Source organism: Aliiroseovarius sp. PrR006, assembly GCF_010500215.1.
Lineage (GTDB): Bacteria > Pseudomonadota > Alphaproteobacteria > Rhodobacterales > Rhodobacteraceae > Aliiroseovarius.
Window position 1 is genome coordinate 674,099 of the sequence record NZ_JAAGOY010000004.1, and the last position, 115,343, is coordinate 789,441.

Here is a 115,343-nt window from a genome sequence, read left to right on the forward strand (position 1 = left end):
GCAGCAACACCGGCGTCATGAAGAAACCAACCCACGTCCCGGAATAACCCAACAGCTCGGTCACGGCGGCAGCGGTAATCAGCGCGAGTCCAAACCGCAGCGGCACTGTCCAGTCCGGACGCACGCCTGACACGTGGGTGGCAACAAGCCAGACACCGACGGTGCTGATCGTGGCTTCGACTACAAGATAACCGAGGGCTGCACCGATCAATCCGAACTGCGGCACCAAAATCACCAGCAGCCCCAGTTGCAGCGCCACGGCGCTTGACGTGAGCCACAAGCCGAAACTGTGCCGGTTGGCGATGACCAGCAGCGGGGACATGGCGGCCGTAATGGCCCGCAAGAAGACAACGATGGCGAGGACGCGCAGGATGCCCGCGGCTGCCAGAAAATCCGCCCCGAAAAGGCCCATCAAGGCCTCCGCTCCGCCATAGGCGGCTGCCGCCATGATCGCAGAGGACAGAGCGCACAGCAGAAGCACGGCATCCTGGCCCGGGAGCAGGACGTCTGACTGCGCCGGCCACGCCGCCGACAGCACCGGGAAAAAGGCCTGCGTTACCGCCTGCGACACGATTACCGTGGGCGCAACGAGCCGGAAGGCGGCCATGAATAGACCGACCTCTGTCAGACTGAGATACTGGGACAGGATCACGGGCGCCGACAGCTCGTAAACCAGCACAAGAAGCCCCAGCAGCCCGAGCGGCAGTGCGACACGGCCCAAATGCCATGGGCCTCTTTCTGACGTGGCTACGTCATCGATCGGAATGGAAGTCATTCTCCACACCAGAACAAGCTGCAGAATGCGCGAAGCCGAGGATGCCCCGATCAGCGCCCAAAGGCGCAGATCCGCCAACAACGCGCAAACCAAAAGGATGATCATCAGGACGAAGCCGGCAAGTTCGGTTCCGATATCGACATGTTGGCGCCCCTCGATCCGGAGTTGCGCGCGCCACGGCTGAAGCAGCGCCGTCGCCAGCACCGCCCCCATTCCCGCGAGGGCCGCCAGAACCATCGGCTCAGGATAGCCTAGCGCAAGGATCAGCGCCGGCAAGATGATCGCCGCGACCGGCGCGACGAAAAACTTGAGTCGTCTCAGCGTTGCCACGGGCGCCGACGTGCCGACCTGACCTCTGTCGCGCACGGCGATATCAGTCTGTCCGAAATCGGCCAACCATTCGCAAAGAAAGACCACGCCCAGCACGAGCGCATACTCGCCATAGACGTCCGCTCCGGCTGTGCGCGCTACCAGCAATGTGGCCCCAAGCCGCCCGAGCGACAGCAACATGCGCCCGATCGTCAGGCTGGCCGCGTTCGACAGAAGTGACCGTGCCGTCATGCGCCTGTCCGTTGTCGGCGTGATAAACCGTTGCGCACACGCGCCACCGCATCATTCTGGTCTGGAGTTGCGCCCGTCCGCAAGGGAGCGTTGCGCTTGTTCCAGACATGCGCCGCCACCAGCGTCGCAGCGACAATCCAGAACATGCGCCCACATTGCGGGTTGCGCAGGAAGAAACTTGCCAGACCGTCCAACATGACAGCTCCCAACCCTCCTGCGGCCCCAATGGACAGGGCATAAATGTGAGGGTCGATCACATAGCGTAAGTTGTCGTAGGCAATATAGAACAGCACCAGCATCGTATACATGAACGCGATAAAGCCGAACGTGCCCATCTCGGACCAGATCAGCAGGTAGATGTTGTGCACCACGGGCCAATTCGGGCCAAACCGCTGTGTCAGGCTGTCCGCACCGCCATAAGGGGTATTGTTGGGCAGATGGAACACGAACGTGTTGAGCCCGACGCCTTCCACCCAATTGTTCTTGATCATGTCCCATGCCACGAGCATCCATTCGATGCGAAAATCGACCGCACCGCTGTCGCTGGCCACAAAGCGTTGGATGATGACGGGCAACGCGGGGATCATGACGATGATCCCCCCGATCGCTATAAAGAGTGCAATGGGCAGTCCACGCGAACGCCACTGGGGATGGACCACGCTCAGGCACATCAGAACGAGAACCCCGAAGGCCCCCGAAACCCAGGCCGAACGCGACAACGTCAGCAGAAGCGCCGCCGCACCGAGAAAGGTCACGAACACAATGATCGATCGTTGGAACGCGGGCAGCTTGTAGGAAAACGAAGCCACGGCCATCGAGAACAGCAACGAAACGAATGCCCCGAACAGGTTGGGATGTCCCAACAGGGCGGAAATCCGAAACACTGCGCCATCCTTGCCGTAGGTCGCAAAATTGGCGATTTCCAGTGTCGCCGCATCAAGCTCACCAAGGATCTGCAACCCGAGATCGCTCTGCTTCACGTATTGCAGAATGCCGATGCCCGACTGCACGCAAAGTGTCGCCATGAAGGCCCAGAACACAATTCGGAATTGCCGCACCCTGACCAGTTCATTGGTCACGACAAAGAACAGCATCAGGTCTTTCATCATCTGAAACACCTGGTGCGAGGCTAGAAGCGGACTGGGCCCGACCGCCATATGTACCACCCCTACGGCAATCATGGCGATGAGCCCGGCGCTGCCTGAGGGCAGCACGAATGGCCTTCGTTTCTGCACCAAGTCGCGCAACTGGAACAGCAGCAGCACACCCAGAAAAAGATCCGCAGCTTCGATGGCGAATGAGCTTGCCCCGCCCATGTGCGGCATGGGCAAAAAGTCTTTGCCGATGCTCAGTGGCGCGACCATGATGAGGCCGACAAGCACGGCCAGCCGAAGATTGCCCAGCACCGCCGTCGCCAGTGCGCAAAACGCTGTGCCGTAGAACAACACGAACAGCATCTTGCTGCTGGACAGCAAGACCAGCGTATAGGCTGTTGCGACCAAAACCGTCGCGACAAAGGCCACCGACAAGAAAATCAGGTCACCCCAATCCTTGTGCACGCCACCTGCCATGATGCTACCGCAGCTCGCTTTTGTGCATTGCGACCCTCTCGGGCAAGACGACGACAACGCGGATATCCGCGACGCCGACGTTGTTCATCGCATGCTCTTGCTCGTCCAGCTCAACAGTGCGTGTCTTACCCTCTTCGACCCACAACAGGACGAGGTCAGCTTGTGTCAGAACCTCGAGGTTGCGGGCATCCGAGGTCGTTGGCTCCTGATTGATCAGGACATAGTCGAATGTTTCGCGCAGCGCGTCGAACACCTCCTTGGCTAGCCCTTTTTTCAGCGCAACGCTAACCTTGCCGCGTGGAAGGAACTTGATGCCGTCCCGACTGGTAGGTTTGAGAAGCGGTTTGATGTCCTGCTTGGGGTCCGCGCACAGCTCCGCAAAGCCGGGATCGCGGCGTGCACCGAAAAAGGCCGTCAGGCTGTCCCGCGCCTGGAACGAGCCATCGACCAGCAAAACCGACGCGCCAACTTCGCTCTCGAGCGTGGCTGCCAGCATCAATGCGTGATTGACAGCGTCGGCACGGGTGCTTGCCGGTGACATTGCAATCACGCAATTGCGCGGGCTGTCGCCGAATTCATGGGCGACCTGTCTGCAAAGAATGCGGAAACTACGATCAGCAGAGACCCGATCCTCGGACACGAACCAGCCCAGCATGCGCCGCAGTAAAAAACTTGGCCTGGAAAGAACAAACACGCTGACGCGCCTCCAAAGCTGTTGGTCAAAGAAAAACTGCCGTCTTTTTACCCTCTAGCTTGGCGAAACGCCAACGGAAATTCGTTTTCGCGTAGTGATTTGAGCGGTGATACCGGATTTTCAGGTTTCGATCGCTCTTTTGAGTGCCATGACGATCTTGCCCGCGTCTTCATGGTCGAGATCGGCAAAGAACGGCAGCGCCATGATCCTTCCTGAGATGTCCTTGGCCACAGGTGTGCCGACCGGCTCCGTGCCAAAGCGGGGATCTTCGTTGAGAGGAGGATCGAAATAGGCGCGGGTGTCGATGTTGTCGGCGGCAAGCGCGGCCATGATCTCGTCACGCGATCCGACATCCTTGTCGAACAGAACGGGGTAGAAACCCGATGCTCCCTCGAGCCCATCACACATATTGTAAACACGTTGCACTCCCGAAATACCCGAGAGAGCATCATCGTAAATCGCCCGCAGTTTCTCGAGCCGGGCGCTGATCCGGGGCAACTCGGCCAGAACGATCCGGCCCACAAGGGCATGCAGCTCACTCATCTTGGCATTCGTTCCACGGCGGCTCGCGCCGCCGATCCCGTGATTGACGAAGGAGGCCAGTTTGGGCCGCAGTGCGCCATCCCTGTAGACCAAAGCACCGCCCTCCACGGCATGCACGACCTTGGTTGCATGCAGACTGAACATGGCGGCATCGCCATAAGCACTGATGGGGCGCCCCTGATAGCGGATGCCCAGCATGTGGGCCGCATCATAGATGAGCGCAATCCCGCGACGATCCGCAATCTTTTGCAGTGCATCCACGAAGCAAGGCATTCCGAACATGTGGACGGCGAGAATAGCAGAAGTCCGATCCGTGCACAGCGCTTCGACAGCTTCTGGATCCACGGTAAGCCGCGTGGGTTCGATATCGGCGAAGACCGGTTTCAGCCCAGCCCGCAAAACCGCATGCGCCGTCGCCGGGAATGTGAAGGCCGGAACGATCACTTCGCCTTCCAGTTCCATGCAGTCCAGCACAGCCTCCAGCGCCACGGCGCCATTGGCAAGAAGATCCACGTGAGGCGTTTCGAACAAAGTGCACAGATCGTCCCGGAAGGCCTGCAGTTGCGGACCGTTATTGGTCAGCCAGCCACGGGCCCAGACATCTTCTAGTCCGGCCGCAATTGCCGAGATATCCGGCAAAACGGGTCGTGTAACGGGTACTCTGGATGGAAACAACGGCATGATACAGGTCCTATTGGGTGTGGCGCCTGCGCGCTCTGAGCTTGGGGGCGGCAACATGCGAACCGGAGGGCACGTCCCCGCAAATCGTGGCTCCAGGGTCGATCCGGATATTCTCGCCCAGCGTGCACCCGCCATAGATGATTGTATGCGGCGAGAGCGTGATACTGGCACCAAGACATGGTGTCGCTTGGACCGACGCAACCAGGTTCGGGTTTTTGGAAAGCCCGCCCACATAGCACTGGCCGACAAGAACCAAGCCTGGCCCGGCAGCGCCATCGAAATGCACACCAGGGGCGCAGACGATCACCATGCCTGGCGCAATCTGCGAGCGTGGCGCGATATCCGCACCGGTCAAGTAGCGCGAAACTAGCCAGAAAGCACGCGCAAGGCGCAGCCGGCCGGTGGCAAAGGCACGCTGCGCGCGCCGAAAGAGCCACACCGCAAGGCGGGATTGCACCGGCAAGGGCCCATGTTCTGCCTCGAAGCGCTGGCGTGCTGCGCGGTCTTCCTGCCGGATGTGCCCGGCCGGTGGCAGATCATATAGCGCAGTGTCGCGCGACACTGAGGCGAACACTGGTCCCGCAGTGAACACCGCCGCTTCACCAAGCACAGTTGTATCGTCAGGCACGTCGTCGAGCGCATTGGTTTTGCGTGACAATTGCACCCCGGACCCGATGCGAATGGGTCCAAACACTCCGGCATGCGCCGCGACCAGAACACGATCACCCAGAACGGGCACATCTGAGTTCCGGGCAAATGGCCCGCCATGAGGCATGATGCAACTCTGCCCGAAGGCTGTCAAACCGTGCCCTGCGTGAGTATGCACAATTGTTCCGGCAAGGTGGGGCAGCCATACACCAGGGCCAATTCGGCTGCCGGGCGACAGGCTGAGCTTGAACACCCAGAGATTGATACCGCTCAACCCGCGCGCGATCATACTCAGCCCACGACAGTGAAAGACATGTGCAACCCGATGGATCAGCAGGGCGATATTCTGATTGAGAAGCGCGGTGCTCAGCCCGCCCGGTGCGGCATCGGGCGCAAACCGTTTGGCCTCGGAGATCACGCGGTCGATATCGCCGCGCCAGTCACGCAGCGTATCCCCGAAACCAAAGCGCGTCAGAGCCTCGGTGGTTTGAGGCCGCGTCGCCATGGCCTGCGGCGCCTCTGACGGGGGGAATATCCTGGCTGCCACACGTTGGCGGGTCCACTGGCCAGGTGCAACGGAATGCATTGCGCCGGAGCCCGGTGTCAGTCGTACATCATCGCCGAGCTCTATGGGCCCCTGTGCGCCTGAAAACGCGTTGAAAGTTACGCGGTCCCCGGCTGTCGGTTTGCCGCCAAGCTTGCCGCGGCGCATGGCATTTCCAGAACCGGCCAGTGCATCGAATGTCAGGTCCCGCCCGGCGTCGATCCAGATGCTGACGCCCAGCGGATTGGTCAGCAACAGTCCCGGACCGATCTTGCTGTCTGGCTCGACATCCGCACCCGTGATCACGGAGTTCAGCTGTACATAGAACCGGGCCTGACGCGTCCGTTCCCTAGCAAAGGCATGGAACGCCCGCCGCGCGAGGCGAACCGCCACCCATGACGGATCAAGCCACCATGTGCGCGGCAGATACCCATGGCGGGACAGCTGCCATGTCTTGCATCGCTCGGCGTCTCGTTTCCGCTCCTCAGACATCAATCCCGCCTCGTGCCAGTGTCGCAAGGTGATTCTGCTCGCGGCGGTACTCCGCAAGACCGGGCCGAAGCCAAAGCACCGTCAATCCGGCGATAGCCGCCGCCGTGCCGCATCCAAGCTGCACCAAGGCCGGGCTTGTGTCCGGCAGCAGCGCAAGACCAAGCCCCGCCACGAGCGCAGGACAAAGGGACAGCAGCAGAGGTCCGGCACGCCACCGGCCCATCAGGAAAACGGCGACACCCGCGCTGACACTCATGAACAGCGCGATCGTCGCGGCTACCAGTGTGACCCCGCCGTGGCCTGCCACGATGACGGCAATTACCACTGCGATGCTCATGCTGCAGAGCGAAAGCAGCGCCAATCGCCGCTCCGCTCCTTGCGCGAGCATCGCCGGAGCTACCACAGCGAGCACCATTGTCCCTGCAAAGGCGAGCATGAACCAGCGCAGAGATCCTGCTGCAACCATACTTGCCATGTCGCCCAGTCCCTGACCGTAGATGATCAGGATGATGCTCGGGCTGACATGGACGCCGATTGTGGCCAGCAATGCGCCGGTCCCAAGGGCCAGACCAAGGGCGGTTTGTGTTTGCCGCTCGTAGGCGTCGCCATCCAGCTGACTGGCCAAGGCGAACACCGCCATAAGCGGTGCGGTCAGCAGCCAGCCGATCCCGAACAGGGGCGTCGCCAGTCGGAACGCCGCCATATAGGCGCCCAGATCATCCTCACCGAGCTTCAGTTCGACAATGAACGTACCACTGTTCAGTAGAATGTGCCAGCAGAGCGCCGCCAGCGCGTAGATGCTGACGGTACTCAATCCCCATTGTCGAATGGTCCGCAGCGCTGCGCCAATCGCGGGACGAGTCTTGAGATGCCGCAGCGCCGTCATTCGGTTGGCAAGCACGATCACCATTTCGCGCAGCACGATCACCAGCACCGTCAGCAACAGGGGCGCACCGGTCAGAAGGATCAAGATGACCGCCACAAGTGCAACGCCATTGGCGCCCATGTTGATGATCGCAGGGATGTGTTGCAGTTGCCGCAACTGGAATACGGCAAAGAACCCGTTGTTGAAGGCCAGCAGGATCGCCAGTGCGGTCAGCGTCAGCAACCCGCTCTCGATCCCGTCATCCCGCTGCAGCGCAAGGCCGAGACAGGCACAGGCCAGAAAAGCAGACAGGCTCAGGCGCCAAGCCAGCAACTGGCCGAGGATTTCGGACTCGTGCCCGAGAGAGCGCGCCGCGTCCCGCGTGGCCACGGCACTCGATCCCAGGTCCGTAATGTCGCGCGCAAGGCTGAACAGTGCACCCACCAGACCAAACAGGCCCAGCGTTTCAAGAGGCGCGTTGCGCCCAACAATGATGGTGAGCACCAGCGTCGCGCCCATCCCGAAAAAAGCGCTGAGCAGGACCCATCCCTGATTGCGTGCGATCGAAACGTGGCCGCTCATAATCCGGGCGGCCCCGCGCAAAGCGCTGTGTCGTAGGCGGCGCAAAGACGGTCGAAATGCGCATCCTCGTTGAGGACCGTCTCGACCCGCTTGCGTGCGCCAGCGCCAAGCTCCTGCACAAGCGCATCATCAGTCCACAATCGGGTCATCGCCGCTGCAAGGCCGCTCGCATCGCCGGGTGCAAAATGCAGGCCGGTCTCGTCGCGCACGATCGTATCCCTGAGCGCGCCCAGATCGGAGGCTACAACCGGGATGCCCTCCGCCATGGCTTCTGCGGCGACAATGGCGAAGGTTTCGAACCAGAGGCTCGGCACCACCAGAAACCGGCAGCGCCGATAAAAGGCAATCAGATCCGCACGGGATTGCGTGACGGTCAGGATCTCGGGCGGCAAACCAACCCTGGCAATATTAGTGCCTTTCGGCAGGGCGAGCTTGATCGGGATACCCGTAGTTTCCGCCGCCTGCAGCAGAACATCGATACCCTTTTCATGGACGGGCCGGCCCGCAAACCCGGCGAATACACCGCGCGCCGGATCGGCGGGCGGGTTTTCAGTGGCAATGGCGCATTCATTGACGCTGATCCGGTTTGCGGCGACGCCCGCGCGTTCCACCAACCATTTCTTGCTGAACGGTGTGAGGACAATGAAATGGGTGATATTGCGTCGAAACAAATCCCTTTGGCGGGCGAGCGCATACCGCAGCGAAAAGGCGACATTCTCGCCAAGGCTGTCGCGGCATCCCTGCCTGAGAATATTGTGGGCACCTCTGTCTTCGCACCGCGTGCAAACTTCGCGACCATTGTAGTGGGTCGCGACAGGACAGGTGATGCGGTAGTCGTAGACGCTGTGAACCACCGGCACACCGCGCCGGGCCGCAACCTCGAGCACGAACGGCGAGATCAGCGGATATAGCTCATGCGTGTGCACGATGTCCGGCGGGTCGGCCTCCAGCAGGGCGTCGAAGGCCCGGACAGCTTCGCGCGCATAAAGCCCGCTGGAAAACGCGCGGACCTTACCAGCGAGCCCGGTGCCCAGGTCCTTGCTGTCGCGCTCAAATATGCGCACGTCCACTCCGCGCTTGCGTGACAGCGCAATCGTCTGGTCCCACGCATTGTCGGAGCCGCCACCACTGCGGTGGCGGTTGTATACGTGCAGGACCTTCATTCCGGCGGTGTATAATACTGTTCGGGCTTGTACGTCTCGCCAATCAGATCCGTGTCCAACCCCGCCCCCTTGCGCCGCGCCTCGATCACATTCCTGAAGAGCTCTGCGAAGCCCGCGTTGACCGCGTCCCAGCGGAACAGCCGCCGCTCGCGGTCTTGCGCTTGCGCGCCGAGCCGGGCGCACAGGTCCGGATCGCCATCAAGCCGCGTCATGATCGACGCAAGCGCGCCCGGAGCCTTGTCGAAATAGAGCGCATCCTCGCCCACGTTCTGGCGATGAAAGATGACATTTATCGGCACGCATGCCGCACCGTGATGCATGGCGCGCAAGAGAGACGGGTTGGTCCCGCCTACCTCGTGGCCATGAAAATACGCGCGACAATTGGCATAAAGCGCGTTGAGCTTGGCCGATTCAAATATCCCGCCCACGCAGCGGACCTTTGCATCATTCTCCGCCATGACCTTCGCGGAAAACTCCGTCTGGTACGGGGTGGAGCCGACAACGATCAGCGGGCGCTCCACACCGCTCTTGCGATACTCGTCGATGATGAAGTCAACGTTGTTCTCGGGCTCCATGCGCGCCACGACTAGGTAGAACTCGCCCGGCTCGACCCCGAAGTCGTTCAAAATGGCGGCATCGGGCGCATCGCCCACTTCGCCGGAATAGGGGATGTAGGTCGACGGCGCGCCGTATTCTTCGACGTAGTAATCCTGCATGGCACGCGAGTCCGTGACCAGCCAATTCGCCAGTCGCGCACTGACCTTTTCGGCCCATTTATAGTACTTGCGCTGTAACGGGGACCATTTGCGCCGCTGCCAGCCCAGCCCGTCCGTGTGCAGCACGACAGGCGTGCGCACCAGCCGTAAGGGCAAGAGGAACGGTCCGTTACCCGGATCTACCACGAAGACCAGGTCAAAGTTACGAAAACAGGCATCCAGAATGGCGAGGTTTGAGTGCACGATACTCTCGAAACTCTTGCCGCCGGGCGCGGGCAGGTACCTGGCGCGCACGCCTTTGTAGTGGCTCGGACGGTCGTCGTAATAGGCGGTGCGACAGTAGACTGTCACATCACAACCATGAGCCGCCACGAGCCCTACAGCCATTTCTTCGACAAGCGTCGAGAACCCGCTGTATCTCGCCGGGATGCCCCGATCGCCGATGATACCGATGCGCAGAGGTTTTGGGTCATGGGCCATAAGTTGTCATCCTGATTTTCGTGCCAGCCAGACATCCTGCGTGATGCTCCACGGCGCGCCATCCACCCGAACGACATCGTCGAACATCGCGAGCAGCTTTTGAGTCACGAACTCATCCGGATGAATGGCGAAAAACCACTTCTTGCCCTCTTCATAGCCGCCTTGAACGACCAGCTTTCCACTCGCGTGGTCGGCCCGATCCTGTTCGGAGACGATCAAGTGCTCGAAGTCCTTGCCATGCGTCGTCGCAACAAGCAGACCGCCGGGCTTGAGCACACGATGAAGTTCGGCGATCCATGCCAGCTGCACCTCTTCCGACAAGTGGGTCAGTACTGAAAAGTTGTAGCAGGCGTCAAAATGATTGTCGGGAAAATCAAGCGGTGGGTTGAACTGGTTCGGCTTGAAAGTGACGCCCTCGATGTTCTCCTGACACCAGGCAATGGAACGATCATTGTAATCGGTGCCAAAGATCTCCGCCCCCGGCAAAAGTCCCGGCATGTGCTTGATCAGGCGCGCCGGTCCGCACCCCCATTCCAGCACGCGCGGTTTTTCGTCCCCGCTCAACGTGGCCAGATAGGCGCGGATGTTATGGGCGAACCCCTCTGCCTGTTGTTTTCCGAGCGTGTGGTATTGCTCCAAATCGAATTGGTTATAGGCATCAAACGAAAGGTCCGTCGGCGGGGCACGAAACCCCGGATTGGCCTCGAGAAATGCACGGTTCCTCTGTACGGTGCGCACCGACTTGAGACGAAGCGACACCTTGTCCCAAGTGTTCAGAAACCCAAGATTACGAATTATTTGAAGAATTTGATATCTCATTCTAATCCCTTGCGTGCTGTTTTTCACACGGCGGAAAACGTGCAGCAACTTTCTGAAAACTAAAAATCCAACCGAACCGTCTCGAGCGAGGCGCTTCAGGCCTTGCCGGACATCCCCGCGCATTATTTCTGTTCGCGCGATCATCGACGCACTGACTTTGCGCCGCTGTCGTAGGATCGGACCGTGCTCGCTTCCAGCCGCACCGGCGATAATCTCGGCCGCCTCTGCGTGGATTTCGGCCTCGAGAGTTTTAGACATGGATGCGGCATGCACCCGGTAACGGCAGCAGACATTCTGCACCACGGCGACCTTGCCGGCCTGCGCAGCAGACAAGGCGATATAGTAGTCAGGACAGTGGCGCACATAGCACGGCATGGGCAGCATTCGCTCCGCGATATCGCGGCGGACGACAATGGAGCTCATCGGGACAAAAGACGGTTTGGACAGAATATCCTGAAAGATCGCGCCTTCGGGCAGTTTTGCCCAGCCATACCAGGTGTCGAAGGGCTTGGGCGTTATCCCCTCTCCAAAGCGCAGCGCGCGCCCGTAGATCATGGTATAGTCTGCAGGATCCGACGTCAGCGCTATCTGCCGGGACAGTTTGTCCGGCATCCAAAGGTCATCTTGATCCAGAAAAGCGATCCATGTGCCAGTTGCCGCGCGGATTGCCTCTGTTCGGGCAAGGGCTACAGGCACGTTTTTTTCCAGCTCGATGATCCGAATGCGATCATCGTCGAAGGACCGAACACGTTCGACCGTGTCGTCGGTTGAGGCATCGTCGACGACCAGCAGCTCGAAGTCCTCGAAGCTTTGCGCCAACACACTTTCAATCGCTGCGCCGATGTAGGCGCCACCATTGTAACTGTTGATCACCACAGTAACGGGAAGTATGTGGGTCATCGTCAACCTCTTGTGAGGATATGGGGTGCGATCGATGCGTTGCTACGAACTGTGGCGTAAATCGTGGCAAAACCCCGACGCCGGCTCAGCCGCCCGTTGGTGAGGACACCAACCCGAATATCCAGAAGAACAGCCAGCGCCGTACCGGCCAACAGCCCTAGGATTGTCCCGGCAATAACCAACATCTTCTTGTTCGGCGCGATGGGTTTTTCCGGCGGAACCGCCCATTCGATGATCCGCAACGTTGCCGGTGCCGACGCCGCGGTCGCCGCCGAAACCGACGCGGTCATCAACCGCTCCAGCAAGAGCAGATACTTGCGCTCAAGCGCCTGGTGCGTGCGGCCCAGATCATGGCTAATCTTCATCTTTAGCGGGATCTTGTCGATCTCGACCCGTTTTTCCACGATCTCGTCAGCGAGTTGCGCAACTTCGGTTTCCTTGGCCGCGATCTTGACTTGGAGCTCCCTCTGCCGCGCGGCCAGCGTTTCATATTCGGCAGAGCGAACAACGCTCGACACCGTAGTACGGTCGGCCGTTGTCTCTGCCATCTGCTGCTGCAGTGCGGCCAGTCGGTTGTCCATGTCCTGAATTTCCGGGCTGCTCTGTTGGTAGCGTTCGGACAGGATCTGCCGGTTGACCATCAGCTCCGCGATCTGCTGTTCGTAGGCCGCGTACACTGGAGATTTCTGCACCTGCCGGGCGGACAGAACCTCTTGGGACACGGTCGCAAGCAGGACGCCATTCGCCTCCAACTCGGTCTTCATCGCCGCAAGATCACGGTTTGCCTGTGTGTGCATTGCCTGCAGTGTTTCGAAGTGTCCGATCACGATCTTGTCCTTCTCGAACATCAGAAGCATGTCGTTTTCGGTGAAGTACTGCTCCATTTGGCGTTCGACCAAGGTCAGCTCTTCATGCGCCTTTTCCACCTCCGTCTTGAGGGACGTATAAGCCTGCATCGCTTCTTCCTTAAAGGTCTCGCGGCGCTGGCGCAGGTATGTTTCGGCCACAGCATTGGCCATCTCGTGAACGCGCGGGGTCGAGGCGCGCACCACCAGAAGTCCAACATTGCTGTTTCCGACCTGTTCGACGCTTACCCCATCGCGGAAGTTTTTGACTGCGCGACCGACTTCGATCTCTTGTTCCGAGAGGGCGAACGGCGAAGGTTCACTGGGATACACCCAGTCCTTGAAATCGCGCCAAGCTTTACCGAGGGCTGATTCCGACCACAGATACGCCGCATACCGAAGTGGCGGATGGTACACGTCATCATAGGTCAGACCGAGGTCCTCGACGACCTCTTTCAATACCGGACCGGAGCCAAAGAGCACGATTTCGTCGTTGATCTGGTTGCGCCGAAACACGGCCCAGGTGGAATAGAAGTTGTCCCGTTCGGCGTCCCGTTCGGCGGACGCGATCAGAGCCACCTCCGCCTGATATGTCGATGGCCAAACGATGATGTAGGTGGCAACCATCGCAAGCGTCGCCACGACAACGGAGAAAACCAGAAGCTTGTAGCGCCGCAGCGCCGACCCAACGACGCGCAGCGTCCCGAGCGGATCGAAGCTCTCCGCTGCCGGATCGTAGGGAACCGCTTCGGCGTAACCGGGCGGCGTTGTTTTGTTCGGAAGGCCAATATGATCGCGTTTATAATTCATGCCTCTCCCAAATTTCTAAGAAGCTCGAGCTGAATAAAAGGAGCAATAATCGCATTGAGCGCAACAAGCGGCGTAGAAACGAAATCTTGAAGGGCGCGCACAAATTGTGAGCGCTGGCTTTCCGGTGCGACCAATATATCTCCAGGTTCGAGTACGATGCCGCTCAACGACAGGAACAACCCCGTCTGCCCTTCGCCCTGCGCTTCGATGATGGAGGCGTGCAGAAACCCGTCGTCACCCAGCCGAATCAGTGCCATGCGATCGATCGACGCCGAGCGTTGCAAGCCACCTGCCAAAATCACCGCTTCGGCGGCCGTTGTCACGTCGCGCAACGGTATGCTTCGCGCACCGCCGACCTCGCCGGTCACGAAAATGCTTGGCACCGGTGGGTTTGTGACAATCACCGTCACCTCCGGGTCCAGCAACCGGTCACCAAAGGCGCTTTCGATCCGGCGCGCGGCATTGGTCGTGGACACACCCGCCACACTCACGGCACCGGCGCCCGGGATCGTAATCACCCCGTCCGGCCGGACTGTCACCGTCCGACTCAGCTCCGGCGCACGATCCACAATGACCTCGAGAACGTCGCCGCTATTTATCAGGTAGGTCGTCGTGTAGCGCTTCTGGGATTTGATCACCTCGGGACTTGCCTTGAAGGCAAGCCTTTCAGCCGGCACCGGCGCACAGGCCGAGAGCGTGAAGAACAAAAAGACAAACGCAATAATTTTCATCAATAACTTCATGACCTCCTTAATGACATCAAGAACCTGGTTTTCCAAGCGCTTATTGACTGCGGCCGGGCGCGGCAGGCCAGACGCGCGTCCTTTTGGGCGCGCGCACGTTCACCTTGTCCAATGGCGATTTCAGCTCGGGCCCGGTAGAGGCGCGACAGGATGATACGCCGCCGCTTTTCGGCGAAACCGGTGTAGGCGCGACGCTCGAGAAGGGTCAGCATCGTGCCCACCACGGCGGGGTTCTGCATCAGTCCCAGCGTGTTGCGCAAAGAGTCCCGGTGATAGCGAACGCTGAGTTTCGTTTCCGGCTCGAACCAGCCCCTGAGGCCGAGATCGCCAAGGCGCAACAGGACGTTTAGCTCGAATGGGAAATTGCCGAAGCAGTCCTCATCGACAAAACCCGACTGCACAAGCGCGGAGCGCCGAAATACCGTGCCTGAGATCGGCGTGAAACCGGTGTCCAGCAAAGGTTCAAGAATGGGAAAATACCCCACCTGCCCCGCCATCCGGCCATGATCGCGCAGGTAGGTTTCGGTCATCTCGGCCGATATGGTGCCCGCCTCATCGATCAGTCTCGGATTGACGATGTAAAGCGCCGCATCGGGCGCGGCGTCCAGCGCGTTGAGCGCGCCCGTCAGGTAGTCTGGGTCAAGCAGGTCGTCATCATGGAGGATCATGAAGTACTCCGCCCCCGCCGTTTCGGCCTCGGCAAAGAAGTACCTGCCCTGACCATATTCCCCGCCATTCGCGGGTTGGCGCACGAAGCTGAACCGGTCGTCGCAAAGCGATTTGACGAAGTCGGCGACGCTATCTGCGGCCTCCGGCGAAGAGGCGTTGTCGCTGACGATCGCGACAAAATCAGTCAGGTCCGACTGCCGGAGGCTCTCGATGGTCTCGCGCACCATGTCGGGGCGATTGTAGGTGGGGATGCCAACGAACAGACGGCGGACAGGTGCGCTAGGTGTCACTGCGCAGACAACGCGGACAAGGGTGCGCGCGCGAGACCGATCCCGAACTCGGGTCCGGAAATGCCGCGCATAATCAGTGGTTGAAGAGCGGAATTCGGAACATGACCGCCGAACCAGAGCTTGATCTCGTCACCCTCGATCAGGGGGGACGGCGCCAAGACCTCTCCTTCGGTCCAGACGCGATCGGTATAGGACAGCAGTGCCGTCTGATCCTGCGAGAAGGCGTTCAAACCGTCCGCGGAACTCGCATGGTGAATGGCGATCTGCGTCCATTCTGGATTACCGCCGGGCAACCAATGGGCCACCGAATAGAACAGATGCACACGCGCGTTATGGGACAGCGCCGCAGGCGACGAGTAGCCCGCAAACCCTTGTTCTGCAGGGAAAAGATCGCTCTGAGTCAAAATACGCTCAGGTCTGGAAAACGTTATCCCGTCCGAGGACACCGCCAGCGCCAGTGATTGCGCCGGGGGGCCGCCGCCGGGTCGTCCACCGACCGCAGACATGTAGACATGGAGCCTGCCATTGTGAACGACCGCTCCCGGTTCGCCAACAAGATAGGACCGCCACGGTTCACCCGGATCATGCAGAAACAGCTCCCAGGTCTGCACTTTCCACTCAACGCCATCCGCAGAGGTCGCGTGGCCAATGCCCATAGGCGTGTCCGCACCACCCGGGTAGATCCCCGTGAAAAACATGTGCCATTCCCCGCCAAACCGGACGACGCTAGGCGTTTCAACCGACACATAGGGCCCGCCGTCAACGCTGAGGAGTGGCGCGTCGGGCGACAGCTGCCACGTCGACCCGTCTGAGGACACAGCACGGAACGGCAGAATGGGCGGCTCAAACGGTTTTTCGGTACTTGTGGTCAGATACATCACGTATTGACCCTCCAGTTTCAGGACACTGGGGTCATTCCAAAGCGCCTGATCGCGCAAGCTTCCTGCCTGAAGGACAGGCGCGTCGCCAACCATTTGCCACTGCGGAGATGAAGTGATTTCAGGACGTTCGCCACTGCCGCCACTGACTTGGGTCCAGTACCACCAAACCAGAGGCACCGAAGTCAGCAACACAAGTTTCGCTTTCCAGCCCATGTCTTACCGCCTCTACACGCTGCGCTGCGGCGACGCCCGCAAATTCTCGCGGAATGTAAACATGATTCTTCAAATCAGTACAAGAAAATCGGCCCAGCGATGCGTGCGCGCTGCACAAAAGAGCAGAAACTAGCTTTGGAACCGCCCACGGGCGCTCAAACACGACCGCCGCGCCGTGCGAAACCGTTAATGTGAAACAAGCTCTCGACTCTCGCCATCGTGTCGTGAATATTGGTAGTGATAAAACTGTTAGGTGTTTGACCACAACATATATTTGCTTTTGGAGGCTATTTTTATGCGTACGGTATTGCTCGCCGGCGGGTTTGGCACACGTGCTTATCCCTATACCGCATCACAACCCAAACCGATGATGCCCGTTGCGGGAAAGCCGATCATCCGCCATGTGATGGATATTTATGCACGCCAGGGTTTTACCGACTTCGTATTGTCGGTCGGATATCTCAAGGAAGTCGTCATCGACTATTTCGAAAACCGCGATCTGGGGTACACGGTCGAGATTGTGGACACGGGCGAAGACGCGGACACCGGCGACCGGATCGGACGGTTGAGAGATCTGCTGACAGAGCCGTTCATGGCCACGTATTCAGACGGGGTCTGCGATGTTGACCTCGGCGCGCTCAAGGCGTTTCATGAAGCGCATTCCGGCGATGTCACCCTCACATCCGTACCTCTCAAGTCGCAATACGGTACAGTCGACCTCGACGGCACGGGTTGCGTGCAGGCATTCCACGAAAAACCGATTCTACCACAGCACCGGATCAACGCCGGATATTTCGTCATGAGCCCGTCCGTCTTCGACGACTGGCCCGACGGCAGTCTTGAGCAAACGGTCCTGCCTCATCTGGCCAAGGCGAACCGCGTCTTCGCCTATTCTCACACCGGCTTCTTCAAATCGATGGACACAATGAAAGACCAGCGGGAACTCGACAAACTGATCTCGTCCGGTCAAGCCACCTGGATGCACACCGCAAAGGCGCTCGCATGAGTACGGGCGCACAAGACGGATTCTGGCAAGGCAAAACGGTTCTGGTCACCGGAGCATCGGGATTTCTCGGTTCCTGGACGATCAAGGCGTTGCGCGACAAGGGCGCCGAAACGGTCGGGCTAGTTCGCGATATGCGCCAGAACTTCAACACCCTCGGCGACGCGCTCTCCGAGCCTGAGCAGATCGTCTACGGCTCGCTGTCGGATCCGGATCTGCTGCGCCGGGCCATCGCGGAATACGAAGTGGACACCGTGCTGCATCTCGCGGCCCAGCCGATTGTCGGCGTCGCGCTCAAGGATCCCGTGGGCACGTTCGAGGCAAATATCCGCGGGACCTGGAATCTGCTGGATGCCTGCCGCCAGACCGGCGGGGTCGATCGCATCGTGGTCGCATCTTCAGACAAGGCATATGGGCATCCCGACGTGCTGCCTTACACCGAAGACATGCCACTCAAGGGCAGCCACCCGTACGACGTCTCGAAAAGCTGCACCGATCTGATTTGTCGCACATATTTCGAAACATACGGTCTGCCGGTCTGCATCACGCGTGCCGGGAACTTCTATGGCGGTGGTGACTTGAATTTCTCGCGCATCGTGCCGGGAACGGTGCGCCTCGCGCTGCAGGGCAAGGCGCCCGAGATCCGGTCGGACGGAACGATGATCCGCGACTATATTTATGTACGCGACGTGGCCGATGGCTATTTGGCGATCGCCTCGCAGATGCATCGCGCAGATGTCGCAGGCGAAGCGTTCAATCTGTCCTCGGAGCGTCCCATGAACGTGTTGGACCTTACCCGGGAAATTCTCGCGGCGACCGGTCGCGACGATCTGGAACCGAACATTCTCAACATCGCGAAATCCGAAATCCAGGAACAGACCGTTTCAGGGGCCAAGGCAGAACGTATTCTCGGCTGGCGCCCCAACCACACCCTAGCCGAAGCCTTGTCGGAAACGGTGGATTGGTATCGCGGTTATCTAGGCGCTTAGCGCAGCGTTGCCGTCTGGCGTTGCAGCATAGCTGCGCCGCCCATTTTTCAGCATGAATTCGAAAGCAAATATGATGCCAAGACGTTATGATAGTCGAAAACGGGTTCTTGTAACGGGAGGCGCAGGCTTCATCGGCTCGCATCTCTGCGACCGTTTGCTGGCGCTCGGACATGAGGTTTTGTGCCTCGACAACCTCTTTACCGGATCAAAACGCAACATTGATCACCTGCATGGCAACCCGTTCTTCGAGTTCATACGCCACGACATTACTTTCCCGCTCTATGTGGAAGTGGACGAAATCTACAACCTCGCTTGTCCGGCCTCCCCGTTTCACTATCAATACGACCCGGTTCAAACGACCAAGACCTCCGTCCATGGCGCTATTAATGTGCTCGGGCTCGCCAAACGCCTCCAGTGCCCGATCTTCCAGGCCTCGACGAGCGAAGTGTACGGCGATCCCAGCGTGCATCCCCAAACCGAAGACTACTGGGGGAACGTGAACCCGATCGGGCCGCGGTCTTGCTATGATGAAGGAAAACGCTGCGCGGAGACCCTGTTTTTCGATTATCACCGCCAACATGATCTGGACATCAAGGTGGCCCGGATTTTCAACACCTACGGGCCGCGCATGCATCCTGCCGACGGACGCGTCGTGTCCAACTTCGTCGTTCAGGCGCTCTCTGGTGCGCCCATCACGATCTACGGCGAAGGAAACCAGACACGGTCATTCTGCTACGTGGACGACCTAGTCGAAGGTATCTTGAAGTTCATGGCATCAGGGCCAGATGTGACCGGGCCGATCAACTTCGGCAATCCGCGCGAAATGACGATCCGGGAACTGGCGGAAACAGTGATTGAAATGACTGGCGCAAAATCGGAGCTGATCTTCGAAGACCTGCCGCATGATGACCCAAAGCAACGCCGCCCTGACATCTCGCGGGCCAAGGCACAACTGAACTGGGAGCCTCAGGTCACTCTGGAGCATGGTCTCGAACGTACGGTAGGATATTTTCGGGACCTATTGCCGTAACTGGTCGAGGCTTAACAAAACGTTACAAACCGCCATCTCAATCCACCGTCTGGCTGACGGTGCTGTGAGCGATACCCGAACCGCGACTCCTATTGCCTTCGAGGGTGGGCTGCTTGGCCCATCTCTTCCATCATCTTTTCGCGGAAAAATTCGGCAGGTGTCTTCCACCCGAGGCATTTTCGGGGCGTGTTGTTGAGGCGATCGCAGATCACCCTCATATCGTGATCTGTGTATCGTCGGATGTCGTGCTTGCGCGGGAGCCATCGTCTTAGTCGCCAATTGGTGTTTTCCACTGTCCCTTTCTGCCAAGGGATCGACGGATCGCAAAACCAGGTTTGTGCCCCGATCTCCGCTTGCAGATGCGGCCAGCTGACGAACTCGGTGCCGCGATCGAAGGTGATGGATTTCCGAGCAAGGTGCGGCAGATCGCGGATCGCTTTCATGATTTTTCCCATCACTGGCTTGCTGCGCTTGTTCGGGTTCTTCAGCAGAACTGTGAACCGGCTGACACGCTCGACCAGGGATGTGACATTCGACTGTCCAAGCTTCTGTTTGAACAGTATAAGATCAGCCTCCCAGTGGCCGAACTGGCGGTGGTGCGCGACATCGTCGGGGCGGAACAGGATGCTGACATCGCGGTCAAACTTCGGGGCCTGGCGCTTTCTGACGCTCCGCGGACGACGGGCCTTGCGGTGTTCAGGGAGATACCACCAGAGTTCCTGGTCCATGCCTTCCTTCGAATAGATGTAGCGATATATCGTCTCCTAGCAGACGCGCAGCTTCGCGCCTTCATAGATCATGCGATTACCGATCTGCTCAGGCGTCCAGCCAAGCTTGATCTTCGCCACAACAGTCTTGCACAGCTCAGGATACCGGATCAGTTTGCGCTGCACAGGCCGACGCTTGTTCGTCTGTAACTGAGCCGCATGCCCGAAATAGCCCGCATACTTCTTTGGGAACGTATCATCGGCCCAGAAATTGCGTTTTATCTCGCGAAAGATCGTCGATTTGTGGCGCTTCAAGACCCGCGCCATCTCTCTGACGGGCACTTTTGCATGCCACCAGCTCTCAATCTTGCGGCGTTCTTGCAGTGATAGTTGCGTATAAACGGCTCCCATACCATGACTTCCCATTAGATAACTCATTGTTTTCTAATAGGAGTCGCACTTCAGGGTAGCGCGCTCCGCGCACATTTTTGTCGGCGCATAATTTCCGCAAGAGCCTGCACACCAGTTACTTTCACCCCTCGCGCCCCAAAATGGTTGTTAAGCTTAACAAAACAAAGGTTAAAACGATATTTCGTTTACTTGGCGTTAGGATTGTGTTAACCACGTCTTGTGGGGGTGTCTGATCGGTTGTCTGCCCGGTCGACGCGGGGAACCATGACCGAAAAACAAATACTTGGGAAACGCGTAGGTCATTAACGGCCTGACAAAACGCTACACTCCGTCGGATTACCCTGCACGATATTGAATAATGCGTCGGGACGCTGTCTCGACAACTACCAGTATTAATCTGGAATGGGGATTTTCGTATGAAACGTTTTGCACCCGAGGGCTCCGACCCGTTCGCAATTTCAAGCTTTGATACATCCGATCAGCCGGCGGTCGAACCATCGACACGGTTTGTAAAACGCGCTTTCGATGTATCTGCGGCTATTATCTTGCTCATTCTGTTGTCTCCGGTTCTGCTCGTGATCGCCGTGGCGGTGCGCCTTGATTCACCGGGTCCAATCCTGTTCCGGCAACCGCGCCACGGTCTCGGCGGTCAGACGATCACAGTTTCCAAGTTCCGCACCATGCGGACCGATCAGACGGACCGTTCGGGTGCCAAGCAGGCCACGCAAGGAGATGCCCGGGTGACGAAGGTCGGACAGTTCCTGCGCCGGACCTGCCTGGATGAACTGCCGCAGCTTTGGGATGTGCTCGCGGGTAAGATGTCACTGGTCGGTCCGCGCCCCCACCCGCTCGGTATGGAAGTGGAGGGGGTTCCCTTCACCCAGATCGCACCGGGCAGTCAACTCCGTTTGCGGGTGCGTCCCGGGCTGACAGGCCTTGCACAGGTGTCCGGCAACCGCGGCCCGGTTCACGACTTCGAAATGGCGCGTGCACGTGTGGCCTATGACAATAAATACATCGATCGGTGGAGCTTCTGGCTGGATGTCCGCATCCTGCTGCGCACCGTGACGTTGCCGTTCAAGAAGGGCTGCTACTAGAACCCGGATGCCAGGATGTCGCCCCTGCCGTGGCTGCTGCCAGACAAGTTCGAACTAGCATGGGAATGCTTGGTGACAGGTCTACCAGTACAGTTTAATCTGACAACGTCGTATTTGGTATCCTCTGCTACCCACAATCCGCATCTCCTCAAGAATTTGTTCCCCACAGCGTTGTATAGCGTGGATGGTCATACCAGGTAAGGAACTGAGACCGACTATCAACCTGATCATCGTGCCTACCAGAACCGGCTTCCTCAATCAGGACCTGATTAGCCCTCATGCGATCTGCCTCGAATTCTATTTGTCGCCGCAGGTCCGGAAGTTCGAGTTTTGCCCTGAAGACATCGATCAGCCAGACTGAAGTGCCACGAACTAACCACGTCGTGCAGACCGAGAAATCATTGACCTCCTCTGCCTTACTGGCCGTATCCCAGCTCTGAACCACCTGATCACTCGGCAACCTGACCGGCACTTTATCATAAGTCTGGAACCAATCCCATTTTATCAATCCTCCCCCTATCCCACATCGCAGTCTGGCGGTGCTGAGAGACCAATGCGAACCAGTAGAGATCGCGCTTGCGCCACCGTCAGACGAGATCACAGGTCATGAACTTGTCTGGGCGACGAACGGCGATCGATCTGTCCAGAAACTGGTAGAGGGCATTTCAAACGGGCGAACGCACTCGTCATCACCGGATACCAAGATTTCCTTTCCGCGATGTCGATCACTCTTAGCTTTCGGCCGAGCATTGTATCCGAGTGACCTGCCCCCACTAAAGTGGTCCACCAACTGGGATAAGATAGCCCCGCTTGGAGTTCACCCCGTTTTTGGTCCGGACTTGAGGCGACCTTTCGGGTGTTCTTCAGTTGGGCCGCAAATTCGCTCGGCGTCAAGTTTCCGAGCGAGGAATGTGGCCTTTTTTAAATAAGTCAGATGTTACCAAAAGGTTACCGTTTCTTCGCCAGAGACATAGCTGGACCCGTTATCGCTCAGCAGGAGTGGTTTGTGGGCGACATGAACCTAATCACAGCCGGATGATGTCTTTGACGATCTTCTCGCCTGGGCTCTTCGTTGCCTCTCTCATCGCTCACCCCTCAGTGGTTACGATGAGCCAAACCACTCTCTTAGTAAATTGCCCCGTTTGGACCCATAGGCGCTGACGTCAGACACTTTCAGGTCAGGCACCCCCTTGTGGACCGGCACGGCGTCAATTCTGGCCAACAGCTCTTCGGTGGGGAGTTTGGCCACCTTTTCGACACGCATATAGCGGAAACCACGGGCCTCGGCGAGCTCACGGGCTGTCTCGAAGCGCTGTTCTGCATCGGATGAGTCGCCGGCCAGTTTGGCTTCCCAGCCAGCAACCAACTGCGCGCACACCGGACCTGCTTTTGCTTCAGCTTCGGACATGCTGTCTGTATGCAGGGCCTGCCAGATGAACTTGCGTGGCTCGACCGTTTCATATCGTTTGGGCACCCTTTTATAGAGGGAGAGCTTCTTGCTTCGGGTTTTAATCGCCATTTTCACCTCACTGCTTCACATGCAATGTAACGCAAAATGTATAGCGAGTTGTTTAGAAAATCTGAGGGAAGCCACCCAGTACGAAGGGGTATGATTCGAAAATATTATTCAAGAACAATGCATTGTGAGATTTTATCAAAAAGTAAAATGGCGGAGCTGGCAGACTAATTCAAACTAGTCTCAGCTAAGCCAGTGTCTTCGCTCTTTCTCACGCAGCAAAAGTGGTGCGTGGCATACCCCTCCCAACCAGCGCAGGCAAACATGAAAAGGCGAAGCTTCGCAGCTCCGCCTCTCTTTCTGAATACAGGCCGAATGAAACAGCCATCAAACCTTACACGGTGCCACCCAGGCTACCTTCCAAGGCGACAAGTTCCTGACCGCCTGCCATCAGATCTTGCAACTCTTCCGGCGTAATCTGCCCGCGCTGTGCTGTGCCCAGCGTCTGACCGCGATTAAGCACCGTGAACCGGTCCCCAACTGCAAGCGCATGGCGCACGTTGTGTGTGATAAAGACCACCGCGATCCCTTGCTTACGGACCTTGTCGATCGTCGCCAGAACATTAGCAGTCTGACGCACACCCAAAGCCGAGGTCGGTTCGTCCAAGATCAGCACCTTGGCACCGAAATGCACAGCACGCGCAATGGCAACCGTTTGGCGCTCGCCGCCCGAGAGGGTGCCCACGGCCTGATCTGGTCCACGCAGATTGATGCCCATCTTGCGCATTTCATCCATGGTGACCTGATTGGCATAGTCATGGTCGAAGAAGTTGAGCGGGCCGATCTTCCTTACTGGCTCATTGCCCATGAAGAAATTTCGGCTGACCGACATCAAGGGGATCATGGCAAGGTGCTGGTGCACCGTTGCAATGCCAGCCGTGATCGCATCACGCGGGTCGCCGAAGCTCATCGGTTTGCCTTCGAAGTAGATCTCACCATGGGTGGGCTGATGGACGCCAGACATGGTTTTGATGAAGGTCGACTTCCCGGCACCGTTGTCACCCAACAGGCAGTGACATTCCCCGGGGAAGACCTCGAGCGAAACGCCGGCCAGCGCGATGACGCTGCCAAAATGCTTCTCGATATTCTTCATCTGGATGATTGGAGCTTTTTCCGGATTCATATCAACGCTCCCCCGTAATGATGCGACGAATATAAGTGTTCAGGATCACCGCGCCCAACAGGATCACGCCCATGAACACGCGGAACAGTGATGGTTCGACGTTCAGGAAGAACAAGCCCTGCTGCACGACACCGAAGATCAGCGCACCTAGGGCCGCCCCCAGTACCGATCCATAACCGCCGGTCAAAAGCGCGCCGCCGATAACCACAGCGATGATGGCCTCGAACTCTTTCAACAAGCCACGGTCTGCCGCGGCCGAACCGAATTCCATCACCTGACAGGTCGCGAAGACCGTCGCGCAGAACGCAGTGAACATGAACATCAGGATCTTGACCTTGTTCACCGGCACACCCGAGTTGCGAGCCGCCTCGGCGTCACCACCACTGGCGTAGATCCAGTTGCCGAACTTGGTCTTGGTCAGCAGCACATGACCAAAGATGATCAGCCCGATAGCCCAAACAATCAGCATCGGAATACCGTCGACCACTGGTTGCCCTTCGCGGGTTCCGCGCGTGAATGTAGCAATCAGCCCCGCGTCGCCCAACCACTGGAACACACCCGTCAGGATTTTGCCGCCAAACAGGAAGGCCAACCAATCGCCTTCAGCCACGTCCTTGATGCCGCCGATGATGGTCTTGCGCTCGATCACCTGCGGCAGGAAGATCGCAAAACCACGCAGAATAAACCAAAACGCAAGGGTCACGATAAAGCTGGGCAGGCCTGTGCGGATCACGATGAACCCATTCAGCGCGCCGATGGACACAGCCAAAGCAAAGGTCGTCAGAATTGCCAGCCAGACCGGCCATCCCAGCGTGACGCTGAAGATCGCGATCATCATGCCGGTAAATCCGATCATCGAGCCGACGGACAAGTCGAACTCGCCCGAGATCATCAACAGGCAGGCGCCGACGGCAATGATCATGAATTGTGCCGAGACGATCGACCAGTTCATCATGCCCTGAGAGTTGAACATGCCACTGTCGAAGGCAAACAGCAGGAAGAACGTGAAGACGGCGACGGTGCCGACCATGCCGCCCAGCTCGGGGCGGATCAGGGCTTCGCGGAAACGGGAGCGGGATTTGACCCGTTCATCAACCGCTGTTTCGGTGGGTGCATTGGACATGGTAAGCCTCTGTGTCCTTATTCAGGATGGAATAAGGGCGGCCAAACTGCTCCGGCCGCCCTTTGGGAGAATATCAGCGGTATTCGCCTGCAAACATCTCGATCTTCTCAAGACCGTCAGCGGTTACGAAACCGGGGCCCGAGTTGATGTTGTTGCCAGGCAGAACACCATAGCGATGGTAGTTAGTCATCACGACAACGGGAAGGTAGGCCTGCAGGAAGGGCTGCTGGTCGATGCCCCACTGGATCACGCCGGCCTTAATGCCTTTGACGATCTCGCCGCCTAGGTCGAAGGTACCGAAATAGATGTCACCAGCCATGCCGTTCTCTTCCAGCGCAAGGATGGTCGGATCGGCACTCGTCGGCCCAAGTGTCAGAACGGCGTCCGTGTCCGGGTTGGCCGACAGATAAGCCAGCACACGGTTTTTGATCTCGGCCGGGTCTTGGCCCGCATCGATCATCTGGGTGCCAAGTTCGACTCCCAGACCGTCAGCAAAGCCTTGGCAACGCTCTTGCGAGGAGGGCTGCACGATATAGTGGTTTACACACAGGAAGCTGCCGACACCGTCGCCCTTGGCGCGCAGACCGGCTGCATAACCAGCGTCATATTCCGGCTGCCCCACATACATCAGGGCGCCAACTTCGCGGGCCTGATCGGGGGAGCCCGTGTTCATGATGATCACATCAACACCGCTGTCCACGGCCGATTTGATTGGGCCAGAGAGGACGTCATAATCCGCCAGCGTGGTGATGATGCCGTTGGGGCCGGAAGCAGTTGCCTGTTCGATGATACGGGCCATGTCGGCCAGATCGCCCGACGGCGGGTTGCGGTATTCAACGTCCACACCCATCTGTTCGCCAGCGAGTGCGATGCCGTTCTTGATGGTGTTCCACCAGCTATCGCTGTCCGGTGCGTGGCTCACAAGGATGTATTTCTCACCCTCGGCCGAGGCAGTGGTCGCCGCCATCAAGGGCGTCGCAGCCACGGCTGCTGCAAGCGCGAGTTTCTTCGTAAGTGAAGTCATGATTTCCTCCCAAAAATTCACCTTGTTTACGGTGCGAGCGCGGTCCTCCCCGCCTCTCCGACTCGAATTAAGCACATTCGACTTCTTTTTGCAACCGGTTGCAAAATGTTGAGGTCCATTTCATACTGCAGAGACCACAGAAACCCGTTAAAAAGATCACAGAGGCAAGTTAAGAAGGCAAACAAAGCATGGCCGTTACGTTGAAAGAGGTTGCAGAACGCGCAGGCGTATCCCGCTCTGCCGTATCTCGCACCTTTACCGATGGCGCCTCAGTATCCGACAAGATGCGTCGCAAGGTCGAAAAGGCCGCGCGTGACCTCGGGTACAGCCCGAATGCCTTGGCTTCTTCCCTGACCACGGGACGTACAAAGCTGATCGGTCTTGTATCGAACAACTTTCACAACCCGATCTTCCTTGAAGTGTTTGACCTGTTCACACGCGGCCTGCAGGATCGTGGCTTGCGCCCCCTTCTGGTTAACCTGACCGACGAAACGGACCCCGAGAACTCGGTACGGATGTTGCGTCAGTATTCCGTTGATGGCGTGGTCGTCGCGTCGTCCACATTGCCTCCGGGCTTTGCCAAGGCCTTCCGCGACGCAGGTGTACCGGTTGTCCACAGCTTCGGTCGTTCCTCATCCGCCCCGCAGGTTCATGTGGTTGGAATCGACAACGTGGAATGCGGACGCATGGCCGCACAGGCGCTGATCGCGCGCGGCTATACCCATGTGGCCTTCATGGGCGGACCCGAGGACGCTACCTCGACCCAAGACCGTTTTGCCGGCTTCAAGTCAGAGATAATCAAGCACCCGGACATCCAGGCCAGTCATTCTTTCGCCGAGGCTTACTCGTTCGAAGCCGGGCGGAAAGAGATGCTAAGGCTGATCGACGCCAATCCCGCGCAAGCCTATTTTTGCGGCGATGACGTGCTGTCGATCGGCGCCCTATCTGCTATCGAAGACAGCAATCTGCGCGTCCCCGAGGACATCGGCATCATCGGCCTGAACGATATGGAAATGGCGCGCTGGGAAAACATCGACCTGACCACGATCCACCAGCCCATCCGGCAGATCGTAACCTCGTCGATCGAACTGATGGTTGCCATGCTGGATGAACCGGATCGCTATCCCGAAGCACGGATATTCCCCTGCTCGATCGTCGAGCGGGGCACGTTGCGCCCCGCCCCGTAAACTTATCGGAACATCGGCGGACGCGCGTCCATCCAGGTGCCGCCACCCTTGGCAGACGCCACTGCCGTGTGAACCGCCGCCATCGACCGCACACCGTCCGCCGCATTAGGCAACCCGTCGCGATCCGCACCGGAAATGGCATCGGCCAGATCACAATAGATATTGGCAACGGCCAGCGGAAAGCCCTCGGGATGGGCGATCGCCACCCGGCTCAGGCGCTGTGCGTCCTCATGCAGACCGCCCTCGCCCTTCTCGATGATCTGGGTGCGCCCGCCGACCGGAGTATAGACCAACTGGTTGGGTTGCTCGGACGCCCAGCGAAGGCCGCCGGTCTCGCCAAACACCTGAATGTCGAACCCGTGCTGGCGACCGATGGCTACGGAAGACGTCCAAAGCCGCCCGACCGTGCCGCCTTCCATGCGGAAATTGACCATCGCATCATCTTCAAGAACACGTGACGGAATGGTCGAGGCAAAGTCCGCCGAGAGGCGTTGTACCTCGTCGTCACAAATGAAGCTCGCCATGTGCAGGGCATGGATGCCGCAATCGGCAAATTGCCCGGAAACCCCAGCCATTTCAGGATCATAGCGCCAACGCACACGTGGATTATCCGCGTCTGTCGCGTCGCCGTGATGCCCATGGCTGAAGCTGGTGACGACCAAACGGATCTTGCCAATCTCGCCCGCACGCACCATCGCACGCGCCTGCCGCACCATCGGGTAAGCCGAATAGCAGTAGTTCACCGCACAGATCTTCCCCGACTTCTCGGCGATCTTAACGATTTCCTCACCTTCCTCGACCGTCATGGTCATCGGCTTTTCGCACAGCACGTTGAAGCCAGCTTCCAGAAAGTTCTTGGTGATCTCGAAATGCGTGGCGTTGGGCGTGGCGACTGTGACCAGATCGATTTTGTCGTCGCGCCCCCTTTCGCCTGCCAGCATCTCTTCCCAATCGCCATATGCACGGTCCGCCGCGATGCCCAGACGCTGCGCATAGTCGCGCCCCACATCGGGACGGTGATCCAAGGCACCAGCTGTGAATTCAAAGCGTCCATCTGCAAGCGCGCCAAGGCGGTGCGCTGGACCAATCTGGCTGCCTTCACCGCCACCGATCATGCCCCATTTCAATTTCGCCATGATGGTCCCTCCTTACTTAAAACCGATGGATTCCAGATATTCGCGGTTCTTGCGGGCATCGCCCACCGGATCCGGATCAAGCGTTGGGTCACAGTCTTGCTCGACCGTGCACCAGCCTTCGAAACCGGCATCCAACAGCACCTGACGCACAGCAGGGAAGTCCACGTCGCCTTCACCCAGATTGCAGAAGATCCCCTGCCCACAGGCGTCATAAAATCCGGTACGCTTCTCGATCACATCGGCTTTCACTTTCGGGTCGATGTCCTTGAAATGCATATAGGAAATCCGTCCGACATGGCGCTTCATGAAGGCCACAGGGTCGAACCCGGCATAGGAGTGGTGGCCGGTGTCAAAGCAGATCTTCAGAAGGTTTTCGTCGACCTCATCCAGCAGACGCTCAAGCTCAGGCTCGAAATCCATGAAGCCGGCAGCGTGGGCATGGATGCCTACGATCAGGCCATATTCCTCGGCCCCGATCCGAGCGCTTTCGGCGATCCGGTCGCGATAGGCCACCCACTCGGCCTTGTCCATCTGCTCGGCTTCGGCGGCCCGACCAGCGGTCGGCGCGCGACGGGGCGAGATTGAATCGATCAGTACAAGATGCCGTGCGCCATGTGCCTTCAACGCCCGCGCCGTGCGGTGTGTGGCGTCCAAAACGTCGTCCCATGCGTTTGGGTCATGATAAGCGCGGAACACAACGCCGCCGATCAGCTCCAGATCGTGCTCGGCCAATGCCTCACCCAGCTCGGCCGGGTCTTCGGGCATGAACCCCACAGGGCCCAATTCGATGCCCTTATAGCCCGCCTCGGCGCAGTCCTTCAGGACAGATCGCCAGGTCGGGTTGCGCGGATCATCCGCAAACTCAACACCCCAGGAACAGGGCGCGTTGCCAATTCTGATACTCATCTTTTCGTGTCTCCGATGCTCAGAAGTCTTTGATATCTTTCCAGGATTGACTGTCGGACGATGCAAGCCCCGCCGCAATCACCCGGTTTACTTCATGCCCGTCGCGGAAAGTGGGCCACACATCCGCGCCGGTTTCGATGGTACGCAGAAAGTCGCGTGCCTCGATAATGATCTGGTCCTGATATCCGGTGCCGTGCCCCGGTCCCTGACAGAACGGTGCATAGTCAGGATGGGCGGGACCGGTCAGGATTTTGCGAAAGCCGCGCTGGGGTTCGGGATCGCCCATCCGGTACAGCCACAGCGCATTCTGATCTTCCTGATCAAAGCGGATCGCGCCTTTGGTGCCGGTGATTTCATAAGCATAGCCCATCTTGCGCCCGGTCGCGATGCGGCTGAAATACATCTGCCCCATCGCGCCATTTTCAAAGCGGCACATCATCTGAGCGTGATCGTCATTGGTAACGCGCCCGCCCGGCCTGTCAGTGTGAACGGTTTCAACCTCGGCCATGACACGCGCAATCGGCCCCAACAGGGCGAGCGCCGCGTTCACCATATGGGGTGCAAGATCCCCCATTGTCCCGTTTGCCATACCGCTGGTGCGCCAGCTGGCCGGGGCGTGGGGGTCTGCATAGAAGTCTTCTGTGTGTTCGCCGCGAAACCACGTGATCTCGCCGATCTCGCCTGCGGCGATCAAGGCGCGCGCATATTGGCTGGCTGGGGTACGGATATAGTTGAACCCTACCATATTCGTCACGCCCGAGGCTTCGGCCGCGGCGACCATGGCCGCACTGTCCTCGAGCGATGCCCCCAAGGGTTTTTCGCAGAAAACTGGCTTACCCAAAGCGAAGGCGGCCTCAGCGATCTGCCGGTGGGTTTCCTGTGGGGTCGCAATGACGATCGCGTCCACGGCGTCATCCTCGACCAAGGCGCGCCAATTGTCGGTTGCACGTGCGAATCCATAGGCTTGGCGATAGCGCTCAGCGCTTTCCGAGGATGAGGCACAGACCATCTCCAAGCGCGGGCGTAACGTGGTTCCAAACACCGCGCCGACGGCGGACATGGCCACCGCATGGGCCTTGCCCATATAGCCGCCACCAAGGATGCCAATGCCGATCTGAGTCACGTGGATGCCCCTTTCATTTGAAAACAATTTGCAACCGGTTGCAAAAACTGTATCCTGAGAATCGAAACCCCGCAAGCCGCATTCGGCACCGCACTGATTTTTCCCGTGGGAGATACGCTGACATGTCTGCGCAAGACGACACCATCCGCCTGACAACCGCTCAGGCGATCATTCGCTGGCTTTCCAACCAGTTCATCGAAATCGACGGAGAAGAAATGCGCCTGTGTGGCGGCGGCTTCGGCATCTTTGGACATGGCAATGTGACCTGTCTGGGCGAGGCCCTGAATACCGTGCATGACGAGCTGCCGCTGTATCGCGGACAGAACGAGCAAAGCATGGGATTCGCCGCCGCAGGCTATGCCAAGGCATGGCTACGTCAGCGCTTTATGTTCTGCGCGGCAAGTGCTGGCCCCGGCACCGCGAACCTTCTTACGGCCGCCGGTTTGGCCCATGCCAACCGCCTGCCCATGCTGCTTCTATGTGGCGACACGTTCCTGACCCGCCTGCCCGACCCCGTATTGCAGCAGATGGAAAACTTCTATGATCCGACCTTCGGCGTGAACGACGCGTTCAAACCTGTCAGCCGATATTGGGATCGCATCAGCCACCCCGCACAGGTGATCCAGTCTCTGCCCGCTGCGATTGCGACCCTGCTGGACCCTGCCGATTGCGGTCCGGCCTTCCTCGGCCTTCCGCAAGATGTGCAGGGCTGGACCTATGACTATCCAGTCAAGTTCTTCGACAAGAAAGTGCATCGCATTCGTCGCCAATCTCCGGATGAAGCCGAGATCGCCGACGCGGTCGCAGCCCTCTCCGGCGCTGAACGCCCCATGATCATCGCAGGTGGCGGGGTTCAGTACTCGCGCGCGGTTGACGAGCTGACTGCCTTCGCCGAAGCCCACAACATTCCCGTGGTCGAGACCATCGCCGGGCGCGCTAACATGCTGGCAGAGCACCCACTAAACATCGGCCCCATCGGCGTCACCGGATCGGACAGCGCCAACGCGATAGCCGAGAAAGCAGACGTGATCGTCGCCGTTGGCACCCGCCTGCAGGACTTTACCACCGGGTCTTGGACCGCCTTTGACAAGGACGCGCAGTTCATCTCGATCAACGCGGCGCGGCATGACGCGGGCAAGCATATGTCGCTCCCGGTCGTGGGGGACGCCAAGCAGAGCCTTGCGACCCTGAATGCGGCAAGTGACTATAAAGCCCCTGCAGACTGGGTGGCATTCGCACAGGCGGAGCGGAAAAGCTGGGACAATTACGTTGCCAAGAACGTCTCGTATGGCAACCGTCCGAACTCCTACGCGCAGGCCATCGGTGTTGTGAACGCGTTGTGTGACAAGCGTGACCGCGTGATTGCCGCTGCCGGAGGTCTTCCCGCAGAAGTCACGGCCAACTGGCGAACATTGGACATCGGAACCGTCGATGTCGAATTCGGATTCTCCTGCATGGGCTACGAGATCGCAGGCGCTTGGGGTGCCCGCATCGCGCAGGCCCAGATGGAGCCCGATCAGGACGTGATCACCTTCTGCGGCGACGGCTCGTACATGATGCTGAACTCGGACATCTACTCCAGCGTCCTGTCGGACAAGAAGATGATCGTCATGGTGCTGGACAATGGCGGCTTCGCGGTCATCAACAAGCTTCAGAACAACACCGGGAATGAAAGCTTCAACAACCTGCTGGAAGACTGCCCGACGATCCCGCAACCCTTCGGCGTCGACTTCGTGGCGCATGCGTCTTCGATGGGGGCAACGGCCGAGAAGGTCTCGAACCCTGCCGAGCTTGGCGAGGCGTTCAAACGTGCAAAGGCGTCGGACAAAACCTATGTGATCGTGATGGATGTGGATCCCTATGAGGGCTGGACCACCGAAGGCCACGCCTGGTGGGAGGTCGGCACCCCGCACATCACCGAAGATGACAGCGTGCGCGCCGCGCATATCGACTGGGAAGCCTCCCGCACTAAACAGCGTCGAGGCGTATGATGGCGTTGATCGAAGGTATCAAGGGCAGTCGCTTTGCCGTTTTCGGGCGTGCGGGCATGGATATGTTCGCCGACCCGATTGGCACCAAAAGCGAAGACGCGACCACGTTCCGCGCCGATCTGGGCGGTTCGTCGGCCAATATCTGCGCGGGACTGGTGAAACTTGGGGCGGAAGCGGCCTTGGTGACGTCGGTCTCGGATGACGCGGTCGGGCGCTTCTGTGTGAACCGTCTGAAAGACTACGGTGTCGAAACGCGTTATGTCCGGGCGGTCGGTGGCGAGGCCCGCACATCGCTCGCAGTCTATGAAAGCTGCATCGAGGATTTCCAGAACGTCATCTATCGCAATGGCGCTGCCGACTTCCAAGTCACCGAAGCGGATATGGATGCGGTCGATTACTCGGCCTTCACCGCGCTGATCACAGCAGGCACAGTTTTTGCCGCGGAACCGTCACGCTCGGCCACTTTCCGGGCCTTCGACAAGGCCCGGAAAGCCGGACTGCCGGTGATCTTCGACATCGATTACCGCCCCTATAGCTGGCCCTCGCCAGAAGTGGCCGCCGATATTCTGTCACGCGCGGGCGAAGCCAGTGACCTGATCGTCGGCAATGACGAGGAATTCGGGTTCATGGCGGGCGGTATCGACAAAGGGCTCGACAAGGCGCGCGCCCTCGCCGCCGAGGGGCGCATGGTGGTCTACAAGATGGGGCACGAAGGCGCGATTACCTTGGTCGATGGGGAAGAAATCCGCACCGGAATTTATCCTGTCACCGCCGTCAAACCCAATGGCGCGGGCGACAGCTTCATGGCGGGGCTGCTGGCCTCGATCGCCGCGGGCCACAGCCTGCGCGACGCCGTGCTGCGCGGCTCGGCCTGCGCATCCATCGTCGTCTCGAAACCCGGCTGCGCCAATGCCATGCCTACAACTGCCGAGCTTGAGGCCTTCTTGGCCTCGCACCCCGGCCCAACGGAATGAAAGGAGAGCCCAATGCACATTGCGCCTCATGACAACCAGAACAAACCCATCGTGGATGCGGATAACGCGCTGGTCCCGCTGAACTATTTTAACATCGTAAAGCTGAAGAAGGGCGAGGTGTTCGAATACGCCGTGCCCGGCTATGAAACTTGCGTGGTGCCTGCGACAGGCACGGTCGATGTGGATGTCGAGGGGGCCGTCTATCCGGATCTCGGCAACCGCACCGAAGACGTGTGGGACGGCGAGCCTGAAGGCGTCTACGTTCCCGTCGGCTCCAAGGTCCGTATCACCTGCAAGACCGACGCGACCGAAACCTTCATCGCCGGTGCGAAATACGACAAGGTGCTGGAGCCGTTCGACGTGCGCGAGGCCGAGCTGGACGTGGTGCAATACGGGTCGGACGACACCAAGACCCACCGCAAGATCAAGCACATCCTTGGCGCGAACCACCATGACCGCGTGGGACGCCTTTTGGTCAGCGAACTTTACACCGTGGGTGAAGGCGGCTGGTCTGGCTTTCCGTCGCACAAGCACGACACCGACCGGCCCGACCCCAATGGCGGAATGATCGAAACCCGCCATGACGAGACCTACAATTTCCGCTTCAAGCCGAGCTACGGCTCGGGCGTGCAGATGTTGCAGCGCGAAGACAACAAGCCCGGCGACGCCTATCACATCATGGATGGGTCCACGATCATGTTGGACAAAGGTTATCATCCCTGCGCGGTTCTACCCGGTTACCAGATGTACTACTTCACCATTCTGGGCGGTCTAAGCCAGCGCAGCTTGAAGCAGTATTTCCAGCCGACGCATGAGGAACAGCTTCACACCATTCCCGGCATCATGGACATGGTGGCGAAGTTCAAATGACCCTTGTGACGCTAAAAGATGTCCTTCAGCCCGCGCTGAAGGAAGGCTACGCTGTGGCCGGTCTGGTCACGCTGGGCTGGGAAGAAATGCGCGCCTATGTGGCGGCGGCCGAGGCCGAGGGTGTCTCGGTCATCCTGCAGGCAGGCCCGTCCTGTCGCGAACACACGCCCCTGCCGGTGCTCGGCAAGATGTTTCGCCACTTGGCCGAGGCCGCCTCGGTTCCGGTCGTGGCACATCTTGACCACGGGTACACGTTCGATGAATGCCGCGAGGCGATCGACAGCGGGTTTACCTCGGTGATGTTCGACGGGTCGCGCAAGCCGCTCCAGCAAAACATAGACGAGACCGCCGCAATTGCCGAAATGGCGCATGCAGCGGGTGTTTCCTGTGAAGGCGAGATCGGCTTTGTCGGCTATTCCGGTGGCGAAGGCTCTGCAGGAACGGACCCTGAGGAAGCAGCAGCCTTCGCCCGTAACAGCGGCGTGGATGCGATGGCGATCTCGGTCGGGAATGTGCATTTGCAGCAGGACAAGGAGGGCGGTCTGGACGTTGACCGCATCCGCGCAATCGAAGCCGTGACCGAGGTTCCGTTGGTGATCCATGGCGGGTCCGGAGTGCCGGTCGACCAGCGCACCGCCCTCGCTCGCGGATCAAAAATCTGCAAATTCAACATCGGGACCGAGCTGCGCATGGCGTTCGGACATGCCCTGCGCGACGCCGTCAATGCCGACCCAGCGCGGTTTGACCGTGTGCAGATCCTGAAAGAAACTCACGACCCGGTGGTGGCCGCAACCCGCCGAGTCTTACAAGCGTTCAAAGGAGCCTAAGATGACACGGATCGGACTTCTGGGCTGTGGCCGGATTGGCCAAGTACACGCCCGCTCGGTCAGCCAGATCGACGACACCACTGTGACCGCCGTCGCGGATGCATTCGCCGAACCGGCCCAAGCTTTGGCGGACCGCACCGGGGCCAAGGTGCTGGAGCCCCTGGCGTTAATCGAAAGCGCGGACGTGGACGCGGTGGTGATCGGCACCCCGACGGATACCCATTACGACCTGATCCATGCTGCTGCCCGCGCCGGCAAGGCCATTTTCTGCGAGAAACCGGTGGACCTGTCGTCAGATCGCATTCGCGACTGCATGCAGGTTGTGGAAGACGCAGGCGTGCCATTCCTGACCGCCTTCAATCGACGTTTCGATCCCAATTTCGCAGACCTGCAAGCCCGCCTGCGCCAAGGACAGATTGGCGAGGTCGAGATCGTGACGATCCAGTCGCGCGACCCGTCCCCTCCCCCGGTCAGCTATATCGAAAGTTCGGGCGGGCTGTTTCGTGACATGATGATTCACGATCTGGATATGGCGCGGTTCCTGCTGGGCGAGGAACTGGTGCGTGTCTACGCCGTCGGATCGTCGCTAGTGGATCCCGAGATCGGCAAGGCTGGTGACGTCGACACCGCCGCCGTCACACTGACGACCGCCAGTGGCAAGATCTGCCAGATCACCAACTCGCGCCGCGCCAGTTACGGCTATGATCAGAGGATCGAGGTGCACGGGTCAGGTGGCATGCTGCGTGCGGACAACGTGCACGAGACCACAGTGGAAATGGCAACGGCCTCGGGCTTCACACGCGCGCCCGCACAACATTTCTTCCTGGAACGCTATGAAGCCGCCTATCGGGCTGAAATGCGCCATTTCATCGACGCGATCGCGACGGGACGCACGCCGTCCCCAAACTTGTTCGACGGCCTGCAGGCGCAGCTTTTGGCCGATGCCGCCGCACAATCGCTTGCTGAGGGCGCACCGGTTGATCTGACCTGATCTTGAGGGCTGAAGGCAGCGCCTATGCCTTCAGCCAACCAGCCCAGGAATATTGTACGGCGCGATGATCTGCACGTCGCTCAATTGGGACATCTCGGCCGGTGGAGACAGCCCGTGACGCGCCGAAATAGCGCGGAAGGCTTGGCGCATGTCGTGATGCAAATCGTGATGTAAAACAAACCCGATATCACCTTGCCTGAGCAACGACAGGTTATCTGCATCAAGGTCATGGGCGATAAAATGCCGTGGAGCCAAACCGGTGTCTTTGAGCGCATCAAGGATCGCGCGGTTGCCGCCGCCCATAGAATAGACGGCATCCACGGAAGACACCTGTTCCAATCCGGTGACGATCCGACGCTTTGTCTTGGCGGACAGCCCGGCCCCTCCGGATATTTCCAAAACTTTGTAGTCCGGGCGCAAAGCCAAAAACCGCTCTCGGAAGCTCAGAAACCTCTCCGCTTCACCCTGAAAGGCCTCCTGACTGCGCGAGGTCAGGACCGTTCCGGTCGATTCTGGAAGCAGGTTGGCCAACATATAGGCGGCAGTGAACCCGGCCTTGGCATTGTCGATCCCCACATAAGCCGAGCGATCGGACTGCGGAATATCCGTTACCAAGGTGACGACAGGTATGCCTGCGGTCTCTAGGTCATTCAGCGCATCGGCCACGGTTGAAACATCCCGCGCCTTCAGAATTACTCCCTGACTGCCGCGCTTCTTGATGCGCTCAAGGGCAGCGACGATCTCGTCTTCTGCCATCACTTCCTGAAACACGAAACGCGGGCGAAACACCGCCTCGGACAGGTACGGCAACACCGCCTCGCAAGCGGCGCGAACTTGACGGCTGAACCGCTGCGGCGCCTCGACGACCACGTCCACGAACATCCGCCGCCCCCGCGCGGAAAGCTGACGCTCCTGCGCCTCCAACTCGGCCACGGAGGCCTCGACCCGTGCGCGGGTCTGTGGACTGACGTGAGCGCGATTGTTCAGCACCCGATCTACCGTGGCCGTACCAAGCCCAGCTTGTCGCGCGATTTCCTTTATGGGGAAGCGATGTGTCATTTGATGGTTTATTGATGTGTTTTCGACCACAATCAAGTGCGGGTGCTTGTATTTTAACTGTGACGAACAGGAGGACCCCGATGAACACCGCAACGCTGACTGAAACTGGCTTCTATTCCGCTGACACCTGTAACTTGGACGAATTCGCGGCGCTGACCGCTCGCGAGCTTCTTCCTGCACAGGTACCTCTCGCCAAAGCGATCAAGAAGAATATCCCGATCTACGATGTCCCCGCCCTGACAGAGCATCTTGAAAATGCCGACGCACGTCGAACCATGATGGCGGAGTGGGCGACGATCCTGAAGGCTGGCGCTGGCGTATTCGTGCTTAAGCAGGCGCAACCAGACCACGACGCAATCGACGCCGCTTCGTTGACCTATGAGCAGATCATCAAGGATGAAAAGACAAACAGTGGAGACGCTGCAGACCATTTCGCGCCCGCAGGTAGCAACGATCGGATCTGGAACTCGCTGCAAAAGCTCTGCTTTGCAGCACCCGAGGTCTTTATCCGCTATTTCGCCGCGCCTGCCATCGATGCGGCCGCCGAAAGCTGGCTTGGCCCGAATTATCAAATGACGGCTCAAGTCAATCTTGTCCACCCCGGGGGCCAAGCCCAGCAGGCCCATCGCGACTATCACCTTGGGTTCCAGACGGCCGAGGTCAGCGCCACCTACCCGGCCCATGTTCACGAGTTGTCGCCGCTGATGACACTGCAGGGCGGGGTCGCGCATTGTGACGTACCAATCGAAGGCGGACCAACAAAGCTGCTTCCGTTTTCGCAGCTCTACAAACCGGGCTATGCAGCTTGGCGCCGAGAGGATTTCCGCGCTTATTTCGAAGAGCATCACGTCCAGCTCCCCCTAGAAAAGGGCGATGCGATCTTCTTTAATCCAGCATTGTTCCACGCTGCTGGCGAGAACTACAGCACTAATGTGCACCGGATGGTCAATCTGCTTCAGATTTCCTCGGCCTTCGGGCGTGCCATGGAAAGCGTAGACCGGTTGGGCATGTGCAAGAAACTGTATGGCCCGCTATCTGAAATCTGGCGTGACGGGCAGTTGTCGGCGCCTGAACTGGATGCCGTGATCGCGGCGTCGGCGGAAGGTTACTCTTTCCCGACGAATCTCGACACTGATCCGCCTAGTGGAGGCTTGGCGCCTGCAACGCAGGCGGCATTGGTTAGAAAATCTATCGCAAAGCAGGTCCCAGAAGATTACGTTATTGACCATCTTGACGCACAGAAGGCGCGTAAAACCGCCTAATAACAGTCACCAAGCCGACAGGTCACCTAATCACGAGCACCGAGCATGGCGCACGTCTTGCCAGCCGTGACGCGGTTGACCCGAGCGCATAGCCCTCACTTCCGGGGCGGCTTGCGCCGGCGACGATCAGGTCCGCGCCGATCTCTTCGGCGTAGTTCGCAAGCACCACGCCGGGCTTGCCGGCAAGGATCACGCGCTCGACATCGTCCTGACCGGTCAACGCGTCCTCGAAGGCTTTCCTGACTTCTTGAACCATCTTCTTCCGGTCGGGCTTCACCATGGCGTATTCGGCAACGTAAGAGGGAATATCTTCGAGAACCGAAACCGCAATGATACGGCCTTCTGGCCCCCGCAATTGTCGGGCGATGTCCAGTTTCCGCGCAAGTGTTTCGGTGTGGTCCAAAGCGACCGGAACGAGGATGGTGTTGAACATGGTGATCCCCCAATAAATGGCCGGGGCACGAGGCCCCGGCTGTTGGTCTTAGGTTGCGACGTGAGACACGTCTTTGTCCGGCGAATAGATATCAAGGATGTTCCAATGCCCCGTCGTCGGCGTCGGGTTGTTGATCATCGGAACGTCCAGAACCGTGGGTTTACCACTGGCAATCGCCGCCTCAAGCGCAGGAAGCAATTCGTCCGCAGACGTAATCCGCACCCCGACTGCGCCATAGGCCTGCGCGATCTCGGCATAGCCCGGCCCGTTGGTAGGCGCGGCGGCGGTGCCGGGGAAGGTCGTGCCATAGGTCAGCCCGTAATGGGCTTTTTGCAGCCCCGCGATAGTGCCGAAAGCGTTGTTGTTCATCACCAGCCAGATGATGCCCAAATCCAGCTCGACGGCAGTGGCCAACATGGATGGGTTCTGACCAAAGCCGCCATCGCCCACAAGGCTGATCACCACGCGATCCGGCGCGGCCAGTTTAGCTCCAATCGTCGCCGGGGGGCCAAAGCCCATCGTGGCAAAGCCGCCGGGGGTCAAGATCGAGCCGGGGGTGAGGATATCGAACTGCTGCCCGACCCCGTTTTTGTTCCAGCCTACATCGGTGGTGATGATCGCATCATCGGGCAAGGCCTTGCGGGCATCCGCCAGAATGCGTTCAGGCATCATCGGGAACGCGGACGACGTCTGCATCTCGGTGTTTGACGCTTTGAACTTGGTGCGGAACTTGGCAATCTCGGCCTTCTTTTTCGCGCGCGGGAAGCCGTCGGGGTACATCTCCTTTGCAACCCGTGTCAGCACGCGCAACGCGGCTTTGGCATCGGCAACCACGCCGATTTCAGTCGGATAGTTGCGCCCAATTTCCTGCGGTTCGATGTCAATATGGATGACCTTGGTTGTGTCATCCTTCCCGCCGATATTGAACGTGTAGCCGGGATACCAGCTAGAGCAATCGGCTTCCTTGAAGCGTGTCCCGACGGCGAAGACATAGTCCGCATTCAGGCAGGATTGGTTCACCAATTCGGTGCCCCAGAACCCGGTCATGCCCATGACCAACGGGTGATCATCGCGCAATGCACCCTTGCCCATCAGGGAATGCGCGACCGGCAGGCCCATATACTCGACGAATTCACGCAGCTCTTCGCTGGCCTGCGCCAACAAAATGCCGCCGCCCACATAGGCCACAGGACTGTCTGCTTTTGCCAGAGTCTCGACAATCTCGCGCGCGGTTTCGTCGTCGATCGACGGCTTCTTCAGCGCGCGGGTGTTGCCCAAGATGCGGTCAAACGTGTCCGACGGGATCACTTCCGAGAAAATGTCCATCGGCACATTGACCAGAACCGGACCGGGCTGACCACTTTCAGCCAAGTGGAACGCCTTTTCCAGAATCTCGGCCATCAGGTCCGCCCGATCCACGCGCCAAGCGCGTTTCACGAAAGGTCGATAGATTTCCCACTGGGCGGCATCTGCATGCAGGTTCACCTCTTGGTGCGGGTGCTTGCCATAATAATGGGTCGGAATGTCGCCCGCGATCACCACCATCGGGATGCAATCCAGCGCCGCATTTGCGACCCCGGTGGCGCAGTTCGTCAAACCGGGAGAGAGGTGCGACAACACCACCGAGGCCTTACCCGTCACGCGCGCATAAGCGTCCGCCGCGTGACTGGCGATCTGTTCATGGCGCACGGTGATGAAGTCAATCGGGCTTTCAGCGAGCGCCGCCAGAACGGCGATGTTCGTGTGACCACACAGGCCAAACACGTGTTCGACCTCGCGCCGTTCCAGAAAGTCGACGATATGTTCGGCAACCGTTTTGCCTGTTACGTTCGATCCATCCATCACGCGATCTCCTGTCCGTAGAACTCGCCAAACAGCTCCTCTTCCGAGGGGCGGTCTTCGGCAATGGGCCGCGAGACCCATGTGTAGTTCATCATGTGTTTCATGGTGACGTTTTCATTGGTGATGTTGCCACCCCAGATGCCGCAGCCCAGCGAGCTGGTCATCGGCATGCCGTTTGTCCAAGCGCCTGCATTGGCCTTGGATTGCGGCTGGCGCACCATCATGCGGCTGACCGGGGCGAGGCGTGCCAAGCGGTCGATGTTCTCGTCATTATGCGAGTAGATGCCGCACGAATGGCCTTTGCCGCCGGTGGCGTAGATTTGGCTGACCGTGTCCAGCGCATCATCGAAGGTCTCGAAGTGATAGAGCGCCATCAGCGTGGTCAGCTTCTCTTTTGAGAACTTGTGCTCTGGCCCGATCTGCCCTTGGTTTTCCACCATCAGGAACTTGCGATCTTCGGGGATCGAGAAGCCAGCGACCTCGGCGGTTTGCTGCGGGCGGCAGGCGATGGTCGGGAAGGTGCGGTTGCCCTTCTCGTCCCACATCGCGGCCTCAAGCATCGCTTTTTCTTCGGCGCTACACAGATAGCCACCTTCGGCCTCAAGCGCCTTGACCATATCGTCATAGATCGACTTCTGAATGATGATATTGCCATCCGCCGAACAGCCCGACCCGAAATCCGAGGTTTTGGAAATGCGAGTATTCATCGCGGCGATGTCCAGATCGGCAGTTTCATCGATGACAATCGAGCTGTTGCCCGCGCCCACGCCGTAAGCCGGGCGACCCGAGCTATAGGCCGCTTTCACCATCGGCTTGCCGCCGGTGGCTAGGGTCAGATCACAGATCTCCATCAGGTGCTGGGTCAGCGGGATTGACGGCTTGCGGATCGCTTGGAACAGGTCTTCAGGAGCCCCAACGGCACGACACGCCGCGCGCATCACTTCGGTCATTTCCCATGTGGTTTGCGCCGTGCGCGGGTGCGGAGAGAAGATAACCGCGTTGCGTGCATTGGCGGAAGATACACCGGTTACGGGCGGGGTCATCGCGGGGTTGGTCATCGGGATCAGCGAGGCGATCACACCTGCCGGTTTGGCATATTTCACCAGGCCCTTTTCTTCGTCCACTTCAACGATGCCGGTCGACGGGGTGCGCAGCACATCGCGCAGCACCATCTGGATCTTGAAACGTTTGGCAGGGCGGCCTGCGCGGTCGCCAATGCCGCTTTCATCCACGCCCTGTTCCGCCAGACGGGTGAAGGTTTTCTCGTTGCCCGCATACCAAGCAATCGCTTGGCTCAGACGGTCCAGTTGCTCCTGCGACCAGTCTTCGATTTCAGCCATGGCCGCGCGCGCACGCGCCAGCATGTCGGCCGCCAGCTGGCGGTCCGCGTCAGTGAGCTCTTTGCTCATGATGATCCTCATTGTGTTGGAGAGTAGCTGCATCCGGCATCCGGCGCTGAGAGCGCGCCTCGCCGAAGGTTCGTTTCGCGTGTTGCAAGCAACGCCGCGCATGTTCTTCGTATCCCAGTTCGGCCACGCGGCTCTGGTTGGGTAGTTCGATGGAGTAATCGACCGGGGGCATCCGTTCGATGATGCCAGCAAAGTCAATCCAGCCTTCGCCCGGATAGAGGCGTGCATCACGTGCCAGCTGGATCATCCCCTCGCGGGTGTCCGCGATGCCGGGCAGGCAGTCCGAGATGTGGAGGAAGTGGAACAGCTCGGACGGGACGTGCAGAAGTTCACCCAGATCGACGCGGCTGAGGTGCAGATAGAGCGTGTCCACAAGAATGCCGCCATTTGGGCGGTCCGCTGCACGCACGATATCCAGCGTCTCGTCCAAGGTGCGTAGGCGCGAGAAGGACGGGAATTCAAGATCAACAGAGATGCCATAGGGCGCGGCCAGATCGCAGGTCTCGCCATAGACATCGACAAGGAAGTTGCGGTCATCTCGGGTCGGTGTCCAGGCAGACATGATCATCCGCTTGGCGCCCAATTCGCCGCCCAACTCCAAGGCACGTTCAAAACTGCGCGGATCCACGTCCTCGGTGATGCGGGCCAGTTCCACGTCCAGCACCTTCAATCCAGTCGAGGCCAGCGCCGTCTTCGTAGCCTGCACCTGCGCCTTGTCCACGGGGGCTTCCGTGAACTCCCCCGGGACTTTCATCGGGATAAAGCGCGGGCTGACGGCATCATAGCCCGCACGCGCAGCGATATAGACCAGTTCGGGCGGTGACGCCCCAATCAGGGTCAGATGCGCCAATGAATACAGCGGTGTGTCATCGGCCAATTGGGCAGTGTCGGGCATGAAATGGGCTCCGGACGAAATCAGCGAGTCGCAGGTTTATCCTACGCAATCTAAAATATCTGATATTTTTTAAAATATCAATTACTGATTTCGCACCCGGGTCCCCTGCCCGGTTTGGGTCAGATCGCGACCCACTCCCCGCCTTTCTCGTTTGACCGCACCGAGGCCGCGATGAACTGCACCCCGGCGGCACCCTCGGCCACTTTGGGAAAGCTCACCCAGCCGTCGGGAAGGTCCACGCCGTCGCGTCGTGCTGCCACAGCCATGGCAAACTCTGTATAGAGATTGGCCCATGCTTCGATGAACCCCTCTGGAAAGCCGCGCCCCGTGCGCACCAGACGTTCGGTGGCCGCACTGACACCGTGACCATGACCCCGGCTGATCACCTGATCCGATTCACCATAGCGATAGAATTTCAGCTGTTCGGGGTGTTCCAGATCCCATTCCAGACCGCCCTCGGACCCGTAAATCCGAAGCCGCAATCCGCCGCGATTGCCCGGTGCAAGACGGGTCGCCATCAGCGTGCCGGGCACATCGTTTTGGAAACGCGTGAACATGAACACCGTATCTTCAAGCGGTTTTGGCGCGCCGCAGACGTGGAACTCTGCCCGCAGGTCCGTCATTTCAAGCCCGCTGACAAAGCTTGCCAGATGCGCAGCGTGGGTGCCGATGTCGCCCACACAGCTTGTCGGACCCGAGATTTTTGGGTCGAGCCGCCATTTCACATGCGGCGCGTCGGCCGCATCATCGGGCGTCATCCAGTCCTGCAGGAACTCCACATGGATCTGGTTGATGTTGCCAATGCGCCGCTCGGCCACGATTTCGCGGGCCTGACGGATCATCGGGAAACAGGACATGACGTAGCTAACGCCGAACACCTGCCCGGTCTTGGCCGTCAGGTCGACCAGGGATTTGGCCTCGGCGACCTCATTTGTCAGGGGCTTGTCACAGATCACATCAATCCCTGCATCCAGAAACACCTTGGCGGCAGGAAAATGCAAATTGTTGGGCGTGGTGATCATCACCGCGTCGACCCCATCAGGTCGAGCGGCTTCGGCCTGCGCCATGTCGTCAAACGAAGCATAGCAGCGGTGGGGGTCCAGGAACCACTCCGCGCCCCGCGCGCGGGCGCGTTCCGGGTCCGAAGACAGCGCCCCCGCGACCACTTCCCATCGGTCGGTCATGCGCGCAGCCGTGGCCTGCATAACGGAAATACGCCCACCCCCAACCACGCCGAGGCGAAGCCGCCGTGAAAGGTTGGGAAAAGCCCCATTGAAGTCCAAAGTTTCGGGCAGAAGTCTCTCGGTCATTTTATCCTCCCAGTTTCGGGATCTCTGCCCCCTCGGGCAGAATTTCCAGCGCCATGAAGATGCTGGGCGTGGTCGTTTCATATTGGTGCCAAGGATAGTTGCCTTGGGCGTCATACATCGGACGATGCGTCATGCCCGGCGCCATGGGTTCTTCCAGATACAGCGTAGCCGGGTCGCGTTCGCGGCATTGCTGCATCTTGCCGAACCCGACAATCTGGGTGTGCACCTCGCGAAATCCCGGAACCGGACAGAACGGGTGGTCCTTGTGCAGGCCGACATTCAGCGGCACCGAGGCCGAATGATACATGGTCAGACCGATATTGCCGACGAAAACCTTGGGCGACATGTAGTGTTCAACCCCGCGCAGCCGTTCTTCGCCGCGCAACTCAAACGCCGTCGGCCACGTCGCGCGCACGTCAGAGCAAAGGGCGGCGTCATCCGTGTAGGCGTCGAACCGCTCCACCGCGATGGCGCGTCCCACATCGTGCAAGGTGACATTGGCAAAGATCGCTGATTGCAGCGGGGCGAGTGACTGGCCCTCGATGTATATTGGCCGGTCAGCGACGTTTACCACAATCGCGCGGTCGGCGACATCATACTGGGCCTCGTCCGTGACGTGGCGTATGCCGAAAAACGGCTCGGCTATGGTGAGGGTTTCAATGGGCATTGGCGGTCTCTTTTGTTTGGGTGGCTTCACTGGCGGGGAAGGTTTCGGGCAGCGGTTCCGGTACCGGGCATGTGCTGGCGATACGCTGGTAAAGCCCTTCCTGTGGGGCGCGGGCGATAGCATCCATCACCTCGAACACATGGAAGGAAAGCTCGCCGCTCGCCCGAACGGGCCGATCGTCGCGCACGGCCAAAGCCAGATCGAGCAGGCCCAGACCCCGGCAGTTTTCGTTGAAGCCGTGGTGGTTTTCGACCACCTGCCAGTCTTCACGTCCCGTGGGCCGGGGTTGATGTGACCAGCGCGAAGTTTCGCGCGTGCGCAGCCAAACCGGGCCGTGGAAATCATTCGCACCATGCACCGGATCGGGATCGGGGATCGAGATCACGCCGTCCTCGCCATAGATTTCGAACCGAGGGGTTTCGCTGTCCCAAATGTCGAAGCTCATGGTCATGGACCCAACGGCCCCGGTTTCGAACTCGATCAGGCTGAGGGAATGCGTGTCGACCTGCACATCGATCCACGCGCCATTGCGGGGGCCATTTTCGATCCGGCGCTGGGTGAAGGCACGGTTTGCCATGCCCGCCACACGCGCGATGGGGCCAAGGCAGAACACCATGGCGGTCAGGTAGTAGGGGCCAAGGTCCAAAAGCGGCCCGCCCCCTGCCTGATAGTAAAAGTCTGGGTTCGGATGGTGCCGTTCGGTGCCATGGGTGCCCACATGGGCAAACACCCCGGTCGGACGGCCAATCGCGCCCTCGTCGATCAAGCGGCGCACGGTTTGCCAACGCCCGCCCAGAAACGTATCAGGCGCGTTGCCCAGCTTCAGCCCACGTGCCTCGGCCAACGCCAACAACTCACGGCCCTCGTCCATATCCGTGACGAAAGGCTTCTCGGAATAAACATGCTTGCCCGCCAAAAGCGCCCGCCGCGTAATGTCGGCATGGGCTGCCGGAATGGTCAGGTTGAGGATACAGTCGATCTGGGGATCGGCAATCACCTCGTCGACCAGACAGGCACGCGCAATCCCGTGCTGCGCGGCCTTTGCCCGGCTTTCCTTAAGATCAAGGCTGGCACAGGCCACGACCTCGACCTCGGAAAATTTCGCAAGTGTCGTCAGATAGATGTCACTTATACGGCCACATCCAACAAGGCCGACCCGGAAGGTTTTCGGTGCATCACCGGTCATCTTCTTTCGCTTCATAAAGTGGTAAATAGCTGGGCGGCATCGGACCTTTGTTCCGACCACCCTGGTTCATTTGCTCCCACGCATGGGACAGCACGCCGACGGATCGGGACAGGCAGAATAGCCCGCGTGACAGAGGCGCAGGGAAGCCAAGTTCGCAGAAGATCACTGCGGTCGCGCCATCAATGTTCATCGCGATTGGGCGCCCGCCGCGCTGACGGCCGAGCTCGGCCTGAACCTCTTCGCCGATATCTGCAAACAGGCCAGAAACCGTGCCCTTGGCGGCAGCATCGCGCACCAATTGCATCAGCCGCGGCGCCCGCGGATCGACCGGTTTGTGGAACCTATGCCCAAACCCAGAGACAATCTTGCCATACTGCGCGCGCCAGTCGTCCAGCCCACTGGTGACCGCCTCGTTCAGCCCCAACCCGTCGCGCAATTTGTCCGAGATGCCATAGTAAAGCTCGGCGCATTGTTCGCCCGCGCCGCCATGTACATCGCCCAGCATATTCACAGCCGTTGCCATGGCGTTGTTCAGCCCGACACCGCAGGTCGCCGCCATGCGCGCAGCGGCGATCGAAGGCGCTTGCGGTCCGTGATCCACCCCGGCCACCAAAGCGGCCTCGAACAGTGCGGCTTCGTCGGCGCTTGGCATGTCACCACGCACCATCAGCCAGATCATCTGCGGAAAGGACACATTGCCAATCAGGTCCTGAATTGGGTGGCCGCGGAACGCGATCTTACCCGGCTCCATGTCGATGATCGATGTGCGCCACCAATGGCGAATGGCGTCTGCATCTGAAACTTGGACGGTCATGCCACTACCTCCCGCTCCAGAGATACAAGTTGCTTGAACTGCTCGGACATCCGTTGCGGCGAGGCTGTCTTTCCAGTCATCAGGTGAAACGCAGCGGCGGCCTGAAAGATCGCCATGCCGGACCCATCCATAGTGCGCAGACGCCGCGACGCGGCCTGCTTAAGCAGCTCAGTTTCACGCGGGAAATAGATGATGTCGGCAACCCAGCAGGCCGGGGCAAGCTGGGTTGGATCAAAGGCCACGCCCGGGTGCGCATCCATCCCGATGGGGGTCGCGTTGACCACGCCGCTCAGGCTGGTGGAATCGGCATTTTCAAAGCTGCGCGCGACCTGAATCTGCGCCCGCGGTCGCGCCGCTTGCAGTCGTGCAGCAAGGGCTTCGGCGCGGTCGACGGACGTGTCAGTCACGCAAAGAGCACCGCATCCCTGATCGATCAACGCAAGCGCAACAGCGCCTCCTGCGCCCCCTGCCCCAACCAACAGAACTTTCGCAATCGAAGCCATCGGCATCTCGCTGCGCAGCGCCGAGCGGAACCCAACGTAATCCGTGTTGTGCCCGACCCAGAGACCGTTTTTGAACAGGACTGTGTTCACAGCGCCCAACGCCTGCGCAGTCTCGGATAGCTCGTGCATCAAGCTGGCAGCGTCTGCTTTGAAAGGATGGGTTACGTTTACGCCGACCATGCCGTCTGCCTCGGCCCGGTGCAGGATGTCCTTCAAGGTCATCCCGTCAAACGGAGGCGTCGCGGTGTCAAACCGTTGATAGTCATAGGCAAAGCCTTGAGCCTTAGCCTCGGCCACATGCATGTCCGGGGTCAGTGACCCCCCGATATTATGTCCAATCAGCGCGGCTTTCATGTGCGCGGTATCCCTGCTGGTCGTTGGTGTTTCATTTGCGCAGCCAGACGGGCGGACGCGTTGCGGGCGCCATAACCGGCGTAGCTACGGGTGCGCTGGACGATCTCGAAGAAGAAGCCTTGGAAGATCGGCTGGCTGTAAATCTGGTAATAGGCGGTGTCGCCCTGCTGGTCGTAGAGGATGTTACCTGCGCGCAGCCGTGCGATCAGGTTGTCGTCTAGACCGAACTGCGCCTGCAGATCATCGAAGTAGTTGGGCGAGATCTCCAACCTTGGGAAACCATGCGCGGCGAGCTGCGCAGAGGTCTCAAAGATGTCGTCGCTTAGGAAGGCGATATGCTGCACCCCTGCGCCGAACTTGTCAGCCAAGAACGAGGCCGCGAAGGTGCGATGGCCTTCGGCCCCGTTCAGGTTCAGGCGGACTTCGCCCTCCGGGCTTTCGATGGCTTGGCTGTGCACCACACCTGCCGGGTCTGCCACATCGACGATCGGAGACTTCGCCATCTCGAAGGTCGAGGTGTAGTACAAGAGCCAGCTTTGCATCTCCTCGTAGCGCATGGTCTGGGCCACGTGGTCGATACGGCGCAGACCGGCCGGTTGGGTGGCTTCCGTTTTGGCCACGGGTTCGAACTCGATATCCCAGACCCGATGCAGGTCGGATTTCTCGTCGATGAAATGCACGACATTGCCGCCGACACCGCGAATGGCCGGGATGTCCAGTTCGCCCGTGCCAACAGGTTGCGAGAACTTCGGTGTGCCAAGTGCAGTGGCGCGCGCGACGGTCTGGTCCGCGTCCTTCACCCGTAGCCCCATGTCACAGACCGACGGGCCGTGGCCGATGAAGGCGGAATGCGCGAAACCCTCTTTTTCCGTGTTCACGACAATGTTGATCGCGCCCTGTCGCCACAGTTCGACAGATTTCGAGACGTGTTTGCGTTCCATCCGGAAACACATGGCCGACAGCATATCGGTCAGGTCTTTGCCGCTGCTTGTATCCGCCGCGAACTCGATGAACTCAAACCCTGACGTGTAAACGCGCGGCGGAAGGTCGGGAATGTCGAATGTCAGATCGGGATCGCTGCGGGACACCTCGTCCAGCAGGTTCACCAGTGCCCGATAGCCATCTTGCGCCAATGTGCGCCCGCCGGGACGCGGGCTGTGTTCGTTCACGCGCGCAACCGACCACGCACCCTTATATCCAGCACGCGACAGGACCTTCACGAACCCCGCAAGGTTCAATGACCCCAAGCCGGGCAACATGCCGAAATGCCGCTTGAGGCTGCGAATGGCCCCCTGCGTGCGCGGCGCGTCGGACAGCTGAACATGGAACACACGTTCGCCCGGCAGGTCACGCAACTGGGCAGGTTTGGCACCATCCGCGAGCGAGAAGTAGCTGTTCAGCGCAAGGCCCAGATTAGGATTATCGATCTGCCGGATCAGGTCCAGTGCCTGTGCATCGGTTTGAACCGATCCCGCCCACGGCAGCGCAAGATAGGCCAGACGCATCCCGCGCGCTTTGGCCCGGGCAGCGGCATCTGCAAGGTCTGCGGTGGCTTGTTCAATTGGCATCTCGCGGCTGGAGGCGCCAATCAGCAGCATGTCCGTGCCCAGCGCCCCCATCAGGTCAAACTTGCGCTCGAGCCGGTCAAAAGCGCGGGCGCGATCTTCGCCCTCCCAACCTTCCAGATCGTTGAAAGGTTTCAAAAGGTTGATTGAAAGCCCAAGCCCTTGCGCCATCTGCGCGACGTCCTCGGCGGATCCGTGAAACCCGGTGAAATCCGGCTCGTGCAGTTCCACAGCGGCAAATCCCGCATCCGCGATGACCGAGAGTTTTTCTTCAAGATCACCGGGGATGGACGTGGTCGAAATTGCAAGTGACATTAGCCTTGGTATCCAAAGAGCCTCGGCAGCCACAGGATCATGTCGGGCAACAACATCATCGCGATCAGCGCCAGAACCAGCACAATCAGGAAAGCCCAGATTTCAGAGATGATCTCGCGCAGCGGGATGTCGGTGACCGCGTTGATCACGAAAAGCAGGATCCCATAGGGCGGCGTAATCAATCCGATCATCGAGTTCACAACCACCAGCACACCGAAGTGGACGAGGTCGATGCCCAAAGCCTCGCAGGTTGGGATGAACAGTGGGACAATAACCAAGATGATGGTGGTCGCATCCAAGACACAACCCAGCGCCAAGATCAGGACGTTCACCAAGATCAAGAACATGATCGGGCTGATCTCTGACCCTTCCAGCATGGACGAGATCGCCTGCGGGATCTGTTCCTGGATCACGATGAAGTTCAGGATGAACGCGCCGCCAATCACGATCCCGACGGATGCCGACGACCGGGCGCTATCCACGAACACCTGATAAAGCTTACCCAGTGAAATGGCGCGGTAGAACATGAAGGCCAGCATCAGCGCATAGAATGCAGCAACAGCGGCAGCTTCCGTTGGCGTGGTAACGCCGCCATAGATGCCGTAGAGCAGGATCGCGGGCATCAGAAGCGCCGGGAAGGCATTCGCCGTTTTCCGCGGCAGTTCGCGCAGCGGAATAGGCTCTTCCAGCGCAAAATCGCGCTTGCGTGCCAAATAGCCGTTAATGCCCATCAGCACCGCGCCCATGATCAGCCCCGGCAGGATGCCAGCCAAGAACAGCGACCCGATGGAGGCCTTGGACACGAGCGCATAGAGCACCATGGGGATCGACGGTGGAATGATCGGGCCAATCGTGGCGGTGGCGGCAGTGATCGCCGCCGCATAACCACGCGGGTAGCGGTCGCCCTTGGTCATCATCTCGATGATGATTTTGCCGATCCCGGCCGCATCCGCGACAGCAGATCCCGACATGCCCGAGAAGATAAGGGACGCGACCACGTTCACATGCCCTAGGCCACCCTTAAAGCGCCCAACAGCCGCGACACAGAAATTCAGAAGTCGGTCGGTGATCGACCCGGCATTCATGATATTGGCGGCGACGATAAACAGCGGAACGGCCAGCAGGATGGTGCTGCGATAGAAGCCCTGCAGGATCTTCTCGCCCGCCAAAGCCACGTCCAGCCCAGCGACACCCAGATAGACAACCGATGCCAGCAAGATCGAATACCCGATCGGCGTGCCAATCCCTGCCAAGAAGAAGAGGGTGACAAGAAGGGAAATCAGCTCAAAGCTCATTTGTTTGCATCCTCTTCGGAATTCTCTGCGGCTTCAGCTTCGTGAAGCGCCTCGACGGCCAGTTCCAGCTCGGTTTTGGGCGGTCCGTTCCGAAGGGTGTCGACGAACTGCCACGCATACCGTACGGCGATCGCAACGATGAAGACGCCGTAGATTGAGAAGACATCGCGTAGGGGGATCTTGTTGCCCGTAAACGGATTGCGCACCGTCGCAGTTTTGCGGATCTTCATCCAGTCGATGTAATCCAGCGTCGGAAGAAGCGTGTAGAGCATCCCAACGACCAGTGCGACAGCCGAGATAAGCGCGAAGATCCGACGGACCGGTCTGCTGACCGATAGATAGATAATGTCAAATTTTACTTGATCCTGTTCGCGCACCACGAAGGCGCAACTGAAGAAGATCACCCAGACCCACAGGATACCGATCAACTCCAACGTCCATCCAGCGGGCGTGAACAGGTATCTCAGCGCGATCTGTAGAAGAAAGGTCAGGAAGATTGCCGCCAGCAAGCCGCCGGCAATCGCTTCTGCAAGACGGGAGAACCACTTGAAGGCTTTCTCCATTGTCGTTCTCCCTCTTGTCAGTTTGACTTAGTTGCCCAGTGCGTTGATCTTCTCAAGCACGCCTTCAGGCCAGCTGGCTGCGAACTCGGACCCAACATACTGTGCCTGCACGTGGGTACGGAAGGCTTCCAGATCAGGTTCGTAAACCGACATGCCCTGTTCTTCCAAGAAGGACACAAGGCTTCCTTCCAGTTCAAGCTGCTTGGCGCGGCCGCTTTCGGCGGCAGCATCGGCGGCTTTCTGAACAGTGGCCTGCTGGTCAGCCGACATGCCATCCCAGACAGCTTTCGACATCGCGATGTAGTTGAGGTCAACAAGGTGCGACGTCAGAACGATCTGCTTGGTCACCTCGTAGAACTTCTTGTCCACAACGGTCGGCAACGGGTTGTCCTGCCCATCCACGGCGCCGGTCGACAGACCGGTATAGACTTCCGAGAACGCCATCGGGGTCGGCGCTGCACCTAGGGCGGCACCCAGGAACTGCCATGCATCCGTACCCGGCATACGCAAGTTAACGCCTGCAAGGTCAGCGGGGGTCATGACGGTCAGCTCATCTTTCGACTGGCGCAAGTTCACCTGACGACGGCCCAGATACATGACTGACAGCAGCTTGATACCCAGCTCGTCTTCCACCTTGGCTTTGAACGGATCCATCAGCGGATCGTTGAACACGGCAACCTGGTGGGCAGCGTCCTGATGGACATAGCCGGTCGCAAAGATCGAGAACTCGGGAAAGAACTGTGCCAGTTCCTGCGCCGAAGCGATCGACATTTCAAGGTTCCCGCGCGAGATGGCGTCAAGCTCGGTGCCCTGTGCGAAGATGGTGCCGTTATAGCTGGGCTGATAGTCCACGAAGTCCGCAACCATCGGGCCAAAGACCTCGGCCATCGCAACCGAACGCTGGTCCGTTTCCGAACCCGAGGTTGCCAGACGCAGTTGAATTTTATCGGCCGCGAAGCTGGCACCCGATGTGCCCGCAACAACGCCTGCCGCTACGATGGCAGAAATCGCCGCGCGGCGTGTAAGTTTGGTGATCATGATTTTCCTCCCTGAATATCGCATTGATCAGCTCGATAGCAAGTTTTGCCTGATTTTGGATATTTTGCAATATTTTTTGCAAAATATCTGATATTTTATCCTGTAACAGAGTATTCTCGTTCGATTTCAATATCTTGCCCGGGATGAATTTCGACGATATTGCCGGTTTTGCAGGCCGCTTGGATGGCTTCCAGCACTTTAAGGGTACGCAAACCCTCGCGTCCGGACACCAGCGGCGCGGCCATTCCGGCGATGACATCTGCAAAATGGTGCATCTGGTTGACCAGCGGATCCGAAGCCTCTCGGATCAGCGTCGTCGCCGCAATCGGCGTCCACCAGTCGCGCTTTCCATCCTGATGTTTCCATAGGCGAAGATCGGGGACAGACAGCGATCCATGCGCACCACCAATCATATAGCAGCTCTCGGGCGTCGGCGGGTAAATCGGGTACTCGTTCGAGGTCAACTCCCAGCTCCAAGGCGCCACAATGCTGTCGGACACCGTGATGGTTCCAATGGCACCGTTTTCAAACTGCAGGACTGCTGCTGCGACGTCCTCGTTCTCGAACCCACGCATTGACGGCGCAGACTGCGCCTGAACGCTTTGAACTTCGCCGCACAGATGGCGGATCAAATCCACATCATGTGCCAGATTGACCGAGATCGGCCCGGCTCCGGCCTTCTTGCGCCACGGCGCTTCATCGAAATAGTGGTCAGGCTTGTAGAACCAGCAATTGACATGCACCGCGCGCACCTCACCGATCCCGCCTGTCGAGACAACCTCGTGCGCCTTGCGGATCAGCGGGTTGTGACGTCGGTGATGGCCGACAAGAATGGGCACATCCTTTTCTTCTGCCTGCTCAACAAGCGTCCGCGCTTCGCGGGCCGAGGTCGCCAAAGGCTTTTCGATCAATACCGGGCAACCGTGGCCAACAGCTTCAAGCCCCTGCGCCACATGAAGCGGCGTGGGCGTTGCCAGAACAAGCCCATCTGGCGTTTGCGCAGCAAACAGCTCTTCCAGCGTGTCAAAGCACGGTACGCCCCTGTCTTGCGCGAAGGCGCGCCCTTCGTCGCTAGGATCCACCACACCGGACAGGGTCACGTGCTTCAGTTGATTGATGGCATCCGCATGGCGTCGCCCAACAAGACCCACTCCAGCGATTGCAATTTGAACAGTCTCCACCGGGACAGTCCCCCCTAGAGGCGCAGTCGCGCCTGAATTTCATTAACCGGACAGAGTCGCCGGCGTCGTCACATCACCCTAGGGGGCGTCGGCGCGATTTGCAATAATATCTGATATTTTTTGTTTTAACGGATTTATTGAGTTATTGTGACCATATCCTCAAAATGGTATTAAAAATGGAAAAGCAGAAAAAACCGGACAAAAAGATGAACAAACCGATCGCCACCGTCGGATCGAGCACCTATCAGCGCATCAAGCACGACATCATCTTTGGCGAGCTGAACCCAGGCGCTAAATTGAAGCTCGAGGCACTGAAGCAGCGCTACTCGGCGAGTTCATCGACCTTGCGCGAAACCTTGAACCGCCTCGCCAGCGAAGGGTTCGTTGAAGCTCCCGAACAACGCGGCTTCTTTGTAACCCCCGTGTCCCGCGAAGATCTGATCGAAATCACCGAGCTGCGCGTTCTTCTGGAATGTCACGCGCTGGAACAATCGATCAAGAACGGAGACACCGACTGGGAAGGCAATCTGGTCGCCGCCCATCACAAGCTACACCTGATGGAACAACGTATGCTCGCGGGTGACCATTCCGAGAAAGAGATGTGGAAGCGCTATGACTGGGAATTCCACTTGGCCATGATCGAGGCCTGCAACTCCAAAAACCTGCTCTCGCTCCACTCGACACTCTACGACAAATACCTGCGATACCAGATGCTGGTCCTGACCTATCGCGGCGAAGAAGCGGTAGTCGAACACAAGGCGATGTTTGACGCGGCGCTGGCCCGGGACGCGAGCAAAGCCAAACAGCTTCTCGAAGAGCATATTCGCAACGGCTTGGAGCATACATTGGCGGCTATGTGAGAGCGATAGCATCCATGGCAATTTACTAACGTCCACCAACTCGGGAACGGTTCAAGGCCGTGCACACGCAGCGAACAACCGCATCCTGCCCTTTTGGATCGCCCTCCCCTACACGGCGACCTCATACCGAGGCAATGCCTCAATTGCAGCCCTGTGACTAATCGACTGGACTTGCCCCTCATTCCGAGCGGCACTGCCCGCATGACCGACACAGACCGCGCGCAGATTAGTTTGGCCTTTGCAGAGACAACCATGGTGCTGGAAGAATGCGGGTCACTGGCCTCCCTTGGGCAAAGGGGGACTGCCTTTTGACATCATCGCATACGTTGACGCGCAGAACGGCTTCGGGGCGGTCATTCGCACCCACTATGAGGCTCAGATCAAAAGGATCACCATCCGGCGACGTGGCGCCGGGATGAAGAGTGGCATATCCATCCGAGCGGTGGCCACCAAGGTTTCCATGTCAGAAAGCTATGTCGCCCGTATTCTGCCTCTGGCCCTCGTGCGCACCACGCTTCCCTTAGATTGGTCCGCCCAGGAACGCTTGCTCGGATTCGCCTGAAATCCCCGCTCCCTGATACCGCGCCAGGCTTCCCTGTTCCTAGCCCACACTTTCCCTGATATTGAATTCGAATTCCCTGTTCCGACGTTTAGGGAATTTGGTGCGTAATCCATTGTTATCCCTGCAGTTAAATCGCCACCATTAGTTCCAAATCACCGATTACTTACAAAATTCCCTGTAAATCCCCCCCTGTCAGAGAAACTCCTGTCCATTCCCCACCGTCACATTTGGGGCTCTGAGACTTCTGAGAATGAACAGGGGAATTCCGATCGACGGTGAGTCTCAAAGGCCCCCCCACACACAACTGCCTGAATTGACGGCAGCAATCAAAACCAATTCTTCAGGGAAACCTGAGGCAGGGGTGGGTGGCGGAGCGGAAGGGATTCGAACCCTCGAGACGGTTCCCCGCCTACACACTTTCCAGGCGTGCGCCTTCGACCACTCGGCCACCGCTCCGCCGACGTTGTTATTCGGAAGTGCTTCAAGGTTCAAGCGGTCTTTGTCACTTTTCACTGCTGGTGACGCGAATAACTACACCCTACCCAATGAGGCCTCGCTCGAGGCATTTTCTTGCCAGAAATATCCCCGCCGGAGGCCTGGAATCTGCCGCAGCTTGCTACGGCCATCGCCAAGCGGGTGCGGCCCGTCAGGGCCAATCCCGCGCGGCAGAACTAGCTGTCCAGATGCAAGGCGACACGCCGATTCACGCGACCCTTTTTCTCGACCTTTCCAAGACGGACGCGACCAATCTCGGTCGTGCGCAGGACATGCGTGCCACCACAGGGTTGTAGGTCCACTTGCTCGTCCTTGGTTCCGATCCGCACTAACCGGACCTGCCCCGCCCCTTTCGGAGGCTGCACCGACATGGTCTTGACCAGACCGGGATTGGCCTCAAGCTCGGCATCGGAAATCCAGCGGGTGGTGACCTCAAGATCGCGGGCGATCAGGTCGTTCAGCATATCCTCGACCGCCTGTTTGTCCTCCAGCGGATGCTCCATCGCGAAATCAAGGCGCGACTTCTCGGCCCCGATCTGACCACCCGTCACCGGCAGCGGGATCACGACCGACAACAGATGCAGCGCTGTGTGCATGCGCATATGGCGCAGACGCAGATCCCAATCGAGCTGTTGGGTAACATCCGCCCCGACAGGCGGCAGCCCCTGCCCATCTGTGGGCACCAGAACAATCGCGCCGCCCTCGCCTTTTACGGTAGTGGCAACGCCCATCTGCCCGCCGTCCCATGTCAATTGCCCCCGGTCCCCGGGTTGTCCGCCGCCGGTCGCATAGAACAGGCTTTGATCCAGAACCACGCCACCTTGATCTGTGTGAGACAGAACGCACCCCTGTGCCTCGGTCATGTACGCGTCTTCTTGAAACAGCGGCTTACTCATCGCCTTCTCCTTCCCCATCCAGATCCTCGACGGTCATGGCATCTCGGTTCAGTTTTTGTGCAGGTTCTGCCGCCGTCACCACCGGCGCTGTTGCAGCCCCAGTCAGCGCCTCGGGATTGCGCAGCCAAATGTCGCGCTGCGCAAAGGGGATCTCGATCCCGTCTTCGACGAAGCGGCGGGCGATCTCGTGGTTGATCTCGCTTTTCACGGACAGCATGAAGTTCACGTCCGACAGAATGGCGCGGATCTCGAAGTCAAGGCTGTCTGCGCCAAACCCCTGAAACACCACGGACGGGGCTGGATTGACCGTCACCATCGGATGCGCCTCGGCGATCTCGCGCAGAATGGTTTCCACGCGCCGCGTATCCGTGCCATAGGCCACGCCCACCGGGATGATCACCCGCCCGATCGAGTTGCCACGTGTGTAGTTCGTGACGACGCCTGACACGAGGTCCGAGTTGGGTAAGATCACGTCCGACCGGTCGAACGTCTCGATCCGGGTGGCGCGGACCGAGATGTCGCGCACATAGCCCATCTGTCCGTTCACCTCGATCCAATCCCCTTCGGAAATGGGGCGCTCAATCAGTAGGATGATGCCCGACACGAAATTCGACACGATGGTTTGCAGGCCAAAGCCGATACCAACGGACAGCGCACCCGCAATAATCGCGATCGAGCTGAGGTCGATCCCCGCCCCCGTAATTGCGATGACAGCTGCCAGAAAAATCCCGACATAGCCCGTGCCCACGGCAATCGCGTTCTGTCCACCCTTGTCCAGTTTGGTTTTGGGCAGGATGGTGCTGCGCAGGGCCGATTGAAGTGCGCGAGTCGCGCCGTAGCCCACAAGGAAAATCGCCGCGAAGATCATAAAGGCGCGCGGGGTGATCCGGGCATCCCCCATCTGGAACCCGTTCAAGAAACGTGTCCAAAGCTCCAGCAGATCCGTCGACCGCGCGCCCCAGATCAAGGCCAGCAAGGGGATCGCCCCCAGAAGCAGACAGAAGCTGATGATTACAGGCAGCAACGCTTGATCCGCCGTCTCGTTATCCGCGCGGAAGACCGTGGCATAAACAGCCTTGATGAAGGCATTCAGGATCTCGAGCACCGCCAGAACACCCAGCGTCAGGATGGTCGGGATCAGCAGGGCCTCGGACAGTTTGGAATACCCGACAGCGGTGGCTATGGGCGCTACGAAACCAACAAGCTCGCAAATCCGGCCAATGGTCGCGATGGTCCGCGTTCTAAACGCGCTCTGCGTGCTTGACGCGTGTGCGCCAAGCTGACGGCGCAGCAGACGTCCCAGTCGCACCAAAAGGACACCGGCCCCTACGAGGAAAGGGAAAGCCAGAACCGCATTGGTGCTGCTTGAATAGCTCTCGGCGGCGCCAATGTCGCGCAGCACGGACAGAACGCCCAGCAGCAAACCCAGCAGCGTGACGTCGATGCGCGCCTCTGCCCGTAAGGCCGGGGTCGGCAGGTAAAGCGAGGCATGTGCTGGCTCTGCGCCGAAAATCCGGGTGCCGATCCACAGCGCGACGAAGAACAGCAGACCCGCCGCTGGCAGCGCATCCGCGATCACCTGTCCACGCAAGCCAAGCACGCCCGCAAGGTTCAGTGCGATTAGGAAGGCAAACAGCCCCAACATCGGCGCGATCACCTGCCCCAGCGAAATGACAAAGCCAACCACTCCGCGCGATGGCCCCTTACGCATCTGACGCAGGCGGTTGCCCACCCGGATCAACCAACTCCGCGAGCGCGACAGCAACACCAAACCGACGGCCAACAGGACCAGCGTCAGTGGCAAATCTGCCTGCAAATCGCGCCGCTGAGCATCACTGCCCCAAGCATTGCGCATCTCGGACAGTGCGGTCGAGAAGGTCTGTTTCAACGACGCCAGCGCCGAGGGCCACGCCGCCGGGTTCAAGGGCGTCGGACCGAGTTCCAACAGCTGATCGGTCTGGCGCGTGCGCAAAACGCTGTCGATCTCACGGATCAAAAGGTCAGCGCGGGCATAGGCCTCTTCGGCTTCCTTTACGGGCGCCTGTGCCTTGCTCAACTCTTCGGACAGCTCTGCCCGGCGTTGGGTCAGCACTGCCCCTTCGGTACCGGGATCTTCCGGCTCGGGACCCAATGTGGCCAACTGCGTCTTTAGCGTGTCGATGCGGATCGAGTTCTCGTCCTGCGCGGATTTAAACAGCCCGCGCCATTGGTCGATTTCACCGCGCAACTCACTCAGCGCCTGATCCGAGGCGCGCCCGATTTCCAGCACGCGTTCGCCCCGCTCGGCCACGCGCGACCACGCCAGATAATCTGGTGCGCCGCTTTTGGTCAGGACATAGCTGGGTGCGTCCGTGCTGGTCTCTGCGTCTTGCGCGCTGGCACCAAGGGGTACCAACAGCAGCGCGGCGCACAGCCACACCCGCATCAGCCAAAGGAACCGGGTGGGCAGCGTCGAACGGCGCAGATCAGAGGTCATTAGCTATCCTCGAACACCTCAGGCATGAAGGCGGGTTCACGATCCAGCCAAGTGGGGATCGGAAGGCCTTTCTCACGCAGGAAGTCCGGGTTGAACAGTTTCGACTGATAGCGCGTGCCATAGTCGCACAGAACGGTCACAATCGTGTGGCCCGGCCCCATTTCACGCGCCATGCGCATGGCGCCGGCCACGTTGATGCCGGACGAGCCACCAAGGCACAGGCCTTCATCCTGCAGCAGGTCGAAAATCACCGGCAGCGCTTCGTCGTCAGGGATCTGGAACCGCATGTCGGGCGTGAAGCCCTCAAGGTTCGCGGTGATGCGCCCCTGCCCGATCCCTTCCGTGATCGAACCACCTTCGGGTGCGGCGGTGCCGGTTTCATAGAGCGAAAAGAGGCCCGAACCCATTGGATCGCTCAGCGCGACTTTCACGCCTTTGGGCTGCAGCGCCATGCCGACACCAGCCAGCGTGCCGCCCGAGCCGACCGCACAGGTGAAGCCATCCACCTTACCATCGGTCTGTGTCCAGATCTCGGGGCCGGTGCCTTCGATATGCGCCTGACGGTTGGCGACGTTGTCAAACTGGTTGGCCCAGATCGCGCCCGCCGGTTCGCTTTCGTTCAGCTTTTCGGCCAGACGGCGCGAGTAGTGCACGTAGTTGTTGGGGTTCTTGTAAGGAACAGCAGGCACCTGAACCAGTTCGGCCCCAGCAAGACGGATCATGTCTTTCTTTTCCTCGGACTGGGTTTCCGGGATCACGATAACCGTTTTGAAACCCATCGAAGCGCCGACCAACGCAAGGCCGATCCCGGTGTTGCCAGCCGTGCCTTCGACGATCGTCCCGCCCGGTTTCAGCGCGCCACGCGCCACCGCATCACGGATGATGAACAGTGCTGCGCGGTCCTTAACGGACTGGCCCGGGTTCATAAATTCGGCCTTGCCCAGAATTTCGCAGCCCGTCGCGTCAGAGGCTGCATTCAGCCGGATCAGGGGCGTGTTGCCCACGGTTGCTTCGAGATCGCGTTTGATGTCCATTTTTCAGCCCTTTATCGCGCGTCGTTTCTACCATCTGTATGACCTGACAATAGGCGGTTCAAGGGCCGAGCATCACGAATGCGTGCGCAAGTCCTGCCGATTTGCCGCCAGCCAGAAGGCTGCAAGGATCAGCGGACCCACGTTTGCCTCGCCCGAAGTGATCAGTTCCATCAGGCGATCAAAAGGGATGACGTGGCTGCGGATGTCCTCGACCTCGCTCTCGACACCTCCGATACCGCCTGCGTCATCGGGTAGATCACACAAGGCAATAAAGGGATAAAAGAATTCAGTATTCGCGCCGGGGCTTGGGTAATGCGGGGTCAACGGGATCAGGCGTTTCAGCGTAAGCCCGGCCTCCTCCATCGCTTCACGGCGCGCGCAGTCTTCGGGCACCTCGCCCCCGTCGATCCGCCCTGCGATGGGTTCCAGAATCCACGGATGCACGTCCCCGCGAACCTGTGGGCCAATGCGGAACTGCTCGATCACCAACACGCGGTCGCGTACGGGATCATAGGGCAGCACGATCACCGCGTCCCCGCCGACGAAGGCGGCTCGGTCGACAACCGGGCTCATCTCGCCCGAGTATTTGCGAAAGGACAGCTCCTGCTCTTCCAAGGTGAAGAACTTGGCATAGGGGTGGCTTTGGTTTCTAACGTCAACATCCTGCGCCCCGTAATCCGCGCGCAAGGTCGTCGGGGCCGGTTCGGCCCGCGCACGCACCCGGCTGGCCGCTCGAGTCCGGATCATCGGGAACCGTCGTGCGATTTCCTCCGGCGAGACATGCCCAAAACCGTCCATGACTTCTTTCGCCGCTTCGACCGTCATGACGCCAAACTGCGCTTCCCAGTCGCTCAGGTTCCAAACGGCTCCGGGTGTCCACAAACCGGGCGTCGGGAAGTAAACCTGCGTCTGGACCTGCGTGCCGTTCGGCGCAACCTGCACCACGACATCTTCCAGAGCATAGTCAAACCCGCCCTCGTAAAAGTTCAGCCGCGCCACGTCTTGATCCGAAAGGTTTTGCACCAACAGGCCGCTTAACCGCGCCGTTTCATCACTTTCAGAAATCATCGGAAAGGGCTGATTTTTAACCCAATTTGCGACATGGCCTGATAACGTCGCAGGACTGATGCGGCAGGTGCTTTCGCCCCCCAACACCAAATCCAAGAGCGGGTGATAGCACAAAGTGCCATAGAAAAACAACGAGTTCACAGAATCCCTTTCACATCTGTATGCGGAACGTCACATACAAAGGCACTATCCCCATTTACGGGCCGCGTAAAAGGCAGAAGATGAGGCAACAAAAGTACCGAGGATTGCGACCGCCGCGATCTCGGCGGTTGTGTACTCGACCACCATATCAAAACCGATGATGAAAATATCCTGCAATGCCTCAATCGGCCCTTCATACCGTTTGCGCAGTGAGTTGCTGATCATCTGGGAAAATGAGAACGCGAACAGGGTAACAAAGACCTGCACAAACAGCGTCGTCCCGGCGTTCGCTCCTGACGAACCAAGCCCCTTATCCGCGCGCGGTCCCAAGTAGAACCACCCAACAATCAACCCAGAAATAGCTGTCGTGGGCGACAGATAGGACAGGTCCCTGCCCTCGGGCATCAGGGGTTTGACCAGCTCCCCGCACATCCACCCGACAGCAGCCAAAATAAGTGCAGAGATTAGTTTTGCAGCTGTGGGCATAGGCTTTCCATATTCAAGGTGAGTGGTCGTTCTTACCAAATCGTTAAGATCTGCTTATGGCCATATTAGGGCGTAAAGCATGACAGTAAAACAGAATTATCCAGACCGTCGCGCAACGGTCAACTGAACCACATCACAGCTTCCGGCATGAAATGCCGCAGCACAGGATGTCAGATAGAAATTCCACATCCGGCGAAACTTGTCATCAAATCCCATCGGTGCGATTTTACCCCAGCTGTCATTGAAACGGTCAAACCAACGGCGCAAGGTGACCGAGTAGCTTTCGCCAAATTCGATCCGGTTTTCTGTGTCCAGCCCAGCGCGTGCCACTTCGTCCTGAAGCACAGTTTTCGAGGGCAACATGCCGCCCGGGAAGATGTATTTCTGTATGAAATCAACGCCCTTTCGATAGTCGTCGAACCTGCGCTCGGCGATGGTGATGATCTGAAGCGTCGCCTTCGCGCCAGGCTTCAGGCAGGATTTCACCGTCTCGAAATAGATCGGCCAGTATTTCTCGCCGACCGCCTCGAACATCTCGATCGAGGCGATGCCGTCATATTGGCCGGTCTCATCGCGGTAATCCTGCATCTTGATGTCGACCATGTCGGACAGCCCCGCACGCCTTAGGCGCTCGACCGCGAAATCATGTTGCTCTTGGCTGATGGTCAGCCCGGTCACGCGGATCCCTTTGCGCGCGGCATGTTCGGCAAAGCCGCCCCAGCCGCAGCCGATCTCCAGCACGTGATCCCCCGGCCCCACGCCCATCTCGTCGATCATGGACGCATATTTTTTCTCCTGAGCACGCTCAAGACTTTCCTGCCCCGTGCGGAACAAAGCCGAGGAATAGGTCATCGTGTCATCCAGCCACGCCTGATAGAAATCGTTGCCCAAATCGTAATGGGCCGAGATGTTCTTTTTTGCCTGTTTCTTGGTGTTGGCGCGCATCAGATGGCGCAGACGCTCATACGCGCGCAGGAAGATCTGACCGGGAAACCCGTCATAGATCATGTCATTGTCGTCCTGCACCAGATCCAAAAAGGCCTGCAGGTCTGGCGTCGACCAGCCACCCTCGATGTAGGAATCGCAAAAACCAAGGTCACCTTCGCGGATCAGGCGGGCGAAAACATCCGGGTCATGGACGCGAAGCTCGGCCACATAACCGGGCAGCGCCGCTTCCGCCCGAAACCGACGTCCGTCGGGCATGACGAAGTCCAGTCGCCCTTTATTCATTCGTTTGGCGATCGCAAACACTTGCGCGAAATAGCGCGGCAGATCGCTTTGGTCTTTGGTCTCGGTCAGGATCATGTCACACCCCTGAAGCATCGAAAAACTGCTAAAAGGCTATGTCGGGCATGGGTGAGCTGGCAAGAGTGCTGCTGTGCAGCTGCGGAATAGTGCTTTGCAATTGCAGTATTAAAGGCAAAGCCCCGGCCGGTACGACCGGGGCAGCCCAATGATGTTTCAGAGCACTTGATCTAGAGCGTCGATCAGCTTGGCGACCTCATCGGCGGTTGTGTAATGCGTGAAGCTGACGCGCAGGACACCGTGCGCAGGATCAACACTCTGTGCCTCAAGCGCCCGCACAGCATAGAAGTCACCGCCGCCCGCCATGATACCTTTCGGGGCCAGCGCGGCAGCCAGATCCTCGCCCGGAATGGCCGAGGCCAGTGATACGGTCGGTGCCCGTTTAGCCGCCACCGACGGACCCAGCAATCGGACCGAGTTCTTGGCTGTGGCGTAGTCCAGAAGCGGTTGCAGCAGTGTCACCTCATGATCGCGCATCAGAGTGTGGGCCGCGGCGGCCAGCTCTGCCGGGGTTCCAGCCGCCCCATGATGCGTCGCCAGTGCCTCCATATAATCCGCCATCCCGGCCGAGGCCGCGACCTGAGCGTGGTCCGGGCCAGCGGGGGTAAAGCGCTTATACAAACTGTCCGCGTTGAAATAATGCGCCTGATTGGGCAGAACCTCGCCCAACGCGCGGCGGATCACCATGATGCCCTGATGCGGGCCATAGGTTTTGTAGGCCGAGAACAGATAGATATCTGCACCCAGATCATCCACGTTCACAAAGCCATGCGGGGCATAACTGACGCCATCAACGCAGCTATAGGCTCCTGCCGCACGGGCCTTGGCGCATATCGCTTTCACATCATTGATCTCGCCCACCACGTTCGAGCAATGCGGGAAGCAGACCAGCTTCACTTTCCCGTCGCCCAATAGATCATCAAGCGCCGCCAGATCCAGATGGCCAGTTTCGGGGTCGATCTGCCATTCGCGGACCTCGAACCCCTCGTCGTCCAGACGCCTCCACGGGCCAGAGTTTGCCTCGTGATCCTGATTGGTGACCACAATCGCATCCCCCGGCGAGAGATGCTGGCGGAACGCTTGTGCCAATACATAAGTGTTCTGCGTGGTCGACGGCCCAAAGGACAGCTCGTCGGTGTCCACACCCATCATGGCCGCGAGGCGGGCACGCGCCTCGTCCATTTCCTCGCCCGCCAGACGTGATGCCTCGTAAGGTGCATAGGGCTGAACCTTGCGCTGCGTGTAATATCGGGTCAGGCGGTCAATCACGGGCTTGCAGGTATACGACCCGCCGGCGTTCTCGAAAAACGCCTGTCCCTGCAACGACGGTTCGGAAAAGGCGGGAAATTGCGCGCGCACCCAGTTGATGTCCAGTTCGGCCATTGTCGGCTCCTTTAGTCATGTTTGGGGGGTGCCTATCAGATCAGAGCCACCCCGGATCTGGCAGGTCTTCCAGCCAGCCCGAGGCCTTACCAACACCACGGGCAGCCCATATGCGAACACGGACAAGATCTGGCTAAACTGATAGAATTTGGGCGTCAAGAACACCAGAATTGGCATACAATAGCACACCGAAAATCCGACTCCTTAACGTGTTAAAAAACGACATTTTGTCGCATCTGAACACTATCCTGTCCATTTTGACGAATGTCGCTCAAACCACGTCCTTCAGGCTCACAAGATGCCATTCGGTCCGTCCGAGTGTGCTAGGTTAAACAACCAAGGACAGGGATTATGAGTATCAAACCACCCTTCACGGAGCTTCACATTCCGAAGGCACCGTCAGGATTTTACGAGGGCAACAGCCTTCCGATTGCGCTGATTTCAAAAGGGATCATGGTCGCATTGGTGATCTGGGCACTGGTTTTCCCAGCAAACGCAAATTCCACCCTCGGCAGCCTGAACTGGCGCCTTCTTGAAGGGTTCAACAGTTTTTACATTATCATCGTAGGCATGTTCCTTTTCTTCCTGGCCATCGTGGCCATTCTGCCATCCACCGGCAAACGCAAGATGGGCCTTCCGGGTGAGCAGCCGGAGTTTTCGAACTTTTCGTGGTTCTCGATGATGTTTGGTGCCGGTCTGGGCGTGGGCCTGATGGTCTTCGCCACCGCCGAGCCGCTGGGCCTGTGGGGATCAAACCCCGTCATCTTGACCGGAGATGTCGCGCCCAACACGCCGGAAAGCCTGCAGTCGGGATATCGCTATACCTTCCTGCACTACGGGTTCCACGCTTGGGCCATCTACGTGATGACCGGCCTGTCGCTTGCTTACTACGCCTATACGCGTGACATGCCGCTGACCATCCGCTCGGCTTTGACCCCGCTATTCGGCAAATACGTAAACGGCTTCTTTGGCCATATCGTAGACGTTCTGGGCGTTGTCGCCACCATTCTGGGTGTGTCGGTGACCATCGGCTTCGGTGTCAGCCAGTTCATTGACGGCCTGTATGCCATCACTGGCATGGAGTGGATGATGGATATGTCGGGCGACGCGCCTGCACCTGCCAAGGTTGGTCTAGTGACCGGTCTAGTCTGCATCATGGGCCTGTCGATCATCTCGGCGGTCTCGGGTGTTGGACGTGGGGTGAAGTACCTGTCGAACCTGAACCTGGTTCTGTCGCTGATACTGCTTCTGACCTTCGTGGTCTTTGGTTCGTTCTTCTTTGCGATGTCCACCTATGGCGCAGCACTGATCGACTATATCCTGCACATCGTGCAACTGTCCTTCGGCGCCTATGGCCCGCAGGCCGCTGGCGATTTCGCGGCGAACCTGCCCGAAGCAGCCGCACCGCTGGCAGACACCCTGAAAGGTGGCGCAACCAACGCATGGGGCAGCTATGGCGGCTTCGTGTCGGGTCTGGAAGGCGACGCAGCCGCCCTGCCCGCAGACGTTCTGCGTGAGGTCTATGCCGCAGGTGAACCCGCCCGTCAGTTCGGCTGGCAGGCTGGCTGGACCACATTCTACTGGGCTTGGTGGATCGCGTTCTCGCCCTTCGTAGGCCTTTTCCTGGCCCGCATCTCGAAGGGTCGTTCGGTGCGCGAGTTCATCGTGGGCTGTGTATTCGCTCCGGCTCTGGTCTGCTTTGCCTGGATGACCATCCTTGGCGGCACTGCCATTGATCTGGAGCTGAGCGGCGCAGCGGAAGGTGCCATCATCGGTGCCTCGAACACCTCGAAGCTTTTCGTCACTCTGGGCGAAATGATCTCGGGACCGTTCCTGTCGATCATCACCGTCATGTGCGTTGTGTTGATCCTGACCTTCCTTGTGACTTCGGCTGACAGTGGCATCCTTGTGATGAACACCATCATGTCGGGCGGCGAGCAGGAAACCGGCATCAAGCACCGCATCGTCTGGGGTGTCGTATTGACCGCCGTGATCGGCACGCTGCTTCTGGCGGCGGGGGAAAACAACCCGATGGACGCGCTGAAAAACGCGATGATCATCGGAGCGCTTCCCTTTACGGCTGTCATGGGGCTGATGATGGTGTCGCTGACCAAGGCGCTCTACCGCGATGGGCTGCGTGACAAACACGCAAGCACTCAGGCAGAACCGGCTGAGTAACGTCTCACGCAGAATATGAAAACAAAAAGCGGCGTCGGATCATTCCGGCGCCGTTTCCTATTTCAGGGCTTGAAGCTCGGCATCATCCGGCCAGCGCTTACGCGCTGCTTCCAGCAGATCACCGGGATAATAATCGCCCTCGGCCATCGGGTCTTCTCGCAGGACCGCAAGCACAAAGGGCTTCAGCACATCCGCACCGATATCCTGCGCGATCATGATGCGCAGGTCTTCGGGGGTAAATTGTCCTAGGGGTTTCTTACGCAGCGACGTCGTCGTCGCCTCGATATAGGACACGCAACAGGCGACCGGCCAGCGCTGCCCATCTATTTCTTCCAGCGTTTTGTTGGCGAGGGACGCGAGATCGCGCCCCTCATCTTTGTTAGGCATTTACATCCACCACGACACGACCTTTGACACCCCCTTTTAGGATATCTGCCCCCAGTCCGGGAAGGTCTTCCAGTGTCGCAGGGGTGATCATGGCGTCCAGCTTGTCCATCGGCAGGTCACTGGCAATGCGTTGCCATGCGCGCACACGGTTGTCATAGGGCTGCATGACGCTGTCGATACCAAGAAGGTTCACACCACGCAGCAGGAACGGAATGACGGTCGCGGGCAGATGCGCGCCACCAGCCAGACCAACAGCCGAGACCGACGCGCCATATTTCATCTGCCCCAGTACACGCGCCAGCATGTCGCCGCCCACGGCATCTACGCAGCCGGCCCATGTCTCGGCTTCAAGCGGGCGTTTGGTGGTCTCGTTCAGCTCTTCACGGGCAACGATGGTGGTGGCGCCCAGCGACTTCAGATAGTCCGCCTGATCGGCACGTCCGGTCACTGCGGCAACCTCGTAGCCCAGATTGGCCAAAATGGCAGTGGCAACCGAACCAACGCCGCCGGCAGCCCCGGTCACCAGCACCGGCCCCTGCCCCGGCTTCAGACCGTGGTCCTCCAATGCCATCACAGCCAGCATCGAGGTGAAGCCCGCCGTGCCAACCGCCATTGCCTGACGGGTGGTCAGACCTTCGGGAAGCGGCACCAACTTGCCCGCGTCGATGCGGGCCTTCTGAGAGTAGCCACCCCACGATACTTCGCCCACACGCCAACCGGTCAGCACGACCTTGTCGCCGGGCTTGTAGCGGTCGTCATCCGATGCTTCCACGGTGCCCGCATAGTCGATCCCCGGTACGTGAGGATAGTTGCGCACCAGTCCACCGCCCTTGGCCGACAGGCACAGCCCGTCCTTGTAGTTCACGGTCGAGTATTCCACGGCGACGGTCACATTGCCCTCGGGCAGCGCATCTTCACCGATTTCCTTGATCGACGCGGATGCCAGCCCCTCGTCGTTCTGTTCCATCACAAGTGCCTTGAACATCGTCGTCTCCTTAAATCCAAAAAGTGTCATAGACGGTCGCCGCACGCGGCCCGTCAGGTGTCATCACATCAAGCTCGGTGCCCGTGTCCCAATGGGTCATCCGCACCATGCCGATCGCGACACCGGTATTGAAATCAGGCGAGTTCGCGGCCGAGGTCACCTGACCCACTTGCCGATCCCCGTCCATCAAGGGCCACGCCCGATCACATGGCGGCACACCACCCAAAATCTCGATCGCGCGCACTTGCTGCACGGGGCCTTCTTTGGCCACGCGCAACAACGCATCACGCCCCACGCAGCCAAGGGCGCTTTGGGTTGAACAGAACCGCCCCAACCCAGCTTCATGCGGAGTGTTTTCGCGGGTCATGTCGTTGCCATAGGACAGAAGCCCGCCTTCGACGCGCTCGATCCCGTTGGGGCAGCCGGCATGCACATCCATGCTCTTGCCCGCCTCCATCAGAGCATTCCACAGCGGCATACCAATATCGGATCCTTCGACGTAGATCTCGAACCCGCCCTGTTTGGAATAGCCCGAGCGCGCCACGACCAGGTTGCGCCCTTGAAACTCCAGCCGCTTATAGCGGAAGAACCGGATGTCGCGCACGGCATCGCCAAAGACCGCCGCGGCCAGATCGTCCGATTTCGGCCCCTGAATGGCCAAGGGCGAGACGTCTGGTTCATCCACCAGAACGTCCAACCGGAACCCATAGGCCAGCCCTTTCACCCACATGATCAGGTCGCTGTCTGCAATCGAAATCCAGAAGCGGTCCTCGTCCAGTTTCACCGCCACCGGGTCGTTCAGCATCCCACCGGTCTCGTCGACCATGGGGACATAGAAACACTGCCCATCCTGCATCTTTGACAGATCACGCGGGGTGAGCATCTGGATTAAACGGGCCGCATCCGGGCCGCGCACCTCGACCTGACGTTCGCAGGCAACGTCCCAGACTTGCACTGCGTCTTTGAGGTGGCGATAGTCTTCCTCTACCGACCGAAAGACGGTCGGTAGCAGCATGTGATTGTACACCGTGTACCCTTTGACCCCAGCGGCTTCGACGCCGTCTGAGAAAGGGGTGCGCCGCAGGCGGCGGGACGGAGAGATCAGGGCCATGGATCGCGCTCCTGTGGGGTCCTCCGGCCGCCTTAGCGACCGGGGCCTTTCCAATCGATCTGGCAGATCTCGGCAGATTTGCCGTCGAAATCCCAGACGCGACCAAAGGCGCGCACGCGGGCCTCGTCAGCTTTGGCGACGGTGATGTCCGGTCCCATCCAGTAGTTGGTGTTGGTGATTACCTGATCCGCACCGCCCTTACCCGGCACCGGCGTGACCGAGCCGCGAATGGCTTTGCCAACGATCAGACGGCGGGTGTTGCCTTCGGTTTCGAACGACACGGGTGCGCGCTCGGCACCCAGGAATTCGCTGACCAGCATCTTGAACAAACCGGTGGTGCCTTTGGCCGCGCCGGTGAAGATGTGGCACAGCGCTTCGAACGCCTCGTCCGAGGCGCGCTCGTCGATATAGGCCGCTGCTTTCCAGTTGCCACGCGCCATGCGACCCGGGATCTCCAGCAGCAGACCGACGTTCAGACCCGCAAGGTCCACGTCACCATACTGGCCACTGTCGATGCGAATGCCCGCCCAGCCCATGCAGTAGCCTTCGGTCGGCGGGTGATCGCCCAGGCTGACCACGCAGGGGCAAAACACCGTACAGTTACAGTTGAGGATCAGCTCCCCTTTGATGGTCCATTCGACCGTGCCAATTTGCGATCCGTCCATGTTATCCTCCCTGGACAAGCGCCACGATCCCGCCCGCGATCAGCGCCCAGCCCAAGGGGCGGGTCAGATAGCGGCCCAGATCGGGCAGTTTTTCAAAAATCATGATGAGTGTGGCGAGCCCCATGAAGGCAAGGTTCATCACCCCGCCGACGAAGCCCAGAAGCATCAACGCCCAGCAGCAGCCAAGGCAGATTGCGCCCAGTCGCAGGCCCAGCGCGACCGCGTTCCAACGTGTTTCGCGCCAGTATTGCATGAAGAACGTCATCGGCAGACGGCATTGGCTGAGGCAGCTGTCCTTCAGAGACGAGAATTGATACACCCCTGCCCCGATCAGCAATCCGCCCGTCAGCCACGGCGAAACACTCTGGCCCAGCGGCGATAGAAGCCCAGCGCGGAACAGCACAAGCTGTCCGGCAGCGGCGATGGCTGCAAACCCCAGCCAGATGGCCAGATAGCCCGCGACCAATTCGGCAAACCCTTGGCGCGTTCCGGCGCCCGAGGCGATCATGTCGTCATAGGTGGCAAAGGTCGGCAGGGCCGTGGGGGCCATCATCGCGGCGGACATCACCGCCCACATGGCAAACAGCCCCAGGAACCCAGCCTTGTCAGGCTCCACCACGCAGAGCGAGCGCCAGAAGTCCGCGCCATAGATGCGCGACAGTTCCAATGCGTCGGGCGGCAACGCCATCGTGTAAAGGGCAACCCATCCCACAAGGATCAGGGCAAACAGCGCCAGCCAATGTGGTGCCCCCATCGTTCTGATCCTTGACGCGACCGACATGTTGCCTCCATCTTGCGAGTCGGGATTGATAATGTCTGACAATTGCCGACAGGGCAAGTAAATGTCTGACAATTGGAAAGTGACGCGGCGTGAAAACAGACCTGAACGAAAACGAAGACCTCTCGACCCAGATCGCGGAAGCCATTCGCGATGCCATTATCGAAGGCAGCCTGATCGTCGATCAACGCCTGCCGTCTGAGGCAGAACTGTGCGAGAAATTCGACGTGGGCCGGTCTACCGTACGTGAAGCCCTGAAACGACTGGCCGCGCAAAACCTGATCCGCACCCAGCGCGGAGCGGCAGGCGGGGCGTTCGTCAACCGCATGTCCTTTGAAGAGGCCTATGATCAGCAGATCACCACCTCGACCCTGCTTCTGTCGATGAACCGCGTGGATTTCGAGACGGCGTGCGAGGCCCGCTACGCCCTAGAACGCTCCTGCGCGCCACTCTCGGCCCAGCGCCGCACCCCCGACCAACTGGCCACCATGCGGGCAGAAATCCACCGCCAATCGCAGCCCGGCCTGACCGACGAGGCATTCTGCGCCTCAGACGTGGCCTTCCACCGCGCGCTGGTCGATGGCGCGCGCAATCCGGTGCTGTCCTATCAGCTGGCGGGGGCCGTCGAGGCGATGCAGCCCTTGATGAACATGATCACCTATACGCAGAGGGATCGGGACAGGATCATCGCGCTGCACAGTCAGATCGCAGATGCACTGGAAGCGAAGGACGCCGCAGCCGCCAATGCACGTCTGATCGATCTAGAAACCGAAACCTTAAAGCTTGCCAAAAGCGCCTTCGCGGCCCGCCGCTGACCGACCTAACAGCATTTTGCGCGCATTTGTGATATGCTGACGGCATTACACAATATGCATTGCGAGGGATCATGTCTTTGAAAGTCATTGGAACAGGTTTTGGCCGCACGGGAACAGATTCCATGCGCGAAGCTCTGAATATTCTGGGCTTTGGCCCGACCCACCACATGTTCGAAGTGCATGACAGCCCTCATCAGTCAGAGATATGGCGCGCGCTGGCAGAAGGCGGGACACCAGATTGGGACCAGTTGTTTAAGGGATATCACGCTTGTGTCGATTGGCCCTCGGCGCACTACTGGCGTGACCTGATAGACTACTACCCGGATGCCAAGGTTATTCTGACCCAGCGACCTGCCGACGCGTGGTGGCAAAGTTTCGAAAAAACCATTCTTGAGTTCACCAACGCCCCCGACCATCCGGATAGTTTTTTCTCGCAAAAGCTTGTCGGCGAGATCGTTTTTGGAGGACGGCCAGTGACACGGGATCATGCAATCTCGGTCTACGAGGCTCATAATCAGGGTGTAATAGACACAGTGCCAAAGGATCGTTTGCTGGTCTTCAATCTCGGTGACGGATGGGCACCTCTGTGCAAGCACCTTGAAGTCGAGATCCCATTGCAGGACTATCCCAACCGCAATGCCAAGGCAGCCTTCAACGATCGGATCGAAGCGCAGCGGCCTTCGTAGGCCAACTATAATAATTCGCATCAGAAATTCGTCGCAACCATTTGCAACTACAGGCACCGCAAACTATATAAGCAATGTCCCTTCGGGGACTATGGACATAAACGCGCTCGTAATAAGCGGATCGGACCCGGGGGCGGTACCCGGCGCCTCCACCATAATGCACTCAGGGGCATCCTTCGTTTGAGGACCACCTTGATATCGTGGGGGCGAAATAGGATCGACGGACGTCTAAAGGGGTTAGCTTTGTTTCGGTGAGATACCACCGTTATCGGTTCACTTAAGCTAGTTGCAAACGACAACAAAGCTCCGGCAATGGCTCTGGCTGCGTAAGCAGTTCGGGTCGCCGAAACTTAAGTCCTTACGCCTAGCCGCGTTTGGCGGGGTTCGCAGGTACCTGGCAACAGAAACCTGCACTTCCACCCCCCATCATTTTCGCTTGCAATCGGACACGCTTCGCGCCCCTATCCGCGCATGAACCCGTCACTGTCCGACCTCACCCGCGTTTTTACCCGCATTGGATTAATGTCCTTTGGCGGGCCGGCTGCACAGATCGCCGTGATGCACAAGGAATTGGTCGAAGACCGGCCGTGGCTGAGTGAGGATCAGTTCCTGCGCGCGCTGTCCTTTTGCATGCTACTGCCCGGCCCCGAGGCCATGCAGCTGTGCACCTATGCAGGCTGGCGGCTTCGCGGCACGTTGGGCGGGCTGATCGCTGGGCTTCTGTTCGTCCTGCCCGGAGCGGCCGTCATGTTCGCGCTGGTACTGGCCTATGCGAACTGGGGCAATGTCCCGGGAGTCGAGGCGCTGTTTCTGGGGATCAAGGCCACCGTAATTGTGGTGGTGTTGCAAGCACTATGGCGGCTGGGGCGTAAAACCCTGAAACGCCCGCTGCATTGGATCATCGCCCTTGTGGCCTTTGTGGCGCTCTATCTATTTGGACTGCCCTTCCCGCTGGTGATCGTCGCAGCCGCCCTGTTTGGTGCGCTGCGCCCCGTCACCGAAGGCACGATCCATCCCGCTCCGACACCACAGACCCGCACCACCCTCTCTACCATCGCCCTCTGGAGCGCACTCTGGGCGGCACCGATCGCTCTGGCTGCCATGCTGGGCGCGGAGTTCCTTGTGGATGTAGGGCTCTTCTTCTCGAAGCTCGCGGTGGTCAGCTTTGGCGGCGCCTATGCCGTGCTCGCCTATATGGCGCAGGCGGCGGTAGAGGCCGAGGGTTGGATCAGCGCAGGTCAAATGGTCGACGGGCTGGGGCTGGCCGAGACGACGCCCGGCCCCCTGATTCTTGTCACCCAATTTGTGGGCTTCATGGCGGGCTACAATCTTGCAGGCGCAGGACTGGCCTTCGCAGCTGGGCTGATGACCCTCTGGACCACCTTCGTGCCCTGCTTCCTGTGGATCTTCACCGCGGCCCCGCACGTAGAATGGCTGACCAGCCAACCCAGGCTGGTCGCCGCCCTGCGCGCCATCACCGCCGCAATCGTCGGCGTCATCGCCAATCTGATGCTGTGGTTCGCCATGGCCGTGTTCTTTGCCCGAACTCTTCCGATCTGGAAGGGATTGCCCGGTGTACGTCCAGACATAAGCTCGGTCGATCTGACAGCCGTCGGCCTCTGCGCACTGTCGGCCCTACTGCTGACCCGTCTGTCGCTGCCCGTGACCCTGATCTGCATGGCGTTGGCCGGGCTAGGCAGCAATCTTCTGTTCACTTGATCACTTCCTATCTTCCCTTCCCTGCGCCCTGCCCCTATTCTGACCCAAAGCGCAGGAGGTCCCGCCCGATGTCAGACATGTCCGACCAGATCGACTATGGAAATCTGATGCATGACGCCATGCGCAGTTTGATCCGCAAAGTTCTGAGCGACGTGGCTAGTGATGGATTACCGGGAGAGCACCATTTCTTCATCAATTTCGACACCCACCACGAAGATGTCGAGATCGCGGACTGGATGCATGACCGCTTTCCCGACGACATGACCATCGTCCTGCAACACTGGTTCGAAAACCTCGAGGTTCGCCCCGATGGCTTCGCCGTGACCCTGAACTTTGGCGACGTGCCTGAACGGCTTTACGTGCCCTTTGATGCCATCCGCACATTTGTGGATCCCTCTGTCGAGTTTGGCCTGCGGTTCGAACTGCAGGAAGAGCATCATCCCGATCTGCACCTAGCGGGTGACGAGGATCTTCTGGCCGAAGAAGAACAGCCCGTGTCTGATCCCGAACATGACGATGTGGAAGCAGGTTTTGCCGAGGATGTGGAAGAAGAGCATCACGACGCCGAGATTGTCAGCCTGGACAGTTTCCGCAAGTGATGCCCTGCCTCGCAGGGGCATCCGTAGGATTTTCAGATATTGACAGAAAACCTGTTGCACTATGCGCCATTTCATTCAACTTTCGGCCTGCCTCTATTTTCTTGCAAGCAGTGGAAACGCATGGGCGGATGATAACCAAACCATCCCATTGGCCGCTGCCGGCGAAGGACACTGTGCAACCGAATGGGCCGCATTGATGGGCCTAGGGGCTACGACGCAGCTTACAGACCCCGTGGAATACGATGGCACGCTTGACCCTGACACATCGGCCACCTTCGGAAAATATGCGGACGCAGTGGTCGCATTATCGGAATATGAATTTGCATTAATTGCGCTGATAAGAGAAGCACAGCAAAGCAAACAGCAGTTCGATCTGGTCCGCGCACGGTTCGATCTTGCGATGTGCCTGATGCCGTCTCAGACCGAGCGTGACCTCATCACCGCCGCCTCGATGCGCGTGACCGATCGCTCCGAGTCTGAAACGCGCGAACTCCTGTTCCGACCCTTTGACAGCTTCCTGTGCCTGAAAATGGGCACGGTCAGTAGAAAGATCTTCGCACTCGACCCATTGGCCTCAGATTTTCGTGATCAGGCGATTGATATCTCCATTAGTACGATACGCCCGTGTGACGAGACCTGAAAACCACCAACGTTAGCGGTATCCCACGGTATACAGGATTGAACTTTGCGCCGATTCCGCTATGAAGAACGCGGTATTTTTGACAAAGGCGCAAAGACATGACCCAGACCCGCACCGAATCCGACAGCTTTGGCCCGCTCGAGGTTCCTTCCGACAAGTATTGGGGCGCTCAGACGCAGCGTTCGATCATGAACTTCCCCATCGGTTGGGAAAAACAGCCCGTGGCCATCGTGCGTGCACTGGGCGTGATCAAGCAGGCTTGTGCTGAAGCGAACAAAGCCTCGGGTGCCATGAACGCAGACATCGCGGATGCGGTCATTCAAGCGGCTTCCGAAGTTGTTGCTGGCAAGTTTGACGACAACTTCCCGCTGGTGGTCTGGCAGACCGGTTCGGGCACCCAGTCGAACATGAACTCGAACGAAGTCATCGCCAACCGCGCGATTGAAATCATGGGCGGCGTCATCGGCTCGAAAGATCCGGTGCACCCGAACGATCACTGCAACATGGGTCAGTCGTCGAACGACACCTTCCCGACCGCCATGCACATCGCAACCGCCATGTCGGTGCGTGACGTTCTGCTGCCCGGTCTGGAAAAGCTTCTGAAAGGTCTTGAGGCCAAAGAGGAAGAATTCAAAGACATCATCAAGATCGGCCGCACCCATACGCAGGATGCAACCCCGCTGACACTGGGTCAGGAATTCTCGGGCTACGCCCACATGATCCGTCAGGGCATCGCCCGTGTGAACGCCGCCCTACCCGGCATTTACGAACTGGCCCAAGGCGGCACCGCTGTTGGCACCGGCCTGAACACCAAAGTGGGCTGGGGCGAAGAAGTCGCCGCCAACATGGCGCGCATCACCGACCTGCCCTTCGTCACCGCGCCGAACAAATTCGAAGCACTGTCGGCCCATGATGCCATGGTCTTCATGTCGGGTGCATTGGCCACCGTTGCTGGCAGCTGCTACAAGATCGCCAACGACATCCGCTTCCTCGGCTCGGGCCCGCGTTCGGGTCTGGGCGAACTGATCCTGCCGGAAAACGAGCCCGGCTCGTCGATCATGCCGGGTAAAGTGAACCCCACCCAAGCCGAGGCACTGACCCAAGTTGCCGCGCACGTCATGGGCAACAACGCCGCGATGACCTTCGCTGGCTCGCAGGGTCACTTTGAACTCAACGTCTACAACCCGATGATGAGCTACAACCTGCTGCAGTCGATCCAACTGCTGGGCGACGCAACCGACAGCTTCACCGAGCGTATGCTGAACGGCATCAAAGCCAACGAGCCGCGCATCGACAAGCTGATGAAGGAAAGCCTGATGCTGGTGACCGCTCTGGCCCCGACCATCGGGTACGACAACGCGACCACCGTGGCCAAGACCGCACACAAGAACGGAACCACCCTGAAGGAAGAGGCAATCGCCCTTGGCTTCGTGGATGAAGAAACCTTCGACGCCGTCGTGCGCCCGGAACAGATGATCGGCCCGAAAGCCTGATCATCCCCCAATTCATGCGAATGGCGCGGTTGTCTTCAACCGCGCCATTTTTCATTTATCAATCACGAACGCGAAGCACGTCCCATCTTGAGCTGCCAGAAACCACATAATCGGACATCTTTTTGCCCCACTCCGCGTGGATCTGCACCTTTCCGATCCGATCAAAGAAGTCATCCAGCTCGGCAAGGCTTTCAATCTCCATCTCGGTGACGATCAGGGCTTCTTCTGCCCCGATATGCCCAGTCATGTAGCGGGCATTCTTCATGTCGAACCCGGATTGCTTCGCGACTTGTTCGTCCCACTCTTTCATCAAGTCCAAAACAGCCGACTGGTGGCCAAACTTACTTTTCACTTGCCATCTTGCAACAAACATCACGTCATCCCCTATTTGCTAAATTATCATTCGCTCGATAGGGTTCGTGCACAGCATACCGTGTAAACCAACCGCCTTCAGCATACAGGATATGCCCTGACCTCACAAATTCGCGCTGGCATTCAAGGAGCCGTCAGTAACCTGATGACCAACAAAGTGATCAACCTTCGTCAGTTTCGAAAGCAATCGGCCAGACAGCAACAGGCACAACAGGCCGACGAGAATGCGGTCAAGTTCGGTCGATCGAAAGCTCAGAAAAGCATGGAGAGAACGCAGCTTGAAAAGATCAGGAAAGACCACGCGGCGCATGAACGGGAAGATGACGCATGAGCCGGCCTGAGAAACATTCTCTTACCTTGCATGGTCACCGCACCTCCGTCTCTCTTGAACCCGAATTCTGGCAGGCGTTTCAAGACATCGCGAAGGCCCGCAGCCTACCCTTGAACGCCCTTGCTGCCGAGATCGACAATGCGCGTGGAGTCGATCGTGGTTTGGCGTCGGCGATCCGGGTCTATGTGCTGGAGCATTATCGCGGTTAACGCAGGCTTAACCAAGCTGGCTTAGCGTGAGAGGATGACCGAACAAGTCCGCCTTCTCCCTGCCCAGCTTTGGATGCAGCAGATCTTCGAAGCCAAAGCCGCTCGTGAAGGCGGTATCGTGCGGCGTAAACGCCGGGACATCGAGAGAACCATTGGATGGCAGGTTTTCGAAACCGAAATCCGTAGACGCGGCTATCATGTGGTCGAAAACTGCGGACAGATTGTCATCTTTTGCAACGACGCCCCAATCCGCCAAGTTATCTGATGGAACAAAGCTTTTAGAAAGCTTTGAAACAGGCTTTTCTGAAAAGCCTGATGTCAGCGTTTCGTCAGCCGCAACCATATCCCGTCCTTCCCGCGCACCGTCAAATGTGCAACGGGCATGGCGGGACGATCCTTGACCAACTCAAACCGATAAGACCGCACCAGCATCGACAGAATCAACGGCCCCTCGATCATCGCAAAACCTGATCCCGGACAAACCCGTTGCCCGGCCGAGAACGGGAGATAGGCGTCGCGCAAGCACTCTTTCCCTTTGGGCGTCTGGAACCGCTCCGGATCGAAAGCGTCAGGCTGATCCCACAGGCGTTCGTGGCGATGCAGATGCCAAGGGCTAAGGACGATCTGGCTGCCCACGGGCACCTTGCGGGCGCGGAAACGCTCGGGGCATGTGGTCTCGCGCACCATCATCGGAACCGGGGGATAAAGGCGCATGGTCTCGCGAAACACATCGCGCGACATGCGCAGCTTGGACATGACCGAGAAATAGGCCTTCTCGGGATCAATCTGCTCTTGCGCCTCTTGGGCCACCCGCTCCTGCCAGTCGGGATAGAGCGCCAGAAGATACAGTGCCCATGCCAAGGCCGAGGCGCTGGTTTCGTGCCCGGCCAGGAAGAAAATAGCGACCTGATCAACCATCTCATCCGTATCGAAACACACGCCCGTTTCCGGATCTGGCGTCGTCATAATCTTGGTGGCCAGATCATCCGGTGCGGTCCCCGCCTGAATGGCTTGCATCCGATCCTGCGTCAGCTGCTGGATCAACCCGCGAATGATTTTTGCGGTGCGCTTGGTGTCGCGCTTGTGGAACCGAGGGAACCACTTGGGCAGCGGCAAAAACGCCCCAAGGTTCAACACCGGTTGGGTACGTTGGTGGTTCTTGAACTCGTCAAACACACGTCCCGCAACTTCGTGCTCGATGGGGATCGAAAACAACGTGCGAAAGATGACATCTGCGGCGGCATGGCTAGTGTGGCTTTCGATCTCGACCGGTTTGCCGGTTGCAGGGGCTTCGAACCGCGCGACAGCCGCGTTGGCAGCGTCCCACATGGCTGGGAACACCTCGCGCAGGCGCCCTCCTTCAAAGGCCGGGTCAATAATACGCCGTTGGCGTTTCCACACCTCGCCGTTGGTCACAAAGACCGAGTTCCCCAGAAGCGGCGCCAGCCCCTCCCTGATCCGGTCGGACTTTGGGAAGTCATCAGGGCGCCCTTTCAACACCAGATCAATCAGCTCCGGATCATTGCACATATAGCTGCGGAAAAACGGGGTCCGGAACTCGGCCATCCAGGCGCGGTACAGTCGCGCGGGTTGGGCCGATAGGATGTCCTTGCGAAACAGCTTCGCATAGCGCCACAGCGATACCCGACCGGGGCGTGAAGGCGGCTTAGGGGGCAAAGGGCCCGTCATGGCACCATTGACCTGTATTTCGATGCTGGAACGTCAATACGGCTTTTCGACGGGCGACGGCCCCGATAGCGATCCCGAAGCGTTTTCGGACCCGCTGTGATCTGGAAATAGTCATAGTCCCGCGGGCGATCAAAGGCGCAGAGATACTGGAAATGAAGCCGGAAAAAGCGCCAGCGCAGCGCGGCCCAGCGTTCGGGCGACAGGGACTGTGTAAAAGCGGCCGAGAAGACCAATGGCCAGCGTTTGCCCCGCTCTGGTGCTACGCCCGACACCGAGACCGGGTCACACAGCGCAAAGGCACAGCCATCCCCCGGCGCGGTGACATCCACCCATGCGATCTGGTCCTGTTGGCAAAGTCGGTTCAAATCGCGCCGCAGTCGCCCCGCCTTGGGCAGGAAGCTGACCATCGGGACGACTTGGCCAAGCGTCAAGAAATTCAGCTGAGGACCTCCTGCTGGCACCCGACACTGCGCCAAAAGGTCAGACAGGATCGACACGCCCAGATGCGCCCCCGAACTGTGCCCGATCACCAGAACCTCGTCCACATCCGTGGCCAGCGCCTCGGCAATCTGATCGCCAAACTGCGCCATCCGCGCTTCCAGTTCAGGCGGGTTGGCTCCTTTCGTCGAGGCCGAATAGCTGTAGTCATGCATCAGGTAGTAGATGAACAGTTTATTGTCGATCTTGCGAAACCAGATCAGCAATGCCGCAGCTACAGCCAGCATAACAGCCCAGCCCAGAATAGATCCCAGAAGCGGCGACAGCGCGCTGACAACCCAGTCAACAAGCCCGCCAAGAATCCCGCCTACAAGTAGTGCCAGGATCAGTTGCAAGATCAGTGCAACAACTGGATAGAGCGCCGCAATCACCGGCCCTTTGCGTAGCCACATCAACCGTCGGAGCGCCCCCGTGCTGAGATAGGTCCACGCGGTGCGTGCCATCATCAGGTAGGTCTGCGCGATGTTCAGCTGCATGCTGTCGCGCACGATGTCGGACCAGACCAGCACGTCAAACTCGGCCTCGACCTCGTGACCGTCGATCCGGCCCAGCACTTGCCAACCATAGGTGGCCGCGCCTTGTCGTCCGATCAGATCAATCTCGTAGCCCGAGATTTCGGCCTGCGCGGCCCCTTCGGTGCGATACAGCTCGCGATAGCGGCGGGGATGAATCGGGTCGTAGCCGGGGATGTAAAACACCCGGCGACGGCGCACGATTTTCGATGTGTCGGCGTGGTTGCTCATCTGCCCGGCCTGTAATTTCTGGCAGATTAAACCGGAATGGTTAAGGACATAACCCCCGGCATGCAGATTTCACGGGCCAAATTAGCCCAGCGTCGCCATGGCCGGAAACATCTCGAGCAGCCAGTACGAGAAGCGCGAGAAACCGCCCGTCAGCATCAACAACCCGATGGTCCACAGCAACAGGCCCATGATCCGCTCGATCCGCTCCATGTGGCGTTTCATGAAGGCCATGAGCCCCCCGAGACGCGTAAAGAAGGCTGCAAACAGCAAAAAGGGAATACCAAGGCCAATAGCATAGACGGCCAGCAAAACCGTGCCGCGTGCGACCGAGCCTTCGCTGGCGGCCAGCGCCAGAATGGCACCCAGCTGCGGCCCAATGCAGGGCGTCCAACCAAAGGCGAAGGCCAGACCCAGCAGATACGCTCCAAATGCGCTGCCACCTTGGTCGCCTGCATCAAGACGCGCTTCACGGTTCAGAAACGGGATCGAGATCACACCCAAGAAATGCGCGCCAAACACCATGACGACCACGCCTGCGATGCCAGCAAAAAGCGTCTGGTTGGCCAAGAACATCGCCCCGAAGGCGGACGCTGCAAAGCCCAGAAACAGGAACACTGTCGACAGGCCCAATACGAAGAAGAGCGCCGTCAGAAATACTTTGCCCCGGCCCGAGTCCCCTTCGTTCATTTCCGACATGCTGATACCGGACATGTAGGCCAGATAGGGTGGTACGATGGGCAGCACGCAGGGGCTGAGGAAACTCAAGATGCCCGCGAAAAACGCGATGGTCAGGGCAGGCACAAGGCTTGCGTCGATCAGTTCAATTCCAAACATAAGCTTCACATAGCGCGGGTTTGGCGCGGCGTCACCTGCCGCTTTGTCACATCTGCGCGACAAAGTGCGATCTCGCAACGGATGGACAGGGAAATCCGCAGGTATTAAGGAAAATCATGACCTATGATGACGATCTAGATGCCATCGGGCTTTTGTGCCCTCTGCCTGTACTGAAAGCGCGCAAGCGGTTGAAATCGCTTGAATCGGGCCAAATTCTGCGACTTCAGGCCACCGACCCCGCCGCCGTGATCGACGTGCCGCATTTCTGCGCCGAACAGGGACACGAGCTTGTTGGGCAGGATGAGACATCCGGTCCGGATGGCGTGACCTATTACTTCATCAAACACGGGTAAATGAAAAAAGCCGGGCGCGAAGCCCGGCTTTTTTGTTCTGTACGTCTGATCAGCGGTTCAGTGACCACCAGCCTTTGCGCTTGGGCTTGGGCGGCTCGTCTGACGCGACTTCGGCCACAGGCGCAGATTCTGGTGCGGGCTCGGATGCGGCGGCGGGCGCTTCGGCGACGGCAACCTCAACCGGGGCCGGTGCAGGCTCTGCAGCGGGGGCCTCGGCTGGCTCAGGCGCGGGTGCCGCTTCTTCTGCTACCGGTTCCGCCTTCTTGCGCGGCGCGCGTTTGCGTGTGGGCTTCTTGGGCTTTTCTTCCTCAGCAGGCGCGTCTTCCGCCTTAACCTCGGCTTCCGCTTGCGCTTCCGCCGGAGCATCCTCTGCTTTCGGCTTTTTCGCACGGCTTGCACGCTTGCGCTTGGGCTTTTCTTCCTTTGCCTCTTCCGAAGCTTCAGATTTGACCTCTTCAGCCGCTTCTGCGGTTTCAGCCTCAGCCGCTTTCGCCTCTTCCTCGGCCTTCGCCTTCGAGGTCCGACGCTTGCGCGCGGGCTTCTTGGGCTTTTCATCCTCAGCAGGCGCTTCGGCCTCTACAGCCTCGGTCGCTACTGCGTCGGTGCCTTCAGCATCCGCTGCAACCTCGTCGGTCTTCTTCTTACGCGACCGGGTGGCGCGCTTGCGCTTGGGCTTCTCTTCGGTCGCCTCTTCAGCGGCTTCCTTGGGCGCCTCTTCAGCGTCCGAAGCGGCTTCGGCTTCGGCCTCACCTTCCGACGCGGCCTGTTCGGCTTCACCGTTCTCAGCCTGACCATTCTCTTGTTGATCATCCCCACCGCGACCACGACGACGACGACGGCGGCGACGGCGCTTCTTGGGCTTATCCTCGCCTTCGGCCTCGGGCGTCTCTTCCGAGATCACTTCCGCCTCTTCGACCTCGTCGATATCGGCCATGATGGACGCATCGACCGACACCACGGGCGCCGCATCCGGCACCACGCGTGTGGCGGTCTTGAACTTCTCGATCGTGTAATCCGGCGAGATCAGGAACGGGTCAGCTTCGATCCGGACCGACATGCCATAGCGGGCTTCGATCTGCGCGATATGCTCGCGCTTGTTGTTCATCAGGAAGTTCACGATGCCGACAGGCGCCTTCACCAGAACCTCGCGCGAGCGACGGCGCACGCCCTCTTCTTCCAGCTGGCGCAGGATGTTCAGGGCAAGGTTATCGTCCGAACGGATCAGGCCGGTACCGTGACAGTGGTTACAGGGCTGGGTCGTCGCCTCGATCATGCCCGGGCGCAGACGCTGACGGCTCATCTCCATCAGACCAAAGCCCGAGATGCGACCCACCTGAATGCGGGCGCGGTCGGTCTTCAGCTTGTCCTTCATCCGCTTTTCAACGGCATTGTTGTTGCGACGCTCGTCCATGTCGATGAAGTCGATCACGATCAGACCCGCAAGGTCGCGCAGACGCAGCTGACGTGCCACTTCTTCCGCGGCCTCAAGGTTGGTCTTCAGCGCGGTTTCCTCGATCGAGCCTTCCTTGGTGGCCCGGCCCGAGTTCACGTCGATCGCAACAAGCGCTTCGGTCACGCCAATCACGATATAGCCACCGGATTTCAGCTGAACGGTCGGGTTGAACATGCCCGACAGATAGCTTTCCACCTGATAGCGCGCGAACAGCGGCATTGCGTCTGTATAGTGCTTCACGTTCTTGGCGTGGGACGGCATGATCATTTTCATGAAGTCCTTGGCCACACGATAGCCGGCCGCGCCTTCTACAAACACTTCGTCGATTTCGCGCGAATAGAGATCGCGGATCGTGCGTTTAATCAGGTTGCCTTCTTCGTAAATCTTGGCGGGCGCAATTGATTCCAGCGTCAGTTCGCGGACCTGCTCCCACAGGCGCTGAAGGTATTCATAGTCGCGCTTGATCTCGGTCTTGGTGCGTTTGGCACCCGCGGTCCGAACGATCAGACCGGCGCCCTTCGGCACGTCGATTTCAGCGGCGATTTCTTTCAGCTTTTTGCGGTCGGCGGCGTTGGTGATCTTGCGGCTGATCCCACCACCGCGCGCGGTGTTGGGCATAAGCACGCAGTAGCGACCGGCCAGCGACAGGTAAGTGGTCAGCGCTGCACCCTTGTTGCCGCGTTCTTCTTTCACGACCTGCACCAGAAGGATCTGACGCACCTTGATCACTTCCTGGATCTTGTAACGCTTCGGGCGCGGCTTGCGGCGCGGGCGGATTTCTTCGGTCGAGTCGTCGTCGGCAACGCGTTCGATCTGGTCATCCTTTTCGGACGCTTCCAGCGGCTCGTCTTCGTCGTCCTCGTCGTCGCTGTCATCACCGGTGTCATCGTCGCTGGCTTTATCAGCATCAGCATCCGCAGCAGGTGCGTCGTCAGCATCCGCTTTTTCGGCCACGTTTTCTTCAGACGCTTCAGCTTCCGGTGCGGCCTCATCCGAGGTCACCTCGGCCTCAGCCGCAGGCGTTTCCGCCGCATCCGAGCCAGCTTCAACAGCCGCGTCTTCTACCGGCTCTTCAACCGGCGTTTCGGCGACCAGATCCATCGGCGAATGGCCTTCGTCGGCATCCGACCCGCCATCATCCAGATCAATCACGTCCATCCCGCTGGCAGACTGATCAATCTCTTTGGTGGCGACCGCATCATCCGACTTGGTCTCTTCCGCCTTCGAGCGCGACCGCGAGCGGCGGCGGCGGCGTGTCTTTGGCTTGTCATCTTCGGCGGCCATAGCTTCTGCATAGGCGCGCTCTTCTTCCAGCAGCGCTTCACGGTCGGCGACCGGGATCTGATAATAATCCGGGTGGATTTCCGAGAAGGCCAAGAACCCGTGGCGGTTTCCGCCGTAATCGACAAACGCCGCCTGAAGCGACGGTTCGACCCGTGTTACTTTTGCCAGATAAATGTTGCCAGCGAGCTGGCGTTTGTTTTCGGATTCAAAGTCGAATTCTTCAACCTTGTTCCCGTCGACCACCACAACCCGAGTTTCCTCGGCGTGGGTGGCGTCGATAAGCATCTTCTTTGCCATGTTGTCTTTCTGCACCCGGATCGCCGCGCTCGTCCCGGGGGACGCGCTTGGGGAATGGGGTGACTTGTCAGGGCGAGCAGATGCGGGGGATGGGACAACAGCTGAAGGGGCATACGCCCCACTGTCTGTCCTTGCTCGATCCTCGCACGCATCATCGCGTTTCTTCTCCGGTCTCGCCTATCCTGTCCGGTTAGCCCGGCGGTTCGTGCGAAACCCATTCATTTGCCCCCAATTGCTGCGCAAAGTGCGGGCGTATTTTCAGACATCGGGGCAAGTTTTTGTGAACTTACTGCCGGGTCATCAATTTCCGGCTTCGGCGGCCAGTCCGTCATGCGGACGCGTCCCGAAGCGCTTTTAGCCTGTCACGATGTGGTCTGCGGCATCCTTGGGCCGGCATCCGTCGCCATGACAGCGAAACTCTTTCGCGGGGTGCTATTGAAAACGCACCACCGTCCTCAGAACATAAGTGTTCGCACTATGAAAAGACAATGGGCAAAATGCTTTTCTGTGCAGAAGTTTTCAGCGGGGTCAGGCAAGACCGCGGCAAAAACATTCCACCTATAGGTGCTAAACCCCAGTCAGTAGAGACCGCCAGAAGAAAGCGTTCCGAAATCCGCCTTGTCCGGCACGACGACCGTTTTGCCTGTCGAGGTCTGGACCTGCTCCCCCCCTGCCCCGTCGCGATCGAACAACGGCAGGTTCGACCCCATGGCAAAACCACCGTCGAACATCACGCCAAACAGCGGCTCTTCGCCATCACGGAAGTATTCGGCCACCACATACTCGCCGGTGGCATCAGCCGGCAGACGCGCGCCCGAGAACCGGTCGATCTTGATGAAGTGTCCACCTTCGGGCACCTTGAAATCGCCGCCGCCCAGCTCTTTCACCGCTTCCGTCATGAAGCGATTAAAGACGGGGCCACACATCCCCCCACCCGACGCGCCGGGCATATTGCGGGGACGGTCATAGCCGATATAGCAGCCCGCCACGATGTTCGAGGTGAAGCCCACGAACCAGACGTCGCGCGAGTCATTGGTTGTCCCCGTCTTGCCCGCGGTGGGCACCGGCAAGTTTACAGTACGGCTGGCTGTTCCGCGCTGCACAACGCCGCGCATCATCGAGGTCAGCTGATAGGCCGTGATGGCGTCCATCACACGTTCCCGGTTACTTTTGATCCAGGGCTCTGCCCCTGCAGCCAACACTGGATCAGCGCAATCCACGCAGTCGCGACGGTCGTGACGATAGATGGTGCGTCCCCAGCGATCCTGCACACGATCAACCAGCGTGGGCTCTACCCGCTCGCCGCCATTGGCAAACATCGCGTAGGCCGCAACCATCTTGAACAGCGTCGTTTCCTCGGACCCAAGCGAGTTGGCAAGGAACGGATTCATCTGGTCATAGACGCCGAAGCGTTCGGCATAGCCCGCCACCGTGTCCATGCCGATTTCCTGTGCCAGACGCACAGTCATCAGGTTTCGCGATTGCTCGATCCCCGTACGCAGGGGCGTCGGGCCGTAAAACTCGTTCGAGGCATTCTTAGGCCGCCAGATCTTGCCGCCGCTCTCGACCTCGATCGGTGCGTCGATCACGATGGTGGCCGGGGAAAACCCGCTGTCCAGCGCGGCCGCATAAACGAAGGGCTTGAAGCTCGACCCCGGCTGACGCTGTGCCTGTGTGGCGCGGTTATAAACCGAATGCTGATAGCTGAAGCCACCCTGCATCGCGATTACACGGCCGGTGTTGACGTCCATCGCCATGAAACCGCCCTGCACTTCCGGGATTTGGCGCAAGGTCCAGCGGACAAAGCTGCCATCATCATCTTTTACCAAACGCCGCACATGCACGACTTCGCCGACCTTAAGAAGATCACCCGCCACGCGCGCCTTGCGCCCCAGGCTGCCATCTTCGCCCAAGCGACGCGCCCAAGTTACATCCTTGGCCGGAATCCAGTGACCGTCCTCGTCATCCTCGACACCTTCTATGCCGATCCGGGCGTCATTGTTGCCAACTTCGAGCACAACGGCGGGATACCAGCCTTCGATGTCGCGCGAGAACTTGGTGTCGGCCAGCGCCTGTCGCCAGCTTGCTTCGTCCGACAGCGCGCCTTCCGGCAGTGTTACGCCGGTGGGGCGCCAGACGCCCCGGCCCCGGTCATATCCCTCGAGCCCTTCGCGCAGGCTGGCCGCAGCCACATCTTGGAGCTTGGGGTTTTCGGTCGCACGAATAGTCAGACCGCCCGTGAAAAACTCTTCTTCACCGAAATCGCGGCTCAGTTGGCGGCGGATCTCATCCGTGAAATAATCGCGATCGGGAAGCGCCGTGCGGAAGCCCTCGAAATCGCCATTCTGGACCGAGCGCAGCGGGAGCTCTTTCTCGGCCTCATAGACCGCCTGATCCAGATAGCCGTTCTGATTCATCTCGCGCAGAACATAGTTGCGGCGCCCCAACGCGGCCTCTTTGTTGCGCACGGGATGCAGGCGCGCAGGCTTTTTCGGCAAGGTCGCCAGATAGGCAGCTTCATGCGGCTCCAACTGATCCAGCGTCTTGTTGAAATAGGTCTGGGCCGCGGCCGTCACACCGTACGAGTTCTGACCCAAAAAGATCTCGTTCAGATACAACGCCAGAATGTCATCCTTGGACAGGGTGTTTTCCAGACGCACCGACAAGATCAGTTCCTTGATCTTCCGCTCTGCAGACCGTTCCGAAGACAAAAGGAAGTTCTTCACCACCTGCTGCGGGATGGTCGAGGCCCCGCGCAGCGCCCCACCGCGCGCCGCTTCAAGCGCGGCCGCTGCGATCCCGCGTGGGTCAAAGCCTGCGTGATTGTAGAAGTTTTTATCCTCGGCCGAGATAAACGCGTGCTTCACAAGATCGGGAATTTCGTCGGCGGGCGTGAACAGACGACGCTCGCGCGCGAACTCGTCCATCAGTTGGCCCTCGCCCGAATAGACCCGGCTGATCGTTGCAGGCGTATAGTTCGCCAGCTGCTCGTGGCTGGGCAAGTCCCTGGAATACATCCAGAAAACGCCCCCCACGACCAAAGCAGCCATGAAGATCGCAAGGGTGATGCCGGTAAACATCGCACCGAATATACCAAGGACGAATCTGATCACGCCGCACGCTCCCACGGAAAGTTGCCCTTCCTATAAAGGGACCATGGGGCCGGGTCAAAACCCCCTAGGGGGGAAAATCGGCCAATTCCCGCCCCTCCTCATGTCATGTCTCAGGGTTCAACAGAACCTCATACGCCCCGATTGCAACCCCGCGCCCCACCGCCTATGTCTTGAGAAACCACATTTTCGGAGGTCTCATGTTTTCCACCCTACCCCCTCAAATTCTGCGCGACGCCACTGCCGGTACGGGCGACAACCCATTTGGGGATCTGCCGGAATGGGATCTGTCGGACCTATATCCCAGCGAAGACGCGCCCGAACTTGAGCGTGATCTGGGCTGGCTGGAAAATGCCTGTGCGGACTTCGCCCAGACCTATCAGGGAAAACTGGGGGATCTGGATGCAGCAGGCATGCTGGATTGCGTGCTGGCCTATGAAAAGATCGAGATGATTGGCGGGCGCATCATGTCCTTTGCAGGCCTGCGCTATTACCAAGAAACAACCGACGCGGATCGCGCGCAGTTTTTCCAGAATTGCCAAGAGCAGATCACCGTGTTCACCGCGCCTTTGGTCTTCTTCTCGCTCGAAGTGAACCGTATTGACGATGCCGTGCTTGACGGTTGGTTCGCCGACAACACTGGTTTGGCCCGCTACAAACCAGTGTTCGACCGCCTGCGCGCCATGCGCCCTTATCAGCTGTCAGACGAGCTGGAGCAGTTCCTGCATGACAAGTCCTCGGTCGGCGCATCGGCGTGGAATACGCTGTTTGACGAAACCGTCGCCGGGCTGATGTTCACGGTAAACGGCGAAGAGCGCGGGCTGGAAGCCACCGCCAACCTTCTGACCGAGCAAGACCGCGCCACACGTCAGGCAGCCTCGGAAGAAATCGCCCGCGTATTGGGTGAAAACATCAAGATTTTCTCACGCGTTCACAACACGCTCGCCAAGGAAAAATCCATCGAGGATCAGTGGCGCAACATGCCTACCCCGCAGACCGGACGTCACCTGTCCAACCACGTGGAACCCGAAGTGGTCGAAGCCCTGCGCAACGCCGTGGTCGACGCCTATCCGCGCCTATCGCACCGCTATTACGAGCTGAAGCGCAAATGGCTGGGATTGGACCGCATGCAGGTCTGGGACCGCAACGCACCACTTCCGATGGAAGACGACAAGCTGGTCAACTGGCCCGAGGCCGAAAAGATCGTCATGGACGCCTATGCCGCTTTCGACCCGCGCATGGCCGAGATCGCCAAACCCTTCTTCACTGATGGCTGGATTGATGCAGGCGTGAAACCCGGCAAAGCACCCGGCGCATTCGCCCACCCCACCGTCACCGACGCGCACCCTTACGTGATGCTGAACTATCTGGGCAAACCCCGCGATGTGATGACTCTTGCCCACGAGCTGGGCCACGGCGTGCACCAAGTGCTGGCTGCCGATCAGGGCGAGATGCTATCCTCGACCCCGCTGACCCTGGCCGAAACCGCTTCCGTCTTTGGCGAGATGCTGACCTTCCGCAAACTGCTATCCGAAGCCAAAACGCCGGAAGAAAAGAAGGTCATGCTGGCGGGCAAAGTCGAGGACATGATCAACACGGTCGTGCGCCAGATCGCGTTCTATGACTTTGAATGCAAACTGCACGACGCCCGCGCTGAAGGCGAGCTGACACCGGATGACATCAACGCCCTGTGGATGTCGGTTCAGGCACAAAGCCTTGGCGAAGCCTTTGATTTCATGCCCGGATACGAGACCTTCTGGTCCTACATCCCCCACTTCGTCCACTCGCCCTTCTACGTCTACGCCTATGCGTTCGGCGACGGCTTGGTGAACGCGCTTTACGCCGTCTACGAAGAAGGCGACGCAGACTTCCAAGAGAAGTATTTCGAGATGCTGAAAGCTGGCGGGTCAAAACACCACAAAGAGCTTCTGGCCCCCTTCGGACTGGATGCCTCGGACCCGAATTTCTGGGCCAAAGGTCTGTCGATGATCGAAGGCTTCATTGATGAGCTGGAAGCGATGGAGTGAGGCAGATCTGCTCTGACTCCGACTCAGATCTTATTTTCTTGCCATAAATATCCCGGGGTGAATTGGCCAAAGGCCAAGAGGGGCAGAGCCCCTCCCCCACAAAAAACAAAACCCGCGCCGAAAAGCGCGGGTTTCCTGTTTCCAAAGCACCAAGCTTACTGCTTCGGGAAGTAATCTTCGCAGTCGCCATCGCGATAAACGTCTGCCGTGCAACAGTGCAGACCGCCGCCAAACGCATAGGCGTCGCGCAGCTCGACCTCGACCACTTCCATGCCCAGCTTGTCCATCTGCTCGGCCTGATAGACCTCGGACTTCTCGACACAGACGGTTTTTGGGTCCAGCACCAGCACGTTCATGGAAAGCCAAGTCGACGAGTAGCACAGCGGCGGCGGCGTGTTGTGCGCGGGTTGTGCGGCGTCCACGATCTCCCACCCGTTCTTTTCAAACATGCCGCGCTGCTCTTCCGGCAAGCGGCGCTGGGGGTTGTTTACGATCAGGCCCGGGCGCAGTGGCGTGAAGGTGGCATCGATGTGGATCGGGTACGGGTCGCCAGGGAAGTTCACCGTGTGCACGCGGTGGTCGGGGAAGTGACGGCGCAGCCATTCGATGCCCTTCAGGTTCGTTGTGAACCCGTGCTGAACTACCAGATCCTTGCCAAAGCGCAAAACGTCGGCGGCGTCGAACAGCGGTTCTTCCTCGGTGGTGACAAAGAACTTCTCGGCGGCCCACTCCAGACGCTGAGCGTCACCGATCTTCTCGGACAGATAATCCGGGTGGTAATCCGCATCGGTCAGGCGCGGCTTGGGGGCGGCTTCATGACGGAAGCGAGGGTCTTCTTCCCAATACTGCTTCAGAAGCGGACGATAGTTCAGATACTCGAACCAGCGGCAGCGATACGACATGGTCGCTTCCAGCATCTCGTGCCCAACGGTTAGCAGCACGTCACGCGGCGGCATGCAGCCGAACTGGCTCTCGGTGTGGAAATCCGGCGTGGTCACGGGCTGCGAATGATCAATCGAGACAGGACGGTCCACGCGCACACCGCGCTTGCGCAACAGGTCGGCGAAATTGTCCAACAGTTCGTTCGCGCGGTCGATGGTTTCCTGCGGACGACGGCCCCACTGGCCCCGCATGTCGCTATCTTCCGGAACCTTGGCGTCCAGCGCGGGCTCTTCCGGCGGGATGTGGCAATCATCGGCACGGCCCACGATCACATGGCGCAGCGTGTCCCATTCGTTCCAGCTTTTGACTTCAGTTTTGTCCGGCGACCAGGCCATGAATGCCTCCTATCTGAGGGAGGCAAAGGCGGGGCCTTCAATCTCCCGATTGAAAGTCCCGGCGTACAGGAGCGTGGAAAAGGAACCGGGGAGGATGCCCCGCGGCGACGCCATCGCCGTGTCCTGAATGGCTTTTAGCACTCACAATGTTGGCCGAAAAGAGGGTTTCGCCCCTATTTCAACTGGCTGTCCTTGGATCCGCGCCGATTGATCCCCGGGCGCGTCTTGAAGGCCGCATCCCGGTCCTGCACGCAGTCGATGCACAGCTTCACGCCCGGCAAGGCCTCGCGTCGGGCTTGGGGGATTTCTTCTTCGCATTCCGCGCAATGAGTGAAGCTCTCGCCCACAGGCTGCGCTTTGGACTTCATCCGCGCAAGTTCGTCCGAGACGGATGCTTCAATCTGTTCGCTTACTGCGCCGTCGCGCGCCCATCCACCAGCCATGGGATCCCTTTCATTACTGGGGGATCATTGCCGCAATCGGCCTGCCCTGCAAGAGCATCAGCGGTTTGCGGCCACTTTTACGCGGGCAGGTTCGCCGGTGATCACCGGCTGGCGCTTGCCGCCTTTGGGCGTGTCGTCGCTGCTCTCCATGCGCATTATGACAAAGGCAAATTGGACACCTGCAAAGACGATGCCGTTGAACACGAACAGCATCAGGACCGCGATCCACCCGATGTCCGAGGTCGAGATCAGGTGCCACAAATTGCCAACATTCGTATAGAGCAACGCCGCGACAAAGGCAGCGGACAGCCCAAATCCAATCAGGACGTTCTTGATATAGACGCGGACGAGTTGTGGCATGTCACGCTCCCTTTGGTGAATAGGGTAAGTATGTGAGCCACTGCCCCAAATGAAAAGAGGCCAATGGGTCGCATCCCAATGGCCTCTGGAAGCTGTTGATCTCGCCGGAGCTTAAAACGCCTCGGGCTTTACCTCGCGGGCCATGTGATCCAGAACCGCGTTGGTGAACTTCGCTTCGTCCCCTTCCGGGAAGAACGCACGCGCGACGTCCACGTACTCGGTGATCACCACTTTCGGCGGGGTGTCGCCCTCAACCATTTCGGCACCAGCAGCGCGGAACAGTGCGCGCAAGGTCGGGTCGATCCGTGCGATCGGCCATTTGGCCACCAACGCGCGGTCGGTCAACTGGTCAATCTTGGCCTGATGGTTCACAGCGTCGCCCACCAGCTTGCGGAACAGGCGGCTATCGCCCTCGGCCATGGTGTAGTCGTCGAACTCTTCGCCAAAGCGGTGGTCTTCGAACTCGACCATCACGCGGTCCATGGTCTGGCCCGCGGCCTCCATCTGAAACAGCGCCTGCACCGCGAACAAGCGGGCGGCGGATTTCATCTTGCGTTTCTGGTTGCCGGAAAGCGTCATGCGGTTGGGGTATCCTTCGTATCACCAGCAAGCTTGATCGAATCCGAGATCGACTTGAAGCCGACCCCCTTGCTTGCGGAGGCCCATTTGCGCGAAAGCGCGACAAGATGCAAGGCCGCAGCGGCTGCTCCGCCACCTTTATTTTGGTCATTCACGTCGGCGCGCACTTCAGCCTGCGGGCGGTTTTCCACGGTCAGAATACCGTTACCGATGCACAGCCCATTGAGCCCCATCAGCTGAATGGCGCGCGAACTGTCGTTGCAGACGGTTTCATAATGCGTGGTCTCGCCCCGGATCACGCAGCCCAGCGCAACGTAGCCGTCGAAATTCGACAGGCGGTCGGCCATCGAAATCGCCGTGGGCACTTCCAGCGCACCGGGCACTTCCACCAGATCCCACGTGCCACCAACCGCCTCGATCTCGGCCTTGGCGCCCGCGACCAGATTGTCGGCGATGTCCTTATAGTATGGCGCGACAACGATCAGGATTTTCACCGGCTTGTCAAAGCTTGGGCGGTCCAGAATGTAATGCTGTTCTGCGGTGGCCATGTTTCAGTCCTTCTGAATGGGGCGGGTCGCGGTGATGGTCAGCCCATAAGCGTCCAGACCCACATAGCGGGTTTCGGGGCTGTCGGTCAAAAGAACCATCTCGTTCAGGCCCAAAGTCGACAGGATTTGCGAGCCAAGACCGATCTGGCGCACGGTCCGCGGGCCTTCTTCTTCGTCCGCGTGCAGCGTCTTGCGCGGTTCGCGGAAGAGGCAGACAACGCCCCGACCCTCATCCGCGATGATCTGCATTGCACGCGGCAGCTCGTCTGCAGGTTTCGGGCCAAGGCCCAGCACGTCCTGCGCTTCTTGCAGGGCATGGGTACGGACCAGCACCGGCTCGTCTGTGGTGATGTCGCCCTTGATCAGCACTACGTGCTCGATCTCGTGCGTCATATCGGTGAAGATGCGCATCTCCCATTCACCACCGAATTCCGAGGTAATGGTCTCGCGACCTGTCTCACGCACAAGGTTGTCGTGGCGGCGGCGATAGGCGATCAGGTCCGAGATCGTGCCGATCTTGATCGCGTGTTTCTTGGCGATTTCAACCAGTTCCGGCAGGCGCGCCATGGTACCGTCTTCGTTCATAATCTCGCAAATCACGCCCGAGGGGTTGCGGCCCGCAAGGCGCGAGATGTCCACGGCAGCTTCGGTGTGACCGGCACGCACCAGCACACCACCGTTGCGCGCGCGCAGCGGGAAGACGTGTCCGGGGGTCGCGATCTCGGCCGGGCCGTTCTCGGGGTTGATCGCAGTCGCCACGGTCAGCGCGCGATCGGCGGCGGAAATGCCCGTTGACACGCCTTCACGCGCTTCAATCGACACGGTGAACGCAGTTTCGTGACGCGAAGAGTTGTGCATCGCCATCATCGGCAGGCCCAGCTCGTCCACTCGCTTGGCTTCCATCGGCAGACAGATCAACCCGCGGCCATGGGTGGCCATGAAATTCACAGCCGCCGCATCACAGGCATCGGCGGGAATGACGAAGTCACCTTCGTTTTCGCGGTCCTCATGGTCCACAAGAATATAGATCCGACCCGCGCGGGCTTCGGCAATGATCTCTTCCGCCGAGGCGATGGCATCGGACAATCCGGCTTCGACCGGACCGGGTGTTTCGTATGTGGTGCTTTCAGACATGGCGCGTTCCCCTTCAGGCTCGGGGCTGAGTAGCGCAGGCGCGCGCTCAATGCCAGCCCAAAGGCGGCGGGAAACGGCACCAAGACGTCACGAAAACGGTCTAGAACTGCCAAAGCGCCGGGACAAACTGATAGGCGTCCCCGTCGCGGCGCACATGACCCACACCGGGGAACGGGAAGTGATAGCCCAGAACCGCGATCCGGTCCGTGGCCGCCATATCAAGCAGGCGGTTACGTGTAACCCCGACCTGCGCCCCGTCTGAATCGCGGCCCGAGTACCATTCGGGATGCGCGAAGTTCAGGATGGCGTGGGTCATACAATCGCCAAGCGCGATTAGTTGCTGGCCGTCGCTTTCCACCGCCACCGACATGTGCCCCGGCGTATGGCCCGGCGTGTCGATCATACGGATGCCCGGCGCAATCTCGTGATCATTCGACGCTAGGGTCCATTCCAGACCCTCGGCATTGATCGAGTTCACCGCTCCCAGCACAAACTGTTGATCTTCCGGCGCCACACGATCGACCAGACCGTCTTGAAGCCAATGCGTATGCTCGGCCTGCCCCATCACGTATTCAGCGTCCGGGATGATCGGCTCGTCGAAATCGTCGCGAATACCCCAGATATGATCAGGATGTGCATGGGTGATGGCGACATGCGTAATCCCATAGGGGTCAATCCCGGCGGCCTCTAAGTTCTCCATTAGCCGTCCCGTTGTATCGAACCAGCGTGTGCCCGACCCGACGTCGACCAAAACCTTGGCGTCGCCCAGCTCGATATACATGTGGTTTGTGTGGGAGTAGCCGACCTCGGGGTCGATGTAGTGCTCTGCCATGAAGGCCAGCTTTTCTTCTTCCGGCGCATTCATCGCCTGCCCACCGAAGGGCAAGGTGAAATAGCCGTCCGAGACGATGGTGATTTTCGCCTGCCCCAGCGTGAAACTGAAATGTGCCGGATTTCCGTCCGTTGGCGCACCCAACATGGCCCGCGCGGCGGCAGGCATGGCGAAAGCAGGCGCAACCGAGGCCAAGCGCAAAAGGTCACGGCGAGTGGGGCGAATAAGGGACATGGGCGATCTCCGTCAGAAGGGATTTTCGCCAATCATATGCCCATATACGAATATTTCAAACAAAGATCACGCCAAACGGAATTCAAGACTGTCCGTAATCTGCCAGCCGGGCGACGTAACGTGCCAATGTATCGATCTCGAGGTTGATGCGATCCCCAACCTGCGCCTGCCCCCAATTCGTCACCTCTTTGGTGTGCGAAATCAGGTTCACGCCAAACTCGTCACCTTCGACCTCGTTCACGGTCAGCGAGGTGCCGTTCAGAGCCACCGAGCCTTTCGGCGCAATGAATCGTGCCAGTTCCGACGGTGCCCGGAAGCGTACGCGGGTGCTGTCGCCTTCAACATGCATTGACACGATCTCGGCCACGCCATCCACATGACCGGACACGATATGCCCGCCTAGCTCGTCCCCGACCTTCAGGGCACGCTCCAGATTCACACGACGGCCAACAGCCCAATCACCCAAATTGGTTTTCGAGACAGTTTCCGCCGAGATATCAACGTCATACCAATTGTCGCCCATTGCAACGACCGTCAGGCACACGCCGTCCGAGGCAATCGACGCCCCCAGATCAATTCCAGCTGTATCATACGCGGTCACGATCCGTGCACGCATGTCGCCTGCTTGCTCCAGCGCCTCTACGCGCCCTACATCGGTGATGATCCCAGTGAACATGTCGCCTCCTGCATCGGGTTGGTGGTTCTGCTGTAGCGGAAACGTGGCCCGGATTGAAGCCAAGATACATCGCGCAGGCCAATCCTCATCGGTCGATAAATTTCCCTGCACGGCCCAAATTTTGCCGCAAGCCATTGTTAATTCCCCTGCAACCCTATTTTGTAGGCCTATAAGGCGATTAACGCTCGAAATAATTTGGTGATTGGCAGGCATGGCGCGCATCACAGGCGAAAACCGAAACTTCCTGTTCCTGCAAGGTCCGCACGGGCCTTTCTTCGGGCAATTGGCAAAGATGCTTGGGCGCTCTGGGGCGAAGGTGTGGCGCGTTGGGTTTAACCGTGGTGATCAGGCATTCTGGTCTGACAAATCGACCTACATTCCGTTCACTGCGACGCACGACCAGTGGATCAACCAGTTCGATCAGATTGTTACGAAACACGGCATCACCGACATCATACTTTACGGTGACACGCGCCCCATCCACGCCCAAGCCATTGAACGGGCGCACGAACAGGGGCTGACCATTCATGTCTTCGAAGAAGGCTATCTGCGTCCCTATTGGGTGACCTATGAACGGGACGGCTCTAACGGAAATTCGCGCCTGATGGACTACGATGTCCCTCAGATGCAGCGCATTCTTGAAGACGCCGAACCGGATATGCCCGAAGCCCCTGCCCATTGGGGCGACATGCGCCATCACGTTTTCTATGGCGCGCTCTATCACTGGTTTGTCATGTTCCTGAACCAGCGCTATCGCAATTTCAAACCCCACCGCTCAATCGGTGTTGGAAAAGAGTTTCTTTTGTATCTTCAGCGCCTTGTCTTAATGCCCGTCATCGCTGCAGATCGCATCTCGGCCACTTTTCGGATCCGCTATGGAGGCTTCCCGTACCATCTGGCCCTCCTGCAGCTGGAGCATGATTCAAGCTTCCAGATGCACAGTCCTTTCACCACGATGACAGAGTTTCTTGAGCTGGTGATCGCAGGCTTTGCCGACGGGGCACCAACGCATCACCATCTGGTCTTCAAAGCGCATCCGCTGGAAGATGGGCGCGTTCCGCAACGGCGCGAAATTCGCAGGCTTGCGCAGGCCTATGGCATTAACGATCGCGTCCACTATGTACGTGGCGGCAAGCTAGCCAAGCTTCTGGATCACGCACGTTCTGCCGTGACGATCAACTCGACCGCCGCCCAGCAAGTCCTGTGGCGCGGGCTGCCCCTGAAGCTGTTCGGAAACGCGGTCTACGCCAAGCCTGAATTCGTGTCGGAACAGCCGCTGCCCGAGTTCTTTGACATCCCCACCCGACCTGACAAACGCGCCTATCGCGACTACCGGCACTTCCTTCTCGAGACCAGTCAGGTTGCAGGCGGTTTTTATTCTTCGCGCGGGCGGCGACAATTGTTGCGTCAGGTGGTTGATATGATGCTGGCACCTGACGCCCCCTATCAGGCGCTAGAGCGGGGAACAGCGGCACCTCGGCAACAGTTGAGCGTGGTCAAGTAACCTAACGGTCCCTTTTCTGGAAAATTCATCCCAGTCACGCTAACTTTCGGAAAATGAATCATAATTCCATGTATGGTGGACGGGCAGTGACAGCAAAAATATCCAATTGGGCCAAGCACTTGATCTTGGCATCGGTCGTTATTGCGCTCGGCGCCTGTGGACTGCCCCGCACCGGCCCGACCAAGCAAGAGCTTTATGCTGGCTCGATCGAGAAGCAAGGCAATGCGCATGTCGTGGTCGTTACTGACCACGTCACCCGTGCCACGGCCGTTGTTCCGCCCCTTGGATTCAGCCCGGAATTCCAGAACCGCGCGCTGGTTGGATCGGACACGATTCGGGCCGGCGACACGCTGACCATCTCGATCTGGGAGAACGTTGAAGACGGTATCCTGACCACCGCAGGGGCCCCTGCCGCGCTTGAGCATGTGCAGGTCGACGGCGAAGGCTATATCTTCATTCCCTACGCAGGCCGTGTGAAAGCCGCTGGCAATTCTCCCGAGGCCATTCGCCGTATCATCACCCGCAAACTGGCCGAGCAAACGCCCGACCCGCAAGTCACCGTGCGTCGCACCGCCGGTGATGGGGCCACCGTGTCGGTCACCGGTTCGGTCGGCGGCCAAGGCGTCTATCCGATTGAACGCCCCACCCGCACGCTGAACGCCATGCTGGCGCGTGCCGGCGGTGTCTCGATCGAGCCTGAGATTGCCAAGGTCAAAGTGATCCGCGGCGCGAAAGTGGGCGAGATCTGGTTCGAAGACCTGTTCAAATACCCGCAGATGGACATTGCCCTGCGCGGTGGCGACCGCATCCTGGTCGAGGCCGACCCCCGCACCTTCACAGCCCTTGGCGCAACCGGCGCGCAAAAACGCGTCGGTTTTGCCAGCCAGACCCTGTCGGCTGTCGAGGCCATCGCGCAGGTCGGCGGCTTGTCCGGTGCTGCAGCTGATCCCAAGGGGGTGTTCGTGCTGCGTGATGAAAGCGCGGAGATCGCCAATTCGGTTCTGGGACGCACGGATCTGAGCGCGCCGCAGCGCATGATCTATGTTCTCGATCTGACCGGCACCAACGGCTTGTTCCTGGCCCGCGATTTCGGGATCCGCGACGGCGACACGGTGTATATCACCGATGCGCCCTATACCCAGTGGACCAAGGTCCTGTCGGCCCTGACCGGTTCGCTGTCCACGGCGGGGTCCATCGCGGCCCTGAACCAAAGCCTGACCGAGTAATCGGGCCACAGCCCGTGACCGACGACATCAAGACACAGACAGCCGCCGGGTCATCACAGCCCCGGCGGCTTTTCGTTTACAATGGCGGGTTCCTGACCCAACCGCGCGTGAAGCGTATCCTTGATCTTGCAGGCTGGCAGATCCGGCTTGGCCTTCCGGGCGATGGAGATTGGGTTGGGACGTGGGGCAAAAGCCCGACCTCGGGACGGGGCGAGGCTGTGGCCGCCCGCAAGAAAAATCCAGTTCTCAGGGTCGAGGATGCCTTCCTGCGCTCAGTCCTCCCCGGCCGTTCCGGCGAGCCGCCCTTGGGGCTGATACTGGACGATCTGGGGGTGCATTTCGACGGATCGGCGCCGTCACGGCTTGAGCAGATCCTGAAACACGACCCGCTGGATGACAGCGCCCTTCTGAACCGGGCGCGGACGGCAATCACGCGAATTAAGTCCGGGCATCTATCGAAATACAACGCCTTCCACCCCGACCTGCCCGTACCCGATGCGCCCTATGTGTTGGTGCTTGATCAGACCGCGGGGGATGCCTCGATCCGCTATGGCGGCGCGACGGACGCAACCTTCCGCGACATGCTGGTCGCCGCGCGTCTGGAACATCCGCACGCCCGCATCCTGATCAAAACCCACCCCGAGACGCAGGCGGGGCATCGCTCTGGCCACTACGGGCCTGAGGACGAGAACGATCAGGTGAAGCTGATTTCGGCCCCCGTCAGTCCTTGGGCGCTGCTGGACGGCGCAATGGCCGTCTATACCGTCAGCTCAGGCATGGGGTTCGAGGCCATTCTGGCCGGGCATAAGCCCCACGTGTTTGGACAGCCCTTTTACGCCGGCTGGGGTCTGACCGAGGATCGGCTTCCAGTAAACCGGCGCGGTCGCAATCTGACCCGTGCGCAGCTGTTTGCGGGTGCGATGATGCTTTATCCCACGTGGTACGATCCCTATCGCGACAAATTGTGCGAGATCGAGCAGATGCTCGATACGCTCGATGCCCGCGCCCGCGCGTGGCGCGAGGACCATCAGGGCTATGTCGCCAGCGGCATGCGCCTATGGAAGCGCCGCCCCTTGGCCGAGTTCTTCAAGGCCGACCCGGCGATGGTATTCGACGACAATGCCGCGCGCGCAGCGGACGGGGCCGAGACGCTGCAACGTCCCTTGATGGTCTGGGCCGGCAAGGAAGAGCCTGCCCACGGATCGCAGCGCCCACCGCTGCGCATCGAGGATGGCTTCCTGCGCTCGCGCGGATTGGGGGCGGAACTTGTGCCGCCCCTGTCCTTGGTGCGCGATGATTTGGGCATCTACTACGACCCAACCCGCGAAAGCCGATTAGAGCACCACATCGCGGCAGCGACCGCGCTGCCTGACCATGCCCGCGACCGCGCTACGCGCCTGATCGCTCGGATCACAGAAAACCGGTTGGGGAAGTACAATCTGGATCGCCCCCTGCCCGCTGGTTTGGGCAACCTGCCCAAAGGCGTGCGCATTCTGGTGCCGGGTCAGGTCGAGGACGATGCCTCGATCAGGTTGGGCACGTCGGAGGTCTCGACCAATCTGGACCTGCTGAAACGCGCACGCGGGGACAATCCCGAGGCTGTGATCATCTATAAGCCGCACCCGGATGTGGAAGCAGGCCTGCGCGCCGGGCGCATTGCGCCGGACGAGGCTGTGCAATACGCCGACCTGATCGCCGATCAGGCCGACCCAATTGCACTTCTGGAGCATGTGGACGCGCTGTGGACCATGACCTCGACCATGGGGTTCGAAGCGTTGCTGCGCGGCGTGCCTGTCACCTGTCTGGGCGCACCGTTCTATGCAGGCTGGGGGCTGACCACGGATCTGGGACAGCTGCCAGAGCGGCGGACGGCCCGACCAGACCTGATCGCGCTGACCCACGCCGTCCTGATCGACTATCCGCGCTATTTCGATCCCATCACGAAAAGCGCCTGCCCGGTCGAGGTCGTGGTGGACCGGCTGGCCTCGGGCGAGGTCCCCAAAGGGCGACGTGGCACGCGGGTGTTGGCAAAGCTACAAGGAGTGTTCGCCAGCTACACCTATATGTGGCGCTAGGCTTTCCGCCTCCAACGGTGCAGTACGTCACCACCAATATCGCGACATTCCACCAAATCGAACCGGGGCGCTTCCGCCAGACGGCTTAGCCCCATCGCGGCCAGCGACGGGCGGCCCTCGGCCCCAATCGCCAGACCGGCCCCATAGCCCACAAGCTCATCGACCAAGCCCGCCACCAGAAGCGAGGCCGCAAGCCCCCCACCCCCTTCGCAATAGACGCGGGTCAACCCGCGGTCTCCTAGAGCCAGCAGAACCGAGGCCGGGTCGAGCGTCGCCTGAACCTCGTCCACCTCAATCAATTCGGCGCCCATCCCCTTCCACGCTGCAATCAACTCGGGCGCGGCACGGCGTCCGTGGCAGATCCAAACGGGCACCTCGCGTGCTGTACGGCCAAGCTGACTGTCCAAAGGCAAGTCCAAATGGCGGGACAGCACCACACGCACCGGCTGGTGATCCACGCCCAGCCCGCGCACCGTCAGCGAGGGATCATCATCACGCGCAGTCCCTGCCCCGACCATCACCGCATCATGGCTGGCACGCATGGCATGCACATGGCGCCGCGCCTCTGGCCCCGTGATCCACTGGCTTTCGCCGCTGGCCGTGGCGATCCGCCCGTCAAAGCTGCTGGCCAGTTTCAGGGTCAACATCGGACGGCCACGCGTGACACGGCTGAGGAACCCGGCCTGATCGGCACGTGCGTCGGCTTCGCACAACCCGGTGACGACCTCGATCCCAGCGGCGCGCAGCATATCAAACCCGCCCCCATCCACGCGCGGATCAGGATCACCCAGCGCGCAGACCACGCGCACGATACCCGCGGCGATCAGAGCCGCGGCACAAGGCGGCGTTTTCCCGTGATGGGCGCAAGGCTCCAGCGTGACATAAGCGGTCGCGCCGCGGGCGGCATCGCCTGCCTGCGCCAGCGCCACGACCTCGGCATGGGGACGCCCGCCCGGCTGGGTCCAACCCCGCCCGACAATGCGTCCATCTCGCACAATCACACAGCCCACGGCAGGGTTCGGCCAAACGCGCCCAAGCCCGCGCCGCGCAAGCGACAGGGCCAGGCGCATATACCGGAGATCCGCGCCTGAATTCTGCGACATCATCGACGGTTACTCGTCTTCTGTGGGGATATCCGGGCGCAGTTCGCTAACGAATTTGTCGAAATCATCTGCGGCCTGGAAGTTCTTGTAAACACTGGCAAACCGCACATAGGCGACGGTGTCGATCCGGGCCAGGGCCTCCATCACGATCTCGCCAATAGTTTTCGACGGAATGTCCGTCTCGCCCATGCTTTCCAATCGGCGTACGATACCCGAGATCATCTGATCAATGCGTTCCGGTTCAACAGGACGTTTCTGCATCGAAATGCGGATCGAACGCTCAAGCTTCTCGCGGTCGAAATCTTCGCGGCGACCGTTCGATTTGATCACCACCAGATCGCGTAGCTGCACGCGCTCGTAGGTCGTGAAGCGCCCTCCGCATGCCGGGCAAAACCGGCGACGCCGGATCGCCACGTGATCTTCGGCCGGTCGGCTGTCTTTCACCTGAGTGTCGATATTTCCGCAAAACGGACAGCGCATGGGCGCCCCCTTTTCTTCACTGTTCCCCGTTGGTGTGGCGGTGACCACTTATCCACAGGCACTATAGGGCAGCCTCTAGGTCTTGTGTAGGGGTAAATCCCACGCCCCAAGATAAGGGCCTATATTGCCTGTCATTACGACAGATGTGCCACGACTTGCCGCTGGTGTGATGCGTTGCGATGCTCGAACAGATAGATCCCTTGCCATGTTCCCAAGGCCAAGCGGCCATTGGTGACAGGGATCGACAAGCTGACGGGCATCATGGCTGCTTTAATATGCGCTGGCATGTCGTCCGGCCCTTCATATGTATGCGTCAGATAGGACATAGACGGATCCGTCGTCGGCGGAACCAATCGGTGAAAAAAATTACGAAGGTCAGTCTGAACTTCAGGGTCTGCATTTTCTTGGATCAACAGCGAACACGAGGTGTGGCGCACAAACAGCGTCACCAGCCCCTCATCCGTCCCCTGCCCTCGCAGCCAGCCTTGCACCTGAGGGGTGAACTCGTAGAGGCCTTGCCCTTTGGTTGGAATCTCGAACAAACCGGCCATGTGTCCCCGCAAAACAGAAAAACCAGCGCCTAAAACGACGCTGGTTTTTTCTTACCCGACCAAGCACCCACGTCACAACGCCCTAGCGCCATGTCCCATCTCTTGGTCGGTTTCAGAGCCGCCTGACCGGACTACAAAGCCGAGTAGGACGGTCGCTTGACCGCCTGTCCGGCTTGCTTGCGTTTTTCCAGTTTTTTCAGCGCAAGTTTGCGCCCCAGACGCACTGATACTCGCGCCTGTTTCGCGAACTTCCACTTTGACGGCTCAGCGACTTGCCACTCAGGCACAAGGGCCAATGGTTTTTCCCTCACAACATAATTCATCAAATCCACCCAGCGTTATGCCAGCAAAAATATACTGGCGAGAGTATTCCCCGCCACATTTGTGCCACAAAATGACCAAAATTCAAAACCGTTTAACGTGTTTTTCCAAAATCAAATGGAAACAATCTGTTCTATGGCGCGACCGGCGAAGGGAAAGAGGCACTATTTCGGCACTGCGTCGCAGGGACCGAGCTTAATTTCGGCCCTATACCGTGCACCTTTCCCTACCTCGAAACGAAAAACGCCCCGCATGACGCAGGGCGTTTCCAATTAGATTTCAAGCTCGTGGCCTTACTGATCCAAGAATGACCGCAACTTGCGCGATCGGCTGGGGTGCTTCAGCTTGCGCAGCGCCTTCGCCTCGATCTGACGGATCCGTTCGCGGGTCACGCTGAACTGCTGGCCCACTTCTTCCAGCGTGTGATCAGTATTCATGCCGATGCCAAAACGCATCCGCAGAACACGTTCTTCACGCGGGGTGAGCGACGCCAAAACCCGAGTCGTGGTCTCTTTGAGGTTTTCCTGAATGGCGCTGTCCAGCGGTAGCACGGCATTCTTATCCTCGATGAAATCGCCCAACTGGCTATCTTCCTCGTCGCCAATTGGCGTCTCAAGAGAGATCGGTTCCTTGGCGATCTTCATCACCTTGCGGACCTTCTCAAGCGGCATCTGCAGCTTCTCGGCCAGTTCTTCCGGCGTCGGCTCGCGGCCGATCTCGTGCAGCATCTGGCGGCCGGTGCGGACCAGCTTGTTGATCGTTTCGATCATGTGGACCGGGATGCGGATCGTGCGGGCTTGGTCGGCAATCGAGCGCGTGATCGCCTGACGGATCCACCACGTCGCATAGGTCGAGAACTTATAACCGCGACGATATTCGAATTTGTCCACCGCCTTCATCAGGCCGATGTTACCTTCCTGAATAAGGTCAAGGAATTGCAGGCCACGGTTGGTGTATTTCTTCGCAATCGAGATCACCAGACGCAGGTTGGCTTCCACCATTTCCTTCTTGGCCTGACGCGCTTCTTTTTCACCCTTTTGAACCTGCTGCACGATGCGGCGGAATTCGGGGATGTCGACGCCGACATATTGACCAACTTGGGCCATGTCACCGCGCAGTTTTTCAACCTTGTCGGTCGAGCGTTCAATGAAGCTTTGCCATGCACGGCCAGTCTTCTCGCCCATCTCGTCCAGCCATGTCGGGTCCAGCTCGCGACCACGATAGGCTTCGATGAACTCGCGGCGGTTAATGCGGGCTTGGTCAGCCAGTTTCACCATCGACGAGTCGATCGACATGATGCGGCGGTTGATACCGTAAAGCTGGTCGACCAGTGCTTCGATACGGTTGTTGTGCAGGTGAAGCTCGTTCACCAGCTCGACGATTTCCGAGCGCAGCTTCTGATAAGCACCCTCTTCCTTCTTCGAGAAGCTGTCGTCTTCGTTCAGGGTCGCGGACATCCGCAGATCCTGCATTTCCGACAGCATCTCGTAATCACGCGCAATCAGTTCAAGGGTCTCAAGCACGCGCGGCTTCAGCGCGGCTTCCATTGCTGCCAGCGACATGTTGGCGGCTTCATCCTCGTCATCATCGTCGTCGTCGTTGTTGATCGGATTGCCGTCGGCGTCGAGTTCCTGCGCCTTCTCTTTCTTCTCGGCACTCGGTGCGGCACCGTTGGCAGCTGGAGTGACCTCTTCTTCCTCGTCGTCGTCCAGCTGATTGCCAAAGGTCGCATCAAGGTCGATCACGTCGCGCAGCAGAATATCTTCGTTCAGAAGTTCTTCGCGCCAGATGGTGATGGCCTGGAAGGTCAGCGGACTTTCACACAGACCGGCGATCATCGTATTGCGGCCAGCCTCGATCCGCTTGGCAATCGCGATCTCGCCTTCACGGCTGAGCAATTCGACCGAGCCCATTTCGCGCAGATACATGCGGACCGGGTCGTCGGTGCGGTCAAGCTTTTCGGTCTCGGCGCCCGCAACGGCCACTTCGCCGCCCGCGTTTTTCACGACGACTTCGGTCGAGCCCTTCTCTTCCTCTTCCGCCTCTTCATCTTCGATGATGTTGATGCCCATCTCGGACAGCATCGACATCACGTCTTCGATCTGTTCCGAGCTGACCTGTTCAGGCGGAAGCACCTGATTAAGCTGATCATAGGTGATGTAGCCACGCTCGCGCGCTTCGGCGATCATTTTTTTGACCGCAGCTTGCGACATGTCCGTCATTGGCTCGGCGTGCTGCTCGTCTTTTTGATCGTTGGCGGTGTCTTTGGCAGCCATGGGCTCTCCTTGCACGAAAGGCGCGGGTTGGGACCGATTTATCCTGACAGAGCGTCCCCTGTCATCGGCCACCCGCGCTTGGGTGATTCGGGTTGAACGGTCCTGATTCGAATCAGTGATTCGTCCACAGATGTAAGGTGGGTGCTTTATGCGGTGTTTGCAAGCAGACGGCAGGGCCTGTCGTGCGCTTCAGTGACTTTTTCCCTTGGTGGGGTCGATCTGCGCCAGCAATGCATCCAAGGCATCGCGTTCTTCGCGGTCCATCAGCGACCCATTGTCGGCCACTTCATAGGTGGTTTTGTCTTCTGTCTGGCTGCGCAGCGCGTTGTTTCGCGCCTCGGCCGCCTGCCCCAGACGCCATGTGACGCCCTCGTCCGGCAACGCATCCATATCAGCTTCGGCATCGCGAATTTCACGCGCCACGCCGCGCTTGGCTTCCAGTTTCGTCAGCTCTTCTTTCAGGCAAGCCAAGACAATTTCGTCGTCATCGCTCATCCGAATAGCTGGCGTGATCCGCACGTGACTAAGCGAAAACAGATGGTCCAGCACATCGCCCCCAACGCTGTTCAGCAGCCGTTCTTCCAACGCCTCCGCGCCATGATGCGCCGAGGTCAGCACACAGCGTAGCAGCGTGTCGTGATCCGGGCCGACCATATCCAAACGCTCCATCCGGCTTTCGACCTGATCCAGCATGTCGGGACGACGGATCAAGATGGCGAGAATAACCGCCTCGCGCAGGGCATCCTGCGCGCGCTCATCGGCATTGGCCAGCACAGAACCTTTAGTCGAGGCCAAGACGGGCGGCGTTGCCTGCCACCCACGTTTCCCGCCGGGCTGCCACGGGCGTTTACCCCCGCCTTGCCCTGACGGGCGGGCGCGGAATAGCTCCCACCGTTTGTCTTTGATCGCTTGACCATAATGGTTGCGGATCGACGGATCCTGAATACGGGCGATGGCGACGCGCAGATCCTTGTCCAGCGCCGCCTTGCGTTCGGGGCTGTCGAAGACTTTGCCCTCGGTTTCCCGCCGCCACAGAAGATCGACCATGGGAATGGCCCCGTCGATCAGATCTTGCATCGCACTTGTCCCGCTTTCCTTCAGCAGGTCATCCGGGTCTTTTCCCTCAGGCATGATCGAGAAACGCAGGCTTTGCCCGGCCTCTAGCATCGGCAGAGCGTTGTCGATGACGCGCATCGCGGCGCGCAGGCCCGCCGTGTCGCCATCCAGCGCAATGATCGGCTCGGGCGCGATGCGCCAAAGCAGACGCAGCTGATCCTCGGTGATCGCCGTGCCAAGGGGCGCGACTGTGGCGCTGAACCCGGCCTCGGACAGGGCGATGACATCCATATAGCCCTCGGCCACGATCAGCGGCCGGCCCTTGCCAGCGGCTTCGCGGGCGGGGCCGTGGTTATAGAGGTTGCGGCCTTTGTCGAACAGCTCGGTCTCGGGCGAGTTCAGGTATTTCGCGTTGTCATTCGGATCCATCGCGCGGCCGCCAAAGGCAATCGCCCGACCACGCGCATCTCGGATCGGGAACATGATGCGGCCCCGGAACGTGTCATAGGGATTGCCACCCTTCTGACTGGGTTTGGCCAGCCCTGCCCCAAGGATCAGATCATCCTCGACATTCTTGGCTTTTAGGTGATCCCACAGCCCTTGCCACGCATCCGGCGCAAAACCGATTTCCCAGCGGTCCAGCGCGGCTTCATCCAGCCCACGTTGGGTCAGGTAGTTCCGCGCCTCGGCCCCTGCTCCGGTCTTCAGCATCAGGCGGAAATGGTTGACCGCCATCTCCATCACCTCGACCAGTTGCGTACGTCGATCTGCCTTTTCCTGCGCCTTGGGATCGCGGGCGGGCATTTTCATCCCGGCCTCGCCCGCAAGGATTTCGACCGCTTCGATGAACGAGACATTCTCGGTCTCTTTCACGAAGCTGATCGCGTCGCCCTTCGCGTGGCAGCCAAAGCAATAGTAAAACCCTTTTCGGTCATCCACATGAAAAGACGCGGTTTTTTCCTGATGAAAGGGGCATGGCGCCCACATATCACCCTTTGCCTGATTGGACTTGCGCTGATCCCACATGACCTTGCGCCCAACAACCTGTGTCAGGCTGAGGCGGGTACGCAACTCATCTAAGAAACCGGGTGGCAGAGACATGTTCTATATATCGGGTCGTTCGCGGGCAGAGTCCAGTCTATGCGCCAACCGCCCCGCGCACCATATCCCAATAGCGATCCGCCACCGCTTCGCGCGACAGACGACCACCTTCGCGATACCAGGTGTTTACCCCGGTCAGCATGGCAATGATCGCCATGGAACTCAGGCGGATATCCGAGAGATCCAGCTCGCCCGTCTCTTGACCAGCGCGCAGGATCGCCTCCAGCTCGCCCTCATACTGACGGCGCAACGCCTCGATCGCGGCGAAGTTTTCGTCGGTCAGGTTGCGTAGTTCCATATAGGCGATGAAAACGGCATCGGGGCGTTCGAGGTGAAAGCGGATGTGGAACCGCGAGAAGGCCTCAAGCGCATCTAGCGCCGTTTCCCCCTTGGGTTCGTCCGCCCAAGCGGCCAAAAGCTCGTCCATATGGGTGCGCATAAGGTCAAACAGCAGGCTTTGCTTGTCCTTCGTATAAAGGTACAAGGCTCCAGCCTGCACGCCTACTTCGCGTGCGATTTGGCGCATCGACACGGCCGCAAAACCGTGGCGGGCAAACAAGGTTAGCGCCGCCGCGCGCACGCGGGGCCCTGTGATTTCGCTGTGTGATCCGGTTTTACGCGCCATGGGAAATTGGTAACTGAACAATCGTTCATATCCAAGCGTTTCGCGACGTCTTGCCACCAAATACTGGGAACGCCATGCTGCCTTGCAGCGCAAGCCCACGCTGTCTATGGTCGCCGTGACGTTAGCATTAAGGACCGCCATCGCATGACATGCCCGCTTAAGATCTGCTTGTTTCTTGGGTTCGGCGTTCTGGTGGCCTGTTCTGACATTCCGGATTTTGCAGACGGAGCAGCGGCAAGCGCCCCCTATCCACAGATCGTGTCGATGGGCGAGATCCTTGGACAACTTCCAACGGATCAAAGCGACTATGGCACCGGATCTCTGGCCAGCCGTGCAGCAGCCTTGCGCGCACGCGCCAACCGCTTGCGCCGAACATCAGTCGTGGATGGAAAAACGCGCGGACAAATGCAGGCCGCCTTGGCCCGGCGCTAAACACCACCACCCAATAAATTAGGCCACTCCCGCAAGCCGTGGATTGCACAGCGTTGCTGCTTTGGATACACGTCGCTGGACGATATTACAGCCGACGGAGACCGACATGACAGATACCGCCCCCCTGCGCCTTGGAATTGCAGGTCTTGGCACCGTCGGCATCGGCGTCGTGAAGATCATCCGCCGTCAGGCCGCGCTTCTGCAAGACCGCGCCGGACGCCCTGTGGTGATCTCTGCCGTTTCGGCCCGTTCGAAAGACAAGGATCGTGGCGTGGACCTGTCGGACTACGGCTGGGAAGATGATCCTGTCGCGCTGGCGAAACGCGATGATGTGGACGTGTTTGTCGAACTTATGGGCGGCGATGAAGGCCCGGCGAAAGACTCGGTCGAAGCTGCAATTGCCGCAGGCAAAGACATTGTCACCGCGAACAAAGCCCTTCTGGCCCATCACGGACAGGAACTGGCGTTGGCCGCCGAGGCCGCAGACGTGCGCATCCGTTATGAGGCCGCCGTCGCCGGGGGCATCCCGATCATCAAGTCGCTGCTGGAGGGTCTGGCAGGCAACGAAATCACCCGCGTCATGGGCGTGATGAACGGCACCTGCAACTACATTCTGACCCAGATGCAGGCCACGGGCCGCGGCTATAACGCGCTGTTCGATGAATGCGCCGAGCTGGGCTATCTGGAAGCAGACCCGAACCTTGACGTGGGTGGCATCGACGCTGGCCACAAGCTGTCGATCTTGTCCTCGATCGCCTTTGGTACACAGGTCAATTTCGACGCGGTCGAGCTGGAAGGCATTCAACGCATTCAGCTGGAAGACATTGAACACGCTGCCGAAATGGGCTTCCGCATCAAGCTTCTGGGTGTGGCCCAGATGACCGGGCGTGGGCTGGAGCAGCGCATGTCGCCCTGCCTAGTACCGGCAACCTCTCCGCTGGGTCAGTTGGAAGGCGGCACCAATATGGTGGTCGTGGAAGGCGACGCGGTCGAGCAGGTTGTTCTGCGCGGCCCCGGTGCGGGCGAAGGCCCGACCGCCAGCGCGGTGATGGGTGACGTGATGGACATTGCGCGCGGCATCCGGGTTCCAACATTCGGACAACCGGCGACGACCCTGCGCCCCGTGACCGGCGCAAAGGCCGCAAAGCCCGCGCCCTATTACCTACGCATGTCGCTGCTTGATAAGCCCGGTGCGATGGCGAAAGTGGCCGCAGTTCTGGGTGATGCTGGTCTTTCGATCAATCGGATGCGCCAGACCAGCCATGACGAGAAACTTGCCCCGGTATTGATCGTCACCCATAAATGTACCCGCGACGCACTGGACGCTGCGATCAAGGGCTTCGCTGAAACCGGCGTGGTTGATGGCGAACCAATCGCCATCCGCATCGAAGAGCTGTAAGGCGCCTCGCGCGACGTCAGCTTTCTTGGCACTGGACCGGCCCCGCCGGTCCGGCCAGAGTGACCTCATCGATAAGAGGCGCTCCTGGACTGGTTCACCCCCATCGACATCTATTGCAAACGTGTCAGCGCCGCGTTCTGGGCCGAGCCGCTGAATGCTGTCTCGAATCTCGCGTTCATCCTCGCGGCCCTTTGGGGTTGGATCGAGGCCAAGCGCCGGGATCGGCTGGACCCGATGACGATGGCTCTGATCCTGTTGGCGGGAATGATCGGCATCGGCAGCTTTCTGTTCCATACCTTTGCGAATGCATGGTCCAGTCTGGCGGATGTGATTCCCATTTGGACCTTCGTTCTGCTGTTCGTTCTGGTCGCCCTGCGCCGAGTAGCAGGTATTCGCCCCGGACGTATCGGGATTGGGGTGGCCGTCGTGGCCGCTGTCATCGCGGTGCTGTTCGCCTTCGGTGGCGATGGCTCTGGAAACCAAACCAGCGACAGCGTTGCGACCGCAGAGGTTGCGCCCGTTGCCTCCCCGCCAACAGACGAGGACACCCATGATTACGCCGGAGAAAACAGCCTTCTAAACGGGTCCGAGCAGTACCTGCCCGCCGTTCTGGCCTTTCTGGCCTTCACCTTCCTGAACCGCCGCAACGGACACCAAATCGCCCCGTGGATCACCGCCGCCTCGGTGATCTTCATAGTCTCGCTTACCGTCCGCACACTCGACATGCATCTGTGCGAGATTTGGCCCATCGGCACGCATTTCATCTGGCACATATTGAACGGCGCAATGATTGCCCTGCTGTTTCAGGGGCTCATCCGCAGCCCGGACCTGCGCTTTGCCACCTGAATCCTACGCAACCGCGCCTTTTCGTCTCGTAATGCCCTTGCCCCTGTCCCCACCGGCCCTTAAACCGGAAAGCAACTAGAGACAGTGAGGATTGCCCCTTATGGCCGATAAAGTCGTTTTCGCCGACCGTATGCTTTCGCTTGGTTTGGCTCGTGTTTCCGAAGCCGCCGCCACGGCCAGTGCCGACTTGGTCGGCCGCGGGGACGAAAAAGCCGCAGACCAAGCCGCGGTGAACGCCATGCGTGACCAGCTGAACCTGCTGGAAATTCAAGGTACCGTTGTGATCGGTGAAGGCGAGCGGGACGAAGCCCCGATGCTGTATATCGGCGAAGAAGTCGGTACCGGTGAAGGCCCTGCCGTGGACATCGCGCTTGATCCGCTGGAAGGCACCACACTGACCGCCAAGGACATGCCGAACGCGCTGACCGTGATCGCCATGGCGCCGCGCGGAACTCTGCTGCACGCCCCCGACGTGTATATGGAAAAACTGGCCATCGGCCCGGGCTATCCCACAGACGTCGTATCGCTGGGCATGTCGCCGAAAGAGCGCGTCGAAGCGCTGGCCAAAGCCAAAGGCTGCGACACCAAGGACATCACCGTCTGCGTTCTGGAACGCCCGCGCCACGAAGAAATGATCGAAGGCATCCGCTCGACCGGAGCCGCCATCCGCCTGATCACCGATGGTGACGTGGCTGGTGTCATCCACTGCGCCGAAGCCGACATCACCGGCATCGACATGTATATGGGTCGCGGCGGTGCGCCCGAGGGCGTTCTGGCAGCCTCGGCGCTGAAATGCATGGGTGGTCAGATGTGGGGTCAGCTGACCTTCCGCAACGATGACGAGCGTGGCCGCGCCGCCAAAGCTGGCATCACCGATCTGGACCGCATCTATTCGCGCGACGAAATGGTGACCGCAGACGTGATCTTTGCCGCCACCGGCGTCACTGATGGCTCGATCGTTTCGGGCATCAAGCGCGAGCCCGGCTGGTTGACCACCGAAACGCTGCTGATGCGCTCGAAGACTGGTTCGGTCCGTCGCATGATCTATCGCAACCCGGTCGCTTGATGCTGGGCGCCCTGATCCTGATCGACATTCAGGAAGGGTTTGACGACCCGTTCTGGGGCACGCGCAACAATCCGAATGCCGAGGCAAATGCAGCCCGGCTTCTCACCCATTGGCGGGCGCATAATGCGCCCGTCTTTCATATCCAGCATCTGTCGACGACCCCGGGCAGCCCGCTGAACCCGGATGGCGGCCTTGTGGCGCTGAAATCGATGGTCGCCCCACATGAGGGCGAACCCGTGCTACCCAAGCATGTGAACTCAGCCTTCATTGGCACAGATCTCGAGAAAACACTTCGAAAGCAAGGTGTTGAAGACCTCACAATCTGCGGCCTGACGACCCCCCATTGTATCTCGACCACTACCCGCATGGCGGCCAATCTGGGCTTCGACGTCACGCTGGTGCATGACGCCTGCGCGGCCTTCACAGGCAATGCGGACGGCAGCTGGCGCGATGGTCCGGCCATGACGGCCGAGGACATCCACGTTTCGGCTTTGGATCAACTGAACGGAGAATTCGCCACCGTTGTTGCGACCGACCAGGTGCTTGCATGAGCGCTTTTCTCGGGGTCGAAAGCTCTCTGACCGGGCGCAAATGGCTTGGCCCCACGACTGAGGTCGAACGCCAGGCCGAGGCCATTGGCCAGCAGACCCAGCTGCCCGCAGCTCTCTGCACGCTTCTGGCCCAACGCGGCATCCCCCCGCACGAGGCCACCGGATTTCTGGACCCCACCTTGCGCGATCTTCTGCCCGATCCCCGCAAGCTGAAAGACATGGAGAAGGCCGCGGGGCGCATCCTGTCCGCGCTGGACCGATCTGAACGGGTCGCCATTTTCGCCGACTATGACGTCGACGGCGCAACCTCGGCCACGTTGCTGATCGACTGGTTTCGGCAGATGGGTCGGCAGGTCACGCTGTATATCCCCGACCGGATTGAAGAAGGCTATGGTCCGAACACGCCCGCGATGGAGAAACTGGCCGCCGATCACAGCCTGATCATCTGCGTGGATTGCGGCACGCTCAGCTTTGAACCCATCGCCGCTGCCAGGGCCAAAGGTGCGGATGTCATCGTATTGGACCACCACCTTGGTGGCGAAACTCTGCCCGATGCCATCGCCGTGGTGAATCCAAATCGACAGGACGAGGCTGACGCCCCGGGGTACCTCTGCGCCGCCGGTGTTGTGTTCCTTGTGCTGGTCGAACTGGGTCGGCTGCTGCGCGAGGCTGGACGATCTGGGCCGGACTTGATCTCGATGCTGGACCTTGTGGCGCTTGGTACCGTGGCAGATGTCGCCCCTCTGATCGACGCCAACCGCGCCCTTGTCCGGCAAGGGCTGAAAATCATGGCCCGCCGCGCACGACCCGGCATGGTGGCACTGGCGGATGTGGCGGGTCTGAATGAAGCACCGCGCGCGTATCACCTGGGATACCTCTTGGGACCACGTGTGAATGCGGGCGGGCGAATTGGAAAGGCTGATCTAGGCGCGCGCCTGCTGTCCACAACCGACTCGAACGAAGCCCACTCGATCGCTGAAAAACTGAATGAGCTCAACGCGGAACGTCGCGAGATCGAAGCCCGCGTGCAAGAACTAGCAATGGATCAGGCCGAGAACCGCGGGCTGGATGCGCCGCTTGTTTGGGCTGCAGGAGACGGCTGGCACCCCGGTGTCGTTGGCATTGTCGCCAGCCGCCTGAAAGAAGCCACCAATCGCCCCGCGATTGTCATTGGCTTCGACGGGCAAGACGGCAAGGGGTCGGGTCGATCCGTCACTGGTATCGATCTTGGTGCGGCCATTCAAAGGTTGGCGGCAGACGGGCTGATCGAGAAAGGCGGCGGTCATAAAATGGCTGCGGGCCTCAGCCTGAACGGCGACCAGTTGGAACCTGCAATGGCCCGCCTAACCGAGTTAATGGAAAAGCAGGGCGCCGGAGACCTCGGCGCTGCTGACTTGAAACTGGATGGCATCCTTATGCCATCCGCGGCCACGGTCGACCTGATCGAGCAGCTCGAAGAGGCCGGCCCCTTCGGAGCCTCGGCCCCTGCTCCACGTTTCGCCTTTCCGGACGTTCAGATATTGTTCGCCAAACGTGTCGGTCAAAACCATCTGAAAATCAGTTTCGGAGATGGGCTGGGCACGCGGATCGATACGATTGCCTTTGGCGCCTTCGATGGCCCGCTGGGTCCCATGCTGGAACAACATGGCGGTGCCAGATTCCATCTGGCGGGGCGACTCGAAGTTAATCAATGGCAAGGCCGACTTAGCCCACAATTACGCCTGGAAGACGCCGCAAGAGCCTGAAAGTAATATACTTTCCGAAAGTAGAAAAAAGTGAAAATGCCTCTTGCACGACTTGGGGCTTTGACATAGAAACCCCTCACCACAGAGTGGCCCGTTCGTCTATCGGTTAGGACGCCAGGTTTTCAACCTGGAAAGAGGGGTTCGATTCCCCTACGGGCTGCCACTTTTCCCAAAATCCGGACACAAACTTTTGCTGACGCGGTCATCCATATTGGCACGGCCTATATTGCGCTTTGAGAAACTTTTTCACCTTTCGCGCATTTCAGCTCTTGCGCTTACAAATCGGCTCGCCTTATAAGCCGCCTACCAACAGAGTGGCCCGTTCGTCTATCGGTTAGGACGCCAGGTTTTCAACCTGGAAAGAGGGGTTCGATTCCCCTACGGGCTGCCAGTTGGAAACTCCCCAAAAGTTCAGTGGCCAGATAGACGCAAGACTAAGGCATTGGACTGCAGTTGATGCAGCCAGTCGGCTTATTGTCCGACCACAAATCTCGCGCGGCCGCCCGGCCCCGCGAAGATCACAGCGCGGACCGCGCCATTTGGAGCATACTCTGCGGTCACGGTCATGCAAATCGGTGCCCCGGTCAAACCGCGAGTAAATTTGCGGCAATACTTGCCGTCCTCCAACGTCCAGGTACCTGCAAATGAGATTCCATTAAACACCCCCTCAAGCGATCCATCTGCATGGATATACGCTTGAGATACCTGAGCACTTTGCAGGGGACGCCCAAGGATCG

Annotated in this window: 101 protein-coding genes, 3 tRNA genes, 1 other RNA gene and 1 pseudogene (2 of these 106 running past the window's edge); 35 read left to right on the forward strand and 71 right to left on the reverse strand. The window is 59.3% G+C overall.

The window, feature by feature from the left end:
- From G0Q00_RS03365 to G0Q00_RS03425, 13 genes are all read right to left on the reverse strand, one after another.
- On the reverse strand, positions 1-1,336 hold the 5' portion of the coding sequence (locus tag G0Q00_RS03365; RefSeq protein WP_163036388.1) for a lipopolysaccharide biosynthesis protein. It extends 89 nt beyond the left edge of the window; only the first 1,336 of its 1,425 coding nucleotides appear in the window; its start codon is at positions 1,334-1,336; its stop codon lies off the left edge, out of view.
- A complete protein-coding gene (locus G0Q00_RS03370) occupies positions 1,333-2,859 on the reverse strand; it encodes an O-antigen ligase family protein (RefSeq protein WP_370458554.1) in 1,527 nt (508 codons plus the stop codon). The genes G0Q00_RS03365 and G0Q00_RS03370 overlap by 4 nt, the downstream gene beginning before the upstream one ends.
- Positions 2,860-2,911: 52 nt before the next feature.
- Complete coding sequence (locus G0Q00_RS03375; RefSeq protein WP_163036392.1) at positions 2,912-3,562, reverse strand: CpsD/CapB family tyrosine-protein kinase; 651 nt, start codon at positions 3,560-3,562, stop codon at positions 2,912-2,914.
- A gap of 159 nt (positions 3,563-3,721) precedes the next feature.
- Positions 3,722-4,825, reverse strand: coding sequence for a DegT/DnrJ/EryC1/StrS aminotransferase family protein (locus tag G0Q00_RS03380; protein WP_163036394.1), 1,104 nt, complete (start codon positions 4,823-4,825; stop codon positions 3,722-3,724).
- A gap of 10 nt (positions 4,826-4,835) precedes the next feature.
- Complete coding sequence (locus G0Q00_RS03385) at positions 4,836-6,509, reverse strand: hypothetical protein (protein WP_163036396.1); 1,674 nt, start codon at positions 6,507-6,509, stop codon at positions 4,836-4,838.
- Positions 6,502-7,956 (reverse strand): oligosaccharide flippase family protein, encoded by a 1,455-nt coding sequence (locus G0Q00_RS03390; RefSeq protein WP_163036398.1) that lies wholly within the window; start codon positions 7,954-7,956, stop codon positions 6,502-6,504. Before G0Q00_RS03390 ends, G0Q00_RS03385 begins: the two co-directional genes overlap by 8 nt.
- Positions 7,953-9,119: a glycosyltransferase family 4 protein gene (locus G0Q00_RS03395; protein ID WP_163036400.1), complete on the reverse strand. Its 1,167-nt coding sequence runs from the start codon at positions 9,117-9,119 to the stop codon at positions 7,953-7,955. The genes G0Q00_RS03390 and G0Q00_RS03395 overlap by 4 nt, the downstream gene beginning before the upstream one ends.
- A complete protein-coding gene (locus G0Q00_RS03400; RefSeq protein WP_163036402.1) occupies positions 9,116-10,315 on the reverse strand; it encodes a DUF1972 domain-containing protein in 1,200 nt (399 codons plus the stop codon). The genes G0Q00_RS03395 and G0Q00_RS03400 overlap by 4 nt, the downstream gene beginning before the upstream one ends.
- A 6-nt stretch (positions 10,316-10,321) precedes the next feature.
- Positions 10,322-12,034 carry a glycosyltransferase gene (locus G0Q00_RS03405; RefSeq protein ID WP_163036404.1) on the reverse strand — a complete coding sequence of 571 codons (1,713 nt, stop codon included), beginning with the start codon at positions 12,032-12,034 and terminating at the stop codon, positions 10,322-10,324.
- A gap of 2 nt (positions 12,035-12,036) precedes the next feature.
- A complete protein-coding gene (locus G0Q00_RS03410) occupies positions 12,037-13,689 on the reverse strand; it encodes a GNVR domain-containing protein (RefSeq protein WP_163036406.1) in 1,653 nt (550 codons plus the stop codon).
- Entirely contained in the window at positions 13,686-14,432 is a 747-nt protein-coding gene (locus G0Q00_RS03415) for a polysaccharide biosynthesis/export family protein (protein WP_163036408.1), read from the reverse strand. The genes G0Q00_RS03410 and G0Q00_RS03415 overlap by 4 nt, the downstream gene beginning before the upstream one ends.
- On the reverse strand, positions 14,429-15,391 hold the full coding sequence (locus G0Q00_RS03420; protein ID WP_370458527.1) for a glycosyltransferase family 2 protein: 963 nt from the start codon (positions 15,389-15,391) through the stop codon (positions 14,429-14,431). Before G0Q00_RS03420 ends, G0Q00_RS03415 begins: the two co-directional genes overlap by 4 nt.
- Positions 15,388-16,485, reverse strand: coding sequence for a hypothetical protein (locus tag G0Q00_RS03425; protein ID WP_163036412.1), 1,098 nt, complete (start codon positions 16,483-16,485; stop codon positions 15,388-15,390). The genes G0Q00_RS03420 and G0Q00_RS03425 overlap by 4 nt, the downstream gene beginning before the upstream one ends.
- Before the next feature lie 295 nt (positions 16,486-16,780).
- Between G0Q00_RS03425 and G0Q00_RS03430 the strand changes: the two genes are divergently transcribed.
- The 3 genes from G0Q00_RS03430 to G0Q00_RS03440 all read left to right on the forward strand — a co-directional run bounded on the left by G0Q00_RS03430 (position 16,781) and on the right by G0Q00_RS03440 (position 19,507).
- The gene (locus G0Q00_RS03430; protein WP_163036414.1) at positions 16,781-17,491 is read left to right on the forward strand and encodes a sugar phosphate nucleotidyltransferase; all 711 of its coding nucleotides are present in this window, start codon (positions 16,781-16,783) and stop codon (positions 17,489-17,491) included.
- On the forward strand, positions 17,488-18,477 hold the full coding sequence (locus tag G0Q00_RS03435; protein WP_163036416.1) for an NAD-dependent epimerase/dehydratase family protein: 990 nt from the start codon (positions 17,488-17,490) through the stop codon (positions 18,475-18,477). Before G0Q00_RS03430 ends, G0Q00_RS03435 begins: the two co-directional genes overlap by 4 nt.
- 73 nt (positions 18,478-18,550) lie before the next feature.
- A complete protein-coding gene (locus tag G0Q00_RS03440) occupies positions 18,551-19,507 on the forward strand; it encodes a UDP-glucuronic acid decarboxylase family protein (RefSeq protein WP_163036418.1) in 957 nt (318 codons plus the stop codon).
- 89 nt (positions 19,508-19,596) lie between these two features.
- Here the strand turns inward: G0Q00_RS03440 and G0Q00_RS03445 are convergent.
- A pseudogene (locus tag G0Q00_RS03445) lies at positions 19,597-20,625 on the reverse strand (IS30 family transposase).
- Positions 20,626-21,041: 416 nt separating this feature from the next.
- On the opposite strand from G0Q00_RS03445, the gene G0Q00_RS03450 reads away from it, so the two are divergent.
- Positions 21,042-21,722, forward strand: coding sequence for a sugar transferase (locus tag G0Q00_RS03450; protein WP_163036420.1), 681 nt, complete (start codon positions 21,042-21,044; stop codon positions 21,720-21,722).
- 1,102 nt (positions 21,723-22,824) lie between these two features.
- Here G0Q00_RS03450 and G0Q00_RS03455 read toward each other — a convergent pair.
- The 4 genes from G0Q00_RS03455 to G0Q00_RS03470 form a co-directional block, all read right to left on the reverse strand.
- A complete protein-coding gene (locus G0Q00_RS03455; protein WP_203564888.1) occupies positions 22,825-23,241 on the reverse strand; it encodes a hypothetical protein in 417 nt (138 codons plus the stop codon).
- 331 nt (positions 23,242-23,572) lie between these two features.
- Positions 23,573-24,361, reverse strand: coding sequence for an ATP-binding cassette domain-containing protein (locus G0Q00_RS03460; RefSeq protein WP_163036422.1), 789 nt, complete (start codon positions 24,359-24,361; stop codon positions 23,573-23,575).
- Position 24,362: 1 nt separating this feature from the next.
- Complete coding sequence (locus G0Q00_RS03465) at positions 24,363-25,484, reverse strand: ABC transporter permease (RefSeq protein ID WP_163036424.1); 1,122 nt, start codon at positions 25,482-25,484, stop codon at positions 24,363-24,365.
- Positions 25,485-25,557: 73 nt separating this feature from the next.
- The gene (locus G0Q00_RS03470) at positions 25,558-26,508 is read right to left on the reverse strand and encodes a sugar ABC transporter substrate-binding protein (RefSeq protein ID WP_163036426.1); all 951 of its coding nucleotides are present in this window, start codon (positions 26,506-26,508) and stop codon (positions 25,558-25,560) included.
- 188 nt (positions 26,509-26,696) lie between these two features.
- Between G0Q00_RS03470 and G0Q00_RS03475 the strand changes: the two genes are divergently transcribed.
- Positions 26,697-27,695, forward strand: a complete 999-nt coding sequence (locus tag G0Q00_RS03475) for a LacI family DNA-binding transcriptional regulator (RefSeq protein ID WP_163036428.1) — start codon at positions 26,697-26,699, stop codon at positions 27,693-27,695.
- 2 nt (positions 27,696-27,697) lie between these two features.
- Here G0Q00_RS03475 and G0Q00_RS03480 read toward each other — a convergent pair whose 3' ends face one another.
- From G0Q00_RS03480 to G0Q00_RS03490, 3 genes are read right to left on the reverse strand one after another with little or no spacing between them, the layout of a single operon-like run.
- A complete protein-coding gene (locus G0Q00_RS03480; protein ID WP_163036430.1) occupies positions 27,698-28,831 on the reverse strand; it encodes a Gfo/Idh/MocA family protein in 1,134 nt (377 codons plus the stop codon).
- Positions 28,832-28,843: 12 nt separating this feature from the next.
- The gene (locus tag G0Q00_RS03485; protein ID WP_163036431.1) at positions 28,844-29,737 is read right to left on the reverse strand and encodes a TIM barrel protein; all 894 of its coding nucleotides are present in this window, start codon (positions 29,735-29,737) and stop codon (positions 28,844-28,846) included.
- A 19-nt stretch (positions 29,738-29,756) separates the two neighbouring features.
- Entirely contained in the window at positions 29,757-30,860 is a 1,104-nt protein-coding gene (locus G0Q00_RS03490; protein WP_370458528.1) for a Gfo/Idh/MocA family protein, read from the reverse strand.
- A 122-nt stretch (positions 30,861-30,982) separates the two neighbouring features.
- Here G0Q00_RS03490 and iolD point away from each other — a divergent pair, with 122 nt between their 5' ends.
- Genes iolD through iolG form a run of 5 tightly spaced genes read left to right on the forward strand, consistent with a single transcriptional unit; the run spans position 30,983 to position 36,513 of the window.
- Positions 30,983-32,851: a 3D-(3,5/4)-trihydroxycyclohexane-1,2-dione acylhydrolase (decyclizing) gene (gene iolD, locus G0Q00_RS03495; protein ID WP_163036435.1), complete on the forward strand. Its 1,869-nt coding sequence runs from the start codon at positions 30,983-30,985 to the stop codon at positions 32,849-32,851.
- Positions 32,851-33,825, forward strand: coding sequence for a 5-dehydro-2-deoxygluconokinase (iolC, locus tag G0Q00_RS03500; protein ID WP_163036437.1), 975 nt, complete (start codon positions 32,851-32,853; stop codon positions 33,823-33,825). Before iolD ends, iolC begins: the two co-directional genes overlap by 1 nt.
- A 12-nt stretch (positions 33,826-33,837) precedes the next feature.
- The gene (locus G0Q00_RS03505; protein WP_163036439.1) at positions 33,838-34,695 is read left to right on the forward strand and encodes a 5-deoxy-glucuronate isomerase; all 858 of its coding nucleotides are present in this window, start codon (positions 33,838-33,840) and stop codon (positions 34,693-34,695) included.
- Positions 34,692-35,522: a class II fructose-bisphosphate aldolase gene (locus tag G0Q00_RS03510; protein WP_163036441.1), complete on the forward strand. Its 831-nt coding sequence runs from the start codon at positions 34,692-34,694 to the stop codon at positions 35,520-35,522. The genes G0Q00_RS03505 and G0Q00_RS03510 overlap by 4 nt, the downstream gene beginning before the upstream one ends.
- A gap of 1 nt (position 35,523) precedes the next feature.
- Positions 35,524-36,513: an inositol 2-dehydrogenase gene (iolG, locus tag G0Q00_RS03515; RefSeq protein WP_163036443.1), complete on the forward strand. Its 990-nt coding sequence runs from the start codon at positions 35,524-35,526 to the stop codon at positions 36,511-36,513.
- Positions 36,514-36,543: 30 nt separating this feature from the next.
- Here the strand turns inward: iolG and G0Q00_RS03520 are convergent, their stop codons facing one another.
- The gene (locus G0Q00_RS03520) at positions 36,544-37,572 is read right to left on the reverse strand and encodes a LacI family DNA-binding transcriptional regulator (RefSeq protein WP_163036445.1); all 1,029 of its coding nucleotides are present in this window, start codon (positions 37,570-37,572) and stop codon (positions 36,544-36,546) included.
- 80 nt (positions 37,573-37,652) lie between these two features.
- Here G0Q00_RS03520 and G0Q00_RS03525 point away from each other — a divergent pair, with 80 nt between their 5' ends.
- A complete protein-coding gene (locus G0Q00_RS03525; RefSeq protein WP_163036447.1) occupies positions 37,653-38,834 on the forward strand; it encodes a phytanoyl-CoA dioxygenase family protein in 1,182 nt (393 codons plus the stop codon).
- 22 nt (positions 38,835-38,856) lie between these two features.
- On the opposite strand, the gene G0Q00_RS03530 is transcribed toward G0Q00_RS03525, so the two are convergent.
- The 14 genes from G0Q00_RS03530 to G0Q00_RS03595 form a co-directional block, all read right to left on the reverse strand.
- Entirely contained in the window at positions 38,857-39,267 is a 411-nt protein-coding gene (locus G0Q00_RS03530; protein ID WP_163036449.1) for a universal stress protein, read from the reverse strand.
- 48 nt (positions 39,268-39,315) lie between these two features.
- The gene (locus tag G0Q00_RS03535; protein WP_163036451.1) at positions 39,316-41,109 is read right to left on the reverse strand and encodes a thiamine pyrophosphate-binding protein; all 1,794 of its coding nucleotides are present in this window, start codon (positions 41,107-41,109) and stop codon (positions 39,316-39,318) included.
- Positions 41,109-42,518 carry an aldehyde dehydrogenase family protein gene (locus G0Q00_RS03540; RefSeq protein WP_163036452.1) on the reverse strand — a complete coding sequence of 470 codons (1,410 nt, stop codon included), beginning with the start codon at positions 42,516-42,518 and terminating at the stop codon, positions 41,109-41,111. The genes G0Q00_RS03535 and G0Q00_RS03540 overlap by 1 nt, the downstream gene beginning before the upstream one ends.
- Positions 42,499-43,413, reverse strand: coding sequence for a sugar phosphate isomerase/epimerase (locus G0Q00_RS03545; RefSeq protein WP_163036454.1), 915 nt, complete (start codon positions 43,411-43,413; stop codon positions 42,499-42,501). The genes G0Q00_RS03540 and G0Q00_RS03545 overlap by 20 nt, the downstream gene beginning before the upstream one ends.
- Positions 43,414-43,532: 119 nt before the next feature.
- Entirely contained in the window at positions 43,533-44,723 is a 1,191-nt protein-coding gene (locus G0Q00_RS03550) for a Gfo/Idh/MocA family protein (RefSeq protein WP_163036456.1), read from the reverse strand.
- A 1-nt stretch (position 44,724) separates the two neighbouring features.
- The gene (locus G0Q00_RS03555) at positions 44,725-45,390 is read right to left on the reverse strand and encodes a hypothetical protein (RefSeq protein ID WP_163036458.1); all 666 of its coding nucleotides are present in this window, start codon (positions 45,388-45,390) and stop codon (positions 44,725-44,727) included.
- Positions 45,380-46,576 (reverse strand): Gfo/Idh/MocA family protein, encoded by a 1,197-nt coding sequence (locus G0Q00_RS03560; protein ID WP_163036460.1) that lies wholly within the window; start codon positions 46,574-46,576, stop codon positions 45,380-45,382. Before G0Q00_RS03560 ends, G0Q00_RS03555 begins: the two co-directional genes overlap by 11 nt.
- Positions 46,566-47,390 (reverse strand): citryl-CoA lyase, encoded by an 825-nt coding sequence (locus tag G0Q00_RS03565; RefSeq protein ID WP_163036462.1) that lies wholly within the window; start codon positions 47,388-47,390, stop codon positions 46,566-46,568. The genes G0Q00_RS03560 and G0Q00_RS03565 overlap by 11 nt, the downstream gene beginning before the upstream one ends.
- Positions 47,387-48,247 (reverse strand): shikimate dehydrogenase, encoded by an 861-nt coding sequence (locus tag G0Q00_RS03570; protein ID WP_163036464.1) that lies wholly within the window; start codon positions 48,245-48,247, stop codon positions 47,387-47,389. Before G0Q00_RS03570 ends, G0Q00_RS03565 begins: the two co-directional genes overlap by 4 nt.
- Complete coding sequence (locus G0Q00_RS03575) at positions 48,244-50,127, reverse strand: bifunctional sugar phosphate isomerase/epimerase/4-hydroxyphenylpyruvate dioxygenase family protein (protein WP_163036466.1); 1,884 nt, start codon at positions 50,125-50,127, stop codon at positions 48,244-48,246. The genes G0Q00_RS03570 and G0Q00_RS03575 overlap by 4 nt, the downstream gene beginning before the upstream one ends.
- Positions 50,127-51,422 (reverse strand): TRAP transporter large permease, encoded by a 1,296-nt coding sequence (locus G0Q00_RS03580; RefSeq protein ID WP_163036468.1) that lies wholly within the window; start codon positions 51,420-51,422, stop codon positions 50,127-50,129. The genes G0Q00_RS03575 and G0Q00_RS03580 overlap by 1 nt, the downstream gene beginning before the upstream one ends.
- The gene (locus G0Q00_RS03585) at positions 51,419-51,985 is read right to left on the reverse strand and encodes a TRAP transporter small permease (RefSeq protein WP_163036470.1); all 567 of its coding nucleotides are present in this window, start codon (positions 51,983-51,985) and stop codon (positions 51,419-51,421) included. Before G0Q00_RS03585 ends, G0Q00_RS03580 begins: the two co-directional genes overlap by 4 nt.
- Positions 51,986-52,012: 27 nt before the next feature.
- Positions 52,013-53,023, reverse strand: a complete 1,011-nt coding sequence (gene dctP / locus G0Q00_RS03590; protein ID WP_163036472.1) for a TRAP transporter substrate-binding protein DctP — start codon at positions 53,021-53,023, stop codon at positions 52,013-52,015.
- A gap of 95 nt (positions 53,024-53,118) precedes the next feature.
- Complete coding sequence (locus tag G0Q00_RS03595) at positions 53,119-54,204, reverse strand: Gfo/Idh/MocA family protein (protein ID WP_370458529.1); 1,086 nt, start codon at positions 54,202-54,204, stop codon at positions 53,119-53,121.
- A 206-nt stretch (positions 54,205-54,410) separates the two neighbouring features.
- On the opposite strand from G0Q00_RS03595, the gene G0Q00_RS03600 reads away from it, so the two are divergent.
- Positions 54,411-55,064 (forward strand): GntR family transcriptional regulator, encoded by a 654-nt coding sequence (locus tag G0Q00_RS03600; RefSeq protein WP_163036474.1) that lies wholly within the window; start codon positions 54,411-54,413, stop codon positions 55,062-55,064.
- Positions 55,065-55,992: 928 nt separating this feature from the next.
- Here G0Q00_RS03600 and G0Q00_RS03605 read toward each other — a convergent pair.
- The 8 genes from G0Q00_RS03605 to G0Q00_RS03640 all read right to left on the reverse strand — a co-directional run bounded on the left by G0Q00_RS03605 (position 55,993) and on the right by G0Q00_RS03640 (position 64,910).
- Positions 55,993-56,082 (reverse strand) — tRNA-Ser (locus G0Q00_RS03605).
- Positions 56,083-56,297: 215 nt separating this feature from the next.
- Complete coding sequence (locus G0Q00_RS03610) at positions 56,298-57,017, reverse strand: alanyl-tRNA editing protein (RefSeq protein WP_163036476.1); 720 nt, start codon at positions 57,015-57,017, stop codon at positions 56,298-56,300.
- Positions 57,010-59,493 carry a DUF3772 domain-containing protein gene (locus tag G0Q00_RS03615; protein ID WP_163036478.1) on the reverse strand — a complete coding sequence of 828 codons (2,484 nt, stop codon included), beginning with the start codon at positions 59,491-59,493 and terminating at the stop codon, positions 57,010-57,012. Before G0Q00_RS03615 ends, G0Q00_RS03610 begins: the two co-directional genes overlap by 8 nt.
- Positions 59,493-60,527 (reverse strand): cysteine synthase A, encoded by a 1,035-nt coding sequence (locus tag G0Q00_RS03620; protein ID WP_163036480.1) that lies wholly within the window; start codon positions 60,525-60,527, stop codon positions 59,493-59,495. The genes G0Q00_RS03615 and G0Q00_RS03620 overlap by 1 nt, the downstream gene beginning before the upstream one ends.
- Before the next feature lie 72 nt (positions 60,528-60,599).
- Complete coding sequence (locus G0Q00_RS03625; protein ID WP_163036482.1) at positions 60,600-61,736, reverse strand: NUDIX domain-containing protein; 1,137 nt, start codon at positions 61,734-61,736, stop codon at positions 60,600-60,602.
- A 45-nt stretch (positions 61,737-61,781) separates the two neighbouring features.
- Positions 61,782-62,222 carry a TrgA family protein gene (locus G0Q00_RS03630; protein ID WP_163036484.1) on the reverse strand — a complete coding sequence of 147 codons (441 nt, stop codon included), beginning with the start codon at positions 62,220-62,222 and terminating at the stop codon, positions 61,782-61,784.
- Positions 62,223-62,318: 96 nt separating this feature from the next.
- The gene (locus G0Q00_RS03635; protein ID WP_163036486.1) at positions 62,319-63,527 is read right to left on the reverse strand and encodes a cyclopropane-fatty-acyl-phospholipid synthase family protein; all 1,209 of its coding nucleotides are present in this window, start codon (positions 63,525-63,527) and stop codon (positions 62,319-62,321) included.
- Positions 63,528-63,683: 156 nt separating this feature from the next.
- Positions 63,684-64,910: an aminotransferase class V-fold PLP-dependent enzyme gene (locus tag G0Q00_RS03640; RefSeq protein WP_163036488.1), complete on the reverse strand. Its 1,227-nt coding sequence runs from the start codon at positions 64,908-64,910 to the stop codon at positions 63,684-63,686.
- A gap of 351 nt (positions 64,911-65,261) precedes the next feature.
- Between G0Q00_RS03640 and G0Q00_RS03645 the strand changes: the two genes are divergently transcribed.
- Complete coding sequence (locus G0Q00_RS03645) at positions 65,262-67,088, forward strand: BCCT family transporter (RefSeq protein ID WP_163036490.1); 1,827 nt, start codon at positions 65,262-65,264, stop codon at positions 67,086-67,088.
- Positions 67,089-67,145: 57 nt separating this feature from the next.
- On the opposite strand, the gene G0Q00_RS03650 is transcribed toward G0Q00_RS03645, so the two are convergent.
- The 5 genes from G0Q00_RS03650 to G0Q00_RS03670 are packed head-to-tail and all read right to left on the reverse strand — an operon-like array spanning position 67,146 to position 70,990.
- A complete protein-coding gene (locus G0Q00_RS03650; protein WP_163036492.1) occupies positions 67,146-67,475 on the reverse strand; it encodes a contact-dependent growth inhibition system immunity protein in 330 nt (109 codons plus the stop codon).
- On the reverse strand, positions 67,468-68,460 hold the full coding sequence (gene acuI / locus G0Q00_RS03655; RefSeq protein ID WP_163036494.1) for an acryloyl-CoA reductase: 993 nt from the start codon (positions 68,458-68,460) through the stop codon (positions 67,468-67,470). The genes G0Q00_RS03650 and acuI overlap by 8 nt, the downstream gene beginning before the upstream one ends.
- A gap of 10 nt (positions 68,461-68,470) precedes the next feature.
- Entirely contained in the window at positions 68,471-69,571 is a 1,101-nt protein-coding gene (locus tag G0Q00_RS03660; RefSeq protein WP_163036496.1) for a dimethylsulfoniopropionate demethylase, read from the reverse strand.
- A 32-nt stretch (positions 69,572-69,603) separates the two neighbouring features.
- The gene (locus G0Q00_RS03665; protein ID WP_133489562.1) at positions 69,604-70,236 is read right to left on the reverse strand and encodes a DUF1326 domain-containing protein; all 633 of its coding nucleotides are present in this window, start codon (positions 70,234-70,236) and stop codon (positions 69,604-69,606) included.
- A 1-nt stretch (position 70,237) separates the two neighbouring features.
- Entirely contained in the window at positions 70,238-70,990 is a 753-nt protein-coding gene (locus G0Q00_RS03670) for a DUF2182 domain-containing protein (RefSeq protein WP_163036498.1), read from the reverse strand.
- Positions 70,991-71,106: 116 nt separating this feature from the next.
- Between G0Q00_RS03670 and G0Q00_RS03675 the strand changes: the two genes are divergently transcribed.
- The 7 genes from G0Q00_RS03675 to fumC all read left to right on the forward strand — a co-directional run bounded on the left by G0Q00_RS03675 (position 71,107) and on the right by fumC (position 76,966).
- Positions 71,107-71,829, forward strand: coding sequence for an FCD domain-containing protein (locus tag G0Q00_RS03675; RefSeq protein ID WP_163036499.1), 723 nt, complete (start codon positions 71,107-71,109; stop codon positions 71,827-71,829).
- A 71-nt stretch (positions 71,830-71,900) separates the two neighbouring features.
- The gene (locus tag G0Q00_RS03680; protein ID WP_163036501.1) at positions 71,901-72,515 is read left to right on the forward strand and encodes a sulfotransferase family protein; all 615 of its coding nucleotides are present in this window, start codon (positions 71,901-71,903) and stop codon (positions 72,513-72,515) included.
- 37 nt (positions 72,516-72,552) lie between these two features.
- Positions 72,553-72,930, forward strand: a transfer-messenger RNA (tmRNA) gene (ssrA, locus tag G0Q00_RS03685).
- Between the two features lie 56 nt (positions 72,931-72,986).
- Positions 72,987-74,234, forward strand: a complete 1,248-nt coding sequence (gene chrA, locus G0Q00_RS03690; protein WP_163036503.1) for a chromate efflux transporter — start codon at positions 72,987-72,989, stop codon at positions 74,232-74,234.
- Positions 74,235-74,311: 77 nt separating this feature from the next.
- Positions 74,312-74,833, forward strand: coding sequence for an SspB family protein (locus tag G0Q00_RS03695; RefSeq protein ID WP_163038276.1), 522 nt, complete (start codon positions 74,312-74,314; stop codon positions 74,831-74,833).
- Between the two features lie 61 nt (positions 74,834-74,894).
- Positions 74,895-75,473, forward strand: coding sequence for a hypothetical protein (locus tag G0Q00_RS03700; protein WP_163036505.1), 579 nt, complete (start codon positions 74,895-74,897; stop codon positions 75,471-75,473).
- Between the two features lie 98 nt (positions 75,474-75,571).
- Positions 75,572-76,966 carry a class II fumarate hydratase gene (gene fumC, locus G0Q00_RS03705; protein ID WP_163036507.1) on the forward strand — a complete coding sequence of 465 codons (1,395 nt, stop codon included), beginning with the start codon at positions 75,572-75,574 and terminating at the stop codon, positions 76,964-76,966.
- Positions 76,967-77,024: 58 nt separating this feature from the next.
- Here the strand turns inward: fumC and G0Q00_RS03710 are convergent, their stop codons facing one another.
- Positions 77,025-77,318 carry a hypothetical protein gene (locus G0Q00_RS03710; RefSeq protein ID WP_163036509.1) on the reverse strand — a complete coding sequence of 98 codons (294 nt, stop codon included), beginning with the start codon at positions 77,316-77,318 and terminating at the stop codon, positions 77,025-77,027.
- Between the two features lie 165 nt (positions 77,319-77,483).
- On the opposite strand from G0Q00_RS03710, the gene G0Q00_RS03715 reads away from it, so the two are divergent.
- Together G0Q00_RS03715 and G0Q00_RS03720 are read left to right on the forward strand one after the other, a co-directional pair.
- Positions 77,484-77,669, forward strand: a complete 186-nt coding sequence (locus G0Q00_RS03715) for a DUF4169 family protein (protein ID WP_163036511.1) — start codon at positions 77,484-77,486, stop codon at positions 77,667-77,669.
- Positions 77,666-77,878: a ribbon-helix-helix domain-containing protein gene (locus tag G0Q00_RS03720; protein WP_163036513.1), complete on the forward strand. Its 213-nt coding sequence runs from the start codon at positions 77,666-77,668 to the stop codon at positions 77,876-77,878. Before G0Q00_RS03715 ends, G0Q00_RS03720 begins: the two co-directional genes overlap by 4 nt.
- Before the next feature lie 7 nt (positions 77,879-77,885).
- Here the strand turns inward: G0Q00_RS03720 and G0Q00_RS15965 are convergent, their stop codons facing one another.
- The 4 genes from G0Q00_RS15965 to G0Q00_RS03740 form a co-directional block, all read right to left on the reverse strand.
- Entirely contained in the window at positions 77,886-78,221 is a 336-nt protein-coding gene (locus G0Q00_RS15965) for a hypothetical protein (protein WP_163036515.1), read from the reverse strand.
- Positions 78,197-79,567: a cytochrome P450 gene (locus G0Q00_RS03730; protein WP_163036517.1), complete on the reverse strand. Its 1,371-nt coding sequence runs from the start codon at positions 79,565-79,567 to the stop codon at positions 78,197-78,199. Before G0Q00_RS03730 ends, G0Q00_RS15965 begins: the two co-directional genes overlap by 25 nt.
- Entirely contained in the window at positions 79,564-80,808 is a 1,245-nt protein-coding gene (locus tag G0Q00_RS03735; RefSeq protein WP_163036519.1) for a hypothetical protein, read from the reverse strand. The genes G0Q00_RS03730 and G0Q00_RS03735 overlap by 4 nt, the downstream gene beginning before the upstream one ends.
- Before the next feature lie 81 nt (positions 80,809-80,889).
- On the reverse strand, positions 80,890-81,642 hold the full coding sequence (locus G0Q00_RS03740) for a cytochrome c biogenesis CcdA family protein (RefSeq protein WP_163036521.1): 753 nt from the start codon (positions 81,640-81,642) through the stop codon (positions 80,890-80,892).
- A 116-nt stretch (positions 81,643-81,758) separates the two neighbouring features.
- Here G0Q00_RS03740 and G0Q00_RS03745 point away from each other — a divergent pair, with 116 nt between their 5' ends.
- Complete coding sequence (locus G0Q00_RS03745; protein WP_163036523.1) at positions 81,759-81,995, forward strand: sulfurtransferase TusA family protein; 237 nt, start codon at positions 81,759-81,761, stop codon at positions 81,993-81,995.
- 49 nt (positions 81,996-82,044) lie between these two features.
- On the opposite strand, the gene G0Q00_RS03750 is transcribed toward G0Q00_RS03745, so the two are convergent.
- Both G0Q00_RS03750 and G0Q00_RS03755 read right to left on the reverse strand, forming a co-directional pair.
- Positions 82,045-85,029: a ribonuclease E/G gene (locus tag G0Q00_RS03750; protein WP_163036525.1), complete on the reverse strand. Its 2,985-nt coding sequence runs from the start codon at positions 85,027-85,029 to the stop codon at positions 82,045-82,047.
- A gap of 578 nt (positions 85,030-85,607) precedes the next feature.
- Positions 85,608-88,142, reverse strand: a complete 2,535-nt coding sequence (locus G0Q00_RS03755) for a PBP1A family penicillin-binding protein (RefSeq protein ID WP_163036527.1) — start codon at positions 88,140-88,142, stop codon at positions 85,608-85,610.
- Positions 88,143-88,339: 197 nt separating this feature from the next.
- Here G0Q00_RS03755 and G0Q00_RS03760 point away from each other — a divergent pair, with 197 nt between their 5' ends.
- Positions 88,340-90,166: a M3 family oligoendopeptidase gene (locus tag G0Q00_RS03760; RefSeq protein WP_163036529.1), complete on the forward strand. Its 1,827-nt coding sequence runs from the start codon at positions 88,340-88,342 to the stop codon at positions 90,164-90,166.
- A gap of 155 nt (positions 90,167-90,321) precedes the next feature.
- Here G0Q00_RS03760 and G0Q00_RS03765 read toward each other — a convergent pair whose 3' ends face one another.
- The 8 genes from G0Q00_RS03765 to G0Q00_RS03800 form a co-directional block, all read right to left on the reverse strand.
- Entirely contained in the window at positions 90,322-91,443 is a 1,122-nt protein-coding gene (locus G0Q00_RS03765) for a serine/threonine protein kinase (RefSeq protein ID WP_163036531.1), read from the reverse strand.
- A gap of 173 nt (positions 91,444-91,616) precedes the next feature.
- The gene (locus tag G0Q00_RS03770; protein WP_163036533.1) at positions 91,617-91,886 is read right to left on the reverse strand and encodes a DksA/TraR family C4-type zinc finger protein; all 270 of its coding nucleotides are present in this window, start codon (positions 91,884-91,886) and stop codon (positions 91,617-91,619) included.
- A 57-nt stretch (positions 91,887-91,943) separates the two neighbouring features.
- Positions 91,944-92,246, reverse strand: a complete 303-nt coding sequence (locus G0Q00_RS03775; protein WP_163036534.1) for a hypothetical protein — start codon at positions 92,244-92,246, stop codon at positions 91,944-91,946.
- 111 nt (positions 92,247-92,357) lie between these two features.
- Positions 92,358-92,825, reverse strand: coding sequence for a transcription antitermination factor NusB (nusB, locus tag G0Q00_RS03780; protein ID WP_163036536.1), 468 nt, complete (start codon positions 92,823-92,825; stop codon positions 92,358-92,360).
- A complete protein-coding gene (locus tag G0Q00_RS03785) occupies positions 92,822-93,373 on the reverse strand; it encodes a 6,7-dimethyl-8-ribityllumazine synthase (protein WP_163036538.1) in 552 nt (183 codons plus the stop codon). Before G0Q00_RS03785 ends, nusB begins: the two co-directional genes overlap by 4 nt.
- A 3-nt stretch (positions 93,374-93,376) precedes the next feature.
- Positions 93,377-94,507 carry a 3,4-dihydroxy-2-butanone-4-phosphate synthase gene (gene ribB / locus G0Q00_RS03790; protein ID WP_163036540.1) on the reverse strand — a complete coding sequence of 377 codons (1,131 nt, stop codon included), beginning with the start codon at positions 94,505-94,507 and terminating at the stop codon, positions 93,377-93,379.
- Positions 94,508-94,607: 100 nt separating this feature from the next.
- Complete coding sequence (locus tag G0Q00_RS03795; protein ID WP_163036542.1) at positions 94,608-95,573, reverse strand: MBL fold metallo-hydrolase; 966 nt, start codon at positions 95,571-95,573, stop codon at positions 94,608-94,610.
- 82 nt (positions 95,574-95,655) lie between these two features.
- A complete protein-coding gene (locus G0Q00_RS03800; protein ID WP_163036544.1) occupies positions 95,656-96,249 on the reverse strand; it encodes a riboflavin synthase in 594 nt (197 codons plus the stop codon).
- A gap of 211 nt (positions 96,250-96,460) precedes the next feature.
- Here G0Q00_RS03800 and G0Q00_RS03805 point away from each other — a divergent pair, with 211 nt between their 5' ends.
- From G0Q00_RS03805 to G0Q00_RS03815, 3 genes are all read left to right on the forward strand, one after another.
- Positions 96,461-97,753: a capsule biosynthesis protein gene (locus tag G0Q00_RS03805; RefSeq protein WP_163036545.1), complete on the forward strand. Its 1,293-nt coding sequence runs from the start codon at positions 96,461-96,463 to the stop codon at positions 97,751-97,753.
- 125 nt (positions 97,754-97,878) lie between these two features.
- Positions 97,879-98,979: a polysaccharide biosynthesis/export family protein gene (locus G0Q00_RS03810; RefSeq protein WP_239058314.1), complete on the forward strand. Its 1,101-nt coding sequence runs from the start codon at positions 97,879-97,881 to the stop codon at positions 98,977-98,979.
- A 14-nt stretch (positions 98,980-98,993) separates the two neighbouring features.
- Complete coding sequence (locus G0Q00_RS03815) at positions 98,994-101,054, forward strand: capsular polysaccharide biosynthesis protein (protein WP_370458530.1); 2,061 nt, start codon at positions 98,994-98,996, stop codon at positions 101,052-101,054.
- Here the strand turns inward: G0Q00_RS03815 and ribD are convergent.
- The 6 genes from ribD to G0Q00_RS03845 all read right to left on the reverse strand — a co-directional run bounded on the left by ribD (position 101,051) and on the right by G0Q00_RS03845 (position 108,567).
- A complete protein-coding gene (gene ribD / locus G0Q00_RS03820; protein WP_239058315.1) occupies positions 101,051-102,157 on the reverse strand; it encodes a bifunctional diaminohydroxyphosphoribosylaminopyrimidine deaminase/5-amino-6-(5-phosphoribosylamino)uracil reductase RibD in 1,107 nt (368 codons plus the stop codon). The genes G0Q00_RS03815 and ribD overlap by 4 nt on opposite strands.
- A 9-nt stretch (positions 102,158-102,166) precedes the next feature.
- Entirely contained in the window at positions 102,167-102,637 is a 471-nt protein-coding gene (gene nrdR / locus G0Q00_RS03825; RefSeq protein WP_163036547.1) for a transcriptional regulator NrdR, read from the reverse strand.
- A gap of 134 nt (positions 102,638-102,771) precedes the next feature.
- Positions 102,772-103,188 carry a secondary thiamine-phosphate synthase enzyme YjbQ gene (locus tag G0Q00_RS03830; protein WP_163036549.1) on the reverse strand — a complete coding sequence of 139 codons (417 nt, stop codon included), beginning with the start codon at positions 103,186-103,188 and terminating at the stop codon, positions 102,772-102,774.
- 614 nt (positions 103,189-103,802) lie between these two features.
- Positions 103,803-105,785: an RNA polymerase sigma factor RpoD gene (gene rpoD, locus G0Q00_RS03835; protein ID WP_163036551.1), complete on the reverse strand. Its 1,983-nt coding sequence runs from the start codon at positions 105,783-105,785 to the stop codon at positions 103,803-103,805.
- A gap of 189 nt (positions 105,786-105,974) precedes the next feature.
- The gene (dnaG, locus tag G0Q00_RS03840; RefSeq protein WP_163036553.1) at positions 105,975-107,942 is read right to left on the reverse strand and encodes a DNA primase; all 1,968 of its coding nucleotides are present in this window, start codon (positions 107,940-107,942) and stop codon (positions 105,975-105,977) included.
- 37 nt (positions 107,943-107,979) lie between these two features.
- Positions 107,980-108,567, reverse strand: a complete 588-nt coding sequence (locus G0Q00_RS03845) for a TetR/AcrR family transcriptional regulator (protein WP_163036555.1) — start codon at positions 108,565-108,567, stop codon at positions 107,980-107,982.
- 144 nt (positions 108,568-108,711) lie between these two features.
- On the opposite strand from G0Q00_RS03845, the gene G0Q00_RS03850 reads away from it, so the two are divergent.
- The 8 genes from G0Q00_RS03850 to G0Q00_RS03885 all read left to right on the forward strand — a co-directional run bounded on the left by G0Q00_RS03850 (position 108,712) and on the right by G0Q00_RS03885 (position 114,997).
- A complete protein-coding gene (locus tag G0Q00_RS03850; protein WP_163036557.1) occupies positions 108,712-108,999 on the forward strand; it encodes a hypothetical protein in 288 nt (95 codons plus the stop codon).
- A 106-nt stretch (positions 109,000-109,105) separates the two neighbouring features.
- Positions 109,106-110,398 (forward strand): homoserine dehydrogenase, encoded by a 1,293-nt coding sequence (locus G0Q00_RS03855; RefSeq protein ID WP_163036559.1) that lies wholly within the window; start codon positions 109,106-109,108, stop codon positions 110,396-110,398.
- A gap of 108 nt (positions 110,399-110,506) precedes the next feature.
- Entirely contained in the window at positions 110,507-111,244 is a 738-nt protein-coding gene (locus tag G0Q00_RS03860) for a ceramidase domain-containing protein (protein ID WP_370458555.1), read from the forward strand.
- Between the two features lie 100 nt (positions 111,245-111,344).
- On the forward strand, positions 111,345-112,310 hold the full coding sequence (gene glpX / locus G0Q00_RS03865; RefSeq protein ID WP_163036561.1) for a class II fructose-bisphosphatase: 966 nt from the start codon (positions 111,345-111,347) through the stop codon (positions 112,308-112,310).
- Positions 112,310-112,861, forward strand: a complete 552-nt coding sequence (locus tag G0Q00_RS03870; protein WP_163036563.1) for a cysteine hydrolase family protein — start codon at positions 112,310-112,312, stop codon at positions 112,859-112,861. The genes glpX and G0Q00_RS03870 overlap by 1 nt, the downstream gene beginning before the upstream one ends.
- Positions 112,858-114,606 carry a single-stranded-DNA-specific exonuclease RecJ gene (gene recJ, locus G0Q00_RS03875; RefSeq protein WP_163036565.1) on the forward strand — a complete coding sequence of 583 codons (1,749 nt, stop codon included), beginning with the start codon at positions 112,858-112,860 and terminating at the stop codon, positions 114,604-114,606. The genes G0Q00_RS03870 and recJ overlap by 4 nt, the downstream gene beginning before the upstream one ends.
- A gap of 88 nt (positions 114,607-114,694) precedes the next feature.
- Positions 114,695-114,769: transfer RNA gene (locus G0Q00_RS03880), tRNA-Glu, on the forward strand.
- Between the two features lie 153 nt (positions 114,770-114,922).
- Positions 114,923-114,997, forward strand: a tRNA-Glu gene (locus G0Q00_RS03885).
- An 80-nt stretch (positions 114,998-115,077) separates the two neighbouring features.
- Here G0Q00_RS03885 and G0Q00_RS03890 read toward each other — a convergent pair.
- On the reverse strand, positions 115,078-115,343 hold the 3' portion of the coding sequence (locus G0Q00_RS03890) for a hypothetical protein (RefSeq protein ID WP_163036568.1). The gene runs 61 nt beyond the window's last position; 266 of the gene's 327 nt are visible here — the last part of the coding sequence; its start codon lies off the right edge, out of view; its stop codon occupies positions 115,078-115,080.

Coding starts and splice junctions, on each gene's coding strand:
- G0Q00_RS03650 (WP_163036492.1), bottom strand. CDS start 67,475: ATGCCTAACAAAGATGAGGGGCGCGATCTCGCGTCCCTCGCCAACAAA.
- G0Q00_RS03405 (WP_163036404.1), bottom strand. CDS start 12,034: ATGACCCACATACTTCCCGTTACTGTGGTGATCAACAGTTACAATGGT.
- nrdR (WP_163036547.1), bottom strand. CDS start 102,637: ATGCGCTGTCCGTTTTGCGGAAATATCGACACTCAGGTGAAAGACAGC.
- G0Q00_RS03585 (WP_163036470.1), bottom strand. CDS start 51,985: ATGGAGAAAGCCTTCAAGTGGTTCTCCCGTCTTGCAGAAGCGATTGCC.
- G0Q00_RS03485 (WP_163036431.1), bottom strand. CDS start 29,737: ATGAGTATCAGAATTGGCAACGCGCCCTGTTCCTGGGGTGTTGAGTTT.
- G0Q00_RS03415 (WP_163036408.1), bottom strand. CDS start 14,432: ATGAAGTTATTGATGAAAATTATTGCGTTTGTCTTTTTGTTCTTCACG.
- G0Q00_RS03610 (WP_163036476.1), bottom strand. CDS start 57,017: ATGAGTAAGCCGCTGTTTCAAGAAGACGCGTACATGACCGAGGCACAG.
- G0Q00_RS03520 (WP_163036445.1), bottom strand. CDS start 37,572: ATGACACATCGCTTCCCCATAAAGGAAATCGCGCGACAAGCTGGGCTT.
- G0Q00_RS03805 (WP_163036545.1), top strand. CDS start 96,461: ATGGCGCGCATCACAGGCGAAAACCGAAACTTCCTGTTCCTGCAAGGT.
- G0Q00_RS03410 (WP_163036406.1), bottom strand. CDS start 13,689: ATGAATTATAAACGCGATCATATTGGCCTTCCGAACAAAACAACGCCG.
- G0Q00_RS03745 (WP_163036523.1), top strand. CDS start 81,759: ATGACCTATGATGACGATCTAGATGCCATCGGGCTTTTGTGCCCTCTG.
- G0Q00_RS03800 (WP_163036544.1), bottom strand. CDS start 96,249: ATGTTCACTGGGATCATCACCGATGTAGGGCGCGTAGAGGCGCTGGAG.
- iolC (WP_163036437.1), top strand. CDS start 32,851: ATGGCGTTGATCGAAGGTATCAAGGGCAGTCGCTTTGCCGTTTTCGGG.
- G0Q00_RS03550 (WP_163036456.1), bottom strand. CDS start 44,723: ATGACCGAGAGACTTCTGCCCGAAACTTTGGACTTCAATGGGGCTTTT.
- G0Q00_RS03785 (WP_163036538.1), bottom strand. CDS start 93,373: ATGGCCACCGCAGAACAGCATTACATTCTGGACCGCCCAAGCTTTGAC.
- G0Q00_RS03700 (WP_163036505.1), top strand. CDS start 74,895: ATGCGCCATTTCATTCAACTTTCGGCCTGCCTCTATTTTCTTGCAAGC.
- G0Q00_RS03545 (WP_163036454.1), bottom strand. CDS start 43,413: ATGCCCGACACTGCCCAATTGGCCGATGACACACCGCTGTATTCATTG.
- iolG (WP_163036443.1), top strand. CDS start 35,524: ATGACACGGATCGGACTTCTGGGCTGTGGCCGGATTGGCCAAGTACAC.
- G0Q00_RS03775 (WP_163036534.1), bottom strand. CDS start 92,246: ATGCCACAACTCGTCCGCGTCTATATCAAGAACGTCCTGATTGGATTT.
- G0Q00_RS03375 (WP_163036392.1), bottom strand. CDS start 3,562: ATGCTGGGCTGGTTCGTGTCCGAGGATCGGGTCTCTGCTGATCGTAGT.
- G0Q00_RS03740 (WP_163036521.1), bottom strand. CDS start 81,642: ATGTTTGGAATTGAACTGATCGACGCAAGCCTTGTGCCTGCCCTGACC.
- G0Q00_RS03575 (WP_163036466.1), bottom strand. CDS start 50,127: ATGTCACTTGCAATTTCGACCACGTCCATCCCCGGTGATCTTGAAGAA.
- G0Q00_RS03465 (WP_163036424.1), bottom strand. CDS start 25,484: ATGTCCAATGCACCCACCGAAACAGCGGTTGATGAACGGGTCAAATCC.
- acuI (WP_163036494.1), bottom strand. CDS start 68,460: ATGTTCAAGGCACTTGTGATGGAACAGAACGACGAGGGGCTGGCATCC.
- G0Q00_RS03565 (WP_163036462.1), bottom strand. CDS start 47,390: ATGACCGTCCAAGTTTCAGATGCAGACGCCATTCGCCATTGGTGGCGC.
- rpoD (WP_163036551.1), bottom strand. CDS start 105,785: ATGGCTGCCAAAGACACCGCCAACGATCAAAAAGACGAGCAGCACGCC.
- G0Q00_RS03735 (WP_163036519.1), bottom strand. CDS start 80,808: ATGAGCAACCACGCCGACACATCGAAAATCGTGCGCCGTCGCCGGGTG.
- G0Q00_RS03770 (WP_163036533.1), bottom strand. CDS start 91,886: ATGGCTGGTGGATGGGCGCGCGACGGCGCAGTAAGCGAACAGATTGAA.
- glpX (WP_163036561.1), top strand. CDS start 111,345: ATGGCCGATAAAGTCGTTTTCGCCGACCGTATGCTTTCGCTTGGTTTG.
- fumC (WP_163036507.1), top strand. CDS start 75,572: ATGACCCAGACCCGCACCGAATCCGACAGCTTTGGCCCGCTCGAGGTT.
- G0Q00_RS03385 (WP_163036396.1), bottom strand. CDS start 6,509: ATGTCTGAGGAGCGGAAACGAGACGCCGAGCGATGCAAGACATGGCAG.
- G0Q00_RS03475 (WP_163036428.1), top strand. CDS start 26,697: ATGGCCGTTACGTTGAAAGAGGTTGCAGAACGCGCAGGCGTATCCCGC.
- G0Q00_RS03670 (WP_163036498.1), bottom strand. CDS start 70,990: ATGGGGGCACCACATTGGCTGGCGCTGTTTGCCCTGATCCTTGTGGGA.
- G0Q00_RS03695 (WP_163038276.1), top strand. CDS start 74,312: ATGTCCGACCAGATCGACTATGGAAATCTGATGCATGACGCCATGCGC.
- G0Q00_RS03530 (WP_163036449.1), bottom strand. CDS start 39,267: ATGTTCAACACCATCCTCGTTCCGGTCGCTTTGGACCACACCGAAACA.
- G0Q00_RS03715 (WP_163036511.1), top strand. CDS start 77,484: ATGACCAACAAAGTGATCAACCTTCGTCAGTTTCGAAAGCAATCGGCC.
- G0Q00_RS03760 (WP_163036529.1), top strand. CDS start 88,340: ATGTTTTCCACCCTACCCCCTCAAATTCTGCGCGACGCCACTGCCGGT.
- G0Q00_RS03480 (WP_163036430.1), bottom strand. CDS start 28,831: ATGGCGAAATTGAAATGGGGCATGATCGGTGGCGGTGAAGGCAGCCAG.
- G0Q00_RS03400 (WP_163036402.1), bottom strand. CDS start 10,315: ATGGCCCATGACCCAAAACCTCTGCGCATCGGTATCATCGGCGATCGG.
- G0Q00_RS03870 (WP_163036563.1), top strand. CDS start 112,310: ATGCTGGGCGCCCTGATCCTGATCGACATTCAGGAAGGGTTTGACGAC.
- G0Q00_RS03665 (WP_133489562.1), bottom strand. CDS start 70,236: ATGGACGGATCGCAAATTGGCACGGTCGAATGGACCATCAAAGGGGAG.
- G0Q00_RS03430 (WP_163036414.1), top strand. CDS start 16,781: ATGCGTACGGTATTGCTCGCCGGCGGGTTTGGCACACGTGCTTATCCC.
- G0Q00_RS03660 (WP_163036496.1), bottom strand. CDS start 69,571: ATGGCCCTGATCTCTCCGTCCCGCCGCCTGCGGCGCACCCCTTTCTCA.
- G0Q00_RS03855 (WP_163036559.1), top strand. CDS start 109,106: ATGACAGATACCGCCCCCCTGCGCCTTGGAATTGCAGGTCTTGGCACC.
- G0Q00_RS15965 (WP_163036515.1), bottom strand. CDS start 78,221: ATGGTTGCGGCTGACGAAACGCTGACATCAGGCTTTTCAGAAAAGCCT.
- G0Q00_RS03470 (WP_163036426.1), bottom strand. CDS start 26,508: ATGACTTCACTTACGAAGAAACTCGCGCTTGCAGCAGCCGTGGCTGCG.
- ribD (WP_239058315.1), bottom strand. CDS start 102,157: ATGTCGCAGAATTCAGGCGCGGATCTCCGGTATATGCGCCTGGCCCTG.
- G0Q00_RS03555 (WP_163036458.1), bottom strand. CDS start 45,390: ATGCCCATTGAAACCCTCACCATAGCCGAGCCGTTTTTCGGCATACGC.
- G0Q00_RS03455 (WP_203564888.1), bottom strand. CDS start 23,241: ATGGCGATTAAAACCCGAAGCAAGAAGCTCTCCCTCTATAAAAGGGTG.
- G0Q00_RS03505 (WP_163036439.1), top strand. CDS start 33,838: ATGCACATTGCGCCTCATGACAACCAGAACAAACCCATCGTGGATGCG.
- G0Q00_RS03830 (WP_163036549.1), bottom strand. CDS start 103,188: ATGGCCGGTTTGTTCGAGATTCCAACCAAAGGGCAAGGCCTCTACGAG.
- G0Q00_RS03615 (WP_163036478.1), bottom strand. CDS start 59,493: ATGACCTCTGATCTGCGCCGTTCGACGCTGCCCACCCGGTTCCTTTGG.
- G0Q00_RS03630 (WP_163036484.1), bottom strand. CDS start 62,222: ATGCCCACAGCTGCAAAACTAATCTCTGCACTTATTTTGGCTGCTGTC.
- G0Q00_RS03640 (WP_163036488.1), bottom strand. CDS start 64,910: ATGGCCGAACTGGACATCAACTGGGTGCGCGCGCAATTTCCCGCCTTT.
- G0Q00_RS03645 (WP_163036490.1), top strand. CDS start 65,262: ATGAGTATCAAACCACCCTTCACGGAGCTTCACATTCCGAAGGCACCG.
- G0Q00_RS03510 (WP_163036441.1), top strand. CDS start 34,692: ATGACCCTTGTGACGCTAAAAGATGTCCTTCAGCCCGCGCTGAAGGAA.
- G0Q00_RS03560 (WP_163036460.1), bottom strand. CDS start 46,576: ATGACCGGTGATGCACCGAAAACCTTCCGGGTCGGCCTTGTTGGATGT.
- dctP (WP_163036472.1), bottom strand. CDS start 53,023: ATGATCACCAAACTTACACGCCGCGCGGCGATTTCTGCCATCGTAGCG.
- G0Q00_RS03600 (WP_163036474.1), top strand. CDS start 54,411: ATGAACAAACCGATCGCCACCGTCGGATCGAGCACCTATCAGCGCATC.
- G0Q00_RS03580 (WP_163036468.1), bottom strand. CDS start 51,422: ATGAGCTTTGAGCTGATTTCCCTTCTTGTCACCCTCTTCTTCTTGGCA.
- G0Q00_RS03750 (WP_163036525.1), bottom strand. CDS start 85,029: ATGGCAAAGAAGATGCTTATCGACGCCACCCACGCCGAGGAAACTCGG.
- G0Q00_RS03440 (WP_163036418.1), top strand. CDS start 18,551: ATGCCAAGACGTTATGATAGTCGAAAACGGGTTCTTGTAACGGGAGGC.
- G0Q00_RS03390 (WP_163036398.1), bottom strand. CDS start 7,956: ATGAGCGGCCACGTTTCGATCGCACGCAATCAGGGATGGGTCCTGCTC.
- G0Q00_RS03525 (WP_163036447.1), top strand. CDS start 37,653: ATGAACACCGCAACGCTGACTGAAACTGGCTTCTATTCCGCTGACACC.
- chrA (WP_163036503.1), top strand. CDS start 72,987: ATGAACCCGTCACTGTCCGACCTCACCCGCGTTTTTACCCGCATTGGA.
- ribB (WP_163036540.1), bottom strand. CDS start 94,507: ATGTCTGAAAGCACCACATACGAAACACCCGGTCCGGTCGAAGCCGGA.
- nusB (WP_163036536.1), bottom strand. CDS start 92,825: ATGACGCTTTCCGGCAACCAGAAACGCAAGATGAAATCCGCCGCCCGC.
- G0Q00_RS03395 (WP_163036400.1), bottom strand. CDS start 9,119: ATGAAGGTCCTGCACGTATACAACCGCCACCGCAGTGGTGGCGGCTCC.
- G0Q00_RS03425 (WP_163036412.1), bottom strand. CDS start 16,485: ATGGGCTGGAAAGCGAAACTTGTGTTGCTGACTTCGGTGCCTCTGGTT.
- G0Q00_RS03620 (WP_163036480.1), bottom strand. CDS start 60,527: ATGGACATCAAACGCGATCTCGAAGCAACCGTGGGCAACACGCCCCTG.
- dnaG (WP_163036553.1), bottom strand. CDS start 107,942: ATGTCTCTGCCACCCGGTTTCTTAGATGAGTTGCGTACCCGCCTCAGC.
- G0Q00_RS03540 (WP_163036452.1), bottom strand. CDS start 42,518: ATGAGCAAAGAGCTCACTGACGCGGACCGCCAGCTGGCGGCCGACATG.
- G0Q00_RS03635 (WP_163036486.1), bottom strand. CDS start 63,527: ATGATCCTGACCGAGACCAAAGACCAAAGCGATCTGCCGCGCTATTTC.
- G0Q00_RS03730 (WP_163036517.1), bottom strand. CDS start 79,567: ATGACGGGCCCTTTGCCCCCTAAGCCGCCTTCACGCCCCGGTCGGGTA.
- G0Q00_RS03765 (WP_163036531.1), bottom strand. CDS start 91,443: ATGGCCTGGTCGCCGGACAAAACTGAAGTCAAAAGCTGGAACGAATGG.
- G0Q00_RS03450 (WP_163036420.1), top strand. CDS start 21,042: ATGAAACGTTTTGCACCCGAGGGCTCCGACCCGTTCGCAATTTCAAGC.
- iolD (WP_163036435.1), top strand. CDS start 30,983: ATGTCTGCGCAAGACGACACCATCCGCCTGACAACCGCTCAGGCGATC.
- G0Q00_RS03720 (WP_163036513.1), top strand. CDS start 77,666: ATGAGCCGGCCTGAGAAACATTCTCTTACCTTGCATGGTCACCGCACC.
- G0Q00_RS03570 (WP_163036464.1), bottom strand. CDS start 48,247: ATGAAAGCCGCGCTGATTGGACATAATATCGGGGGGTCACTGACCCCG.
- G0Q00_RS03795 (WP_163036542.1), bottom strand. CDS start 95,573: ATGTCCCTTATTCGCCCCACTCGCCGTGACCTTTTGCGCTTGGCCTCG.
- G0Q00_RS03460 (WP_163036422.1), bottom strand. CDS start 24,361: ATGAATCCGGAAAAAGCTCCAATCATCCAGATGAAGAATATCGAGAAG.
- G0Q00_RS03845 (WP_163036555.1), bottom strand. CDS start 108,567: ATGGCGCGTAAAACCGGATCACACAGCGAAATCACAGGGCCCCGCGTG.
- recJ (WP_163036565.1), top strand. CDS start 112,858: ATGAGCGCTTTTCTCGGGGTCGAAAGCTCTCTGACCGGGCGCAAATGG.
- G0Q00_RS03680 (WP_163036501.1), top strand. CDS start 71,901: ATGTCTTTGAAAGTCATTGGAACAGGTTTTGGCCGCACGGGAACAGAT.
- G0Q00_RS03850 (WP_163036557.1), top strand. CDS start 108,712: ATGACATGCCCGCTTAAGATCTGCTTGTTTCTTGGGTTCGGCGTTCTG.
- G0Q00_RS03435 (WP_163036416.1), top strand. CDS start 17,488: ATGAGTACGGGCGCACAAGACGGATTCTGGCAAGGCAAAACGGTTCTG.
- G0Q00_RS03535 (WP_163036451.1), bottom strand. CDS start 41,109: ATGGATGGATCGAACGTAACAGGCAAAACGGTTGCCGAACATATCGTC.
- G0Q00_RS03380 (WP_163036394.1), bottom strand. CDS start 4,825: ATGCCGTTGTTTCCATCCAGAGTACCCGTTACACGACCCGTTTTGCCG.